This window comes from Paenibacillus shenyangensis, from assembly GCF_000346635.1.
Taxonomy (GTDB): Bacteria; Bacillota; Bacilli; order Paenibacillales; family Paenibacillaceae; genus Saccharibacillus; species Saccharibacillus dauci.
Map to the genome: position 1 here is coordinate 57672 of NZ_AOIG01000011.1, position 115343 is coordinate 173014.

Genomic DNA, 115343 nt, shown 5'->3' on the forward strand with positions numbered 1-115343 from the left:
CATGGAGTTACTATCATTAGACAGTGAACCAAGAAAAATAGCGTTTTTTGTCTTTTCACTGCACACATTTCATGCAAAGTTGCCGATATATAGGAATAAATGGTAGAATCTTAGGCGGATTTGAACATACTCATTTCACAGGAGGATTTGTACTTATTATGAAATTCATACAACTGAAACGCATCGCCATGTCGGCAGCAGCTGCCGGACTTCTTGCAGCTAGCCTGGTCGCACCAGCAAATGCACAGGCAGCATCTAATCATTTACAGCATACGCATAAGACATACGTTAAATTATCTTCGGAACGCACACTGACTGGACAAAGCGCAGCTACTGCTACAGCGGATACGTATGCTTTTGCCACTCAAGTCGTTGATCTGGTTAATCAGGAGCGCAGCAAGGCTGGTCTGAAAGCGCTGGTCGTAGACACCAATCTCCAGACTATGGCACAGGACAAAGCCATGGATATGTACAAAAACAATTATTTCAGCCATACTTCACCAACGTACGGATCTCCATTCGACATGATGAAGACATACAAAATCAGTTACCGTGCAGCAGGCGAGAATATTGCCAAAGGCCAGACTTCTCCGGCACAGGTAATGAATTCATGGATGAACAGTTCCGGTCACAAAGCCAATATACTGAGTAAAAATTATACGCATATTGCTGTGGGCTATGTGAATGGCATCTGGGTTCAGGAATTTATCGGTAAATAAATATAAATGTGTATACACGCAGACGAATGCTCCGTAAGAATCAGAGCTGTAAAGACCCTGCAGGATGCTTCGATTGTCGAGCATGCTGCAAGGGTCTTTTTAATTAGAACAGATCTGTACAATCGAAGACTGTTCATGATGATAGGTGGATGAGATGGCGGGAATGTTCATTTCACGTTCTATTGACAATCCAGAGGGTACTCCCTAGTATAAAGTTACATTTCAACCGATGAATAACATCGCAAGATGGGGGAATTACAGTCATGGAGACGATCAAATATTGCAGTAAAAATGATAAGTTAGGCACGAAGCAGGTATATCAGGATATCAAAGAACAGTTTCCCGAAATAGATCAGCAGCGCAAAGGCTGTCTGAGTGAGTGCAAAACCTGCCGCCGTCAGCCTTTTGCCAAAATTGGTAAGAAGCAGCTGGTCTGCGGTGATTCTCTAGAACATCTGTATAAGCAGCTAACAGCAATCATCAGTCAGTCTGCCTCTTATCCAACAGCCGAAAAGAAGCCAAAATCCGGGAAGTCCACAGACTCTGCCCTGATTCACTATACGTTCAATTCACAGGACAAGAATGAACTGACTATATCGCTGGATATGAATTCAGCTGCCAAATTGGTCAAAAAACTCAAAGCACTGCAACAATCTAGTGAATTACGCAAAATGAAAGCAATCCGTTCCAAAAAAACTTCTTCCGTCAAAGCAAAGCTTATTCTGGCTATGGCAGAAGGGAATAAGGATCAACTGAAAAGGAAGAAAAATACGCTAAAGCTGCATCTCACAGCCCATACTCTGCAGGAGCTGCAAGCGATACTCATCCGCTATATACAAAAAGGCGAATTATCTACCTCCCATTCATACACACTGCAGCAGTCGGGATCCAGCGAAGAAGTCCAATTGCATCTGGTAGCATTGAAATCTATACAGCAAGCAATAACCGGTTAACCGCCTTATTAAGATCCTACGATATCAGCAGGAGTACTCATAAGGTCAATACATCAGGTATAAATAAAAAGCCACAGTGTCCAGAAATCAGACGCTGTGGCTTTTTATTTATACTATGGGGTTCAGTCTATACAAGCTGACACACCCTTGGATGGGACATGTGGGGATCGAACCCGCGACCTGCCGATTAAGAGTCGGATGCTCTACCAGCTGAGCTAATGTCCCGTAATAGATGGCTGTACTCTGATCATTAACAAGCGTAACAGCAAATTAATACGCATAACAACTATTACTCTGGATAGTATACACCTACATCACACATTTGTCCAATTCACTGGCTGATAGCACATAATGAACACCGCATACACAAGGAACTTGCAAAGATACAGATCCAAATAAAGTGAAAAAGCAGCCTGTTGTCGAATGAAGTTCACATCTTCTGCTGGGTCGCCTGCTTCATCTGCAGATAGATGGGGAAATAATAAAGAAGCACTTGCAGCTGGAATCCATTTGTCGGATGAATCAACTACATACAATGAAGAGGTGGAGATGCTATGAAGAAGACCTGGTGGAAAGAAAGTGTCGTGTATCAGATCTATCCGCGCAGCTTTATGGACAGTAATGGAGATGGAATAGGTGATATCCCTGGTATTATCAGCAAGTTGGATTATCTTCAGCTGCTGGGGGTGCATGTGATCTGGCTCTGCCCGGTATATGAGTCTCCCAATGATGATAACGGTTACGATATCAGCAATTACCAGAATATTATGGATGAATTCGGCACGCTGGATGATTGGGAACGGCTGCTGGATGGCCTGCATCAGCGTGGAATGAAGCTAATTATGGATCTGGTCGTCAATCACAGTTCCGATGAGCATGCCTGGTTTGTGGAATCTCGTAAATCCACCGATAACCCCTATCGCGATTATTATATTTGGCGACCGGGAAAAGAAAGACGCGAGCCCAACGACTGGAGTTCTTTTTTCAGCGGATCGGCCTGGCAGTATGATGAGACGACAGAACAATATTATCTGCACCTCTTCTCCAAAAAGCAGCCTGATCTGAACTGGGAAAACCCGACCGTACGGGAAGAAGTATACAAAATGATGACCTGGTGGCTGGATAAAGGGATTGATGGATTCCGAATGGACGTGATCAACCTGATTTCCAAAGATCCCAAGCTGCCTGATGCACGCGAAGAAACGCCGGAGCTGGGCACCGCAGAACCTGATCACAAGTTTCCGTATCATTTTGGCGGCAAACATTTTGTCAATGGTCCACGGGTACATGAGTACTTGCAGGAAATGAACGAGAAAGTACTGTCCAAATACGATATTATGACGGTTGGCGAAGCGATCAATGTAACGCCGGAAGATGGAGCTTTGTATGTGGGCGAAGACCGTAATGAGCTGAACATGGTTTTTCATTTTGAATTGATGCGGGTAGATGCCGGCAAAGGCGGCAAATGGGATATCCGTCCATGGGAGCTTACCGAGATCAAGGCAATTATCAGCAAATGGCAGACTCTGCTGCATAACAAGGGCTGGAACAGTAATTATATGAACAACCATGATCAGGCGCGAATGGTATCGCGGTTCGGCAATGATACCCGTTATCGCAAGGAGTCTGCCAAAATGCTGGGGACGCTGCTGCATACTTTGCAGGGAACACCTTATATTTATCAGGGTGAAGAGATTGGGATGACCAATATCCGTATGCCGTCTATTGATGATTATCAGGATATTGAAACGTTAAACATGTACCAGGAATATACAGCTGCCGGTATAGATCCTGATAAAGTGATGGAGTCCATCTATATCAAGAGCCGGGATAATGCGCGTACACCAATGCAGTGGGATGATTCGGAACATGCCGGATTTACAACAGGTCAGCCATGGATGACGGTTAATCCGAATCATGACAAAATCAATGTAGCCGAAGCATTAAAAGATCAGGAGTCCATTTTCTATTATTATCAGAAATTGATTACTCTACGCGGAGAGAATGATATTCTTGTCTACGGAGATTATCGTCTGCTGCTGCCGGATGATGAGCAGATTTATGCTTATGTACGCACATATGAAGAAAAGCAGCTGCTGGTTGTGCTGAACTTCAGTGAGCAGCCGGTGCATTTCCAGCTGGAAGACAGTGTGGAGTATGAGCGGTACCAGCTGCTGATCAGCAACTATGCAGTAGATGAACAGCAGGATATCCGCGAGATTGATCTGCAGCCCTATGAAGCTAGAGTGTATATACTCAGCCAGTAATTCCTAATCAGTAATTCCCAATCAGGCTAACGCTCAGTTTACTGACAGGGTGTAAAATAAAGGTGTATGTACCAATAAATCCATTTCATCATGTCGGCAGTATGAACTGCCAATATCATATCGGGAAAGGGACGCTCTAACCGCTTCGCCAATCAAGCACGATCTGCATTTGGCTTCGGTATGACAGCGTCCTTTTCTGTCTTTTTTCACAATGATACAACTTCCAAATGGTCGGCATGTAATAGATAGCTGCTGATCATTTGGAAGTTGTATACATAGTGTATATAATGAAAAGTAACACTTACTATTATTCAATACTTGGAGGTCACAGGATGAAACCATCTTCATCATCGGCACGAATATGGAGAATTACCAGCATTGCTTCCATCGTAACAACGTTACTGCTGATTAGCGGTTTTGTATATGCGATAAATGATGTCGTCAATCCGGTAGGCAGCTCCTATACAGCAGAAAGTTCTACGGATAGCGCTGCACAAAATGGATCCCAGGCAGCAGTTGATCCGGCGACAGAAGGAATACGCGTTGCTGCACTTGGTGACTCGCTCGCCAAAGGAACAGGTGACGATGAGGGCAGCGGATTTGTACGCCGTACTGTTAATCTTCTTCAGCAGCAGGGAGTGGATGCCAAGCTGGTGGCCAACCTGGGAATTAACGGACAGAAAACAGGACAGGTCATCGAATCGCTGGATGAATCCGGTGTCCAGCATACCCTTCGCCAGGCGAATGTAATTATGCTGTCGATTGGAGCCAATGATTTGTTCAATGGCGGGGAAGCGCTGGAAAATCTGGATGAACAGGCGCCTACCGCTAACCAGCTGCTGACCAATCAGCCTAAGGCAGCAGCACGATTGCAAAAGATTCTGGATCGATTGGCGAAGATCAATCCCGATGCACAGATTATTTACCTTGGTCTGTATAATCCGTTTGGAGACCTCAAGGAACTTCGGGTACCGGGCAATCAGGCGGTAAGTGCCTGGAATATGAAGGCTGCAGGGATTACAAATACCAATGAGCACATGATGGTTATCCCTACATTTGATCTGTTCCAGAATAATCTGGATCAGTATCTGTCTGCGGATCATTTCCATCCCAATGGTGACGGTTATGAACAGATTGCCACGCGTATTGTTCAAAGCATCCGTTAACCGCTATCCTGCACAAAGTTGGGAGCTATTATGCAGCAGTCATTTACTCGGTAATTTACAAGATGCTATGTGATGATCTGCTGCTATAAATCAAGCATCCTTTTGAATGAATATAGTACAGGCTACAGGAGGGAAGAGCGACTAATGAATATATCCAATCCCGATTTGACTGCTTCGTCTGCCAGTAGTGAGCAGACAGAATCAGAAATTGTATTATCGGCTATAAAAGTAAAGAAAAAGATCGGCAAGCGCTGGATTATCAAGGATGTGACTTTTAATGTACGGGCAGGCGAAATCTTTGGATTTCTCGGCCCCAACGGAGCAGGCAAGACGACAACGATTCGTATGCTGGTCAATCTGATTCGCCCAACCGAAGGACAGATTACGATCTGTGGATACGATGTAACCCGTCAACCGCAAAAGGCACTGGCTTACGTAGGCTCGATCGTGGAGAATCCCGAGATGTATCCATATCTGACCGGCTGGGAGAATCTACAGCACTTTGCTCGTATGCAGCCGGGGGTGGACGAGCAGCGAATTCAGGAAGTAACCGAGATCGTACGTCTGGACGAGCGGATTCACGATAAAGTAAGCAAATACTCGCTGGGAATGCGTCAGCGTCTCGGGATTGCCCAGGCACTGCTTGGCAGACCGAGGTTGCTCATTCTGGATGAGCCGACCAATGGACTTGATCCCAAAGGTATCCGGGATATGCGTCTGTTCATTCGCGAGTTGGCTGCGCAGGGCATGGCTGTATTCGTATCCAGCCATCTGCTCAGTGAAATTCAGCTGCTTTGTGACCGCGTTGCTATTGTAGGCAATGGGAAGGTTATAGCGGTAGGTAGTGTAAATGAACTGGTAGAAGACAGGGAACATCTTGTCGTCTGGGAGCTGGAACCTGCCGAACAGGGAGCACGCATTCTCGAAGAACTTCCCGATATTACAGTGCTGGATCTGGAATCTGCACATCTGGACAACGACACGGCTGCATCACTGAAGCTGAACAGCATTATTACCCGGACACCGGAAGAACAAATATCGACGACTATTCAGGCTCTTGTCAGCGCCAATATCCAGATTCATAATGTACGCAAATTAAATCCTACCCTGGAGCAGCTGTTCCTCGGCATTACGGAGGGTGAGACGATTGAATAGCATCTGGCCGCTTGTACAGAATGAGACGATCAAGATTATCAAGAAAAAGCGGTTCTATGTCATCCTGCTCGTGCTGCTGGTGCTGGTACCGATGTTTACTTATGCACAGATGCGTCAGGCGCAGGAGAACCGTACCAAGTTTGGTGACGACTGGCGAACCGAGCTGCAGCAGGCGATTACCGATAACCAGAACTCACTGGGCAGTGACAGAGTACCGGAAGAATGGAAAAAATACCGTCGTATCTTTATTCAGCAGATGCAGTATTATTTGCAAAATGATGTGAATCCAAATGAACCGGGCGGTGTTACCTTTACCCGTGAATTTCTCAATAATTCCAGCAGTCTGTTTATTCCGCTGCTGATTATGACGATTGCTTCGGATCTGGTATCCGGTGAACGAACGGGGGGCACGATCAAAATGCTGCTTACCCGGCCGGTACGACGATGGAAAATCCTGCTCAGCAAGCTGATTACGCTGACGATGTTTGTGTCGCTGATCGTTGTATCGACTTTTATTATCTGTTATGCCATATCGGGACTGGTATTCGGGTATTCGGGCTTTACTATTCCTGTGTTTACCGGCTTCCAGCCAAGTGAGGCAGGAGTGGATATGGCTACCGTTCATGCGGTGGATCAGTGGCAGTTTATTCTGATGCAGATGGGATTGATCTGGTTTGTCGGACTGACTGTGGGGCTACTTGCCTTTATGGTATCGGTACTGGTGCGTAGTACAGCAGCCAGTATTGTGATTATGATGGCAGCGCTGATCGCCGGTACAATTCTGACCAATATGGCTTCTTCCTGGAGCAGCGCCAAATATCTGTTTATGGTCAATCTGGGCCTGACCAATTATTTATCAGGTAGTCCTGCACCGATTGAAGGTATGACCCTGCCGTTTTCGCTGGCTGTGCTCGCGATCTGGGCGGCTGCTTCACTTGTCGTATCCTTTGCGGTATTTACCAAGCGGGATGTAATGAACTAGCATAGTGTGCATCTTGCCGCCTTGTATTTGCAGATTTCTCGGCAGGTAAAGTAGCGCATTCGATAGTGCAGTAATCATGAGCTGTTCATACATTTGACAATCCGTTACAATGAATAAGTCTGCCCAGTATGATGCCAATGCATCCAGGGCAGGCTTATTTTGGATAGGAACGACTCCTGCAAAAGAAAGGGAGTGAGCGTGAATGAAGAGTGAGCCTGTGCAGGCAGAATGGGAAAAATCGATGCTTACAAGACTGGCTGGTCGTTTTCCTGTATTTGACTATGCGTATGAATGGAATGACGATTCAGTTTATATGTGCTATGGAGGATTTGGTTCTTTTATTCTGGCTGTTATTTATGCCTTCAGAGATTGTGACCATACAGAATATAATTACTATGAGCAGACGGTTCAAACATTTTATACATCCAAGGACAAGCTGGAACAGGAGATTTTGTTTATTTTTGAGTTTGTGGAGGAACTATTCGACGACTATGACGAACGAACAAGAGATGTACTGAACTGCTGCATATTTGAAGCGCTAATGGGTAGCAGCGAAGCGGAACTTGAATTTCTGCACCATATGAGTCCTGAAATTATCAATTATTACAAAGGTATACGCTGGTCTTCCTAATCCTTTGCAACATTTGCTTTACGAATAGCATGGATTGCTTTAGAATAAAGAAATGGAAACATGTGTTTGCATTATGAGCGAACAATGTGCGTATAAATTACATTTTATGTAAATCATAATGTGTGGTAGTCTTGCGTCCTATGGTATGCTTATGCAAAGCTGCAGGTTGACTGGAATGGTATAATGATCATTTCCGATACCGAAAATGATTGTTCAGCTGGCTATGGCGTAATTTTGGACAAACCATTATACTACTAAAGCGTAGGTTGAGAAGTACGAAGCATGATTGCAATAAATAAAGGGGGGCCATGAATGGTCGAACAGATCGATTCACTTACAAATTCATCCCAAAGCGGCGCTAATCCGCCAGCTACAGGGTATGATGCTGACGACATTCAGGTGCTCGAAGGGCTTGTTGCCGTACGGAAGCGTCCGGGGATGTATATCGGTAGTACAAGTTCGTCTGGACTGCATCATCTTGTCTGGGAGATTGTGGACAATGCAGTCGACGAGCATCTTGCAAAGCATTGCGACAAAATTGAAATTAGCCTAAACAAAGACGGTTCCGTAACCGTATACGATAACGGCCGGGGAATTCCGACGGGAATGCACAAAAGCGGCATCCCAACGCCTCAGGTCGTATTTACCATTTTGCATGCCGGCGGTAAATTCGGCGGCGGAGGATACAAAAAATCCGGTGGTCTGCATGGCGTAGGAGCTTCGGTTACCAATGCACTCTCCGAATGGCTGGAAGTAGAAATTTACCGGGATGGCGGTATTCACCGTCAGCGGTTCGAGTACTGGATGGACAAAAAGGGCAAGGAGCATGTCGGTGAGCCTGTAACCGGTCTGGAAGTGATCGGCAAGACCAAAGTCACCGGTACCAAAGTTACCTTCAAACCGGATATCCGGGTATTCCAGAACGGGATTGCACTTAACTATGATACACTGTCCGAGCGTCTGCAGGAGATTGCCTTCCTGAACTCGGGACTGGAAATTCTGCTCAGCGACGAGCGCAATGACAAAGCGGATCGTTTCTATTACGAAGGCGGCGCCAGCCAGTTCGTCGAATATCTGAACGAAGGCAAGGATGTATTGCATGATGTGATTCATTTTAATGCAGAGCGTGAAGATATCGAGGTAGAGATTGCGCTGCAATATAACGCAGGTTATACCGAGACGATCGCTTCCTTTGTCAATTCGATTCCTACACGCGGAGGCGGTACGCACGAGACCGGATTCAAGACGGCGTACACCCGTGTTCTGAATGATTATGCCCGCAAAAATGCCATGCTAAAGGAAAAGGAAAAGAATCTGGAGGGCGGCGATCTGCGTGAAGGCATGATGGCTGTTATCAGTGTCAAGATGGCCGAAGTGGAATTTGTCGGTCAGACCAAGGATCAGCTGGGTAGCTCCTCTGCACGTGGAGCTGTAGATGCAGTCGTAGCAGAGAGTATGCAGCGTTTTCTCGAAGAAAACCCTCAGGTCAGCCAGAAGCTGATCAAAAAGGCGATCCAAGCATCCAGAGCGCGTGAAGCTGCGCGCAAGGCACGTGACGATATGCGTACCGGCCGCAAACGCAGCGAGAGTTCCAATCTGAACGGCAAGCTGAGCCCGGCACAATCCAAGGACTTTTCCCGCAACGAGCTGTTTATTGTAGAAGGTGATTCTGCTGGTGGATCTGCCAAACAGGGACGTGATTCCAAGATTCAGGCCATTTTGCCGCTCAAAGGCAAGCCGATGAATCCGGAGAAATCCAAGTTGGCAGATGTAATGAAAAATGAGGAATATCGCGCGATCACTTCGGCAATTGGTGCTGGTATTGGTCCCGAGTTTGCAATTGAAGACAGCAATTATTCCAAAATCATTATCATGACCGATGCGGATACGGATGGAGCGCATATTCAGGTGCTGCTGCTGACGTTCTTCTATCGGTATATGAAGCCGCTGATTGACCAGGGACGTATCTATATCGCTCAGCCGCCGCTGTTCAAGATTACTCAGCGTTCCGGCAAAAAGACCAATGAACGTTATGCATGGACTGATGAGCAATTGGAAAAATCACTCAAGGAATTCGGACGCAATGTAGAACTGCAGCGCTACAAAGGTCTTGGCGAGATGAATCCCGATCAGTTATGGGAGACAACGATGAATCCGGAGAGTCGTACGCTGCTGCAGGTACAGATCGAGGATGCAGCCAAGGCAGAACGTCGTGTATCTACACTGATGGGGGACAAGGTTGATCCGCGCAAACGCTGGATCGTCGAAAATGTCGATTTTACAGAATACGAAGAATAATATTCTAATACAACAATGCACGCTATAGACGGCAATCAGGAATGAGACACACCAGCTTTCAGGGATGGTTTTCATTCCTTTTTGCACGAATAGCTATTTATATAATGATTATGCTTGATAAAATAATCCGGCTGCGGCCGGAAGGTAAGGTGAATGGATGGCTACAAATGAACAGTATATGCCGGCGTTTCTTGAAGAAGTCGTCGGAGACCGATTTGGTCGTTATTCCAAATATATTATCCAGGATCGTGCGATACCCGATGTACGGGATGGACTAAAACCGGTACAGCGCCGCATTCTCTACGCGATGTACGAATCCGGCAATACACCGGAAAAAGGCTATCGTAAATCTGCAAAAACCGTCGGTGATGTGATGGGTAACTATCACCCGCACGGTGACTCTTCCATCTATGATGGTATGGTACGTATGGCACAACCATGGAAAATGGGACATACGCTGGTTGATGGTCATGGTAACTGGGGTTCTCCCGATGATGATCCGGCAGCAGCCATGCGTTACACGGAAGCACGCCTTTCGTCTATTGCCATGGAGATTTTGCGCGATATTGACCGAAATACCGTGCAGTTCAAGGATAATTTCGATAACACGACCAAGGAACCAACGGTTCTGCCGGCACGTTATCCGAATCTGCTGGTTAATGGAGTCAGTGGTATTTCTTCCGGTTTTGCGACCGAGATTCCACCGCACAGCCTGCGCGAAGTAATCGAAGCCTGTATTGCTCTTATGGAGAATCCGTCGATGGAACTGGATGAACTGATGAACTATGTCAAAGGTCCGGATTTCCCGACAGGCGGCATTATTATGGGCGGCAGCGGTATTCGCGATGCTTATGAGACCGGCAAAGGACGCATCTATGTGCGCTCCAAAACCGAAATCGAGACCATGCGCGGCGGCAAGCAGCAGATTGTCATTACCGAGATTCCATACCAGGTTGTCAAGGTACGTCTAGTGACAGCGATGGAGAATATCCGTCTGGAGAAAAAAGTCGAAGGAATCGCCGAAGTGCGCGACGAGAGTGGACGCGATGGTCTGCGTATCGTTGTCGAACTGAAAAAAGACGCTGATGCCGAAGGTATTCTGGCTTATCTGCTCAAAAAAACCGATCTGCAGGTAGCTTATAATTTTAATATGGTGGCTATTGTTAACAAAGCTCCACAGCAGCTGGGGCTGAAAAACATCCTGCAGGCGTATATCGCTCACCAGCGTGAAGTGGTAACCCGCCGTACACGCTATGATCTGGACAAACTGGAAGATCGTGCGCATGTACTGGAAGGACTCGCCAAAGCACTGAATATTCTGGATGAAGTGATTGCAGCAATCAAGGCATCCAAAAATCGTCAGGATGCCCATCAAAATCTGCAGTGGATGTTCGGACTGACCGAGCGTCAGGCAGATGCGATTCTGAGCCTGCAATTATACCGTCTAACCAATCTGGAGATCAATCAGGTAGAAAAGGAACTGAGCGATATTCAGAAAAAAATCAAAAATCTTCAATCGATTCTGGACAGCGACAAAAAGCTGATCGGTGTGATCAAAAAAGAATTGATGGAAAGTTATGATAAATACGGAATCGAGCGCCGCTCCGAGATCCGTGATGAAGTGGAAGAATTAAAAGTTAATCTGGAAGTTATGGTGAACTCGGAGGATGTGCTGGTTACTCTGTCCAATGGTGGATACATCAAGCGTACAAGCATGATGTCATTTAATCGTTCAGGTGCAGAGCGCAGCGGTTCAGGCGCCAAGGAAGATGACTTTATTCGTCAGGTGATCGATGTCAATACGCTGGACAGCCTTTTGATCTTCACGCAGCGCGGTCAGTATTTTCTGCTGCCTGTGCATCAGATTCCGGATTTCAAATGGAAAGAGACCGGTACGGCCATTGTCAACGTGATCTCGATGACACGGGAAGACCGGATTGTGGACATTATTCCGGTACGCAATCTTGAAGAAGAGACAGGCAGTCTCGTATTTGTTACCAAGCGGGGACAGGTCAAGCGAACAGAAGTCAAAGATTATGCAACCAAGCGCTCGGGAGCTGTAGCAGCCTGCAAGCTGGGTGAAGGTGATGAAGTCATATCCGTCAGCCGTGGCGATCAGGCGCGTGACCTGATGCTGATTACCCGTAATGGAATGAGCATCCGCTTCCGGGCGGAGGAAGTCAGTCCAATGGGCAGGGTATCGACAGGGGTACGGGGTATACAGTTGATGGATAATGATGAAGTAGCGATTTCCCTATGGGTAGATGGAGAAGAAGACGGACAACTCATGGTCATGACCGATCTGGGTTATGCCAAACGGACCTCCATGCTGCAATATCAGACACAGAGCCGCGGAGGCAAAGGGGTATCGACCTTTGAACTCAAAGAAGGCAAACGCGTGAAGCCAAATGGCAACTGTATTATTGCTGCTTTTATCTGCAGGGACAATCGATCCTTCATAGCGATGGTACCGCCGAACCGTACGATTCCATTTAACAGCAAGCTAGCAGTGCAAACGGATGAACGACGACATATCGGCAAATCGATTGTTACGCTCGACAAAAATGATACGATTATCGCTGTATTGGAAGACTTGTCATCATCGGCTCCCAATAAGTAAGCAATCAAAAGGGAAATAACAAGCAACGAACATAAATACTAAATACAAATTAACCAAAAAAGCTTTTCCCTGTATTCTTTGACTATCCCGAGAATACATGTGGAAAAGCTTTTTTGGTTTGTTCTATCCATTTATTTATTTTATAGACTCATTTATTCTGTGAAATTTATTTCGATTCACCCGATTGATTACTCACCAAGTTGAACCCGAATCTGTTCATATACCGCTTCATTCCATTGAGTCCATGGACGCGTACGCGGAGGAAGCGAGACAAACGTCATCATTTCCTTGGAGACCGGATGTGGTATACCTGTGCATACCGACCAGAGAGCCAATTGCTCGCCTTTGCTGTTAACGTCGGCGCCATATTTCTGATCGCCATACAGTGGATGACCGCTGTGAGCCATCTGCACACGAATCTGATGGGAACGTCCGGTATGCAGATGAATCAGTAGGAGAGATAGTTCTCCCGTACTGGCAATAACTTCGTAATCAAGCACAGCATCTTTGCCACCGGCAGTTCCCGGTTTGACGACAGCGACTGTATTCGTCCGCGAATCCTTGAGCAGTGTATCTTTTAAAGTACCCTGTGTACGCGCAGGCACACCTCTTACAACAGCAGCATACTGTTTAATCATACTGCGGCTACGTACCGTCTCAGATAAACGGGAAGCGGCTTTGGACGTTTTGGCAAATACCATTGCGCCACCAACCGGACGATCAAGCCGGTGCACCAGACCGAGAAATACATTGCCTGGCTTATTATGTCGTTCCTTGAGATCTGCTTTGAGCAGGGTCAGCATATCAGGATCGCCGGTATTGTCTTCCTGGGAAGGAATATTCACCGGTTTCACTACAGCCAGTACATGATTATCCTCGAATAAAATGGGAATAGATGTGTTCGATGTACTCATACCTGATCAGCTTTCCCAGCGACCCAGGATACCGCATGGCAGGGTCATTCCGGAATTGGTAATCGGCAGACCAATCTCTCCCGAGGAAATGGTTCCGCCATACTGCTGCTTCATTGTCATACTCAGAATGTTGGACAATACGGTTGGAGCCAGACCCGTAGTATACGAGTTGATCAGCATGAACAGCGGCTGATCGGACATGATGCTCATGCAGGATTCCAGGAACGGATACAGACTCTGTTCCAGTTTCCACATTTCTCCACCTGGTCCGCGTCCATAGGAGGGAGGATCCATAATAATTGCATCATATTTATTACCGCGGCGCTGTTCACGCTGAACAAACTTGAATACATCATCTGTAATAAAGCGTACCGGACGATCGCTGATACCGGACAGTTGATGATTTTCTTTCGCCCACTGAACCATACCTTTAGCTGCATCGACATGTACTACTTCCGCGCCTGCCGAAGAAGCAGCGACTGTTGCTCCGCCTGTGTAAGCAAACAGATTAAGCACAGAGATGGGACGTCCGGCGTTGCGGATTTTGTCCATCATCCAGCTCCAGTTGGCTGCCTGCTCAGGGAACAGACCGGTATGCTTAAAGTTGGTCGGTTTGATGTGGAATTTCAGCTGTTGATAACCCAGCTCCCATTTTTCCGGAATTTTGCGTTTCCATTCCCATTCGCCACCACCGGAGGAACTGCGATGATAATGACCGTGTACCTGATTCCAGCGTGGATCATCGGATTTTTTGGGCCAGATGATCTGTGGGTCGGGACGACGAAGCAGGATTTCTCCCCAGCGCTCCAGACGCTCTCCATCACCGGTATCGATTAATTCATAGTCTTTCCATTGATCTGCAATATACATGTGTAACCATCCTTATGATTTATTTCTTTCAGAGCCCGGGTAAGCTGTACAAAAATCCATTTATTCTGTAAACAGGAAACATCGTTTCTCGGCAGCTTTGAATGTAGGCTGCAGAAACACGAAAATAGACCATAATAACCCGCTCGTCAAATAGGTTTACCGCATTTTATTGTACAACAATAGAAGGATAGGCGCTACAGATGTTTCGGTTTGGACAGCCGGATAAGCAGATGAATCCAAAGCAGGAAGAGACCGATCAACGAAGGAGATACCTGCATATTTTGCTTAGAACAGAGATATAATAAACATAAACAGGATTTATTATCATTAAATGGATAATTCTGTTGGTGACAAAAGAAGGAGGGCTGGAGAGAAGCAGAGAGACATCGAAGATCAACGCATGGATATCAGCATCATTTACAGAGCGATCATCCATTCATAATCAAGAGTATCGGTTCGGATACATTCGCTGTTTGTGGACATGGTTATATTCTGTTTCCCTGAAAATGATATGAGGAAGGAGCGTTACAATGAAGTCAGCCAACGTTGGATCGGCACTGCATTGCAAAATAAAACAAAATCAACGTTCACGGAAGAAATACGCAGACATTCCTATCATACCGCATGCAGCGATAGACGAACAGACCATTCCGCTTGGTTTGTCTGCTTCTTCGCACAGTTCCCCCAATAAACAGGCAGGTTTGTATTATTGTACATCTCCAGTGCAATATCCCAACACATTGTTGACTGAGCAATGGATCACCGAGCAGCTGCTAACCGAAGAACGACGTCGCATTGCAAGGGATATTCATAATGTTGTCAGTCATACACTGACCATTTCCGTGATCCAGCTGGACGCAGCCCAAAAGCTGCTTGATATCAATCCAACTGTGACACGCGAAAAGCTCGAATCTTCTCAGGAACTGATCCGGCACGGAATCGAGGAGATTCGGCGATTTATTCATCATATGGCCAGCCAGACTCCCTCGATGAATCTAGCCTCCGAAATTGCCCTTATTATTAATAATATTCATAAATACACTTCTATTGAGATTGATTGTGCCGTCGGATCTCTCCCGGAGCTTGCTTATTCCCAGCAGAAATTGATCTGTCAGGCGCTGCAGGAAGGAATTACGAACGGAATCCGGCATGGACGTAGCGGCTGTTTCCGATTTTGGCTGCATCAGCAGAACGAGCAGATCATATTCAAACTTGCCAATAAAGGTAGCTGCCCATCTCAGGTTCATTTTGGGTTTGGATTAAGTACATTACAGCAGCAGGTCGAAGATTGGGGAGGGATGCTTAATTTGTATTCGAACACTCCCGACTGGACCCAACTGTTTATTCGGATGCCGGTATGTAATGTGGCGGGAGAAGCTTATGAATGAGCTGAAATTGCTGGTGGCGGATGATCAGACGCTAATGAGGGAAGGGCTAAAGACCATACTGGAATTGGAAGAAGACATCATCGTCGTGAATACAGCTGCAAACGGCCAGGAAGCCTGGGAAATGGTACACCGGAACGAGCCGGATATTGTGCTACTGGATATTCAGATGCCGGTTATGGATGGAATATGCTGCGCCCGTCAAATCAAACAGCATCATCCCGATATAATTGTGCTGCTGCTCTCTACCTTTATGGATGAGTAATATATTATGGAAGGCATGAGAAGTGGAGCCAATGGTTATCTGCTCAAGGATATGGACAGCCGTCTATTGATTCAGACGATTCGCAGTGTGACAGCCGGCCAGTTTACGATGCCGGCAGCTGTCGCTATTCAGCTGGCAGAAACGATAAATCGGCGATCGGTAGAGGCTGACCGTGCTGTTTTCGGCCAGTCCGCTGATTTTACAAGGAGGGAACAGGAGATTATCACGTTTATGAGAAAGGGGCTTACCAATAAGCAGATTGCCCAGCAACTATATATCCATAGTGGAACTGTACGTAACTACATCAGTATTATTTATGCCAAAATGGGTGTGAATGATCGCACGAGTGCACTCATGTATCTGCAGGCCAAATAACTTCAGACTTTCTGATGCCACTTGACCGGTCTATATAGACCGGTTTTGCACAGCGTTTGATTACATGACAGTAATGGAATTATATTACATAACGAATGACAGCAATCACTATGAAAATGACTGTGTCATCCTGTATAAAAGAGATACAGCCAATCCTGGGCACACTGGCTGCTGGTATTTATAAAATCAGGCATAAAAAAGGCCACCCAGTACAAAGGTGGCCCCATCATAAGCAGTGTATAATACGGTAATTACTCGGTTGGACTAAGAGTCCAGGAATTGTCTGCGTTCAGTGTTGCCGTCATGGAATACACATTAGCCGGGAAATCAATCTGCTGTGTATGTGTAATCCCTTCTATATTCATGACCTGACCCTGAGTGTAGTTGCCGAAAGTGATCCAGTATTCCGGATGGGGAGTGAAAATTTCTTCATAATTGGGCTGTGTGGGAATAATAAAGGTTCCCGCTCCGGACATGCCTACTCCTGCCGCACCGAGAGAGGAAGGGACGGTTTCATCAAAAGCCATCGTCATCTGACCAGCTACCCCTTTTACAGGAGTCTGAAAAAAGAAGCCATATTGATCACGGGAAAGAGTGATGCTGTTGCTGCTTTGCAGGGAAGGAACATCAATCGTCTGAGAAGCATCAAAGATAACGCCGGGCTGCAATGTACCTGTCTCCGACCAGACAAAGCAGTAATCAACCGACCAGTCGAAACGGACTTTGGTGTTGCTGTGAGCACCTTCGGTCAACCAGGCAAGTGATTGAATCGAAGAGGAGCTGCTTTGCTTTGGCAGGGTCTGATACAAACAGGCATGTCCTGCGTTGGATGAATTATTGACAAAAATCACTTCATATTGCTGTCCCATAGATATTCCTCCCGGATATGTTTTTTTTGGAATAGCGGCCGCTATCACTGTTTAGAAGCAGTATGTCGCTCCTATATAGAATGGAATCGACAGACCTTGATTTACAAACGATTTCCGAAAATAAATTGGTTGAATATGGAAATTACGCTTCGTATAATTGGAGCTAATCCATACCGCAAGTAAATTGCAGCAAAGGAGGTGATATCAAGTGAATCCTGTGTTGTGTACTTATGAGGAATGTTTGGTCGAGCTCAAACGAAGTGCATGGCGTCTGCAGAGCAAGACAAGAGCACATATCAAGCGAGAGTGCGAGTGGGCAGAGGATTACAACGAAGTCGATAGTGCGTGCAGTCAATTGCAGCAGTTATGCGAAGAGGAGTTTATTCAGTATGCACTTAGCCATATTTCCTCATCAAAAGCCAGGCTGATTATTCAAAAGCTGTATGTGGAAGATCTGTCGGAGAAACAGGTGGCAGAGCAACTCAATCTGACCCAGCAGGCGGTGAACAGGTGGAAAAACAAAGCGCTGCAGGAACTAAGGAGCAAAAAGAATTTGCTGAAATATGTGCAGCTATAGTACAGGCAGAGGAAGGAAGCCAGGAGCGGTTGATCGCCTATTTTCAGCAGGATATGCAAAAACTCAGCCGGTATATTCGGCTGCCGGAGGAGGAGATCATGCAGGCCCTGCAGACTGATTTGCTGGAATATGTAATTCGCAAAATAAAAAGCACAGAGTTCCAATCCTAAGATTGAGTATCTGTGCTCTTTGAGACAGACTTAACAAGCGGCAACTTGTTAGGTACACTCCTCTTTGGGAGAGAGGAGATCTATCCGGTACCTTTTCATATTATTCTTGCTAAAACGGCGAACTCCTGTTTAATTTTACAAAAACAAAGGAGCTGAATAACATGAGTACCGAACAGACAGTAAAAGGACTGGATACCACACAATCCTGCATCCATAAAGTAGATAATCTTCACAAGCAAGGATATGCTTTTGTGGGCAGATATTATAATGTCAATCGTCCGGAGAAAAATCTGACATTGGAAGAAGCTGAGGTACTAAGCAGAGGAGGCATAAAAATAGTCGCGGTATGGGAAAATGGGTATCCGACTAAATCCGTTTATTTTACGGAATTATCAGGCGGTGAGGATACTGAAAGTGCTTATGACTATGCCCGAAATGTAATTCGTCAGCCAATGGGATCAGCGATTTATTTTACTATCGATTATGATGCATCTGCAGCGGATCTCGGCCACGGTATTCATCAATATATGCAGAATCTGGTAAGCACACTCAAGGCACGCGGCGATGCGTACAAGATAGGTATCTACGGTTCGGGCCTTACGTGTGAGTATGCGATTCAGCATATCCACGGTATTCATTACACCTGGCTGGCAGAATCATCCGGTTGGACGCATTCCCGGACATTTACAGGCTGGAATATCAGACAGACGGGCAGCGGCAGCTTTCATGGTCTTTCGATCGATCTGGATGAAGCTGTTGGCAGTTACGGATCTTTTGGTATTCCTTTGTAAATAGTGGCTCCTCGATTCCATTATAAGTAGACAGCATAATCAGCAAAATGTCTCCGTACAGGCTGTCCATCATAATGAGTTGAGGAGGAAAAGAAGATGAATGAGAAAAACCCGGAAACCATTCCCGATCAAAATTGTACACTCTGTACCATTGCCGGCCTTCATATTCCAACGCTTACTCCCTATCAGGTTTTCGAGCAAACCGGTTATATGGATGGTCCCCCGCATGATAGCGAAGCGATCTCCGCCATGCTGGTGACGATGAAAATGTCGGATGGTAGCTATGAGCGGTTTGCGACTCTGGAAGAAGCTGAACGAGCGATGCTGCAGTTTGGTGATAATCAGAAATTTTGTGTGGGTTATGCCAGTGATCAGGATGTTGGACATATGGTCGCTGCCCAGAAAGCGATGGGTGGGATGTACTATTATGATTTTCAGAATAGTACACCTGCACAGCTGCCGACCAGCACAGGGTATAAATTTTATGTGTGGCCTATATACTCCTAACAACGGTTTATTACAATGAGATTATGGAAAGGTGGTCTATACTGATGCCCTATACGTTGATATATGCCGATGAAAATCAATTTGATGCAGACTATGAATCTCTTCAGAAGGCAGAACAGGATAAATGCGATCGCTGGCGCAATCAGGTAGTTGAATATGGAGCGATTCAGGCAGCCAGATTAGAGCATATTGAAATCAAAAAAATACGAGGTGCCGCTGAGAATCAATGGGAACTCGTGATTGGCAGAAAAGAAAGAGTGCAGATGTTCCTTGAGGGAGAGAATGTAACTATCTTGGGAATCGGACATTTGTAAATCATTCATTCATTGAGATTCATATCCATCCAATTGAGAAACGCCGGAGCATATTTCGGCGTTTCTTGTTGTATATACAGAGCTTAACCACATAATCGACAGCACGATAAATGACCAAAAAACCGCATAGTAAAAGGAATTATGAAGCCGATCAGATAGGATGATCAAAAAAATAAAAAACAAATTTAAATAAAGAGTTGACAATGATAATCATTATCAATTATGATGTTGTCAGAGAGAAGAAGTGAGAGAAACAACGCACAACAGGAGGATATATATGCCAAAAATATTAATCGTTTTTGCCAGTATGACAGGCAATACCGAAGAGATGGCAGACCTTATTGCAGAGGGTATTACATCCGCAGGTGGAGTTGCGGAACTGAAACAATCCATGGATGTAGATGCCGATATTCTGCTTGAATATGATGCTGTAATGCTTGGTGCTTATACATGGGGAGACGGCGAACTGCCGGATGAATTCCTCGATTTCTATGAAGACATGGACAACCTGGATCTGAATGGCAAAAAAGCTGCTGTATTCGGCAGCGGAGATACGGCCTACGATCAATACGCAGCAGCAGTAGATCTGCTGACCGATAAGCTCAGAGAGCGCGGAGCCGAGATCGTACAGGAAAGTTTGAAGATCGAGCTTAATCCTTCTACAGAAGATAAAGAAACATGCCGCAGCTTCGGCAAACAATTTGCTAGCACAGCGGTTAGTCTCGTATAAGTGAGTGTGCGGAAGATGGTGAACACATAATGAATGACCCTGCGACATTGACCGACGATAATGCCGTAATCCGGGACTATCAGCTGGAAGATTGGCTGAGAAGAACCTATACCGCTGAGATTCGTGCAGAACGAACACCACGCCGTACGCAGCAGAAGCCAGACTGGAAGCAGCGTGCACAATATGCTGTAGGACATGCGATCAATCGCTACTACAGTCTGCAGCCGGAACTGCGCGAAATCGCCCATATGGGAGAACTGCTAGATTACCGCTGGCCCAGGCGCTCTCAATCCTTTGAGAGCGAGCAGCATTACTGGGATCTCAAGGACCTACTTACGCAGCGTCTTACCGAAATGCTGCCTTCCAACCAATCGGATGCTTATCCGGTGATGCTGTACGAGCAGCATCAGGTTATGGTTCCGGAGCTCGGTACAGAGCTCTCGCTGATTTTACAGGCGGCCTGGCAGGTTCCCTGGACAACAGCGCAACCGGATGCTGAATCATCCGGACACAAGAGCCTGATTGTCCAGAAGTTCTTTCTTGAGCATGAGCCTCAGCTGGAAGAAGCGTTTATTCATCTGTCTTCCGTATTTTGCAAGGCCGCATTTGGTGTTTTGCCGGAGCGGATTGAATTGTTCAATATTATGGAAGGTACAATTCGTCAGCATGTACCTCATGCAGATCAATACCGTGCTTCCATTGATTATCTTCATTTGCTCCGCCATGCCGTACCGGGCGGAAATCGCTTCTGCACCAGCTGCGGAACGAACGCTGGTATGGCATATCTTGCTCCGCAATGGAGCCTAATGTAGGTGAAAGAGGAAACGTATCAAAATCCCCCATCATTTTGATGCTGTTATCTTTTCACATAAATGCACTACAGGAACATACGGCTTCCCTGTTACAGGGGAAACAGGACGGTTGAACTTTCTGTCCCAGTCATGTACGGAATGTTCAGCCGTTCTGAGAAAAAGCGTTGATCCTGTTATGGACCGGACCTCCATAACAGTGATCAACGCTTTTTGTATGCGCACATATAGCATAACGAAAAAGACAGCGGCAGGAATCCGCTGTCTGTGTAGCCTACTATACCTGTGCTGCAGATCGCAGGGGAATTCCTTGATACTCATAGTAATCCTGAATATCCTGATGAACAAACCCGCAGGATTCGTACAAATGAAGTGCCCGGTTATTATCTGCTACAACATTAAGCCATACTTCTTGCCCAAGTCTTTTCTCTTCAGCAGCGACTTGACGCAGCGCACTGCGTCCAAGGCCGTGCCCGCGAAGAGCAGGATCAATCGCGAACCCGTATATCCAGCTTTGTTTGTCCTCGCGGCTGACTTCGATTTTGCCAGCTGCCAATCCTTGGTGTTCAATAACATGCATAATTTTGGACAGGGGACCATGTGGGCTGGATAGTGCATTCATCGTGGAAGATTCCGGAATATCGAATGCATCGGCATCAAGGCGCGCCCATAGGGGAGCATCTTCTTCCTGGAACAGCCGCAGGGAAGCGATCTCATGCATAACCGGATCAAGTAGTGATCCATGTTCATCCAGCTTCATTGTATACTCTACGCTGTTGAGCGACGTGCGAAGCGTATGAATCCAGTTCTGCCCCGAAGCAGACGCACGCGGGACGTTCAATAACACCCGATGAGCCCCGGAGAAAACACCACTGTCTGCAGCCTGCTGCCAGAGCGATGTGAATAGGCCTTGACGACGATAATCCGGATGTGTCATACCGCATACTTCAATATTGGGACCAAATCGGTAAACAGCCAGATAAGCGACCAGCTGTTCCTGATCATAATGGAAAAAGTCTTCCGTACTGCCTGGAGTACGGTTCTTGAGTATATCCCAATTAAGTTTTAGCATGATTTGTTCATATTTCTCGCATATAACCTGAAGTTCGGAAATATCTGATAATTGGCGAAGTTTTAGCATGGATTTGATGTCCTCTCTTTTGAGCCAGACAGATTATCATAGGCGAAATCTTGTACCTGTTTTGTCATTCCTGATAAAAAATAACACCGATCCTCTGTCTTTCACTAGATACTTATACGTATGTATACCCTGTTTGTCAGCTTCTGTACAAACGAATAGTAATTCAATTATATAAAGAAAGAGCTAGATAAAGCTACATTTGTTTCCAATTTATTCATAAGTCGATATTATTCACCTTCTTAACTACTACATATTATAACGTTTGAAGTCAGGTATAAACGACAAAAAATCCGCAGCCTAATTAATCAGTGCCGCGGATTTTGCCTGTTAATAACAGCAGAATAAAGGAAATCAAAATAGTAATAATCGTTAAGCTCCAGGCAAGCTGCATATGACCGGCATCCACAGCGAAATAAATAGCTGTAGGTAGCGTCTGCGTCTTGCCGGGAATATTACCGGCAACCATCAGTGTAGCTCCAAATTCTCCGAGTGCTCTGGCAAATCCAAGTACAAACCCTGTCACAAGTGATCGCCAGGATAGAGGAAGCACCATATACCAGAGTACCTGCAGCTCACTCGCTCCCTGAGAGCGGGAAGATTCCAGCACATCCCGATCGACCAGAGCGAAGCCGGTCTTGAGGGTCTGATAGACGAGGGGAAAAGCCACAACAGCCGAGGCAATTACAGCTCCAGTCACACTGAAGACGATAGGCTGTCTGGTAATCCATTCGGCAGCCTGTCCTATCCAGCTGCGTCTTCCAAGTATCGTTAGCAGCAGCAGACCGACAACAGAGGGAGGCAGTACAAGAGGCAGCATAAACAGCGTCTCCAGCAAGATCTTTCCACGAAAAGCATGCCGGTTCATCCAGGCTGCTACCCACACGGCTGCTGCAAAAGAAAAAATGCCCGAGATACAGGCAATCCGCAGTGACAGCATAACGGGAAAGCCTATAGCCTCCCAGGACCAGACTTCATTCATGAGCCGCTGGCTGCTCTGCTGAATCCGTATTTCTCAAAGACTGCCTGGGCTTCATCGGTCTGCAGATAGGCATAAAACTGGGCTGCTTCCTCGCGATGGGTTGTACCAGCCAGCACACCTGCTGGATAGACGATAGAGTCATGACTGTTCGGATCGGCTGTAAAAGCGATCTGAACACCATCCGATTCCAGAGCATCTGTTTTGTAGACAAAGCCTGCATCTGCATTACCGGTCTCTACATAAGAGAGTACCTGCTTCACATCCTTGGTCTGTACGATACGGGATTGCAGGGTATCCCACAGTTTGGCTGCCTGCAGCGACTGCTGGGCATACATGCCAGCAGGAACCGATTCAGGCGTTCCGATAGCCAGACGTTTGACAGATGGCTTTTGCAGATCCTGTATGGAATCTGGAATATTCGTACTGCCTTTGGGCACGATGAGTACCAATTGATTGGTCAACAGATTGGTCTGATGATCAGGATCGATCAGCTTCTGCTGAACCAGAGCCTGCATCTGCTTGCTGCCTGCCGACAGGAACAGGTCAGCCGGTGCTCCTTGTTCGATCTGCTTTTGCAAAGTTCCGGAAGCGGCAAAGTTAAAGGTCAATTGGACATTGGGGAATTTCTGTTGATACATTTTTTGAATCTCCTGCAGGCTGTCTGTCAGGCTGGCAGCTGCAGAGACGGTCAATTCGGTTGTGCCACTGGAAGCCCAGCCACCCTGCTGTTTGGTATTGTCCGATTTGGCAGTGCTGCTTGAAGAGCAAGCAGTAAGAGCTGCTACAAGCAGCATCATCAAGATCAATGCAGGCAGCCGATGCCTCACAGCACGTGGTTTGTCATCCATATTCTTATGTAGGGATTGCATTGAGGTTCCTCCTTGGGGAAATAGATAATGATTATCCACATTTTATCCTATCTTAATACAACTAATATAAACTAAACTGTACTAAATATCACTACTTATAACTAAATATAACAAATGATATAGAAAAAGCGAATCATATGCAGCTTTTCTGAATTGCAATCCTTACTTTTCGCAGGTAAGATGAACGTATCTTGTCAGCGATACAGGGAGGAACCACCTATGGATGAACAGGTGTCATATACCACGGAAGAGATAGCCAGACTGTTAAAAGTATCCAAGTTAACGGTCTATGATCTGATCAAAAAAGGAGATCTGCCTGCCTACCGGGTCGGCAAGCAGATGCGTGTAGACCATTATGATCTGGAAACCTACAAACAGCGTGCCAAAAATGGCATGATACGCGAAAATAATAATGCAATGAATATCCGCGAGCTACAAAGCGGAATGCAGCCGGTTCCCTCTTCATCAGAGCGCGCGCTTCAGCCCGGTAAAAGTGGGGTGATGCCAGCGACCAATCCGCTTAATACAGATCCGTCTGCGGTATCAGCAGAATTTGTACATGCGGCCTATGCCCGTCCTGAAGAGATTCTGCGTAATACCGGCACGATGCAGCCGGTGACGCAGGATCTGATTCCTCCGCCAATCAATAACCAGACGATCGTTATTACAGGGCAGGACACAAGCCTGGATCTGCTCGCCCGTTATATGGAAAAAGATAACCGTTATCGTCCGCTGCGCTCTTTTGCTGGCAGCATGAACAGCCTGGTCTCGATGTATATGGGCAATTCGGATATTGTCAGTACTCATCTATTCGATGGAGACAGTGGAGAGTATAATCTGCCCTATATACGCAAAATATTGGTATCCTGTCCATTTACGCTGATTAATCTGGCCTCCCGTCCAGCGGGAATCTATGTGCAGCGAGGTAATCCCCGCCGGATTCGCAGATGGAGCGATCTCAGCCAGCCGGGACTGACTATCGTTAACCGGGAAAAGGGAGCAGGAGCACGTGTACTGCTGGATGAGCAGTTGCGACTGCACAATATTCGTCCGTCTACAGTGAGAGGTTATAGTAATGAAGAGACTTCCCATATTGCAGTAGCTGCGCGAATTGCTTCGGGACAGGCGGATGTAGGCGTAGGAAGTGAACGGGCAGCCACCATGGTAGGCATTGAATTTATTCCGCTCGTTACGGAACGTTATGATCTGGTGGTGCTGAACAAGCCGGATAATGCGGAATGGATTGCGCTGCTCAAGCGCATTTTGCAGTCCGTAGAGTTCAAGCAGGAGCTGCAGGCAATAGGCGGATATGACCTGTCCCGTACGGGAGAAATCGTATACGAGAGTGTGCATTAAGCAATCGTAGCAATAATAGGCTAACCTTCATTTGTATTGACAATGATAATCTTTATCATTTAAAATAATCCTATTCTGTTTGATGTTTATTCATTAAGGAACAGTGACATGGAACAGGGTTCGTATAGCCAAATGAGGAGGTAGAGAATATGTTCGTTATTCTTCGCACTATGACGGTTACGGAAGGCAACTCCGACAAAATCGTTGAACGTTTCAGTAAGCCAGGATCGCTCGTGGAGCAGCAACCTGGTTTTATAAATATTGAGATCATGGTGAAGCAGACTCGCCGCGGGGAAGAGGAAGTAGTCATTCTGTTCCGCTGGGAATCCGAGGAAGCATGGAAAAACTGGGAGAAAAGCGATGCTCATATTCAGGGGCACCGTCAGAATGCCGGTCAGCCCAAGCCGGAATATGTACTGAATGTAACGCATGCCCGCTATGATGTAAAAGCAATCAAAGGCGCAGCGGAACCTACAGCTTGATCGTATCACCCGAAAGAACACAAAAAGCACCTTTTCCCGGGACACTTGGAAAGGTGCTTTTTATATAACTTCATGTGATTAATCACAGCTCTGCATTTATGCTCGTGAATCGAACGGTTCGATGGTCGTCATATTTTGATCGATCATTGAAAATTCATACGCTTTTTGGGCACTGGAAATCCGCTGCGATGAAGCCGGTGGCGCGTCTGCAGTAAACGACGGCATTTTGAATCCAACCGGCTCGGGACGCGTTACCTGCTGAACGTAACCGGGCTTGACTGCCTGAATAGCAGGTACCTTCTCCAAAAATTGATCGAAATTGACCGTCTTATCCTGCGTCTGGGCAATTTGCTGTTCAGAACGTTCTGCCTGCTTCTGTTCACGACGAACTAGAATCTGACGAGTATAGGCGGCCACTTCGGCTGTAATACGTCGTACAGCCTCAATAGGGTTAACTCTCATTTCATCTCTCCTTATCCGGGAATTGCTTGATGTCTCTATCCGATCTGCTAAATGGCTGTCTTGCACTACTTATATCGGCAAAAGCGCCAGGTTATATTACTCAATAGTCATAACCGCGCTTACTTAAAACAAAATCATCATCCTGAAAATCAACTGTCGGTCCGTCATATCAATCCAATGGTACACATCTTCCTTCTTCTATTATCCCTCTTCTAACAGTCACATTTCAAGCTTTATCCGTAAATCGTTGACATTTAAATTGATTATTTGATATATTAACTTTATGTTATTAACAAATAGTTAATTAGATGTATATGCAGAACATAAATATTCTGTAATCATGTTTATTTTAATAGAGATGGAGGTAAATAGATGCCCAAATCCCAATCCAATTCCTTGAATCATCAGGGGCTTACCGAGCAGCAGTTTCTCGATCAATATGATGCCGGTGTGTATGAACGGCCTTCGGTTACTGCAGATATGCTGATTTTTACAATTATGGATCAGGAGCAGGATAATTATCGCAAGCTCCCGGAGAAGTCCCTGCAGCTACTCTTGATCCAGAGGGGAGAACATCCTTTTATGGGCCAGTGGGCCTTGCCGGGAGGATTTGTCGGCATGAAAGAGAGCCTGGACGAAGCGGCAGCACGTGAGCTGCGAAGTGAGACCGGGTTGAACGAGATTTATATGGAACAACTCTATACATGGGGAGAAGTAGAGCGTGATCCCCGTACACGGGTTATTAGCACCTCCTATATGGCATTGGTCGATTCTTCGACGCAGCAGGTACGTGCTGGTGAAGATGCACAGGATGCCCGCTGGTTTGAGCTGAATTACCGGGTTATGCAGGAGACCAAGACGCATCTGCCCGAAGGCTGTCGTCTGGAAAAGGAAGTACATATTCGTCTGCGTCATCAGGACATCGAGCTGTCCGGAGTAGTCAAAGTAACCCGTACCTACTGCGGCACGATTACCGGTGTGCATTGGGAGGTTCTGCAAAGCGAAGGCATTGCCTTTGACCATGCCAAAATGATCGCCTATGGTGTAGAGCGTCTGCGCAGCAAAATTGAATATACGGATATCGTATTCAATCTAATGCCGCCACTATTTACCCTATCCGCATTACAGCAGGTATATGAGACGATTCTGGACCGCGAACTTCTGGCACCGGCATTTCGACGCAAAATCGCTCCGCGTGTAATGGCGACCAATGAATATACCCGTGATGCCGGCCATCGGCCTTCCCAGCTGTATCGCTTCCGCCCGGAATGGGAGGACGCATAATATTATTGGTTTGTAATGGATAGTCTACGAAGATTCATAAAGCAGTTTGTAGAGATGATTAATTTAGGAAAAGAGTGATTATAATGAGCAAGCAGCAAGAAAAGTTTACGTTCTTTTACCGGAGCGAATCTCCATTTTCGCAGTGGTATCCGGCTGTATTTGTAGTTGGAGAGCACACATTTGACAGTGCCGAGCAGTATATGATGTACGGCAAAGCAATGCTTTTCGGAGATCAGGAAATAGCCACCCGGATTCTGACTGCCAAGCAACCACGACAGCAAAAGCAGTTGGGCCGCCAGGTTCAGCGTTTTGACAAAGCAGTATGGGATGAGCATGCCAGACAGATCGTATATGACGGCAATTACGCCAAATTTACACAAAATAAAGAACTGCTGGAGGTTCTGCTGGCGACTGCAGGCACCACACTCGTAGAAGCAAGTCCTACTGACCGGATCTGGGGAATCGGACTGGCAGAGGAAGATCCTCGTGTCCGTAATCGGAGCACCTGGCGCGGTACCAACTGGCTTGGAGAGGTGCTTACCGAGCTGAGAGAACAGTTGCTGACTGAACCAAAAGTCTGACTACAATGATGATCAGCAAAGTACATGCATGAGATAACTGTCGTTACCATGGATGTTATGAAGATAGTATTCAATTTATAAATATAGTAAGTCTACAAATACAGTAAGGAATGATTAGAATGACCCATAATATTAATTCTGCTGAACAGGGCATGAAAAAAGGCCAGGGTGCACGAGAGATTCGCTCCAGATGGGCACAGGAGACACTGAATATTCTGGAAAGCGGACAATATACCAATCCGTCAGGCAGGACCATAAATATTCATAATCAGATAGAGCATACTATTCATCACTCGCAGCTGTATCGTCCACATGAGCTGCCTGCTATCCAGCATACTGCTGAATTACGTATTCGCGAATATACGGCTGCCATGGATTTGTCGGACAGACATCAGCAAATTAGCAACCGGATCGAATGTACGGATGAATCTACACTGGCAGCAGCAGAGCGTCTGGTTGTTAGCGAGCACTCACAGCATGTGCTGGCACTTAATTTCGCTTCGGCACGCAATCCCGGTGGTGGTTTTCTCGGAGGCAGCCAGGCGCAGGAAGAGAGTCTGGCACGTTCTTCTTCCCTGTATCCGGCTATCGTACAAATGGAAGAGATGTACAAGCATAATCGCCAGGAAAAGAGCTGTCTGTATTCCGATTACATGATCTATTCACCTGATGTAACCATATTTCGTGAAGATCAGGGGCAGCTGCGTGATCAGCCTTATCAGGTGTCGATGATGACTGCTCCAGCTGTAAATGCCGGTGTTGTGCGTGAACGTGAACCAGAGCGGGAGCATGAGATTGAACAGGTGATGAAGCAGCGTATTCGTTATATTCTGGCGGTAGCCAGTGGGCAGGGCGAAGAAAATCTTATCCTTGGAGCCTATGGCTGCGGCGTATTCCGCAATAGGCCCGAAGAGGTAGCCCGCTGGTTCCGTGATATTTTATTAGAAGAAAGCTATGGTCTATTATTCCGCAAGATTGTATTCGCTATACTGGATCGATCCAAAACAGGTGGAGTTATGGCTGCTTTTCGGACTGTATTTCCATCATAATACGGCAGATAATCGGATAAGCAAAGCCAAAATGAAAATGATGTATAAATATAGAGCAACCATTAACAAAAGCTAATTAGATACTATATAAATATAAGGTGTATGGAAGATACCAAAGTATTTTCATGGACCGGCAACTTGAAGGAGAACACTGAATAATCAGGATCTTTTTTCAAGCTGTCGGCCTTTTTATTTCAACTAATTATTAAAATTAATCATATGAAAAATTCACAATAGAAGTTCCAATATTTCGCTTATCTCTGGATACTATCGATTTGCTGTAAAATCAGATATTACTTATATCATTTTTAATTTTGAAAAAAAGGTAAAATAAAACATAAATATGTGATATGATACAACTCGTAAGATAACTAAATAAGTGATCTTTTATGGAAGTTCATTGTCTGTTTATTCAAATATAAAGGGGATATTATGATGAAAATGATGAACAAAGTATGCACTGGCTTGTTGACAGCAGCACTACTCGCAGGTACAGGAATTGCAGTGTCCACTACAGCAGCAGCCAAGCCGTCGCAGCAGGCATCTGCATATACTTCTGTCAAAGGCAAAACCGTATATTACAAAAACTGTACAGCGGTGCGCAAAGCAGGCAAAGCTCCACTATATAAAGGCGAACCGGGATATCGTATTCGTCTGGATCGTGACAAGGATGGAATTGCCTGCGAATAATCGCATGCTATGTCAGAAACACATCTATTCGTAGAATGATGCTTGATGTACTCACGATATAACTTAACAAGATCATCAATAAGCCCCAAAGCCCGGATGCAGATGCTGCAGGGCTTTGGGGCTTATTGATGATAAATATACATCGCTAACAGATGCGCATAGTCTGTACGGCTCGATTCTCTCCGTACATATATAAGATCGATACTATACGATTTGAAAGTACGCTGACGTTGTATTTGTTACTCTATCCTCGTATAGATGGCTTCCTCTCAAAATTAGAGCATTGGCAATCAACCGCAACCGCAACCGCAACCTCAACCGTCAATACTTTTTCGGGAGAGCTTCCATATTAAAAGAAGGCTTGGCTGCATAAACAGCTGGTTGAATAGGTGAGATATCGCTGGATAGCGGCATCTTCAATACAAAAGTCGTACCCGTAGAAGAGCTATGCTTCAGCACAATTTCTCCATGTTGAGCACGTGCCAGCAGCTGGCTGTAGGTTAAGCCGAGACCCAGACCGCGTACAGCCCGTTTTTTGTGTTCACCACGATAAAAGCGCTCGAACACATAATCCTGCTCTTCCGGGGCAACGCCGGTTCCGTTATCGGTTACTTCAATCTGGATATTCTGCTGTTCGGTATACATTCGAATATGCAGATCCAGCGTCTGACCGGATGCAGTTGCCTGAAGGCTGTTATTCAGCAAATTAACCATAATCTGTTGAATACGCAGCGCATCTCCCACCGTATAAAGAGAAGATGGAGGCAAGTCAGTCGTAACCCGAACCGTAGTAGAGTCATGCAGCAGATTCCACTGGTAGATGACTTCGGCAATCAGTACGGGAAGATCGATATCATCCTGACGAACTTCCACACTACCGGAAGCAAATGCATTATAGTCCAGCAGATCGGCCACCATACGTTCCATCCGGTCAGATTCCTTAAGCGCGATATCGAGGAATTCCTGGGCTTCTTCCTGGACTACCACTTCATCACGCACAGCCATAACAAGTCCTTTAATGGAAGTGACCGGAGTCTTCAGCTCGTGGGTGACGCCGGCGAGTGAGAGAGCACGCCATTCTTCCAGGTGCTTGAGCCGTTTGGCCATATCTTCAAAGGAAGAGACCAGCTGCTGAATCTCTCTTTCGGGAGTATGAATATTCAGCTGCACATCATAATTGCCCTGACGAATCTGCTGCGCGGCATCGGCTACGCTGCTGAGCGGACGAGCCAGCTTGCGGGATAAGAGGTAAAGCGTCAGCCAACCCGACAGAATCAGAATGGCCAGCAGCAGGATGGATATCATCATTTCTTGCGGACTGTATGTCAGTGCTCTTTTGGATTGTAAAATGATGACTTTGCCGAGCTGTTCATTATTGCTATCGATCGGCGTCGTAATCGCTACATACCGATCATCTCGCGGTTGACTCAGATCATCGGTCAGCTTGTCATGCATCTGCTGTTCGGTCATGGCAGGACGGGAGAATTTGAGATCGCCCTTTTGGTCGGTAATCATTACGCAGATGTACTCATCGATATTGAAGAAAAAGAGCCTGTTTTTGACGATATAATCGAGCTTGGGCGGGATTGTAAGCTGCCCTTCCGGTGAGGTGACACGATCAGCTACCTCCTGACCGAGCAGACCGGCTGTCTGAAGACGGCTCTCCATCGTGGCATCCCGCATCCAGTAGATCGCTGCTGCCGCGATAATAGTGAACCCGATACACAGAATAATGAAATATCGTATTGTCCAATAGGACAGGAGTGATGTGGACCGTGTTCGTTTTACTCGTTTACCCAAAATTGATACCCCATTCCTCGTAATGTACGGATCTCTCCGGTATCTGCCGACCAGTGGGAGAGAGACTGGCGAAGACGCTTGATCGACAGATCCACCGCCCGGTCGCTGCCTTCATAATCCATGCCCCAGACTTGTTCAATCAGATGATCGCGTGTAAAAGTCCGATTGGGATATTCGGACAGGAACAGCAGCAGTGACAGATCTCGCGGACTGAGCGGTACCTCTGCACCATTCAGATACACCTGCTTGGCTGCCAGATCAATAACCAGATTGCCAAAATGTCTTTTGCTCTCGCCATCAGTCAGATAAGGACGTCGACGCAGTACGGCATTAACCCGCGCGACTACTTCTTCAGGGGTAAAAGGCTTGGTCATATAATCATCGGCTCCGCTATCGAGTCCGTTCAGTCGGTCTTCCATCCGGTCGCGTGCAGTCAGCATAATTACCGGACATGCGCCCTGAGCACGAATAAGCTGTAGAAGCTCCCAGCCATCCATTCCCGGCAACATAATATCAAGTACGACCAGCGCAGGAGAACAGGACTGGAATTTCTCCATCGCTGTATGACCGTCTGCCGCATGTTCAATCTCAAAGCCGGCTTTTTTTAAATAAGCGGACAAAACACGGGCAATCGCCGGTTCATCCTCGATAATTAGAATCAGACTCATAAGGGTGATGCTCCTTGTTAAACAGTATCATATCCATACATAACACTTACTTTTTTATACCTATTGTATATGAGCGGGAAATTGAGCTGCAAGCTTTATTATTACAGGTGCTCATTATAATGAAAGCAAAACAAAAAAAGTATCATCGACATATTCCCGACACATTCACCAACTATACTTACGTCATGATCTAACCAAAGGAGAGAATAAGAATGACGAAAAAAACAAGAAATTGGATAATTGCTTCTGCAGTTGTAGTGGTACTGCTGGCTGTCGGTGGATATACATTCATGCAGAGCTATATGGGGAACAAGGTAGAAATACAGCAGGTCATTCCAACGGAAGCCGCAGCTGCCAAGGGCCAGACAGCTACTAGTGGAGCTAGTGTGACCGGCAAAGAACTGAACGGCGACTGGGCGATCAGCACTGGTTCCAAAGTATATTTCTCGGTAACGACTTCGCAGGAGACTGTCAACTTTGTAGATGAAAAAGTAACAGGGAACTGGAAAGTGAATGTGGATGAGCCTGCCCAGATGTCTGCTGAAGGCCAGATCGATATGAGTGCTATTGACTCCGGAACCGCGCAGCGTGACGAGCATGTCAAAGAAGCCGATTTTTTTGACGTAAGTAAATTCCCGAATGCTACTTTCAAAGCAACTTCTTTTGAAGGACTGCCAACCGAATGGACATCCGGTGCAACCAATGCGTTCAAAATGAAAGGTACACTGACAGTCAAAGGTATAGAAAAAGAAGTGACTTTTGATGCCAAAGGTGTCTATCAGGATGGCAAGATTCTGTTATCCGGTACAACAGTGGTTACTTTCCAGGACTTTGGCATGAGTAATCCTCACTCGGTTGTCATGAGCACGGAGAATGATATCAATGTACAGCTGGAACTGGTGCTGAATAAAGGGTAATCCGAATAAATAATCAGGGTTCAAGTATAAACCATATACCCTATAGAATCAGAATAACAAAAAGCCTATGGATTAAGGGCTCCATAGGCTTTTTGTTATGTATTTACATAGAATAAGATAAGCAATCATGCAACTTAATTAGCAAGGGCTGAGTCGGAATGTGCAAATAAGGGTAATTTGCCATTGACCAATAGGAGCACCGGTTTAACCGAGCACTATCCACTTAACAACAATTATTTAATTCTACATTATACTTTGGTTAGGAGAGGAGATTCAATGAGTAAAATAATTTTCGTATCCAATCGTCTACCAGTAACAGTGAAAAAAAATGAGTCCGATCTTCAATATAGTAAAAGTATCGGTGGCCTGGCTACCGGACTAAAAAGTTATCATGAGCAGGGGGATAGCCTGTGGGCCGGTTGGCCTGGTATTTCCAGCAATGATCTGACTGAACAGGACGAGAAAGAGATTGATCAGGAGCTGCGTGAAGAGTACAACTGCCTGCCGATCTTCCTGTCCGAAGAAGAAATCGAACAGTATTACCATGGATTCTGTAATGAAACCATCTGGCCGCTGTTCCATTATTTCACCAATGCGACTGAATACAATACCGATACCTGGGAAGCTTACAAAAGGGTCAACCAGAAGTTCTTCGACTCTATTGATCCAGTGATCGAACCCAATGACACGATCTGGATTCATGATTATCAGCTGATGCTGCTACCGCAGATGATTCGTGAGAAGTATCCGGATACCAAAATTGGATTCTTCCTGCATATCCCGTTCCCTTCCTTTGAAATCTATCGTTTACTTATCTGGCGCGAAGAGATCCTCAGAGGGCTCATGGGTGCTAACCTGATCGGATTCCATACTTATGATTACGTACGTCACTTCCTGAGCAGTGTACGTCGTCTGCTGGGCAAAGAACATAACCTTTACAAAGTGAATTATGAAACGTACAGTGTTCAGGTCGAAGCCTTCCCAATGGGTATCGACTACGATTATTTCTCCAAGTCTTCGCTGCATAGTGATCTGTCCAACGAAGCAGTGGAATTTATCGAAAGCACCAAATCCGTTCAGAATATTATCTCGGTAGACCGTTTGGATTACACCAAAGGACTGCCTGAGCGTATCAAAGCATTCAAGCAGTTCCTGATCAAATATCCGGAATATCATGAGAAAGTCCGTCTTAACCTGATCGTGGCTCCTTCCCGTGTAGGCGTCGAAGCTTACGATAATCTCAAACGCGAGATCGAAGAACTGGTCAGCGCGGTTAACGGACAATTCGGTACGCTGAGCTGGATGCCGGTATGGTTCTTCTTCCGTACCTTTACACAGGATGATCTGATCGCGTTCTACCGCAATAGTGATGTACTACTCGTTACTCCACTGCGCGACGGGATGAACCTGGTTGCCAAAGAGTATATTGCTGCTCGCAATGACTATAAAGGCATGCTCGTGATGAGTGAGACTGCAGGTGCAGCCAGTGAGCTGGGTGAAGCGGTTATCGTCAATGCCAATGATTATGGCGCGATTGCTGCGGGTATCAAAACCGCGCTGGATATGCCGGACCATGAGAAAATCGAGCGCAACAAAATGCTGCATCGCCGGATCTCCCGTTATAACGTGAAGTTCTGGGCAGATGAATTCCTCGAAGCTCTCAAAAATACGACTGATTCTCAGGTAGAAACCAAAGATGTAGTCGATATCAAATCCGAGCCTTCTACGGTAGAAAAAGCGTATGTGGAATCCAGCAAACGTGTACTCTTCCTGGATTATGACGGTACACTGGTAGGCTTCAAACCAACACCGGATCAGGCCAAACCTGATGAGGAATTGCGCGAGATTCTGAAAGATCTATGCGCCGACAAGCGTAATACGGTTGTTATTATCACCGGACGTGACCGTGATGTGATCGAGAAATGGCTTGGCGATCTGGATCTGCACATTATTGCTTCCCATGGATTGTGGCTGCGTGAGCCGGGCGGCGAGTGGAGAATGACCATGAGTGTCGACAATGACTGGAAAGAATCAATCCGTCATGTACTGGAAATGTACACAGACCGTACACCAGGTTCTCTGATCGAGGAGAAAGAGTATTCTCTTGCATGGCATTACAGACAGTGTGAACCGGAAATCGGTGCATTGAAGCGTAATGAACTGCGTGAAGCACTGCTCTCCATCACTCAATCGATGAGTCTTGGTATCTTGGAAGGCAATAAAGTGCTGGAGATCAAAGATACCCGAATGAATAAAGGTCATGGCGCCCATCAGATGATGCAGGGCAAAGATTATGACTTTATCTTCGGTGTAGGCGATGATCATACGGATGAAGATCTGTTCGATGCACTGCCGGAAGATGCATTCTCTATCAAGGTGGGCGCTGGCAATACACATGCCAACTATCGTCTGCAATCGTTCCGCAATATCCGCCAGCTGCTTAAGCGTTTCGTGGATATGAGCAATAAATAATAAACAGGCCTGGCTGCATAAGAAGCAGGTTTGGCATTTACCCGATAAATAGTAAAAAGCACTCGGACAAGATCCGGGTGCTTTTTTATGGAAGAAAAGGAAATTTCATTCTGGTATTTGGGTGAATCATGTGGCGACAACGGACATGAACTAGCAAATTGTCGTGAATATTGGAATTTTATCCTGTCCCTGTGAGGAAGAGGCGATTATACTTAGACGAGTGAAGATACATATTTATGAAAGTGGAGGGTATATGATGAGTACATTGGAACAAACACAGCAATATATGCGTCAGGCAGGCATGCAGCAGCTGCTGACTGGATTATATGGACAGGACGAACTGGAGATGCAGCAGTCCCGTTATGAGCAGATGATCGGGAATTTCCTGAATCATTATGGAGTGGATACGAACGGACTTCAGCTGTTTAGCGCATCAGGCCGTGTAGAGATTGGTGGAAACCATACCGATCATAACCATGGTAAAGTACTCGCAGGCAGTATTCATCTGGATACAATCGCAGCAGCCGTACCTACATCGGAACCAGTGATTGTGCTCGTCTCCGAAGGATATGAAGGAGAGTTCAAAGTCAATCTGGATGAATCGGATGTATCGGATTCTGAGAGCGCTACCACTAAGCTGCTAAGAGGAATTGTATCCGGTTTCCGTGAAAAAGGACTTGAGGTCGGAGGATTCCGCGCCTACGTAACGACCAATGTATTGGCGGCTTCGGGACTTAGTTCCTCGGCTTCTTTTGAAATGCTGATCTGTACGATTCTGAATCATTTCTATAATAAGGGTACATTGGGGGCTGCCGATATTTCCAAAATCGGTCAATATGCCGAGAATCAATATTGGAACAAACCATCCGGTCTGCTGGACCAGATGGCCTGTGCCTATGGCGGTATGGTGGCGATGGATTTTGCCGATCCGTCCCAGCCTCAGGTGGAGCAGCTGCAGTATGACTTCCAGGCGGCAGGATACTCCATGATGGTCGTGAATACAGGTGGTAACCATGCAGATCTGACTGAAGATTATGCGAGTGTACCTAATGAAATGTTCGCTGTTGCCCATGCACTGGGTGCCGAGTTCTGCCGCGATATTACGCTGGAACAGATCTATGCAGAGCTGCCCCGTCTGCGTCAGGAGACAGGTGATCGTGCTATTCTGAGAGCGATGCACTTCCTGGAAGAGAATCGCCGGGTAGACCATCAGGTCGAAGCGTTGCGTCAGGATGATATGCCTGCATTCCTTCGTCTGTTGACCGCTTCCGGCAATTCATCCTGGAAATGGCTGCAAAACTGTTATCGCGATTCGGATCATCATGATCAGAGTATGGCGATCGCGCTGGCTATTACAGAGATCTACCTGCAGGATATTGGCGGTGGTGCCTGTCGTCTGCATGGTGGCGGTTTTGCCGGTGTGATTCTGGCTGTCATTCCGAATGAACATGCTGCAGGTTACAGAGCGCTGATCGAGAAGACGCTCGGCACATCCATTTTCGATATTCGTATTCGTGAAAAAGGGGCATTCTGCCTGAACGCTTTGTTATAAGCGATTAGTGTATAGCCGGATGACAAGATAAAAAGCAGGATGGATAGAGTGTAGATAGGCAGTATTGCACTATCATGATCTATCGTTCCAATCAAAAAAGACCCTGATCCACGATCGATTCCTTGGAGATTTTCCATGCATATACTGCACGGAAGGTTCCATGGAAATGATCTGGAGATCAGGGTCTTTTTCGTCTTTTATTACCGACATTATAGTGGTGAGTTACTGAAAAGCCTGCTGCAGCTTCTGCTCATACAGTGCCAGATTCTCTGCGTCATAGCAGACGAACCGGATACGCTGCATATGTCCTCCAGCACTCAGATGTACATATTCCTTGACCGCCTGAATCGCTACATCGGCAGCCTGGGATTTGGGATAGCCGTAGATTCCCGTACTAATATTCGGAAAAGAAATACTGGTCGCTTCATGGTCATTAGCCAGTGCCAGTGAATTCAGGTAGCAGTTATGCAGTAAATTGTCTTCGCCATTGCTGTCACCATTCCATACCGGACCAACCGTATGAATCACATAACGTGCCGGCAGTCTGCCTGCGGTTGTAATGACGGCATCTCCAGTTGCACATCCACCCTGACGGGCACGAATCTTCTGACACTCTTCCAGAATTTCCGGTCCGCCTGCCCGATGGATCGCTCCATCTACACCGCCACCTCCGAGTAGACTGGAGTTGGCTGCATTGACAATAGCATCGGTCGTTTCACGGGTGATATCACCCTGAACCGCTTCAATAATTGTATCTTTAAATCGTATTTCCATAACGAATCTCCTCCTTCAGCGGGCTGCCTGAACAGATTCGATATCTGCTGATTACGCTGTATACGCGTAGTTCCGATGATGTTCTGCCGACTTATTTATACTGCGGAATATCCAGAATTATGAACATTATGCAGGCATAGATTAGCGCATCGGCGCAAAATCCTTGATTTTCAGCATGATCTGATCGATCTGCTCCAGCACCCCGGTATTCAAAGATATATTTACCGCTTCTACATTCTCCTGAATCTGATGCGGCTTGGTCGCTCCTATAATCGCAGAGCTAACTCCTGGCTGACGCAGTACCCAGGCCAGCGCCAACTGGGACAGTGTAATCTCCATGCTGCCTGCCAGTTCATTCAGTTCTGCTACAACACCCAGTACATCTTCACGCAGATAACTGTTAATCACCTGATTCACCGAATCATCGGCAGCTCGTGTACCTGCTGCCGGAGCCTGGCCGGGTTTGTATTTACCGGTCAATACACCCTGTGCGAGCGGAGAGAAGACGACCTGACCCAGCCCATGCTGCATGGATACCTGCAGTACTTCATCTTCAATATAACGCTCGAATAGATTATAGATCGGCTGATTGGAAGCGAGTGGACGCAGACGAAGGCGATCGCTGATCGCAGCAGCACCGGCAATCTGAGCGGCACTCCATTCACTGACACCCGCATACAGAATCTTGCCCTGTGCTGTCAGATCATCCAGTGCACGCAGCGTTTCTTCAACCGGGGTCTCCTGATCGAAGCGGTGGCAGAAATAAATATCAATATAGTCAGTACCCAGCCGCTTCAGACTGGCTTCGCACTGCTCCATAATATGTTTGCGTGACAAACCTCGATCATTGGGACCCTCACCCATCGGGAAAAAGACTTTGGTGCTCAATACATAACTGGAACGCTCATAGGAAGCAAGGGCTGCACCAATGGCTTTTTCACCCTCACCACGGTTGTAAGCGTTTGCCGTATCGAAAAAATTAATACCGTATTCAAATGCGGTACGAATACACTGATCAGCGGCCTGCTGCTCGGCGGCAGTACCATAGGTAAGCCAGCTGCCCAGCGCGATTTCACTTACTTTGAGACCGGTATTGCCAAGATTACGGTATTTCATGGGGAACACTCCTTATGTAAGACAGAATAGAGGCAATCATATTGCCGTCTTATCCATCATTGAACAAAAAACAAGATTCGTCAATCTGCTGGATTACTCATCTTGCCCTGAAGCAGGAAAATAGGTGCCTGCCTGCAGTTCATTTACAAAATGCTGCAACCATTCATAATACTGCTGTGCATGCTGTAGCTTATGCAGATCGCGCAGACAGCTATCTCGTTCTTCGGTTGTCGTATGCCGGGAAAGGATAATCTCGGACAGCTCGGGAATCACCTCGTTCATCGAAGCTGTCATGACGTCAATCTCCCGCTGCAGTCGGGTACCGAAAAAGTTCTGAAATGTGCGAAAATAATCGGTCTCCGCCTGATATTGATCTTTGCGATCGCGCTTCTCGTCCAGCTTGTTGATCATACGAGAGTCCATCAGGGAACGGACGGCATAGCTCATATTACTTTTGCTCATATTCATATCATTCTTCATTTCTTCCAGTGTCATGGGGCGGTCTTCAAAGTACATTACACCATATAGCTGACCAAATGAATGATTCACACCGTATAGATCCATCGTCTGGGCGATCGCTTCAATCATGTCGGCACGCAGTTCCTGCTGTCTGGAACGAGTATCTTGATCAGGAGTCTTATTGATTTCCTTTTCCATTGCATCCCCTCATTATCTATGGATTATTTTCAGAGAAAGCAGAAAAATTTACATGAATCGTCAATGTTTTTACATGGAGATAACTCATATTATCGTAATTGATTGTACAATATTTTTTGTACAGAACACATAATAACATGAAAAAAGGCAGATTAAGAGAATTATTAAAGAAAATTTGAACGTAGGAGTGGATGCATTGAAAACGAGAATATTCCGCGAGAGCGAGGCACTGCTGTTTACGCTGCCGGCTGTGATTCCGCTGCTGGTATTCTGGCTGGGCCCTCTTGGATACATATTTTATCTGAGCTTCACGGATTGGGATTTTATGAGTCCGGACAAGCTGTTTGTCGGACTGGAGAATTATCGATATCTGCTGGGGAATCCTGAATTCTATCAGGCGCTGAAAGTAACCGCGTTATTCGGACTGGGCAGTGTTATTCCGATTATGGTAGGTGGACTACTGCTGGCGCTGCTGATGAACAGCAAGCTTCGCACTTCGGGTGTATACCGGGCTTTTATTTTCTCACCATGGGTAACGCCGACAGTAGCCGTATCCATCGTCTGGTCATGGATTTTCCAGCCGGATGTAGGATATGCGAACCATGTACTGAGCTGGTTCGGCATTGCCGGTATCGGCTGGCTGCAGGATTCGAATTGGGCATTGGTTGCTGTGCTAATCGTAACTTTATGGAAATCAGTAGGCTGGGCGATGATTTTCTATCTGGTAGCGCTGCGTAATCTTCCATCGGATCTGCTGGAGGCTGCTTCTATGGATGGAGCCAGTGCATGGAGTCGATTCCGTCATATTACGCTGCCGCTGATTTCACCGACTACCTTTTTCCTGGCGGTAATCCTGACCATCCAGTCCCTGCAGGCCTACGATCAGATTAACGTTATGACCCAGGGCGGTCCGGCAGGATCGACGCGTACACTACTGTATCTGTATTATCAATCTGCTTTTGAGGCATTTAATGTAGGGGAGGCTTCTTCTGTGGCAGTCGTTATTATTCTAATCTGTGTCTTGTTATCAGGATGTTCCTTCCTGATCGGACGAAAGATGGTGCATTATCAGTGAATATGACAGGAGCAGACAAAGACACCGCATCCTATCCACCGGCTCATTCAGGGCGCCGCCGATCAGGATTACAGAGTGCAGGCAGCAGAGGTAGCGCGGTGACCCGATACCGCTGGAATGTAGGGACCTTACTGCGATATATAATGCTGACAATAATCAGTCTGATGATGGCTTTTCCTTTCTACTGGATGATCATGAGCGGATTCAAGACCAATGATGAGATTTTCCGTTTTCCGCCGACTTTTTGGCCAGAGACTTTTCTATGGAGTAATTATGTGGATGCCTGGCATGCTGCTCCATTTGCCCGTTATATTCTGAACAGTATCGGTGTAGGTGCAGCTATTTCCTTGCTGCAGATTATTAATTCGAGCATGATGGCGTATGCACTGACCCATATGCGATTTCGGCTCAAAGGTCTATTCACCGGTGTCGTGCTGCTTGGTTATATGATTCCGAGTACAGCGGTCTATCTGCCTAGCTATCTGGTACTGAGCAAGCTACAGCTACTGGACAGTTATACCGGGCTGATTCTCTCGAACTGTGTCAGCGTATTTTCGATCTTTCTGATCCGGCAGGCATTTATGCAGATTTCACATGAACTGGTCGAAGCCGGACAGTTGGATGGAGCTTCTCATTTCCGGATTTTGTGGACAATTATCACACCTCTGGCCCGTTCAACTTTTGCAGTGATGGTACTGATTACTTTTATCGAGCAGTACAACAACTATTTCTGGCCCATGCTGATTACCAAGAGTCCTGATCTGCAGCTGGTATCGGCAGGTCTACGAAGTTTCTTTGTAGAGGGAGGCGCCTATGGTCTGAAATGGCCGCAAATTATGGCTGCCAGCGCGTTTACAATCGCGCCGCTGCTGATCCTGTTTTTGTTCACCCAGAAAACGATTATGCAGAGTGTGAATATGTCGGCAGGAGTCAACAAGAACTAGCCAAAATCTGCAAAAGGTACAGATTTAGATTATGCATTAACGTACAGATTTATGTGGACCTTGAACAGGCCACCATCTTATCCATGAGAAGAGGCTGCTATTGATGAAATTATTACGTTTATTCAAAAAAGAAATGAGCACACGTCGTTCCCTGTTGAAATGGAAATCAGCACTACCGCTTATGATCATTGCCAGCTTCCTGATGATCACGGCCTGCGGTTCACCCGGCAATAGTGCTACCAGTGCTGCAAGTACAGCTACCTCATCCAATGGACCTGTTGAAATCGAATTCTGGTACGGACTGGGCGGGAAACTTGGCGACAATATGAAGAAAACCATTGATGCCTTCAATGCCTCCCAAAAAGAAGTTGTCGTCAAAGGAATTGTGCAGGCAGATTATGATGAAACTGGTCAAAAATTGCAGGCAGCTATTGCTTCCGGTCAGGTACCCGCTGCGGTGCTAAGCTCCAATGTGGATTGGGCGAAAAAAGGCTACTATGCACCGATGGATTCCTTTATTGCAGCCGACCCTAATTTCAAAAAAGAAGACTTTGTACAGACATTCCTGACTCAGGGACAGGTAGATGGCAAGCAGTATTTCCTGCCGATGTATGGCACCACCCAGGTCATGTATTATCGCAAGGATACACTCAAAGCAAATGATATTGACCCGGCGAGCCTTACCACCTGGGAAGCACTGGCGGCAGCAGCTGCCAAAATGACCAAAAAAGAAAATGGCAAAACAACGTTCTATGGCTGGGAGCCGATGTGGGGCAGTGACAATATGATCGATGCCGTACTGGGCAAAGGTGGCAGTATTCTGAGTCCGGATGGCAAAACGGTCACGATCGATTCACCGGAGTGGGTTGAGACATGGGAGATGTTCCGCAAATGGATTCATGAAGATCAGATTATGGGCATTCATTCTGGTGGACAAGGCTGGGAATACTGGTACAAAACGATAGATGATGTAATGAAAAACAAAGCAGCAGGCTATACCGGTTCAAGCGGAGATCAGGGCGACCTGGACTTCAAGATTGTCAGTGCAATGGAGCAGCCGGGCTGGGAAGGCAAAGGCGAAGGCAAACCGGTCGCCAATGCGATCATGGCGGGCATTCCTGCCAAAGCAAGTCCCGAGCAGCAGCAGGCAGCATTCAAATGGCTGAGCTACTTTTCCAAAGCGTCCAACACGGCACAATGGTCGATGAATACCGGTTATATCGCGGTGCGTCAATCCGCACTGGAAGATCCGGAGTTCAAAGCATTCAGCGCGAAAAATCCACAGATTGAAGTACCGCTCAAGCAGGCTGCTCATGCTTCTGCGCCATTCCAGGATCCTACAGGCGGCAAAATCACTGATGCACTCAAAGTAGCTGCTGATCAAGTACAGATCAACAATGTGCCAGCTGCCCAGGCACTGCAGGAAGCCAAAGTAAAAGCCCAGCAGGAGCTAGATCGTGCAAACCGTCGCTAAGTCAGGCAAATGCAGGAAAGGGACATACACCAATGACAGAAATTACGACCAATCAACCGAATGTGCTCGATCAGATCAATGAACAGTTATGGAATCAGCAATCAATTCAGGCAATACTGCTGGACAAGGACGGGACACTGCTCGACTTTAACCGGATGTGGGGATTCTGGACCAATGAAGTATTGCGGCTAATGAACCTGCGGCTGGCAGAGCACGGTTGTCTACTGGAGCAAGAGCATATTCCCCATATCTGGGGCACAATCCACGACGAACAGGGACGGATGATTGACTACGATACACGGGGTCCTCTTGCAATGGGGACGATGGATGAAGTCTATGCCATATTGATGTGGCACGGATATCGAGCTGGCTTATCCTGGGCGGTATCCAAATCTATTGTTCGTGACTGTATCAGGGAAGCAGATCGAGCTACCGAGCGTGTCAAGCCGACGTATCCCCTTCCAGGAGTGCGAGAATTTCTGGATCGCTGTAAACAGCAGGGAATACGACTGGCGGTAGTTACAGCAGATGACACGGACAATGCTCGCAAGCATCTGGAATGGATGGGGATGCTAGATAGTCTGGATATCATTATTGGCAATGACCGGGTGAGTCAGGGCAAGCCTTTTCCCGATATGGTGATACTCGCCTGTGAAGAGCTGGGGGTAGCGCCCGGACAGACCGCTGTAATTGGAGATACGAACGGGGATATGCAGATGGGCAGAGCGGCAGGCTGTCTGCTTACAATTGGTATGGGTGCAGGTGTGGATGTAACGTCTGCGGATGCAGTGATTACTTCTTTTGCCCAACTACGGAAGCAGGATGGAGCAGGAGAATGACAGGCAGTACAGGCTGGCTACTGCTCCTGCTAGCCATTGTGCTGGAGCTGACCGGTACGATGATGATGAAGATGTCAGATGGATTCAGTCGACTGCTGCCCTCGGTGCTGATGTTTGTCTGCTATGGAGCCAGCTTCACCATGCTGAACTATGCGGTGCGGTATATGCCGATCAGTATCGCCTATGCAATCTGGTCGGGTGTCGGGATTACGCTGATCAGCATTGCGGGATATTACTTTTTCGGAGAACGGCTGAGAACAGCATCGGTATGCTGGATGGTATTGATTATCGTCGGGATTATCGGATTGAAATGGAGCGATGCACAATGAATGAATATAAAATAAATTCGGTAACGCAGTCGAAGCAATCTGATCTGGAAATGCCGCTAGCAAGCTTCCAGGTGATCACGGACACTCATGTCACCGATAATCCGCAGCATATCCATAATCTTCACTGGGAACAGGCGCTGGCGGATATTGCCTCCTACGGTCAGCCCAGTCTCGGCGTTATGCATGCGGGAGATGTCACGGATCATGGTCTGGAAGCGGAATACAGGGAAATGCACCGGATATGGGAGAAGTATCGTCACCAGCTGCCACCTTTCTTTTTTACAATGGGAAATCATGATGTAGGCGATTTTATCTGGGAAGAAGCTCCGCAGGAGTTGACAGGGCTCACCGGACAGCAGCTACTGGAATTATGGGAACAGTACCAGGCACAGATGACAGCCGAAGCTTCCCAACGTAATCAGGACTATTCTGCTGCCGCTGATGAGCTGTGGCAGCGCCGCATTGGTAATTTTAATGAAGCAACAGGTACAGCAGGTTCTTATTATGATCGCTGGCTTGGCGGGTATCATTTTATTTTTATCGGTACGGAAAAGCCGTTATCCAAAGACTGTCATCTCTCGGCTGCGCAGTTGGAATGGCTGGACAGCACACTGGCAGCATCTGCTGAGCAGATACGTCCGATATTTCTTTTCCTGCATCAACCGCTTATGAATACGGTCGCCGGTTCGCTGGAAGAGCAGGGCTGGTACGGAGTTCATCAGGATGAAGCGCTGCGCCGCCTTCTGTCCAGCTATCCGCAGGTGATTCTATTTACCGGACATACGCACTGGCAGCTGGGATCACCGCATACCATGTATGATGGACAAGGGGTACTGCCTGCAATGTTCAATGCTTCGTCGGTCGGATATCTATGGACGGATGCAGATGAATATCTGGAAGGTAGCGAAGGCTATTATGTGGATATCTATGAGCGTCATGTTCACGTACGTGGACGGAACTTTGTTACCAGCACATGGATAGAGCAAGCCGACTACACAGTTGCTTATCCATCCGGTGCCATGGTGACCGAGTAGGACAGAAATCGATCGATCTTTTCCAACCAGAAGCTGGATTACCGACTGCTGTCCGGGATTCTAATCCGTATATTCTAAGATTAGGCTCCCGGCGGCAAGTATGGTATTCTTACTTCTGGTTCTGTTTTTACGGCAGTCATTCTGTTTAATTATAGAGAAAATAGAATTGGAGAGATGATCGGATGAAACTGGTTCCGCCTCAGTCATTTACCTATCGCGGAAGAACGAAGGCTGTTCTGCTGCTGCATGGATATACCGGCAATACGCTGCACGTTCGCAAACTGGGACGTTTCCTGAATGATAGAGGATATACATGTCATGGCCCACTGTACAAAGGACACGGCAGTACTCCGGAAGAACTGCTTCACACCAAGCCTTCGGAGTGGTGGAAAAGTGCAGTAGAGGGTTATGAGTATCTGGAGCAGGAAGGTTATGAAGAGATTGCTGTGGTCGGTGTCTCACTCGGCGGTGTATTTTCGCTGCGTCTGGGTACTTTGTTTCCTGCCAAGGCTATTGTCTCCATGTGCGCCCCTGTACGCGAGAAAGGCAATGAAGATATTCTCAGACGGGTACTGGAATACGCCCGCTGGTTCAAGTCAATTGAAGGTAAGGAAGAGATGCAGATCGAGCGGGAACTGGAACAGCTGGCGGAAGAGCCGCTGCACAGCCTGGATCAGCTGCGCGAGCTGATTGCTTCAACTGCCCGTCAAGTCAAGCGGATCTCTGCACCAACACTGATTATGCAGGGAGAGCTGGATGAAAAGCTTTATCTGGAAAGCGCACAGATCATCTATGACGAGCTGACAGTGCCGGTGAAAGAACTGAAATGGTATGATCAATCCGGGCATATCCTGACGATGGACAAGCAGCATGACCTGGTATTTGAAGATGTGTACCGGTTTCTGGAAAGTCTGTAGCAGATTATGACAGATGGATAATCGATAAAGGCAAGAAAGAACAAAACACCGTCATCATACAGGAGATGAGGCGGTGTTTTGTTCTTTCTTGTATGCGTTATGTATAATAACGGGCAATCCAGCATTAGGATAAAAAAGGAAATTAAGCAGCACGTGTCTATATAGAATTAATAATGCATTGCATCTATGCAGCAGTATACGAATTAATCCTACACTCTGGAATCCCTGACTAGCCCTAGGTTTGCCAATTATCTCTTGTTGCCATACAATCAGTCTCAGAGCTGTCTGTTTCTGGAACATTCATGCAGGAAAGTAAATACAAAGCATAAGGACAACAGAATTCGGCAGATTACGTATCTCGCAGCAGATCATGGCAGCCTATGCGACCTTAGATGAATGCTGACTACTGAATGATAAAAGGAGAGACAACAGCATGGATGAAATGACACAGATGATGAAAGAACTCACCGAGACCGATGGAGTATCCGGTTTTGAACGAAGTGTTCGGGATAAAATGGCTGGTTATCTGGAGCCGTTGTCCGATGAAATTCTCAAGGATCGCCTGGGCAGCATTGTAGGTAAAAAAACAGGAAATGAAGGCGGACCCAAAGTACTGATCGCCGGACATCTGGATGAAATCGGATTTCTGGTGACTGGTATTACTTCCAAAGGATTTCTCAAATTTCAGCAGCTGGGCGGATGGTGGCCGCATTCAGTGATGTCCCAGCGTGTCAAAGTCAAGACGCGTAAAGGCGATTATATCGGTATCGTCGGCTCCAAGCCGCCGCATATCCTGGAAGCCGCCGAACGCGAGAAAGTCGTTCCACTTAAAAACATGTATATCGATATCGGTGCAAGAGATGCTGAAGATGCCAAAGTCATGGGCGTGCGCCCCGGCGACTGGATCGTACCGGTATCTGAATTCACCACAATGCGCGACGATGAACTCTGGGTTGGCAAAGCACTGGATAACCGTGCAGGTTGTGCGCTCGCTGTAGAAGTGATGAAGCGTCTGCAAGAGCAGCAGCATCCGAACGTATTGTACGCCGGTGCCACTGTACAGGAGGAAGTAGGCCTGCGTGGTGCTACAACAATTGCCAATCTGGTAGAACCGGATATTGCTTTTGCACTGGATGTAGGTGTAGCAAGCGATATGCCGGGTCAGGAATCCCAACCGTCACAGACCAGTGTAGGTGAAGGCCCGCTGATGCTGCTGTTCGATGCCAGCATGATTCCGCATAATGGTCTGCGTGATCTGGTTATGGACACAGCAGAAGAGCTGAATATTCCGCTACAGGTTGATGCGATCCCGGGAGGCGGAACCGATGGCGGCAAATTCCATATTAGCGGCAAAGGCTGTCCGACTCTATCCTTCGGCTTCCCAACGCGCTATATCCATACTCATAATGCAATTATGGCGAAAAAGGATTTTGATCAGGCAGCCACTCTGCTTACCGCAGTGATCCAGAAGCTGGACTGGGATTTGGTAAACGAGCTATTTGGCTAATGGGTTAGCTGTTTTGGCAGATATGTATCAAAGAAGAACATTCCACAGCATATGCAGTGGGATGTTCTTCTTTGTTTTATAAATGAAATCTCACTTTAGGGCAACGCTGTCGCATCCGTTATAATATCCTGCAAATCGCAAATCGCAAATCGCAAATCGCGTTACCAATGCCATTAAGCCTAACCTTTTACAGCCGCTGCATAAATTGCTGCATCCGTTCCAGTGCCTGCTCCAGCTTGGGAACCGAAGTGGCGTAGGAACAGCGGATAAATCCTTCACCGCTCTGGCCAAAAGCCGTTCCCGGTACCGCCAGCACGTTCATCTCCTTGAGCAGCTGCTCGGCGAACTGATCGGATGTCAGTCCGGTATGAGCGATAGAAGGGAAAGCATAAAATGCACCTTGGGGTTCATGGCAAGGAAGTCCGATCTGACGCAGCCCGGTCACAAACATGCGGCGGCGTTCATTGTACGATTCCATCATTCGATCCTTGGATTCCAGACCGTGTGGCTTCAACGATTCGATAGCGGCAATCTGGCCCAGAATAGGCGCGCACATCACCGTATATTGATGAATTTTGAGCATGGGCTCGATGAGCTGCTCTGGTCCGCATACATAGCCAATACGCCATCCGGTCATTGCGAATGCTTTGGAGAACCCGCTGATCAGCAGTGTACGTTCTTTCATACCCAGCATGGAGGCAAAGCTGACGTGCTTGGCTCCATAGGTCAGTTCGGCATAGATCTCATCGGAAAGGACAACCAGATCATACTTTTCCACCAGCTGTGCGATCGGCAGCCAATCGTCATAGCTCATAATACCGCCGGTCGGATTGCTCGGATAGCTGAGAATCAGCAGCTTGGAGCGAGGAGTGATCTTGGACTCCAGTTCGGCAGCCGTCAGCTTGAATCCATTATGGGCAGAGGTCTCAATCTCTACGGTTGTACCGCTGCACAGTCCGGTAATGGGAGAATAGGATACATAACAGGGAGAAGGAACCAGAATCTCATCGCCCGGATTGATCAATACCCGCAGTGCCAGATCAAGTGCTTCGCTGCTGCCGATCGTCACCATCATCTCGTGAACAGGATCATAGTCCAGCTGGTAGCTCGTATTCAGATAGCCGGCGATACTTTCACGCAGCTCGAGCAGACCGGCATTGGGTGTATACTCGGTACGCCCTTCTTCCAACGCGCGGATACAAGCTTCTCGTACTGCCCGTGGTGTTGTGAAGTCCGGTTCTCCAATCCCGAGAGAGATGATATCTTCCTGTCCGGAAGCATAGTCAAAAAATTTGCGTATCCCCGATGGGGGCATTTCCTGTACCAGCGAAGTAATCAGATTGCTTTTGGTCATTGAACTCATTGTAGTTCCTCCTCGGTGAGGCGTATCCGTCAGGGAGCGCCTTTTTTTATTGTTATTCTGGGTTGGATCATATCAAGTCATGGATGATTGAGTTGGGATTATCATGTAGAGCCTGTATTTTCGGAATTTGGGAAAACAAAAAGAGCCCGCCCCTGAAAAGGGACGAGCTCTGCCCGTGTTACCACCCTGGTTCCACTTCATGACAAAGCGGCACTCTGCAACGTATCCATCAATACGTGTTCCCGTTAACGCTGGAAATGCGGCAGTACCTACTGTAATGTTCAGCCTGCTTCTCGGGGATGGCTTCGGTTATATTCTGAACGTTGGCTTGCACCTTACCCAACTCTCTGTAGATCAGAATCATAACGTACTCTTTCCCGTCACGGAATGTATATATGCATCTATAAAACCAAAAGGTTAATGTTCAATCATGTCTATTCAGAACTCCGGAGATTATTCCGGCAATCCTGTTTGTTTCGACCGGTCAAAATCGTAGGCTCATTATAATCCAGCTTTTTGCAGATTGCAATAGATGAATTTTTGTAATTTATTCTTCTCAGATATAAAGTGCCCGGATAACAAGGTTACAGAGCATGTCTGATATTTGTTCAAGTATTTCTTTATTTTGTTCAATGATACCCAAAATCACATGTTGGTATTTCTGTATATTCTTCAATTTATTCTGTGTATTCTTCAATTTGTAAGCGCTATCTTTGACCTATGATGAAGAAGGATTTAGTTTTCCGATTTTACCCTGATGTCGCGGCATTCTGCATCTGTAAGGCTACTTCGATACGTCGTAATCAACCTACAAAACAGCCATGCCATTATAGAGCGTGGCGTAAAGGATGTACTTAAAATATCCGTACACGAAAAGGAGAGGAAGGAATGAACAAAAAAGCGAGGTCGGTATTCAGCATTATGGGCACGTCCATTTTATTGCTTTCGCTTATTCTGCCTTCAGTCAGTGTACCATCCAAAGCAAAGGCAGCAGAGTCAACAGCTGCTGCAGCGGTCACCCGTACAATCAGCATTGATCCGGACAAAGTTATGCATTCGGATTTCCTTGGCGTAGGCGTCAATATTATTCCAACGAATACGATGGATCTGGGTGCAAAATACGGTTATAACGATGCTTACTGGGCGATGGATGTGAACCGGATTCAGAAAATCCAGCCCAAGGTAGCCAGAGTATGGTTCCAGATTGACTGGATGGAGCCGAAGAAGGGACAGTACACGTTTGACAGTCCGAAGATGAAAGAATTCTACCGCTATCTGGATGCTCTTAAAGGCGCCGGTACGGAAGTGGAACTGAACTTTGGCTGGAAAGTCGGCCAGACGGTTCAGGACTGGTTTAACTTCCCGGATCTGAAAGACCCATACGTAAGCGCACCCACCGACCTCAATGCATATGCAGCTTCCGCCTCGGCTGCACTGAACGAATTGATTAACAAACGTGGTTATGACAACGTAAAATATATGACATTTTACAATGAATCCAATGGCAGCTGGGACTTTGAAGGTCCAGCTGATCAGAAAGCCTACTTTGCCGAGATGACACGTAAAGTCAGTGATCGTCTCCAAGCGGACGGACTGCGCGACCAAATCGAAATCTGGGGTCCGGAAGAATCCGGTGCACTGGACTGGATCAGCTACATGAAGCAGAATGCCGACAGCGTGTTTGATGCCTATACTTTTCACGTGTATGGAACCAGTTATGATGGGCTGAAAAGTGTAATCGATCAGCGGACCACTATAGCGGGTAACAAACCGGTTGTAATGACTGAATTCGGCTGGTCTGCCGATGATGCCAGCGGCTGGGATGCCGGGTTTGCCAACTCGATTATCCGTGCTGCAAATGATGGCCTCAAAGGTGCACTGATGTGGCAGATGAATGGCGCCTGGACATCCGATCCCGATGGAGATACGAACGGTACCTATACGATGTGGAGTTCATTGCCACTCGACCGGATGCCGCGGAAAACCTATTATTCTGCCGGCTTCCTGAATCGCTACATCCCGGAGCACAGTGATGTACTCGCTGTAGATACCGGAGGTGCCGACGATGTTCGTGCAGCTGCCTTTAAAGGCAAGGATGGCAACTACACTGTACTGGTAGAGTCCAAAGGCGGCGAAGCCAGAAATCTCAATATTAATTTCGGAGATAACACGATTGGTAAAACCTTTTACAAAATGACGTACCGTGACAATATGAAGGTGGACGCAAATGCGATACTTCCACAGGTAGAAAAAGCGTTTGCGGCGACGCGTTCCTTTACGGATAACGATAGTGATACAGCGTATCATTTTTCAATCTATACTACAGCCAAGCCTCAGACTCAGGTGGAAGTTACACCGATAGAGAAGACAATCACAGGAGCAAGTACACTGCAGATGCAGGCTCGTGTCATTGATGCGACGTACACTGGACAGACCGTTGTAACGGAGGATACGTACGCAGCAGAAGAGCGAGATGCTATGAACGCAGATGCTTCCACTACCCGGTCAACAGACAAAGAAGCAGCTAAATCTATAGACTCTGCAGAAGATTTTAATATCGTAAATACTGGGAGTGACAGCAATACACAAGATGATTCTGCAGCAGTCCAAGTAGCGCCTGCAACTGTAGAAACAGCTGAATCCGAAAATACAGTAAGCGAAGACACCTACGACGCAACAGATGACGAGGAACAGTCACTTGCCGCTGCGAATGGAGTGACATGGACCGTGCTCGGTACAAATAATGGAACGATCGACGCGAATGGTCTCTACAGAGCACCGGATATTGCTTCCGAGCGATTAGTAGCAATTAAGGCCAGCAGTGGCCAAGGAGTAGGTGCTTATGGAATAGCACTTATTAAAGTGATTCCGCGTTCTGTTCCGACACGGGTAGAGGCACCAACATTCAGTCTGAAACCAGGTATCTATGATTCGGCAGAAGCTGTATTTATCGAGACGAAGACACCGGGGGCACAAATTTACTACACGATGGATGGCAGCACACCAACTGCATCCTCCCGTCTGTATAAGCATGGTGCGATTCTGCCAAATGGTGGCAACCGGATGCTCAAAGCGATAGCGATCAAGCCGGGACTCGATAACTCCGGTATTACCGCAGCCCTGTATAAAACGAAGGATGTGGTGATTGGACCCGACAATTACGAATTCTGTATGTATGAAGGCAAAGTCTGCGACTTCACTGGTAAAGCCATGGTTGCTTATGGAGCAGACGGCATGTTCAAATACAAAGCATTTACAGACGGTGTGGAATGTACGGATGAATCATTCGGCGCCGATCCTGCGCCAGGAATAGACAAACGCTGCTTCTTCACCAATGATGTTCCGGATGAGACACCGGTAGTGACCATTTATAATGCAGGCTTTGAAAAGCCGGGTACGGCTACTACGCGTACAGGACCATTTACAAATGGCTGGATATTTGATTCCCGTTCAGGGGTCTCTACTAATGGAAGTCAGCTGGTCAGCAAAGACATCAAAGCCCCACAAGGGCTACAGGTTGGCTATCTCAAAACAGATGGCGGTGTGAACGGAACAATCAGCCAACAATTGAATTTCCCGGGAGGTACGTATGAATTGAGCTTTGATCTGGCGACACGTTCGGGGTATGGCATACAGACATTTGATGTGTATGTAGATAATCAGAAGGTCAGCTCATTCACAGCAGATTCCGTCAATTTCCAAAAGGTAACAAGTGCTCCCTTCACAGTTACTGCTGGCAAGCATAATGTCAAGTTTATCGCAACTTCGGCAGACCCTGCACTGCCTAAGCTAGATCGTACCGCTTTCTTGGACAGTCTCTTTATCCGTCCGGCCAACAGCTTGCCCGCTCAATTGAAAAATGGCGGATTCGAGACACCAGTTATTCCGGTCGACAGCAAAGCCAAAACCAAGCCGGGACCGTTCACCAGTGACTGGGTATTTGACAGCCGCTCCGGTGTTCAGGGCAATAATAGTGTACTCGGCAATGTAACTATACCGGAGGGTGCACAGAGTGCCTATCTTAAAACGGATAATGGAATCAACGGTACGATTACGCAAAAGCTAAAATTCCCGGAAGGCTCCTATACATTAAGCTTTAAGGCGGCTCAGCGTACTAATCTGCGGGGAACCCAGAAGTTCAATGTTATGCTGGATAATCAGGTGCTCGGCAGCTATACACCAGCTTCCGGTGCATATGAAGCCTTTACAATCAATGCATTTCCTGTGACAGCCGGCGAGCATACCCTCAAATTTGTAGCAACATCCACAACGGGTGATAATACGGCATTTATCGATGATGTGAAGCTTACTTCTGTTCAATAAGTGTTTCAACAATAAGGCAAAACAGAGCCGACGCGTCAATGGATCGGCTCTGTTTTGCTGATAGGATGGGGACGGCATACTTACAGTTGTTGCCCATGAATAGCAGGAATAAATAATGGTGCACATACCGGCTCATTATAACGGCATACTTACACAGAGAAGGAGGGGATCATCATGAATACCAGGCAGCTACTCAGCAAGGATCTATTGGATCGGCAAAGTTTTGAGGCGCGATATACACCATGGGATCATCCGGTTCAGCGGCTGGAAGCACGCCCTTTGAATACACAGGATAGCACTGATTACTGGCAACAGTTAACCGGTTCGCTGCAGACTGCACCGCAGATGCTGCTGGATGGAATATGGGAAATGGTAGAAGGTGGAACAGACGAGATGCGTTTGCAGGAAGATTGGGGTAATGCAATTCCCGTGCAGGTACCGGGCAGTATTCATCAAGCGCTGGTGGATGCCGGAATCATTGGCGATCCAGCTTTTGGCGAGAATGCAGATATCGCCAAGGTATACAGTCATAAGACCTGGTGGCATCGGTGCAGCTTCACTCTGAATCCGAATCGGAAATGGCAGCACCCAAAGCTGAATTTTGCTGGCGTATCACCAGCTTGTGAAGTGTGGCTGAATGGCCATTCGCTCGGTTATCATAATGGCGCATTCGGAGGACCTGCTTACGATATAAGTGCCATCGTTCAGAAGGAAAATACATTAATCGTCAAAGTCCATCCGGCACCACTCGGCAATGAATGGAATATATGGCATTCTACTGTCGTATTCAACTGCAATTACGGCTGGCATTATGTCAATTTGCCGGCAGTGGGTATCTGGCAAAGTGTGCGGATTGAAGGTGAACCGACTGTATCTATAGACAATCCCTATATTGCGGCCTTGAATGAAGACAATGCCATAGCAGGAAGGCTTGATCTGTCGATGACCCTGAGCAGCTCATCAGCGTACTGGGCAGGTACGCTCCATGGCGTGATCGAACCGGATAATTTTGCAGGTACAGCGGTATCCTTTAGCCAGGTTATTGATGCAGAGAACGTAGCTACTGACGAAGGGAGCCTGCATCTGCAGTTGCAAATACCGGACCATCAGTTGTGGTGGCCGATTGATATGGGTGAACAGCATCTGTACCGGTTGAAGTTGCTATACATTCCGGACAATACCAAGCAGCAGACAGCGGCACAAGCGGATATAGATCCTATGGATATTTCCACCGTATTAGCCGATAGCAAGGAACTGACTTTTGGCATTCGTGATATCCGGATGGACCCGCTGCCACAGGGTCAGCAGCCGGAGATGTATAACTGGACATTCACAGTAAACGGACAGCCCTTTTTTGCCAAGGGAACCGGTTGGTGTACCATGGATGCGCTGATGGATTTCCGCCGGGAGAAGTATGAGCATTTCCTTGCTCTGACGGCACAGCAGCATGTGAACTTTATGCGTGCCTGGGGAGGGGGGATGCCGGAGACGGATGATTTCTATGATCTCTGTGATCGTCTCGGTATTCTGATTATGCAGGAATGGCCGACTTGCTGGGGCAGTCATGCCAATCAGCCATATGATGCACTGGAAGAGACCGTAATCATCAATACACTGCGTCTACGCAATCACCCATCACTGATTATGTGGGGTGGAGGCAATGAGACAAGCAGTGAGCTGGATCATGAGTCCATGCAGATGATGGGGCGCTACAGTATCGAGCTGGATGGGACACGCCCATTTCATCGTACTGATCCGCTGGGCGGCAGTACGCATGATCATATCGTCTGGAATGGCTGGACACCGGCGTACAGCTTCGACTATTATGCAGGGCTGGACGATAGGATGCTGAGTGAATTTGGACTTGCTTCGTCTCCGAATATGGAATCGGTAAAACGGTATTTGCCGGAAGCCGAGCGCACGGTATGGCCGCCAGAACCGGGCAAAAGCTTTTATCATCATCTGCCGGCATTTGATACCCGGGACGAGATGCGCATTCTGTCCGAGTTTGCCGATTCGTTTGTTCCCTGTGATTCACTGGAGAATTTTGTTACCGGTACCCAGATGGCGCAGGTGGTCTCACTGCGGCACAAGATGGAGCGGGCGCGCTGCCACTGGCCGGAGCAGATTGGCGTGGTGACGTACAAATTAAATGACGTGTATCCCGGTGTCTCCTGGGCAACGATCGACTGGTATGGCGCGCCCAAGATGTCCCATTATTTTACCGCAGACGCGTATGCACCGCTGATGGTCTCTATTGTGTTCGACAAGCTGAACAGTCCGGAGCATCAGCAGTCGCTGCCCGTATATCTGCTGGATGACCGGAAGCAGTTAACCGGAGAATGGACAGCAGGAGTACGGGTATATGATGCGAATCTGCAAGTGATGTTGTCAGAGTCTTGGCAGGATAGTGGCAGTGGTGGGCAGGTACGCCAACTGGGACAAGTGGATATTCCGGCGTGTTCACTGGAAGAAGCGCCGCTGCTGGTCGTATCCGAGCTGATACAGGCAGGCAATGTGCTGAACCGTACCTTTTACTGGATAAATTTTGATGCAAGACAGGGTGTGCTGATGAATCTGCCGGATACAGAGCTGGATCTCCATATTCAACCGGATCAGGATAAGGAGAAGATAGAGCAGCAAGTAGAAGCAGAGCAGCATAATATAAAGCAGCATAAGCAGCATAAGCAGCATAAGCAGCAGAACGGAATGGAACAGGCAGCTGATTCCAACAGGCAACGTGGTAAAGTGGAGAGTCAGAGTCAATATCCGTATCAGGTGACTGTTACTAATCGGGGGAATTACCCGGCTGTAGCTGTAGAATTGTATCAGACTGTAGATTATCAGTTGGTTCCGGGAGAGGCAGAGTATCACGATGAACCTCCGTTCCTGGCAGAGGATAATTTTATCTGGCTGGACAGCGGTGAGAGTCGTACACTGCAGGTCAGCAGTATCCAAAATATAGCGGTACGCGCATGGAACAGCCGTTCATGATTAGGCGATCAGCCAATATGCCAATGAACTCATACGGGAAAGGCGGAGATATTCATGCACAGATCCGGACAACGATCTGCAAACGGCACTTCTGGCTACAACAAAAATACTGATTCCAAGATGTTAAATCAGCCTGTTCCGCAGTCTTTATCGCCTTCATACTCCGCTGCGACTGAGCAGAATCCGAACAGATCTTATTCTGATCAACATGCCGAACCATCAACCGAATCAATCTTCAGTCATCTGGTTGATCCGCCTGCTGTCTACCGGGCTATTCCATTCTGGTCGTGGAATGATCGGCTCGATCCGCAGGAGATTCGCAGACAGGTACGCGAGATGAAGCAGGCAGGACTGGGTGGATTCATCATGCATGCCCGTGCCGGACTCGAGACACCTTATATGGGCGAGGAATGGATGGAGTGTATTGCCGCTGGCATCGAGGAAGGACAGCAGCTGGGAATGCAAGTCTGGTGTTATGACGAAAATGGATGGCCGAGCGGTTTTGCCGATGGAGTCGTTCCCGAGCTGGGACTGGATTACCAGCAAAAATGGCTTCGAATGGAAAAAGTTGATCATACACCAGCACATTCCCTTGATCAACAGAGTGCTACAGCTGCACATCAAGCAGCTGACACGGAGAGTGAAGGGCATAACAAGTTGGATAACGAGAATCAGCAGCAGCCGGCAGCAGCAGAGGATGATGGTCGCACTATTGCCTGGTATAGATATGAGGATGGACGTTATATACAGATCTCTCATGAGCAGCAGAATCGGGCTGAGCTGAGATTATATTATGAAGTGAATCCGTATTATATCGATACGCTGAATGCCCATGTTGTAGGAGCATTTATTGAATCCACATACGAGAAATATGCTGACCGGTTCGCAGCGCATTTTGGCCAGTCGGTGTACGGTATATTTACCGATGAACCGCAGTACGGACGCAATCAGATACCATGGTCTTTTACCCTGGAAGAACAGTTCCGTGAGACCTATGACGAGGAGCTGCTGGGGATCCTGCCATTATTGTTTCTCGAAAAGGAGGGCTATGAATCGGCGCGGTACCATTTCTGGGAGTTGGTTACCCGTCTGTTCTCGCAGTCCTTTATGAAGCAGATTGGCGAATGGTGCGAAGAACATCAGCTGCGGCTAACTGGACATGTTGTGTGTGAAGATCATCTGACTGCACAGACCGGATCAGTAGGGGATGCCATGGCTTCCTATGCGTTCATGCAGACACCGGGAATAGACTGGCTCGGGCGGTTTATTAGCGATCCGCTGACACCGAAGCAGGCCAGTTCGGTAGCACGGCAGCTGGGACAGAAGTTTGTCTTGTCCGAGACATTTGGCTGCAGTGGTTGGAATGTATCCTTTGCCGATCTGAAGTGGATTGCCGAATGGCAGTATGTGCATGGGATTAACCTGATGTGTCAGCATCTGGAAGGCTATAGTTTGCGTGGTATTCGCAAGCGCGATTATCCGCCATCTCTTTATTATCAGCAGCCGTGGTGGGAAGAATATAGCCGGTTCAATGATTATTTTGGACGGTTATCGATGCTCTTATCAGAGAGCCGGCAGCATGCGGATATCTTGCTGCTGCACCCGATTCGTTCTTCCTGGATTGCCTATAATAATCGCACGAGTGAAGAGGGCGAGCAGATTCACCAGGATTTTGTACAGATTAGTGAATGGCTGGGCGCTATGCAGTACAGTCATGATTATGGATCGGAGAGCATCATTGCCGATCATGGGCAAATACAGGGCGAACAGTTTGTTATTGGCCAGGCGGCGTACCGGTTCGTTATTCTGCCGCCGATGATCACTATCGCAGCACATACACTGGAACTGCTGCAGGAATGGATCAACCAGGGAGGACAGGTGATTGCTCTGGGTACATTACCAACTATGGTCAATGGACAGCATGATGGGCGATTGGCTGAACTGGAATCCAGTATTTCCTGTCTGCCGCTGAATCGCGAGTCTCTCATCACTTACCTTGATCAGCATCTCCAGCCAGACATCATTATTCGGGATCTTGTCCCTGCTTCGGATCATTCCTCAGCTCGCCTGCAGCCGTCTCTCATCCCGGTTGCGCCAGAGGAGATACCGATACGAAGCCAGGTGAGTACACTGGGCGAATATACGCTGTATTATCTGGTCAATACAGACCGCACGGGTAGTTATAATACCGAGATGATATTATCCGGGTCAGGCGATTGGCAGCAGATCAATCTGGAAAATGGACAGATTACACCGCTTGCTGATCATTTCGAATATCAATCCGTCCAAACTAACGAGGAGGAAACATTCCGATCTGGTGAAAGTATCGTCGTCAGACTTTCCTTTGCCCCTGCGCAGTCGTATATGCTGCGTCACTATGCAGGACATATGGAGGGTACGGAACATCCTGCGCTATTACCTGACTCTACTCGAACAGACAAGACAGCCGATTTATCGGTTGCTTCGGTTTTGCGTACAGCTGATCAATGGCAGCTGATTCAGAGTGATCTGAACAGTCTGACCCTGGATACTTGCCGACTGCGTATCGAGGGAAGTGACTGGTCGGAAGTGCAGCCGGTCATTTTCCTGCAGGATCAGTTGGTGCGCTTGGGACATCCGGTAGAGATTGAAATGGAATTTACAGTAGAGGCACAGCCGGGAGATTACCTGAATAGGGACATGTATCTGATCATTGAGCAGCCCGATCAGTACAGAATCAGTATTAATGACCGTATACTAGACCAGCGAGAGCTTGGTTGGTGGAGGGATATCGCATTTCGCAAACTGGATATTACCAGCTATCTGAGAGCGGGACATAACCGGATTGTACTGGCACGGCATTTTGCCAATTCCGCCGAGACCTATGCGGCGGTAGCACGAGCACAGGTATTCGAATCCGAGAGTAACAAGCTGTTCTATGATACCGAGATCGAGAGCATCTATTTGCTCGGCAACTTTCATGTGCATAGTGATACTGGATATATACTATCGGATGATGGCGAGATTTATACCGATGGGCATTTCCGATTACAGGAGCCTGTGCATACAGTACAGAGTGGAGACCTGACGACCCAGGGGTTGAACTTTTATGCAGGTAATGTCCAGCTGCTTCAGCAGCTGATTGTACCGGAGCTGGATTCCGGGCAGCAGCTCTGGATGCGCTTTGAACGACCGGATGCCGTGCTGTCCCGGCTGTGGCTGAATGGGCAGGAAGTGCATACTTTTATGTGGGCTCCTTATGCAATAGAGATTACCGACTATATCCGGACTGGCGATAACGAATTGATGATTGAGCTCATGTCCAGCTGTCGTAATCTGCTTGGTCCCCATCATCATGTACGCGGCGAACTGACCATGGTAGGCCCGGACAGCTTCAAGGATAAGCCGAGCTGGACAGATGGAGATCATCCGGAAGAACATATCTATACCGATCGTTACTGTCTGACTCCTTTTGGACTCAAAGGTCATGTAGAGGTCATCCTGTATACGTAGCACAAATAGGCTGGATATGGAACCTTATACGCTGCCTGACAACCGGCAACAATGACAATTATGAAATGACAAAACGCCAGAAATAATCTTCATGAAGCTGCAAGTATCGACCATACCGTTCGCTATGCAGAGAAGCTTTCCATTCCAATCCCGAAAGGATGATTCCCAGTGACCTCCTATCCATCTCTGCCTCGTCTGCAGATCAGTACCAATCAGCGATTTTTGATCACCGAGGAAGGGGTGCCTTTTTTCTGGCTGGCGGATACAGCCTGGGAGCTGCTGCACCGACTGGATCGGGAGGAGATGCAGCACTACCTGTATACCCGTGCCAAACAGGGATTCAATGTGATCCAGACTGTTGCACTGGCCGAGCTGGATGGCCTGCATACACCCAATGCCTATGGTCGTGTACCTTTGCAAAAAGATTCCTCAGGTCTCCCCGACCCGCTGCAGCCGGATCTGGATGGAGAGTATTCTTACTGGCATCATGTCGATGAGATGATCCGGATGGCTGCTTCAATGGGGATGTATACGGCCTTGCTGCCAACATGGGGAGACAAGTTCTATCGGATGTGGGGCAAGGGGCCGGAGATTTTCACACCGGATAATGCATTTGTATATGGCAAATGGCTGGGTGAACGTTACCGTGATGTTCCCTCGTTAATCTGGGTGCTGGGAGGAGATCGTCCGCTGCAGACTCGCCGTCATTTTGAGATGATCCGGCAGATGGCACTTGGTATCAGGGAAGGGGATCAGGACAGGCATCTGATGACCTTTCATCCCAAAGGCGGTGTATCGTCATCGCTGTATGTGCATGAGGAGTCATGGCTGGATTTTAATATGGTTCAATCCAGTCATAGTGCCGGAGTACGCAATAACTATCGCCTGATCCAGGCAGATTATCATCTCGATCCCGTCAAACCTACACTGGATGCCGAGCCATGTTACGAAGATATTCCGATCGATTTCAACCCTGACAATGGTTACTTTGACGAAGCTGATGTAAGGCAGGCTGCCTATTATGCCGTATTCAGCGGCGCAGCAGGTCATACCTATGGTCATCATTCGGTCTGGGCTATGGCGGATGGAATGTACAGCTCTGTTGATATGGAGCAGCAGGGAGCTTTCTTTATAATGTCATGGCAGGATGCCCTGCAGCGTCCAGGAGCCGGGCAAATGAAGTATCTTCATCAGCTGATGACAAGTGTAAACCTTCTAACTGCGCATCCTGCCGGGCATCTTTTGGAAGCACCTCTATCGGGAGCCAATACACCGATGGCAATTAAAGGGGATGATTACATATTCATCTACTGTCCTCAGGGTCTGTATGTTAAAGTTAGATTGGGAGCGCTTCCAAATTATGATCTGACTGCCAGATGGTATTGTCCGCGTACCGGACAGCATCAGGGTGCAGAGCAGGTAGAGAATATCGATACCCGGCTATTTACTGCCCCTTCCAGCGGCAGGGGCAATGACTGGGTATTGTGCCTATACTCGGGAATCAAGGAGTGACATATGGATGTATACGGTGATGATAGTAGAGGATGAGATGCTGGTACGAATCGGACTCAAAAATTCAGTCGACTGGAACAAATTTAATATGAAAGTAATTGCCGATCTGCCGGATGGGCAGAGCGCATGGGAGACTTACATGCAGGACAAGCCGGACCTGATTATCACTGATATACGCATGCCCCGGATGGACGGCATGGAACTGATTGCCCGAATCAGGGAGGAAGACAAGCAGACCCGTATTGTCGTCCTGTCCTGTCTGGAAGAATTCGACCTAGCCCGCAGGGCGATGTCGCTGGGTGTATCCGGTTATATTCTCAAACTGACGATGACCGAAGAAGAGATTGAGAGTGTACTATCCGGTATTCAGCATGAATGGAACGAACAGCAGCTAGCGACAAGTGAGCGTACCAGTGGATCGCTGCTGCCTGCCAACCTGGAACTGATCAAGGAGAAATTTCTCAAGGATTTTCTGTTGTATGGCATTTATTCATCGGAGGAATGGGAACGGTTTGTTGTACAGAGTGAGATGCAACTGTCACCGGTAAGAATCGTTGCCTGTACAATCGAGGTCGATAACTACTCTCGTCTCAAGCAGAAGTTTAAGGACGAACATGGACATCTGATCAAAATGACCCTGCTTAATATACTGAATGAAATCACATCGTCTGTGAAACGGGGCGAGGGCTTCTATGTAGATGAGACTCATTATTTGCTGCTGCTGAGCTTTGAGGATGTATTATCCGAACAGGCGATCCGCCAGCAGATTGCCCATATTCTTCAGCGGGTACAGGAAGTGATTCGTACCTACTTCAGTAGTTCGGTATCTGTTGGCATCAGCCAAATGGGTAACGCATACAAAAGTCTGCCGGGACTGTATCATGAGTCCTGCCAGGTGCTGAGTCATAAATTCTGGACAGGTACCGGACTTCATCATATACGCGGTGAACAGATTGATCTTCTGCCTATAGAGAATCAGCTGGAGCAGATCCGGCAGTATGCGCCTGTACGTGAATTGCTGTCCCCTCTGCGTCAGGAACGGTATGAAGATTATATTCGCATTCTGCGCAGCCATTTGCAGGATGATCGCAAATCGATCCAGCATCTGCTGTTCCAGTTTATCCAGTGGGTTAGTACCAGTCTGTATGATCACCATCAAAATGAGAAGACGTTGTTGTTCAATATTACCGATCAGTTGGAGCAGTGTGATACCTTGCCCGAGATGCTGGATCAGGTGATGGAATATCTGTCCGAAGTAGTGGAGTATTCACGGAACCTGCTGTATATGAGTAATGAGATTGCCAGAGCACTTCAGTATATCAAGCAGAATTACGCCCAGAATATCAGTCTTCAGCAGGTCGCTGATCATGTGAACCTGAGCTTTGGATATTTGAGCAATCTGTTCAAAAAAGAGCTGCAGATTACGTTTATCGATTATCTGAACCGGTACCGGATCGAACGGGCCAAAGAGCTACTGATCGGTACCAATCTCAAATCATATGATATCGCTGTACAGGTGGGATTCTCTCCAGAGTATACGTATTTCAGCAAAGTATTCAAAAAGGTCACCGGTCTGAATCCGAATGAATACCGTAGACAGTGGCTCAGCAGTGCAGGCACGGGCGGTGGGGCAGGAGCGAATCAGAGCCTATGAGAGGATGGCGTCGTTCCGGCAAGACCGGCAAAATTCAGCATCTGGGTACCCAGCTGATCGTCTTTTTTATGGCGGTCAGCATTATTGTATTCTCCCTCGCTACCTATCTGCTCTATACTTTTATGCTCGGGCTGATCAAGGAACAGAATGAAAAACTGCTGTACCAGCAGTTCCAGCAGATCGATCATAATATACACAACTTGATCAGCGATGTAGATCGTTTATCCAAGCTGTTCCTGCTGGATAACGATGTGCAGAGCTATATCCAGAGCAATGCTACCCGTTCCCAGCTGGAGAATATCGACTTGAAAAAAGATATTTACGGACGGATCGCCAACTTTATCAGCAATTACAGCTATATTCACTCCATCTATATTATCTCGGACGCCAACGGGGCACTCGGTGGAGATGCGACCCGGACATTGGTACACTCTGATCGCGCCTGGACAGACAGCTTTTTCCAGTCACAGGGATATGAACGCGCCAAGCAGTCTTTTCCGAATCTGACGGTAGAGGGTGGAATGACCGAATCCTACTATAATCCGTATATTAGTGGCGAGCAGGACGGCAGGCTGATCAGCCTGATCCGGGGTGTGCGCGCACTGTATGATTCACAGACCAGTGCGACGCTGATCTTCAATATGGATGAGCAGTATCTGGCTTCGACCTACTCGGCATCATTGGATATGGCGGAAGGCAATATGTATATCGTCAATGCAGACGGACAGATTATCTCCGGCAGCAGCCCGGAAAGTGTAGGTCAGCAGAGTCCTTACCTGCCTCCGGCTCATGATACAGCTGCATTTGGCAGCTATGATGCGGTCAAGAATGGAGACCCGATTCAGATTGTCTACTACAAACTGCAGGACAGCGACTGGTATATGATGCGTGAAGTGCCGCTGGGGCTATTCTCCCAGCAGATCTTCTCGGTACAGCGGATTATGCTGCTGGTATTCGGTCTTAGTATTCTGGTTATTTTTGGCGTATCGTATTTCTCGCTGCGCCGGATGATCCGTCCACTGCATCTGCTTGCCCACAAGATGCGTGATGTGAGCAAAGGCGAGCTGGGTGTAACCTTCACCGATATTCCCAATAATGAGTTCGGTACTGTTATGCGCAGATTCAACGAAATGTCGCTTAGTATCGTTGAGCTGCTGCGCCATAACAATGAGATTCAGGAGAACAAGCGCAAGCTGGAGATCGAAGCGCTGCAGTATCAGATTAATCCGCATTTTCTGTATAACACGCTCAATATGATCCGCTGGATGGCCTCCATGGTCAAAGCGGACAATATCGTCAACAGTGTGGTTGCTCTGGGCAATATCCTGCGCCCGGTCTTCGCCAGCAAGGACAGCATGTGCACACTGCGTGATGAACTGAACTATCTGGAAAATTATATCAAAATTATTAACCTTCGCTTCAACAGCACGATCCAGTTTGAATTCGATGTCGAGCCGGATATGCTGAATTATCGGATTCCGCGTTTTATTTTGCAGCCGGTTATCGAGAACTCGATCAAGTTCGGCAGGGAAGAAGGAGAAGGAATCGAGATCAGTATCGAAGTACACGAAGATGGACAGGATCTCTGGATCTCGGTTATCGATTCGGGCGCAGGCTTTGATCCACAGCGGCGTGAGCAGCTCAATGCACGGCTGGCTGCTGGTGAGAGCTATGAGCCGCCTGATCACAGTCATCCCGATCGTCCGGAATCGGATACCGGTACAGGAGTTGGATTGTACAACGTGAACAAGCGGATTCAGCTTTATTTTGGTCAGGGATATGGTCTGCACGTGCCGCAGGTACCTATGGGCGCGGAAGTCACCATCCGACTACCCAAAATGGTCGAATCTGCTCAGCAGGACGGCTTGAACGACTATCGTCCTGCTGAATAATTGACGATCAACAGTAATTGCTCGGCCATATAATCCGGTGAAGCTTCAAACTCATGCTGCGCCCAGTTCATAATCAATCCCCAGATCGCGTACGCCTGATAGCTGGCGAACAGTTCGGGATGGATCGAACTGGGCTGCTTATTGTCTGCATAAGGAGAAGAACTAACCTGATTCATTCCCTGGAGACAAAGACGCTGCAGCTGACTGCATATACGTTGCTGAAAGCCGGACATGGAATGCGAATGAATAATGAGCCGGTAAAAGCTGCGGTGTGCAGCCACATGATCAAAAATAGTAATAGCTGAAGATACCAATTCACTCACATCCAGATAATTATTGCCTCCGTAAGGTTCCATATAGGAATCGGTCAGATCCTGAAGTACCTCTTCGATCAATTCGTCCAGCAGATCTTCCTTGTACATATAGTGTTTGTAAAAGGTACCACGGTTCACATCGGCTGCGTTGACAATATCGGTGATCGTAATAGCACGAAAATCTTGCTGTTCCAGTAATTGCAGCAAGGCCTGGTGAAAAGCCTGCTTGGTTTTGCGAATACGACGATCCATAAGAGATGCTCCTTTCAACACATGCAAAGTCCGGACACAGTCAGCCGGATGATAACGAAAATATGGATTCATAATACGCATCGAAATGAAAGCTGCATAAAATAGTAAACAGATCGGCGCTGCTTTGTTGATTAACCAACAGGGAAGCGTCATTTTACTGATTGAGGCGATACAGATGTGTTTGTATCATATTCATAAGGATGTTGGTTAGTCAACATTTGTTCATTTATAAGATTGGATAACAAATGAGGAGGAAATATAATGAGACTGGAAAATAAAGTAGCTGTTATTACAGGTGCCGCTTCGGGAATGGGTAAAGCTTCCGCAATTCTGTTCGCCAAAGAAGGTGCTAAAGTGGTCGTATCCGATCTTCGTCAGGATACCGCCCAGCTAACCGTGGACGAGATTGAAGCAGCCGGAGGTACAGCGATTGCGCTTGCGGTAGATGTTACCCGTGAAGAAGATATCCAGCATATGATCAATACGGCAATCAGCACATACGGAACGGTTGATATCCTGGTGAATAACGCAGGCATTATGGATAATTTTGTACCTGCAGAAGATCTGACCGATGAATTGTGGTCGCGCATTTTCGATATCAATACGACCAGCGTTATGCGTGCCACCCGCAAAGTAGTGCCTATTTTCAAGGCAAAAGGCAGTGGCGTAATTATTAATATCGCTTCCAACGGCGGACTGAATGGTTCCCGTGCAGGCGCAGCTTATACCGCTTCCAAGCACGCGGTTGTCGGATTCACACGCAATGTGGGCTTCCAGTATGCGACGCTTGGTATTCGCTGCAATGCGATTGCTCCAGGAGCCGTGAAGACAAACATCAATACGAGTATCACTGCACCGAATCCATTCGGCCAGCAGCAGGCTATGCTGGGCATGGGGTTGAATCCTAAAATAGGCGAGCCCGAAGAAGTCGCGGCAGCAGCTTTATTCCTTGCTTCGGATGAAGCGAGCTTTATTAACGGTACGGTACTCGTAGCCGATGGTGGCTGGAGCGCCTACTGATCATCCGTCTGTGCTTATACGTATAGAAAATGTACCAGAACGGACGCTGCATCACCTGAAGAGCACCAAGAACCCCCTTTACCCATGCCATACAGACTGGATTTACTCTTCCATTTCGGGCATGTTAAGATGAACGCATAAGCGACATTTTATAATATGCTGTATCTAGCTGTCTGGTGGTTGTATAGTAATCGAAATGGAAAAGGGAGGTTCTCTTATGCTGCTCTGGAACGGCAAGCTTGTTAATGAAGAAGAGGTACATGTATCCTATCATGATCGTGGTTATTACTTTGGGGACGGAATCTATGAAGTATTCCGTATTTACCAGGGACATTTGTTTGAAAAGGAAGCTCATCTGGATCGTCTGTATAACAGTCTCGCCGAGATCAAAATCCAGATTCCGTGGAGTCGGGAAGATCTGTCTGCCCAGCTGAATCAGCTCCTGGATACATTTGGTGAACAGGATGGGATGTTATATCTGCAGTTGACCCGCGGCGAAGCCAAAAGAGCCCATGCTTTTCCTGTCAGCAGTACAGCAGTAATGCTGGGTTACTGTGAGCCGCTCGCTCGTCCGGTCGATGCGATTGAGAACGGTATTGCTACGATTACCTGTGAAGATATCCGCTGGCTGCGCTGCAATATCAAATCACTGAATTTACTGCCGAATACACTGGCCAAGCAGGAAGCTGCCGAAGCCGGAGCGACTGAAGCTATTCTGATTCGTGCGGACAATACGGTTACCGAAGGAAGCTCATCCAATCTGTTGATCGTCAAGGATGGCACGATCTATACGCATCCCGATGGTCCGCTGATCCTTAGTGGTATTACCAAAAAAGTCATTGAACGTATCGCATCCGAATTGCAGATTCCTTATGTGGAGCGTAGATTCACCCGTGAGGAATTGATGGCCGCTGATGAAGCGATGATTACCAGCACCACGATGGAAGCAGCACCAGTCATCACGATCGATGGTCAGCCGGTAGGCACGGGTACACCGGGTCCGGTTACCCGTCGTCTGCAGGAAGCCTATCTGCAGCAGGTACATGCTTTGTTAGCCGGTGCCAGCCCAGCTTCATAAAATGAATCAACGGATAAGGAATAGGGAGATCTAATATCGTATCTGCTATTTTGATCATTGCTGTGCAGTAAGGCGAATAATCTAACCATACACCCAATCCTAGTTATTTATAGTGAAAACGGTCAGCGATATTGCTGATCGTTTTTTTGTCTGTATCCTATTTTCTAATTCTTGATCTTCAATGTTAAATATTTGTTTTCCTGATAGTTGCTTGTACATTCTGCTTAAGCGTATTTCTTTTGTTCAACCTTATCTGTAGATACTTCAACTTTGTAGTCGCAGGAAGAGACGATCTGTAGATTATTCAGTTTTTTTTACAGATTGTTCATTTAGCGTAGTCTTCCTGCATATTAAGATAAGAACACGATAACGAATGATCAACCAGGCCAGTGACTGGAAGAACAGAGGAGGCTCCGCTGTGGAGATTACGTATAAAAAAGGAGAAGTTGTACAAGCGAAAAAGCGGAAGATTCATGCAGACGGAATCAAATTACTGTTAATGACATTACCATTCATTATTTTTGTAATCGCTTTCAGTTATGTGCCTTTGTTTGGTTGGGTATATGCCTTTTTTGATTACCGGCCGGGTATTCCACTGAGTCAGACTGCTTTTGTCGGGATAGAGCACTTCCGAGAGATGCTCCATGACCGGGATATGCTCCGGGTCATGATCAATACGCTGGCACTCAGTCTGCTGTCGATCCTCGCAGCTCCGCTGCCGCTGGTCCTGGCGATCATGATCTCGGAAGTGAAGAGTGGGTTTTTCAAACGTCTGATCCAGACGACTACAACATTGCCCAACTATATCAGCTGGATTATCGTGTTCTCACTGGCATTCAGCATGTTCAGCTCGGAGGGAGCGATCAATACGATTATTGCCCGATTGGGATTGAGTGATACACCGCTCAATGTGCTGGGCAATCCCGATCATGTATGGCTCGTACAGACCCTACTGCTGATCTGGAAAACGATCGGCTGGAACGCCATTATCTATCTGGCAGCGATCGTCGGCATAGACGGCGAACAGTACGACGCAGCCAAGATCGATGGAGCAGGTCGGTTCCACAGTATTGTGCATATTACGATACCCAATATCATGCCTACCTTTATCGTGCTGCTGCTGCTGGCAGTGAGCAACCTGTTGTCCGCCGGATTTGAACAGTATCTGGTGTTCAACAATATCATGGTTGCCGACAAAATTGAAGTGCTGGATCTGTATGTATATCGTCTGGGACTCGTAACCAATGATTATCCATATTCAACAGCAGTTGGTATGTTCAAGTCGGTAATCAGCATTATCCTGCTGTTCATGATTAACAGCCTGTCCAAAAAAGTCAGAGGCGAAAGTATTATCTAACAGCAATTGTGATACGCCGAAAGTTCTGAACACATAATGATAGGAGCAAGTAATAGTGAATCTGCCAATGCATATGAATTGAGCTGGTATTGTTCATCTTATTCATACCATATTTGTACTTGTTACCATGGGTAACCGTAGGTATGGAATTACAGCCGGAAGGAAGGAATACGATGGAAAAGACAGCCGGGGTGCGTACCCGTAAACCGATCAATTGGTCGGATATGACCTTCAGTGTGGTCAATTATACGCTGTTGACGATTTTGCTGATCATCACAATTTATCCGTTTTATTATATTTTCATCTATTCGATCAGTGATTCATTTCAGGCACAGAGCGGTGTGTTTCTATGGCCTGCCGGATTCTCTTTGGAGAGCTACCGGGCGACTCTGCAGCTGAATGGATTGCAGGAAGCAGCAGTCGTTTCTGTGCTAAGAACGATTGTCGGTACGATTCTAACCGTGCTCTTCTGCTCCTTTTTTGCCTATCTGATTACCAAGCGGGAGATGCCCCTGCGCAAGCTAATCTATCGTTTTGTACTGATTACGATGTACTTTAACGCTGGTTTTATCCCATGGTATTTGACGATGAAGGCGTATGGTCTGCAAAATAACTTCCTGTTATATGTGCTGCCTACCGCACTCAGCGGATTCAATATTATTCTGATCAAGACGTTTATCGAGCAACTGCCACCTGCGCTGGAAGAATCCGCGAAGATTGACGGAGCAGGATATTTTACTATCTTTACCCGGGTGATTTTCCCTTTGTCTACGCCGATTATCGCTACGATCGCGGTATTCGCTGCTTTGGGACAGTGGAATACCTGGTTTGATAATTTCTTTCTCGTGGAAAATCCGAATCTGCAGACACTTCAGCTGGTACTGTACAACTTCCTCAACCAATCCAACAGCATCTCCAGCATGAGTGCTGCCGAAATGACCAACTCGGCGGAAGTGCGGACTATGACACCACAGTCAATCCAGATGACGATCACCATGCTGGTTACTCTGCCAATCGTAGTAGTCTATCCAATGCTGCAGCGCTTTTTTGTCAAAGGTATTATGATGGGTGCGGTCAAAGGTTGAGGCTGGCATATATTTATCCGGACAGGTAAGATAACAATATCAGGGGGTTGGGTTATGAGAAGAAAAGGTAAGGGCAGAGCAGCGGCAGCATTGTTACTTTCATTTATGGTAACGCTTACAGCTTGTTCAGGTGGCGCAGAAAATACAGCTGGTAATGCCAGTCAGACTGGTACAGCAGACAAGAACGGGATTGTAACCCTGCGTGTACTTGTCAACGAGACCGGTACAAACTGGAATACGTATCCCGACAGCGATATTGCCAAAGAAATCGAGAAAAAAGTCGGTGTGAAAATTGAATACGTCGAAGCCGATGCCAACAAAATGAATGTGCTGCTCGCTGGTGGCGATCTGCCGGATATTGTGCGTGCCGATCCGACTCAGTACGGCAAACAGCTAATTGACGGCAAACTAATTATTCCGATGGATGATCTGCTAGGCAAATACGGCAAGGATATTCAAGAAAGTATCCCGACCGTTGTGGATTATAGCCGGGATAACTGGAGCGAAGGACAGAAAAAGCTCTATTTTCTGCCACCACAAATTCAGGCGGACCCAAGTCCCATCTATCCCAATCTGACGATTGGACCGACTATGCGCTGGGATTACTACAAGGAAGCAGGCACGCCGCCTATCAACAGTACCGATGATCTGCTGAATGTACTCCAGCAAATCTCCGCCAAGCATCCGACCACCGAAGAAGGCAAAAAAATCTATGGTGTATCAATGTGGCAGGACTGGGGATTATGGCCTTACATTATTCCATTTACATGGATTACCCAGCAGAGCGCTATCGGTAGCTCGGATCTGTTCGCCAAGCCGCTCGGTGAGCATCGTCTGATCAATGTACTGACCGACGAGAATTCCAACTACTGGGTAGCGATGGACTTTTATAACAAAGCCTATCGGATGGGTCTGCTGGACCCGGATGCCCTGACAATGAAAAATAATGATTATATGGCCAAGGCAACAGCCGGGCAGTTCATTCTCGGACCGGCTACCTGGGCAATGGGTGATTATAACGCCAAGTATGCCAAGGACGGCAAAGGATTCATGGTACTGCCGGTAGGCAAGCAGGCTTGGAGTGGCGGAGTTCGTCCCGTAGGCTGGGCCGACAAAAGCTATGCCATTTCCAAAAGCTCCAAATATCCCGAAAAAGCAATGGAATTCCTGAACTATATCCACTCCTACGAGGGTGCCCGAACCCTCTACAGCGGAATCGAAGATACACACTGGAAAATGGAAAACGGTAAACCCCAGTTGACCAAAGAAACTATCGATATGAAAGTCAATGGCGGTGATGCATGGGAACGTACCGGAATCGCGCTTGATCAGAATCTGATCGGTCTCGGTGGCAGCGTGATCGATCCCAAAACCAAGACGCCAGTTAACCTGTTCTCCACCGAAGAAGCGATGGCAGCAAGTTCCACTGCATTGGAAAAAGACTTCAGCAAGCACTATGGGTCTTCTTATCCGGGAGAAGTCGTCTCCAAAATGGTGCAGGAAGGCAAGCTTCAGGACGAGAATACCCCACTGCAAAATATGACTGCCGAAGAAATTGTACAGGAGAATACGGTGGTGCTGCCTGTACTGAACGATGATCTGCTCAAGCTGGAGACCCAGCTAAAAGAACTGGCAGCACGTACCGCAGCAACGATGATCCTCTCCAAGTCGGATGAAGATTTTGCCGCAAACAAGCAGGATGCTATTGCAGCGTTCAAGGCAGCAGGTGCAGATCAGCTTACTCAATTCCTGACGACAGAATATAGCAAAGCGCTCCAAACAGCCGGTGTAAAACAGTGATCAGCCAGCATAATACAGTTCGATGGTCTTAATATCGACTTTTATTATGCACTATAAAATAGAGGCAAATAAAACAAAATGATCAAAGACAGTACCTCTAAAAAACACGAAAAGACCGGCATCCTGTAAAGGTACCGGTCTTTTGGATTGCGCTGGTTCGTTATTAGCAGCTGAGCGATTATTGGATATTTGGAAAGAGCGATGATACAGAGCATAACCTCCCAGCACAACGGTCATATAAATACTGCTGGCTATAGAGTCTGCAGATAATTCAAAATCTATATCAGCGACGGCTTGATCCTCTGGATGTGAACAGGGTTTTGTGACTGGTGCGTGTACCGGAAGTGCGTGCTGCAGGAACTGTGGCAGCAGGTACAGGAAACGCTTCTTTAAAAGAACCAGTGCAGCTGTTGCAGATTCGTCCCTGGCGAATCGGTTGACGGCAGCATTCACAAGGGAAGGTAAGCTTGGGATACGTAAAGGAAAACTTGCCTTCTTTGATAAATTGATACAGCTCTGTAATCTCCACATTAGCAGCCTGGCTGAGTTCTTCGGTTGTGCTATTTGGGTATCTCCAGAGATGATCCATACAGCGTTTCATTGTCGAATCCAGTTCGTTACTGCATCCGTTACACATTTTACGAAAGTTCTTTTGATATACCGTGCCACAACGAGGGCAATAATCTACCATTAAAGTCATACGGATCACCTCTTTCTATTCGTCATTATATTAAAATTAATTGGATAATTAGTAGTTAACTAGGTCTATGTGTTCATAGGTCTATAATACTATCTAAGTAGGGATGTAGCAACATAAATTATGTGTAAAGACTCATACATTTTAGTTCCATAGACTTATATAACTATATTTACCAATTTGACATGACAATGGTATATATACATTGGAGCATTCTCGAGAATATCCAGAAAAAAAGTAAGCAAGTGTGTTTCCATCTCATTTTTAATATACACAATTATGCAAAAACGAATCAGGTATTAATTTCCAGATTCGATTTTTCAAAGACATATCAAAAAACAGACGTACCTCGGCAGCAAGCCATGTACGTCTGTTTTTTGTGATTTTGGATAAAAGTATTTGTACGCTTCGAACTTCTTGCTGTCTCCAAAAATCAAGAAGGAAATCGGTAGAGGACAGGGATCATTTCTGTACTAAGCAATTGCTTATCAAATAGCGGTGCAGATTTCGATAAAGTGTCCATCGGGATCTGCCACATAAGCGACCGTCTGTCCCCATGGCTTGGTCATGGGCTCACGAATAACAGGAACCTGCTGACTGCGAAGCTCTTCAATTACGGCAGACACATCATCTACGACAAATCCGACTTCAAATGAACTGGCAGCAGGCACGTCTGTTGTTAGTCCCAGATCAAGCAGCTCGTTGACAGATTCGCGCGTATTGATGGACAGTGTAGTCGCTCCTGTATCAAACTCCACATACGTACCAGCTTCCATTTTGATAGGAAGTCCGAGAATATCCCTGTAAAAGCGCATCGATTGCTCAAAATCATTCACATACAAAATCACATATTTCATCGCAAGTTTCATTGTCCTGTCTCCTCTGTAATCATAATTGGTGCCTGGCATTGTGTGTACTCTGTATCAGCAATGCGGCAGGCACGCTTTCCTTTATTTTATCTGTATGTACATATGATAGATTGTAAAAAACGGTCAATCTTCTACTTCCCAGCATGAATTTACGAGCTAATCGACTTGAATCGCTCCCTATTATTCAACTTTGGCAGAAAAAGTTTACAAATCATCTGCCGATTGCCTGATCTGACTGGGTGTCAAACCATAATATTGGCTGAACGCCCGATTCAGATGGGACTGATCGTAATACCCATGAGCCGCAGCCAGATCGCTGAATCGTAGTCTCGTTATCGTATCGGCAGAAGCGGGCTGCCGTTGCCAACTATGCAGCAGGGACTGGAAGCGAATAATACCGGCAATTTCTTTTGGCGATATTCCCAGTTCCTGATCAAACAACCGGCGTAGGGTACGTTCGCTGTAATGCAGTTCTGCAGCAATTCCCGGAAGTGTGATATTGCCATGCCGATAATGGATATAATGCAGTGCCGCAGTGAACAGGGAAGAAGGAACCATAGATTGCTGCTTAAGCCTTTGGCATAGCCAACTGTCGAGCAACCGGAGACGTATGCTCATCTGATCAGCACAGAGCAAGGATTCAATCAGATCATTCGCTGCCAAGCCATACAAATCCTGCATCGTTACTTCGTTACCATATAGCAAACCAGCCGGGAATCCAAAGATTCGTGCAGCTTCTCCTGCGTATATTCGTACGCCCAGACAATGCATTGGGTGATCAATCTGCATGACTTCATGTCTGCACATCAGTTCGGATATCCAATGACTGCCTGTCAATTGTTCGGCAGTCAAATCAAAGATTATATCTATGCAGCCATCGGGAATGATGCGATGCTCCTGAGGAACAGCACCAGGAGCAGCATATGAGCACCAATGGCAGGCGACGACCTGACGCAGCATGGGAGCCGGGAGATATTCCTCATAGGTGTACCCCTGATGCAGCAGTGCACGCTGGATCTCGGGAGGCTGAAGCGGTTGGAAAAAAGTCATCGATTATCCGGCTCCTTTCTCTATTGGAATGGTATATCACCTACATATATGGGCTGTTTGTTACCAGCATAAGTGCAGCAGCGTCTGAGAAAAGTAACTTTTCCGTAGTTCTCTAGGACTTACATTATGCTCAATGATTTTCCAGTACATCCAGTATACTCTCCTCTGCTTAAATGACACTTCCTTTTTCTGTCGCCCAAGAGAATTAGTCGATCAAATAAATACTTTTGTTATTATCATATTGATATTAACAAAAGTTCATGTTATTCTAAATCCAACAACTTATTATCATAATGTTAATAACAAGAGAGAGGGAGTATGTATAATGTTCGGATTACGATTTGCGAAATTTCAGCCCAGTGACTATGTGATGAAGATAAAGAACGGCAAGATTGTTAAAGAAGGCGTGGGATTATCCTTTTACTATTATGAGCCGACAACATCGGTAGTAGTAGCTCCTGTATCTTCGATTGATGTGCCATTTATGTTCGAAGAGATCACCCATGATTATCAAATGGTAACTGTACAAGGCCAGTTAACCTACCGGATTACGGACTACCGGCAGACGACCCGGATTCTGAACTACACGTATAATCTCAAAAAGAACAAGTATATCTCTGATGATCCGAGCAAACTCTCCCAGCGTGTTATCCATATTGTCAAAGTCCTGATGAAAAAGCGGATCGAGCAGATGCCGCTGCGGGAAGCGATCCAGTCCAGTGAATATCTGGTTCAGAATATTACGAAAGAGATGCAGGCCAGTGAAGAGCTGCAAAAGCTCGGGATAGAGATTATGGGCCTGTCTGTACTCGCCATTTTGCCCAACAAAGAGACAATGCGAGCCTTGGAAGCACGGACGAGAGAGCAGATTCTGCGAGATGCCGACAATGCTCTGTATGAACGGCGCAATGCCTCGATTGAGCAGGAGCGTCGGGTACGGGAGAATGAACTGAGTACCGAGATCGCTGTAGAGACCAAGAAACGTCAGATTCGCGAGACCCAGCTGGAGGCCGAACGATCGGTAAAAAGTAAGCAAAACGAAATGGAGCAGGAGCAGCTGCAGTTTAATACCGGCCTGGAGGAGCAGAAGCAGACGCTGATCGAACTGAGTATTGCCAATGACAAGGCTCAGGCGGATGCGCGTGCGTACGAATTGTCTGCAGTCATGAAGTCGCTCGAAGATGTACAGCCAAGCGTACTGCAGGCGATGGCCAATATGGGCATGAAGCCGGATCAGCTGATTGCGGTCGCTTTCCAGGGATTGGCAGAGAATGCCAGCCGGATTGGGCAGCTTAATATCACACCGGATCTGCTGCAGGGACTGATGGGTGATGCGGGCAGCCATTCTATAAATGCTAACGCAGAACGGGGAGGTCGGACGAGATGAATCAGCGAATGACCGAGAACAAGATTGTTCTCGTACAGCGACGTACCCGGCTGCAGGAGCTTATCGTTCGCTACAATACCATTCAGCAGGCGCAGTTCTATATCGAGCGGATGGGAGCGGATTTTGATGATTATGTACAGGAAGATCGAAGATATCATCAGGCACTGGATGCGGCACTGGCAGAGCTGCAACCGCTTGGCCGGGTGCAGCGCCTGGACCGTGAGCACGTACCCAGCTTTATTTTTGGGCCGGAAGATGTGGTTGTAGTACTGGGACAGGACGGACTGGTCGCCAATACGATGAAGTATGTGACCGATCAGCCGCTAATCGGTGTGAATCCGGACCCTCAGCGCTGGGATGGTGTGCTGCTGCCTTTTACCGCCAGAGATCTGGGAACAATCGTACCCGAGGTATTTCGTCGTCAGCGGCAGGTCAAGGAAGTAAGGCTGGCGAGAGCCGAGCTGAATGACGGACAATCGCTTACCGGTGTTAATGATCTGTTTATCGGTCGGCGCACCCATGTCTCGGCACGATATGAGATTACTATAGGTGAACGCCGCGAGCAGCAGTCATCCAGCGGCATTATCGTCTCGACGGGAATGGGTTCAACCGGCTGGTTCAAAAGCGTAATGGCAGGAGCAGCAGGCATTATGAAAGCTGCCAGTCAGCAGGAGCTGCAGATGAATAGTTACGATTCTACTTCTTTTTCCTGGGATGCACCTTACCTCTATTACAGTGTGCGCGAACCTTTTCCGAGCCGGACGACAGCTGCTGAACTGATTTTTGGAAAGATTGATGGCCAGCAGCCGCTGAAGATTGTATCGCAAATGCCGGAGAACGGAGTTATTTTTAGCGATGGAGTAGAGAGTGACTATCTGGAGTTCAATTCGGGGATTGAAGCGACGATCAGCGTAGCACAGCAAAAAGCGCATCTTGTAATTTGATGCGCTTTTTGCTGTGTCTGTATATGCCGGTTAGTGGCTTGTTCATCATCTTATTTGATCCGAACAATCTGTGTATCTTCATATGTGGATGTGCCAAGCGGCTTGACAACCACTTCGAGAGAATCGGGTTCATCCAGCAGATTGCTATAGTACACATGCTCGAATGTATAAGGGTCGTGACTGACGATCCGGCTGCCCAGCGGCTGTAAAGTAATAGACTGGCCATCCTTTTCGGAGATGACCCCTCTTGGACTAAGCCATATCTCGTCCCTTTTGGCCTGTTCAGCAGGTGTATCTTTGTCAGCAGTAAAGCAGACACGCATCTCCAGCGGAGACAGCTCTACACGGGATAAAACGACCCTATGATTGTTCCACTGTATGACCTGATTGGGATAAATAATCTCGGTCTCCTGGGTACGGAACTGGGGAGCCAGCGAGAAGTGAACGAGCAGTGTAGGTGAATAGCGGATACGTCCCGGCTCGGAGGCCGAATCGGGTGTGATGGACATGATCCGAAATTGGGCAGCGATTTCCCGTGGAAAGTTCTGACGATGATCCAGACGCATCGTTGCTGTACCAAAATACTGCTGACGGTTCTCGTTACCGTTCGTGCCGTTCATGCGCACACGGGATGCATTTACTGGCTTCCCTGTAGCAATATTGAGCAGTTTGACGCTGCTTACACGGGGAATCTGGCGGCTGTCATTCGTTTCTGCGGTATACAGCAGAATTAGCCGGTTCTCATCAGCAGTTACTGCATTGACTGTCAGTTTGTAGCCTTGCTGCTCGGCGGTTTTGTTTACCATCTGAATATAGTTATGCTCCACGGCAGAGACGAGACTCTGATTATGCACATCATCCGACTGATAAGCATGGAATGGCTCCAGTTCTCCCCAGCTGGCTGCATAAGTATTCAGATCAGGTACCGGTCTTAGCCAGGTGGTTATCAGCAGGATCATCATAACAATAGTGGTCGCTATAATAACGACCAGCAGTCTGGCATCCCACCATTTTCTTCGTTCAGGAGGATCAGCTGCTTTGCTCTGCTGTAAAGGGATAGAGTCGGATACAGGTACCGACGGATGAACAGAAGGCTGTGTTATAGGCATGCGATCGGTCTCCGCCGGCAATATTCTTTTGTCATGATCGGTCATGCGGACAGTCCTCCTGTTCGTTGGTAGTTGTCTGCTATGCAGGATAAAGCAGAACCGTCTGTTATTGATTTCATTCTAATTTTACCTCGTTCTGCATACATAGTTCCAGCTATTTCTGGTAATGTTATGCCAATTTCATGTCGTTCATTATGTAAAAGCGCCCTAACTGCTGCAGGTACACAGAAGATAGGACGCAAGAGAACCGTAAAAGGTTACATTATACTTTAAATTCGTTGATCTGAGCCTGCAGCTGTTCAGCCGTATCGGCGAGTGAAGCGGAGGAAGTAGTGATCTCTTCCATCGAAGCCAGCTGTTCCTCGGTAGCTGCCGACACGTTCATGGTACCGGAAGCTGTCTCCTCGGTGATCTGGGAAATTTCTTTGGAGAAGCGCACAATCTCTTCGGTGCTTGCAGACATTTGTTCGGCACCTGCAGAGACATCTTCAATATCGCCGGCTACCTGATTAACAGCTGCCAGAATATCCTGGAAAGCATTACCAGCGAGGGAAACGGATTGAATACCTTTGCGTACTTCCTGGCTGTTTACATCCACCGCCTGAATAGCGCGGTAGGTTTCTCTCTGGATCGTACTTACCAGCTCGGTAATCTGACGAGCAGATTCAGCGGATTGTTCAGCCAGTTTGCGCACTTCATCGGCTACTACAGCGAATCCACGACCGGCATCACCGGCACGCGCAGCTTCGATAGCGGCGTTCAGAGCAAGCAGATTGGTCTGGGAAGAAATACCCGTAATGACATCAGTAATATTACCAATTGTTTGTGAACGCTCACCCAGTTCTTGAACCACATGAGCCAGAGAAGTCATCGAATTCTGGATGGAGTCCATCTGCGCTACAGCATCACGGATAGCCGCATCTCCATCGGACGATTTGGAAGCAGCTTCAGCTGCAGATGTGGATACCGTCTGTGCACGAATCGCAATTTGCTCTACGCCGATCGACATTTCTTGCATCGCCTGTGCGGATTTGGCAGTCAGATCCACCTGGCGTGTTGTACCTTCAGCCACTTCCTGAGTCGTCTCGGCAATCTGACGGGATGCCTGGGTATTCTGCTCACTGCTCGCCGTCAGCTGCTCGGATGAAGCTGCGATCATCTCGGAAGTCGAAGCGACAGATTCAATCAGATTACGCAGATTGTGGGACATTTTATTAAAGGAATCAGCCAGCAGACCGATTTCATCACGGTTGCGTATAACGATAGGCTCGCCGGACAGGTCACCACTGGCGATTTGCTCGGCAGCATTTTGCAGGGATTTAACTGGACGGGAAATCAGGCGAGCGATGATGACAGCAACCGCAAGAGCTAACACTATTGCTACAATAGTCAGAATAAATACAATTCTTGAAGTAGAGTCAGCCGATTGTACAGCAGTAGCCGTTGTGTCTGCCGATTGGGTGTTTTCCAGTGTAATCAGTTGATTGATTGCATCATTAGCGCTCACCCAGATTGGATAGGCTTCATGATGGAGAGTAAGAGATTCTTGCGTACGATTATTCAGACCCGCGTCAATCAGTTTGGGAAGTATAGCTACATATTGATCATAGTTGGATGTGAATTGTTGAAACATTTGTCTTTCTTTATCCGTTTGAATCAATTTCTCATAGTCTGCACGTTCTTTTGTAATCTTTTGCAGAAGTGCATTGTAAGCGTCATTCAGTTCTTTTAACTTGGCAGGATCTGGTTCATAGAGGATATTCAGTGATAGCCGCTCTACATCGGAGATATCGCCGTTCAATATGCCGAGTAAGGCAACACTTGGCATGGATTTGGAATTTATTTGTTTCAGTTGTGTTCCCAGATTATTGATTCCGCTTGTAGATAAGAAACCTACAAGGGCAAGCAGTAAAACTACAGCGATAAAACCGGACAAAAGCTTTGTTTGAATATTAAATCTCATAAATTCACGCTCCAGCTATATAATATAATGTTGTGTATGTTAGTCATGTATATATATCGTCCTGATCATCTAAAAATTTATACATAAAATTGCAATTTAGCCAGCAAAGAAGAATTTGAGTAAATACATCGAGAGGGAAGCCGTAGATTCACCAAGTAAGCATATACAATACAAAAATATAAATTTATTCATATAAATGTATACTTTAGAATTGAATTTCAATACAGTAAGCGTTATCATCAGGAGAAGAAAGCAGTTATTAATCATCCGACGAAATGGAGTGTATACATATGCAGCATCATCAATGGGCACCTTATCCGCCACTGGGCTGGAACAGCTGGGATTGTTATGGAGCCGCTGTTCGCGAAGAGGAAATTCGAGGAAATGCCGAATATATGGCAGAGCATTTGCAGGCATTTGGCTGGGAGTATGTAGTGGTGGATATTCAGTGGTATGAACCGGGAGCAGTATCTTCTGCGTACCGCTCTTTTGTCCCTCTGGAAATGGATGAATACTCAAGACTGATTCCGGCTGTTAACCGTTTCCCTTCTGCAGCAGATGGACAAGGATTCAAGCCGCTGGCAGACTATGTACATAGCCTGGGACTGCGATTTGGTATTCATATTATGCGAGGGATACCGAGACAGGCTGTACATCAGGATACACCGATCAAAGGAACTTCCGTAACAGCCCGTCAGATTGCACACCCTAATTCGATTTGCCCGTGGAACACGGATATGTACGGGGTGGATGCTTCGCAGGAAGGTGCCCAGGAGTATTATGATTCGCTATTTGAGCTGTATGCGCAATGGGGTGTTGATTTTGTCAAAGTGGATGATATCGCTGCTTCCCGTCTGTATGATACTCATTTGGCAGAGATCGAATTGATTCGCCAGGCGATTGATCGCTGCGGCCGTCCGATGGTGCTCAGTCTGTCTCCGGGTCCGGCACCGCTGGAATATCATGAGGAGCTGGCAGCAAATGCGAATATGTGGCGGGTGACCGATGATTTCTGGGATATCTGGCCGCTGCTGCATGCCATGTTCGAACGCTGTGAGAAATGGGCACCGTATGTAGCAGAAGGACAATGGCCAGACTGTGATATGCTGCCTCTCGGTCATATCGGGATTCGCTCGGTGGATGGAGGCGGAAGTGATCGCTGGACACGATTTACCCGTGATGAACAGCTGACGATGATGACGCTGTGGTCGATTTTCCGTTCTCCACTGATGTTCGGGGGTGAACTGCGGGATAATGATGCATGGACACTGTCTCTGCTTACTAATGATGAAGTACTGGAGGCTAACCGTAGTAGTCGTAATGCCCGTCAGGTTTTCCGGGATGAGCAGGATCGGATTGTATGGACTGCAGAGCAGGAGGGCAGCGAGGACCGTTATGTAGCACTATTTAATGCAGGCGATGAAGAGGCGTTGGTGCGTGTGACAATGGATCAGCTGAATATCCAGGGAGCGGTGCAGCTGCGCAATCTGTGGGAACGTTCAGATGCCGGTGTCGTGCAGGGAGAGATTGAAGTGAAGCTGGCACCGCATGCGGCAGTCTTTTACCGATTGAGCCAGGTATAAGCCTGTCAGGTAAGCATGGATAAGGATTAGAGTCTGACTGTAAAATATGCTATGATTCATGGATGTGTGCAGCATAGAGACAGGAGGATAACAATGGCTTATCAGATTAGACTGGAGACCGATGATGATTTTCAGGATGCGATGGAGCAGCAGTCGGTTCTGCGCATTTTCCGCGGGGATGATTTGATAGAATCTTCGGTGAAGATTGTGCGTTTTGATGAGAACCGGATTGTAGTTCAGGCGGATATTAGTGATATGAAGTATTATGATAGATCAGAATGCGAGTTCTTTGAGCAGCGCAAGCGGCGATAACAGAATGAGTAAATAGGGATGGCTGAGTCATGGATCGTACAATAATAATATGTATAACAAAAAGAGCGGTATCCTCACGGGGAACCGCTCTTTTTGTTAGGAAGAGGGTGATTGAGACATTAGATGAACGATATTATAGGGCTCAGTTATATGACAAGCTTCTGTATTTATCAGGCAAGGAATAAGTCAGTATTCATTTCAGAAAAGAATAACAACATGTTCTCCGATCAAGCCTAAAGATCCTGGGATTAGATATTATAAATGGCGATCATAAAGATTAAATCCAAAGATGTAGCATTCTGCTTCTAGATCTTAGCGGAGCTTTAATGTATGCTTTTGCCCATCTGCTAATGCAATTTGCAAAGTATCGGGTTGTGATAGTAGGTCACTTCCAAATTCATATTCTATTTCGAAACTGCCATCATCTGCTGTGCCTCCTGAATTTCCGCCGGAACGATTGTCTAGAGGCGTGCGTTTTCCACCTTTTTGAGCTAATAAATAAAGGTTGGGGAAAACCGGGTAAGGATCCGATTTAGCAGCTACAGGATCAAGCACTATTTTAATCTTAGTAGATAATGGTGATAATTCTACTTTGGTTACTTTTAAGGTGCCTTTACTCCATTTATAAACTAAATCCTTTGGATAATATATTTTGGGTTCTTGAAGACTGAATTGTGGAGCCAAATCAAAAGGGATCTTGAATATAGGCATGATGTTAATGTCACTTTTTTTAAGTTCCAGATTATGATGATTTAAAAAGTCTATTTTTGTGGTTCGAAGCTGAAAACGTCCAATCATTTTGTGAGGAAAAGCTTGTCCTTCTTCTAGTCGAATCATACCCATTCCTTTATATAGTCTGGGATTTTCCGGAAAAGCGCCTCCCCATATGCTACTGCCTTCACTAATTACATGACGATCATCCGGACTGATAAACCGGGATATACTGGGAGCCATAACAGTTAAATTTTCCTGACTCTCAATAGTGAAGAAATAGATGATTTTCTGGCGATCCGCGGTTAAGGCGTGCAGCGTAAACGTAAGTCCATTCTGTGTAACCGATGTGTTCGTTCGCTGAATATAGTTATTTTTAATAGCTGAATTGAGTGAATCATAGATATTCATATGACTGGATAACTCCCGGAAAGGTTCCAGATCTCCCCAGTTATCATTCGCTTGTTGCTCTTCTTCCGACAGAGCTGAGGTCTTAAACAATGGACTCCACTGATTGACTCCCGCCAGAAGAATAGCAATGACCATTACAGCTGCAACTGTACTGACCACTACACGCGACGAGCGTCTCTTTAAGACTCTTCCTAACGTATGCGTACGTCTTGCAGGCTGCTGCATCCCTGCACGAATCGCCCGGATCTGCTCGAAGTCACCTGCAGGAGGCTGTTCAGTGCGCAGCTGCTCTGCATCCTGCTTCAACATCTGTTCCACATCATGTTTCATTATACCAATCCTCCTGTTTGTCCATATGCTTGCGCAGCTGCTTGAGTGCCTGGTGCTGCCAGGTTTTGATTGTGCCTTCTGGTTTGTCCAGAATACGGGCGATCTCGGGGACGGTCATGTCATTGTAATAACGGAGCAGCAGGATATGACGGTATTTGGGCTTGATCTTCTCCAGCACCGACAGCATCTGCATGCGCCGGTGATCCAGCTGCACAGACGGTTCAGGCATCTGCTCGGGTATAGGAGAGATGCGTTTGCGGCGGCGCTGTTCGTCAATACATATGTAGATCAGAATACGAATGATCCATGGTTTGAAAGCTGCCGGATTTTTGAGTATTTTACGCTTTTTCCATGCCCGGAAAGTTGCTTCCTGGATGGCTTCCAGCGCATCCTCCTTATTGCGTAGATAGCTACAGGCAATCTGGTAGAGCTGGTTTCGGTGAGACAGCACCGTCTGGTAGAATCGTTCTTCTTCGCAGGCATAATCTGCATCTACCGACAAAGTATGCAGCTCGGTGTCTGCTTTGGATACAGTCACGATGGTTCCCCCTTTTGGATATCTATACAGTATAGACGAAGCAGACAGGTCATAACGTTTTGATAAAATGACATTTATTACATGGGCAAATACAGAAATAGGATTATAATGAATATAGTTCCTGAGAACTAGAATACATGTTAAGGAGAAGAAGGTATTGAAAAGATGGACAGCATGTATCATTATACTGGCTTTGCTGCTAAGTGGATGCGGAGCACACACTTTTACCCGCCAGTCGGTTCCTAACTTCAAAGGGGACCCATCGCGCGATTACGCCAAAGTGATCCGCGAAGCGGACACGATTGTATTAAAGACAGATCAGGATGGAAGCTTTATTTACAGGGTATACGTAAATGATGAGCCTGTCGCACGAATGGATATGGTTCGATTGAAAAGGTCGGGAGACCGGTTCACCCTGTCAGATGCGAATGGAAAAAAGTTGCTTGTCGAAAAGCATCTTCGCCGTGGTATGCTGGGTCTTGCCCGTCTGGGTACAATGAAAGATAGCAGCGGGGCGACGGTCGGTTATATGAAGGAACAGCTAAGAGGACCTTTGATTAAGTCGGGATATTCATTCCAGCTGCTGGATCGCAACAAGCAAAAGATCGGCAGTACCTCCCTAATTCGCATGCCCTTTAACACAAATATCGAATTCATGAATACTCGGCATGAGCAGGAGTACAGTATTACCAAACAGTCGGGAATGAATAATACATATACGATCAAGAAATTAAGCAAGCACCCAGCGATCAATCCATTGCAGGTCATTATGATGATCTGTGTGCAGGAAAAGATTCATGTACAGGACAAGGAAGAAAACTGGAAAAAGAAAAACCAGCGTGAAGAATATGAGCGCAAAAAAGAGGAGCGACGACAGGCAAAAGTGAACAAACAAGAAAGAAAAGCAGAGAAGAAAAAGAAAAAACGCAGCAGTTCTCATTATTAAAAGGCTGGTCTTGGATAATCAGCGATATAATAATCTTACGATCTCAACTATTCAATGTTATTCTGGTAACCACCTATTCAAACAGCAAAATTCGATCAGCATGTATAAGAGTCTATAAAAAGAAAAAAGGCTTCCATCCGATTAGGGTGGAAGCCTTTTGCATGGTTAGACCGATGATTATACCTAATGACTACTCATCTATTCTTGTCTGCAGCTCACTAGAAAATAGATTGTTCGATAATGAGGTAATAGTTACAAGCTAACCATAGCAAATACTCAATCTATAATGCTGCTGAATCAACTATCCATTGATCCGCAGCTAATGTTCGTGTTATTTCCTGTCCAATCAGGCTGTAGTATGTGCAGCCGACAGGGTGTTACGCTGGATCGCACTCCAATTGTTCTTGATCCATGCCAGAGCCAGTGTACCTTCACCCGCATGAATACCTGCCACCGGGATAAAGGAAGCAATCTCAATCTGCAAACGCGGTGCCAGATGCGCAATCTCTTCTTTGAGCTTAAAAGCACCTTCCAGATTGTTGGCGTGCATAATGCATACATCGCGAATATGCTCCACATCTTTTTTCAGGATATCAAGCAGACGCAGCTTGGCTTTTTTCATCGTACGGATCTTGTCTTCCACAATGACTTTACCTTCTTCAAAGCGCAGCAGCAGATGAATCGACAGCAATTGGCTGATCATCAGCTGGGTGCCAGATACACGACCACTGCGATGAAGCTGGCTCAGACTGGCCGGAATCATGTAAAAGGACATTTCCTGAATCATACCGTCGATCTGTTCCTTGATCTCGGCTGCTGTCATGCCCTGTTGCTGCATCTCGATGCCCTGCATAACCATCTCGCGCAGTGGGAATGCACCGACTTTGGAGTCGATACCGATGACACGCACTTCGGCCATCTCGGCAGCCTGCAGGGAGGAGTTGTAGGTTCCACTTAGTTCGGATGAGCAGTGAATAGCAATAATATCATCGTATTGATCCTTGAGTTGTTCATATAATTCTATAAATTCTCCGATCGGCGGCTGAGAGCTACCTACACGGTCATGGATGCGCATCTTCTCGTAAAATTGTTCAGCGGTAATATCGATGTTCTCACGATATACTTCATCACCTGCAATCAGGCAAAGCGGAACGATATAAATATGATTCTCGCTTGCAAATACAGGATCGATCATTGCGGTGCTGTCGGTTACCCAGGCGATTGTTCTCATAATAAATCACTACTTTCTCATAGAAGATTCAACAATTCCCTGAAAACCAGCTTAGCTAGCCGCTATTTCCAAAGATTGTGAGCATATGCTTTGCAATAATTAAAGGTGCAATATTGCAAAAAATACATATGTAGTGCAAAACCTTGTGATATAGTTATTATAACCACATGTGATGTTGATTACAAACTTGATGCAAGCAGATTAGAATGATATCAAGTTACTGCAAGGCAGTATATCCGTTATAATAGAAAGAAAATCGCAGCGCTATAACAAAAGACACGTTATACGCTTAATTCGTGGCAATCAGGTGAACAGGGTCGTATACATAATGAATCTATATCCTGAATATTCCTACGAGGAGGAGAATCCAATGAAACGACCGACAATGCACTACCCCCTTCTGGATGAATTGAAGGAATGGGGCGAAGCCAAGATTAATTACCGGTTTCCCCGCTGGGAGCAGCTGCCCCAGATTGAACTGTATATGGATCAGATGGTCGCGCTGCTGGAAGGGCAGTTTCGCCAGTTCCCCGGAGATACGGGCAGCAAGCTGATTACTCCATCAATGATTAATAATTATGTCAAACAAAAAGTCATTCCGCCTACTGTGAAAAAGCGCTATTCGCGCACGCATATCGCTTATCTGATCATGATCTGCAATCTCAAACCGGTCCTGCCAATTGCCACCATACAGGCGATGATTGAAGGACAGCTGGAGGTTCGTACACTCGGCGAAATCTACAATCATTTCTGTGATGAACAGGAAGATGCCTCCAGCTATACGATGGAGCTGGCCCGCGAGGAAGGCCGTGCGCTACGCGATAACGCCGGTTCCCAGCAGGAGATGCTGTCCAGCTTCTCACTCAAAATGGCAACCCTCGCCATTGCAGGCAAGATTCTGGCAGAGAAGATTACTGGACTCGAAATGAATGAACAGGCTGAGAAAGAAGTAAAATAAATCCTAAATAGCAAGTCTGCTGTGCATGCAGCAAATACTACCTTGGGACATCCGTAAACAGGATGTCTTTTTGGTTTAATCGATGCCAAAGTGCAACATTGACTGCTTTATCATCGTTTACTTAATATGGTAATTAACCAAAAGTAAGGAGAGTGATGCTGATGATGTATATAAATAATCGTTTTGTTCCCAAAGAAGATGTGTTGATTATAGATGGTGAAGATATTATTTTGCGGGAGTTCCGAGCTGGGGATCTGGATGCCCTGCATACGCTGACATGGCAACCCGAAATCTATGGGTATCTTCCCGGCTGGAACGTTCCCAAAGAGGTACGGGCAGATTGGCTGGTCCACTATGAGATTCCCGAGAATCGACAGTTTCTCAATGCAGTGCTAAGCGGTGAAGATGTACAGGATCTATACTTGCGTCTAGCGATTTTTTCCAAAAATACAGGTGAGCTAATCGGCTGGTGCTGTACAGGGATCAAGAGTGAACTGCCTTCACCGAACCGGGAGATTGTATATGCTATTTCCAGAGATTACAGAGGTAGAGGATATGCAAAACAGGCTGTGCAGGGCATGATTATGTATTTATTTGCAAATACCAAGATTCCACTGCTCAATGCGGTAGCACTGACCGAGAATATCGCATCCTGCCAGGTCATCCAAAAATCCGGATTCACCTTGCGGGATATCATCCACATCGAAGGCGAAGAATATCATCACTATGTACTGGATCGTCAATCCTGGGCAGAGCATATTGGACAGCGCCACTGAGAAAAGCAGTTTATGTAGATTCTATACCTCCTATAAAAGGTTAATAATGGAAAGTTAATATAATTCACATTATTAACTAATATACTAATGGGAGGTATTCAATTGCATATGAACACCAAATGGATAGCTGCAAGTATGGCATCACTGGGACTGGGATTGATAAGTGTGACAGGAACGATATCCGCAGCCGATATTGTGAACTACCAGGCGTCTACCAATTACAGTTCCACCCAGGGTGCCAATCATTGGCAATATGAGAAAGCATCAGGAACCACATACAGCAAGCTTACATATCAGGCGGCGAGCAATCGCTGGGATAACGGTGGCACCTATCCATGGGTATCGGCGAATGCACAGCATCCGGGTAACGATGCCGATGCTGTCCGTACCTGGATTGCACCAGCCAACGGAACGATCACCATCACCGGGGCTATAGAAAAAGGAAGTGCCGATGGAGATGGTATTCTCGCGAGTATCCGCAAAGACAATACAACTCTCTGGAGCCAAAAAGTCCAGTCTACAGCAGGCGTAACACCGACCGGTGTAAGCCAGATTGCTGTGCAAAAAGGAACAGCGATTCACTTTGTGGTTAACAAAGTCGGCTCGATCAGCTTTGACCATACGCTCTGGAATCCGACGATAGCTTTTACCGAAACAGCAGATGTACCAGATGATCAGAGTCTGTCGATTGTACAATTTGGCGCTGTAGCCGATGATGGCAAAGACGATTATGCTGCTGTTAATGCGGCTATCGCAGTTGCACGCACACAGGGCAAAGACGTATATGTACCAGTTGGTACTTTCCAGCTGAGTGATATCGTAACAGTTAACGGTGTTACGCTAAAGGGTGCAAGCAAGGAAAAATCCATCCTGCTATCGACCAATCCCGAGCGCGGTTCGATAGATCTTACAGGAAGCAATCCAGCGATCCGCAACCTGAAGCATGAGTATCAAAGTGTAGTCCCTCGTGGAAACGGCGAGAATGAGAAAAATAGCATTACTGTCAGAAATGCAGCCGATTTTACAGTCGACAATATAATAGTGAATAAAGCCAGTACCGCCGGTATTTATGTGAGCGGATCTGCCGGAGGAACAATTACCAACAACACTGTACAAAATACGAATGCCGATGGTATCCATACGACAGGCGGCAGTCATAATGTAACTGTAGAACAAAATATTGTTCAGAATGTAGGCGATGATATGATTGCTGTAGTCAGCTACGGCGATGATCTGGATGCGGCAGGCAATCCGGAAGCTACGTATGATGTTCGTATTTTGAATAATCAGGTTAGTGATGGTAATACTCGGGGGATTTCTGTAGTGGGTGGTCATGATGTACGTATCGAGGCTAATACTATTCAGCGTACACAGATGGCAGGAATCTATATTGCGACAGAAGCGGGTAAAGATAAGCAGTATATAACCCAGCCCGTAGATCGCGTTACGATTACTAATAATACATTGGATAGTGCAGCATTGAAGCCGGATGGTGGTCATGCGGATATGCTCGTGTATGGAGGATACTCTGCTGATTCGGACAGTATAGTAATCGACAATATAACCTTCACTGGAAACACTAGCCGCAATTCTACTAAATTCCCGGCAGGTGTATGGGGAAGTGCCAAAATCGGCAAAGTTTCCTTTAGCAATACGACTATTGTCAATGCTCCATATGAAGAGAAGTACAAATTTGAAAATGGAACTGTTACATGGGAAGGCAAACAGGAGTATCCAAGATAACCAATTGTCAATATGGATAGCTGTTGAAAAGAATCATTAATAATATCCTCATATGAGGGTTATCTATCTTCGATTAGTTTGTGGTAAGAAGACTATGAATGCCTTATCTAAAATACAACGTTATTGTAAAAATTACGGTATACAGTTAAAAACAAAAACACGCTAAAGCCAATGGCAGCAGCGTGTTTTTGTTTGTTAATAGTTGCTCTTGTTATAAAATCCTATCGACATCAAGGCCAGGTACACACCCATTTCCACGGTTTGTCATCATCCCATCCGCATACTGGCTGCGGATCAGGCTTGAAATTCACCGAAAGGCTATAAGGCACAGTCGGATCATATTTGGATGGATTCGGTGCAAAGACACGTGTGTGATAATTATCGAGTGGCAATCGGAACGTCTTGGTTGTATTTTGATACACGGTTTCGATTACGTTTTCTGCCATATCCAAGACTTCCAATTTATATACGCTCTTCTTGGATGGATTATTAAGATTAATTGTAAAAGTTCCCTCTACATCAAAAGTCAGTGAATCCCAGTCCTCGTCAAATGGATTGTCAATCGTGTGCATCATAGGATTGGAATGGTCTGCGAGATAGGCTTCCGTAGTGGGACCGTCATCCCAATATTTCTCGTAATTATCATATGTGTCCGTTAAGATCACTTTGAAATTGAAGGGCAGGGTAAAACTGCCATCCGTTTTGTTCGCGGTAATGAAAAAGTAATAAGTGCCAGGCTCTACAACATGGCTGACCAGCTGGTAAGGGCCTTTATTCCGGTAAGACACTGCGACTGCATTCACATCCGCTGGCCCGGAACGTTCATAATAGATATACAAGTTGTAATTCAGACTCGGTGGGGTCAGCAATAGGCCAGTAATTTTCTGGGGTTTGTCGACTTTTACTTTGTACCACACACCACCTGGCCAGAAAAAGCAGCCTGGCATATCCGGAGGCAGGTATCCTTCTACCGGGGTGTTCGGTTTCACCTCAATCGCAGACTCTGAAGATATATTGGTAGGCATATGAGGAGGCGCGGTTCCCTTTTTCATACTAGGAGCAGCCAAGGATGAGTCAGTCGAATACGTATCTACGGATACCGTATCATCACCGGGTGGATCCACCGGGTTGGAATACGGCAGACAATCGGATACATCGCCCTGTGTGGTTACTGTATTCGTCTGGGCGGTACGCTGTAGCGCAGGTGCCGGAGAAGAACCAGCGGCATCAGCAGCCAGACTGCTCATAGGCATGCAGGCGGTCAGCAGCAGAGCTGTTATTGTTTTGAGCATTAACGGTCTGAATTTCATGAGGTAAGCTCCTTTGCGATTTGGGATAAAGGCAGATGTGCTTATGATTCATAACAAGTGCGATAAGGTGCGTCATCTCTCTTTATTTAGGCCACGTGCATACCCAAACGTCGCCTTCATCCCAGTCACAGACTGGCTTTGGAGGCGTCTTGAAATCCAGGCTTAGCGTATAATACACATCCGGATCGTAAGAGCCTTTGGCAGAATAGACGCGGGTATAGTATCCATTCATCGGAATATCAAATGTTTTTGGTGCATTCTGATAGACAGTTCCGATGAGCCTGGAGTTTTGATCATATAACTCTGCTTTGTATACGCCTTTGGAGTTGGATGGATTGTCCAGAGACAACGTTAATTTACCATTTTCAGGGATATTCAATGCTTTCCAGTCCTCATCAAAAGGATTATCGATCGTGTGGCGTGTCGGACCCCAATCATATACTTCCGTGACAAAGGAATCGTCGGAATACTGCTCATAGTTATCGATTTTTGGACTGAGCACCAGTCTCAGGTTGAATGGCACTGTCAGACTGCCGGGCGTACCACCTTCGGTAACTTCCAGATAATATGTTCCCGGTCCGCCGACATAGTTGAGCTGCTGGTAAGGACCACTGCTGCGGAATCCGGCAGTGGACTCCATGAACATATGGTAATTAATTCCTGGCGGCATGAGCATCATGAACGTCATTTTCTGTCTTTCTGTTAATGTGACTTTGTAATACAGAGCGCCGCCGCTGTAATTCCCATGGCCATCCGAGCTGCTTGGAGGAAGATAGGACTCGATGGGAGTATCGGGCTTGATCTCAATCGCAGTTTCTCTGGTCGTATTGGTAGGTGGCGTCACCACAGCGGGAGGCAGAGTAGGCAGGCTGCTGGTCAGATAGGTGGCGGCAGCAGCTGTTGGTTGTTCAGACACAGGTACTGACACATTGCTTGGCTGAAGCGAATTGGTAATCGGATCGGCAGGGATTGTAGCGATCGTGCCAGTATCTGGTTGATCCAGACCTGCGGCAGATGTGAGCGATCCCAGTGTTCCCGGAGCCCAGCTGACTACCAGCAGCGCAACCATAATTTTGGATAGGAATGGATTTGATTTCATCGAATAATCCCCTTTAGGAGTTGGAATATAGATCAGAATTTATTACCTTTAATGTTTTGGCGTTTACCATTTTTGCTTTTAGCCACTTGGTTTTTGTGGAGGCAGGATTCTTTTCCTTTATTTGATCAAGGCCCGGTACATACCCATTTCCATGGTTCTTCCTCATCCCAGTCACAGACAGGTCGTGGATCATATTTGGTATCCATGGTCAATGTATAAGGCACATCCGGATCGTACTTGGACGGGGCATAGACACGAACAAAATACGAGGTGACCGGCAGCCGCAAGATTTTAGTCTCATTTTGCTTTATGGTGGCAATCACATTGTCTTCCCAGTCCCAGATTTCGACTTTGTATACGCCTTTGGAAGAAGGGTTATCCAGGCGAACCGTGATGGTACCCGGGTAGTCGAGACCGAACATTTTCCAATCTTCGTCATACAGATTGTCTATCGTCTGCACCGAAGGTCCCCGGTAATAGGCATCTGTCGCCGAACTGTCGTCGGAATACCGTTCATAATCATCGAACTTGTCAGACAGCATGACTTTCAGATTGAACGGTTGAGTGAGACTGCCACGCGTATGTCCTTCGGAGATGCGCAGATAGTACGTTCCCGGCTGGGCGACATAGCTGAGCTGGTCATAAGGACCCTTGTGTCGAAAAGAAGCCGTGCCTTCCAGATACATACTGTAATCCAGACCCGGCGGAACGAGCATCAGAGCAGTAATCTTCTGTGTCTTGGTGACGGTGATTTTGTAATAGAGTGCATGCTGGAACCAGACGCAATCCTGATCATCCGGAGGAAGATAACCTTCAATCGGTACTCCTGGCGTCAGCTCGATAGCTGTTCCGTAGGAGGTGTTAACAGGCAGGGGAGCCACTGTAGAACGGGAGGAAGGAGGAGAGACAGTCGTGTCCGGTGTTATGTATGTATCTGTAGTGGTAGTTGCATCCGCTGAATCGGAGGTCAGATAAGGAAAACACATGCCACCTCCTCCGGTCGATCGTGTACCTGGTTGGGATGAACTATCTTCAGCGGGCTGCGGTGTACCGGCAGCATTGACGGAAGAACTGAGTTCCGGGGATACCCAGCTGAATAATAAGAGCATGATTATTGTCCTCAAAAGAACATAAGTTAACTTCATTGCATCGTCTCCTTTGTATTGGATTGCGAATAGGTGATTTCGAGTTGATTATAACTGATTTATGAACGTTTTCAACTTATATTTTACTTTAGTGTATAAATTATCCAATTATTAAAAAAGTGTGTGATTATGGTTTGCAAATGGGCTTTGAAAGGCGGTTTTAGGGAGGATTTACCAGTTCATTTACAGTTTCTTTATACATTCCTAGTTAGCGAGAAATAGTCACCTATGAATCTTATAGAGTAGGATGAGGAGAGTAGGATGAAGTGAAAAAAGATAGGAGAGATAATCAGCATAAATTTTGTCATTGTATAATTGTTACCTTTAAATTCCAAAAAAAATGCATATAAAAAAGCTACCTACATCCTGCTCTGTTAGAGGGATTTAGGTAGCTTGTGTTGTATGAAAGAGATATAAGAGCGAATACATATGTAGATCATTAGCCAAAACGGCAAAGTCTGTGTCAAAGCCATCATCCTAACCACCGAAACTGTTCTGTCTGTTTATACTGGAGTCGGCATGGTCGAGTCGGTATTTACTTTAGGCGTCTTCCACGAAGAGCAGCGAGCGATGGAGGATCTGCTGCGGTTTCGCCAATATCCAGGTCTGATCGTTATGTAGCCTTTCCACATCCAGCCGGATCATTGAAGATCCAGCAGCAGCTAAGTAAAGGCAAAAAATAAACCCCAACATAAATACAAAAATGCCGGAACCCATACAGGGCAGCCGGCATTTTATTTATAAACCTTCATTTGCTATCGATATTCACTAACAGCAGCTTAACCTTTTCGATCGCTTCGAAATTATCCGGCTCCCGGCCTACCTGATCCAGGCCAGCTATGAACTGCTGCATCTGGGTATCCGTCATACTACGTTTCTCCGCTGTATAGTTGGCAAAGAAACTCTCCAGCAGTCCGGTCAGTGCATTGATCTGAGGCTGATTAATATAGTAAGAGGTTAATCTGGAAAAGGCATTGGCTTTGGAAGCGTGATTTTGCAGCATATACAGATTTTCTGTAATAGAATCTGCATGTGATCGCTCCAGCTGATGCTGTAGATAGCCAATTTGAGAAGTGAATTCCCGGTCTATTTTCTCTTGTAGATCGCTGCTTTGTTGTTGATAGTGATAAGCGATGCCTGATACAACAAGCGTTAGAGCCATTGGTAAGATGATGTATATTAATTTGTTTTTTAATAAATAAATGGTGAGCACCACCTTGTTGTAATTCTACGTAATAGAGTTAATCCTCCGAAAAACGTAGTTATTTGAAAATAGCAGTGGAAGGTAGAAATGTCAAAAAAATATCTATAAAGAAGAGGAGTAAAGATGAATGGATTATTTCCATTTACCTCATTAATTTTACAAATTATGGATTATGTGATACGGTAGAAAGGATTTTAATAATGAGAGGAGACATGTAGAATGAAAAAGAAAATAATTGCATCTGTTATGTCCCTGGCTTTATTACTACCAGCCACTTCCGGATTTGCTGCCGCTGATTGGTATTGGACCAACAGTGTTACCCGTTTGGTAGCCTCCAATCAGGCGTGTGGAACAATTGTACATGATGATGGTAAAGGTTACATCGGTACACTTACTTCATATCAATATTCTACCTACGGCAATGAAAGACAATGCTGGTATCAGGGCCGTATGGAATACCGTTATTAATTCATCTCTCTATCAAATAAAACGATACAAGAACAGAGTCTCTGGCGAAGTTACAGCCAGAGGCTTTTTTATCGATGCATCAATTAGTAGGTTCTGCATTTTAGGATAAAGCAGTATTTATTTCCCTATTATCGTATTTAGCAAACGAATAAAGTTTGTTATATTCCTTTTGTAAGCGCTCTATCTGTTTGGAAGATTTACCGTATAGCCTTTCCTTCCGTATGCAGATGTTCGGTTCGTTATACCTATATTATTCCAAGGAGTGATGTAAATGAGCAATCTCAGACCGTTTACGATTGGTATTCTCACCGCTATGCTGGCGTTCACACCTACTCTTTCCGCCATGGCAGAATCCGGCAGTACTTCATCCACGCCAACCATCACCGAGAGTAGCAAGTCCAGGCAACCCACCGTTAACCTCGCCGATCACAATGCTACCCGTTCTACACGTTCACTATTTGCTTATCTGGATCAGCTGCAGGGCAAGGAAATCATCTTCGGTCACCAGCATGCGACGACCGAGGGTATCGCTATTACTGCCCATGACGGCAGCCAGTCGGAGGTGAAGAATTCGGTCGGTGATCTACCAGGGATGTTTGGCTGGGATACGCTCAGTCTGGAAGGCAAGGAGAAGCCGGGCATATACGGCGGTAAGGCAGAGCAGAGTCGGGATGAGCTGGTACGGGTGATGAAGTCGGCTTATGAGCAGGGTGGCGTGCTGGCACTGAGTTCGCATATGCCGAACTTTGTGACTGGCGGCGACTTTTACGATACCAAGGGCAATGTAATCAGTCATATCCTGCCGGGTGGGGACAAACACGCAGAATACAATGCATTTCTGGATAAAATCGCGGACTTTGCCCTGCATCTAAAGGATGATCGTGGTGAAGAGATTCCGGTCATCTTCCGTCCGTTCCATGAGCAGAATGGAGGCTGGTTCTGGTGGGGTGCGCCGTACCGGACGAACGAACAGTATATCGAGATCTATCGCTATACCGTTGAATATCTGCGGGATGTCAAAGGGGTACATAACTTCCTGTATGCCTTCTCGCCGAATGTTCCTTTTAACGATAGCCGGGAGACGTACCTGGCGACTTATCCGGGAGATGACTATGTAGATATTCTTGGCCTGGATGCTTACTATGATGGCAATACCTCTACCTGGTACGACAATGTGGTGAGAGATGCACGACTGGTCGTCCAGCTGGCAGAGGAGAAAGGCAAAGTGCCGGCACTGACAGAGTTCGGCTATTCCAATGTGAAGCCGACAGGTACCAAAGACTTGCAATTCTATACCCGGCTGCTGTCTACACTCAAAAAGGATCCCGAAGCGAGCAAGCTGACCTATATGCTGACCTGGGCGAACTTTGGTACCGATTCGATCTTCGTACCGTATCGCAATGCGCCGAATGGACTCGGTGACCATGAGCTGCTGCCGGATTTTACCGACTTTTACGCGGATCCGTATACAGCGTTTGACCGGGAAGTGCAGGCTGCACAGCCATATGATCTACGGGTGAAAACAAAGCAGGAGCAGCCGTTCCTGCATATTGTCTCCCCGACCAATAATGAGACGGTACGGCTAAGTAAGCCGTCGACACTTCGTGTGCGAATTCTGGATGCCAAAATAGACCGGGTGACTTACCAGACGCGTACCGATGCGACCGAGCACAAGCTCACCCGTGATCGTCAGGGAATGTATTATACCGCCAGCTGGCAGCCGGATGCTGCACTTGAAGAAGACGGTACTCCGCTGACCGTCAAAGCTTATCTCAAAAATGGACAGGTGCTTACGCAAACGATTCAGGTCTATGTAAGCGATAGTGACGGCAGCGTCGATCCACTGGTTGTGGATACTTTTGAGACGTACAAAGGAAGCAATGAACTGCTGGATAATGCCTATACCCCGGCAGGCGATCCCAATACCATCTCGCTGGACGCCGGGAACAAGCAGGATGGACGCTATGGTCTGAAATATGACTATACCTTGGCTGCTCAGGGCTATACCGGCGAATCGCTGAATATGCGGGGGGCCGATTGGTCGGGAACAGATGCGCTGCAATTCTGGCTGAAGCCGGATGGCAGTGGCAACAAGCTTGTGATTCAGATCAATGCAGGAGGAACTTCTTTCGAAGCGTATCCGTCACTCCGTAGTACAGAAGCAGGCGTGGGGAAGATCCCATTTAGCGAGTTCAAGCCTGCCCCATGGGATACGGCGAACGCTGGCAAGAAAATGGATGCAGATGCGCTGCGGGATATCCGTATGTTCTCGATCTATGTGAATAAAGCGGAAGATGTCGATGTGCCTGCGGGTACGCTTTATTTTGATGATATTCGTGCGTATACCCAAGGAGCAGCAGTGAAGTAGTCTGCAGTGAAGATGAAGATTGGCAGCATAGGCAGTCGTTCCTCAAGTGTGACAGGATGCGCGGAATTTGACTTCCTTTTGCGGGGGCTTTTATAATATGAGTCATCCGCAAAGGGGAACAGATGCTGAGTAGTGGGTAATATACTTGCGTGAAACCAGCAGACTGTCACAAATCAACGGAGGTGCGAACATGAGCCAACCTATCGAACTATTCGCAGATTATGAGCAAATTATAGATTATTATACGATTGTCGGAGAATGGGAGATCTGGCTGCAGCACGCCAAGCTGGGCAAGAGCCGGGTAGCTATCCGCATCAAACAGGATCGCAGTGGACAGTATTTCCATGATGTGAGCCACTTTTACCAGCCGGGCAAGCAATCGGCGCCGGATGTACTGGAGCAGCCGGGACAGCATAGCCCGGAAGCAGCAATTCGACATGCGATGAATCAGCTGCTGACCCATTACCGCGCAGATGATGCCGACGCTGAATGGATTGTGAATGAGAATTACTGAACAGCCAAGCAGATAAAGTAACGATAGAGCAAACAGGATATCGTCCTGAAGCTCAAGTGAAACGAAAATGCCGGGAGAAGGAATACCTTCTGCCCGGCATTTTCGTTTGAAATTGTCAATCGAGTTGTTTGATAGGTCGTTTGTTTAGCTTGGTAATATCACTGTATAGAGATGGGTTTGTTCGGGTTACTATAATAGGTAGCTAACCGTTATGTTGTACAGTATGATTGGCTGCTGCTACAAATGGCCAGCGTTGACAGCCCGATTCGCATATATAGTCGATAGCCAGCATTAGCGAAGTGGTCGGGCTATGCGGCGAACAGTCAGCGTCAACGGCTCGGTCCGGATACGCGCCGAATCGTCAGCAGGTCGGCATCAACCTCGACTGTGATATCATAGAAATGGTCGCTGAAGCCATCCATCCAGTTCTCAGGACCCTCTTCGGAGTAGAACCAGAAGATCAGCGAGTGACCATGTTCGATATGACATTGTTCCGCACAATCAATCGAACAGAGCGATAGATCCATAGATAATGGATGAGACCACGGAAGAGACCATTTCGAAGTTATCGGTGCCAGTTCAGCAGCTTTCTTCTGCGCAGCTTCTACAGCCAGAATGAGGTATAGCGCATAATCTTTCCCGGCGAGCTGTTCTGCGATCTCGTCCTGCAGATCTGTTCCTATAGCAGATAAGAGAGCAGGCATATACTCGCGATTAATATTGAAGATACTGTTCGGGAATTTCAGATCGGATGGGGACATAGGGTCAGGTGCAGACATAATAGTCACCTCAATGATGAGTTAGTTATTTTTTGATACAATACCAATGTAGTTTATTTTAGTAGGAAAAGAGGATTTAATTTATGAAAGACAAAGTTAAAGGATTAGTCATAGGTATAGCGATAGGCTCTCTGCTCACAGGCGCTACAGTGGTAGCTGCCCAGGATGTACACGTACAGGCGATTAAGGAGAAAATCAGTATGTTTGTGGACGGAAGTTCCAAAGGTAGTACGCAGGCACTGATCTATCAGGGAACCACGTATGTACCGGCACGTAGCATCAGCGAATCATTGGGCAAATCGATTGGTATGTACGATCAGAATCTATACATAGGCAAGCAGCCTGTTGTAAAAGTTACTGAAGAGCAGGCTATTCAGCTGGTACGCAAGAAATACAAGATTGCTGAATCTTCTTATCTCTATGTAGAAGTTGATTCCGAGACGTCTACCAAATATACAGTACATGTATACGAAGTCGTCCAGGATGATGCAGAGACCAGCCACACGGCAACTTATGGCTGGTATGATGTGGACAAGTTCACTGGTAAAATCACTTCCATGTTCTAAATAAGAAGAAATAGCCACTTGATAAGGCTACTTTGCATCACATGGCATACCAATTTTATTGTTGTTCCTGGTACCGGAGAATATGGAATAGGCACTAATGCATACCGTTATTCCAGTCTATGCACACTGTGTAGATCCTGCATTAGCCGAATCATATCCCGGCACTGGATACCATTTTCATAGATCGGTTCTTCATAATGACGGACGAAAAAATCCGGATCGACGCCGACAATTCGAAATCCGCATTTCTGATACAGAGCGAGCTGGGATACACTGGAATTACCGGTACCCAGCTCTATCGTATCATATTGCTGCTCTCGTGCCGTTTGGATCGCATGTTGAACAAGCTGCTTGCCGATTCCTTGGTTTTGATGAGATTCGGCAACCGCTACATTGACCAGTTCAACCGTCTTTAGACGCGTTGGCAGTAATACATACACACCGATGATGGTCTGATCCTGGCGAGCAATATAGCACTGTCCGCGAGATAGATAGTCTTGGATAATAGCAGGTGAAGGATCGGCAGATAGCAGTAGCTCCATAGGTGGAGACTGTTGGGGCGATAAAGATTGAATAAATGTCATGCTTTGCACCTCACTTGGTATGTAAATAATTCTCATCTTTCATAATAATGTAAGATTTCTGGCTGCACAAATAAAGTATGTGGTGGAATGGGAGGATGACATTATGGGATGCGACATCACAATATTTTGTGAAGGGTACAAGTGGGGAAAGTGGATAAATATTGACTCCTTTTACAGAAGCGATGGTTGGGCAGAATATATGGTTACAGAGGACCAGGGATTCATTCGGGATAGTCTGCTTCATGGGGTTCGTGATTATGGGCTTTTTTTTCTGCTAGCAGGAGTTCGAGGAGATGGAGACAAAGAGAGCTATCTGCCTATTGATTTTACCAGGGGTATTCCGGATGCTATGGATCAGTTGATAAAAAGAAGATATGAAGATGACTATGATATCGATTTTAATAATGATTTCAATAAAGGAAATGGAGATTTTCATCATGCCTCCCACTATACCCTTAAAGAATTAAAAGATAGTGGATATGGTGATATTATGCCGCTGCAAGGATGGGTTCACCCTGAAGATTATGCCAGACATGAAGAATGGATGGCAGATGGAAAGAGATATGCGTTGCCTTTTATTGATGTCAGATGTGGCAAGCCGGACGATGAAGAACTGATCCTCAAAGAATGGAATGGCTATCTTAATTTGAATTTCACTGACTTGATAGAGAAATTGGAAAAGATGAAAGAGAAAAATTTGATCCGCAGTGATAAGGAAATAAGGATCATCTTCTGGTTTGATAATTAAATAGCTACAATTTACAAATGAACAAGTTCTAAGCTGCTGATGGTTTAGTGAATACGGTATTACATTTTACGTAGTAGAGAAAAGGGCTAATACTGAAGAAAATCGTGATGCTTTCTATTATAACTTTATTATTTATAGCACTTCTTATTTTTTACAAATTCCCAAAAGAAATTCATGTGACTCGCTCTGCTATTCAGTATGTTCAAGGTAAGCCCAATTCGGCAAGGACAACTTCTGTCCGGATAGATGGTCATATGTCCCATCCTCTATTTGGAAAAGACAGCTTTACTGGCACGGTCGTTATTGATTCGCTTCCTTTTACCAAACAGGATACTATGCTGGACATGATCGTGTCGGAGAAAAAGAATGATATCGATCAGGCTAATTTAACCTACCAATCTAATCAATCGCCTTATATGGTCTCCAACCAAGGTCTAATCTGGTTTGATCGAGATTTTGAGAATATCAATATATGGGGATCGGCCAAATGGTTGGATGAAGGGGAATCTTCGGAACAGTTATACATTGTTGCACCAGCTTCCAATGTGAATGAAGCAGTACAGGTGCAATCCCAGATGCGCTCATCATTTGGCGAAGACTTTGTTCCAAAATCCCAAGTACAATAAGTATAGTAAGTCTATTCATAGTAAATGAGAACAAATGAAAAACAAGAAAAAGCTGCTATGTACTACAGCGGCTTTTTCTTGTTTTTGATAAGATTGCAACTACAATCCATTTTGAATACGAATACGTACCTGTTACCCCTTCACTGCTCCAGCAGTTACCCCGCCAATAATCCATTTCTGTGCGAACAGATAGAATAGCATGATCGGAATCATCGACAGAATAATTGCGGCAAACGCCATGTTAACCTGCGATGTATATTCCCCGAAGAACTGGAACTGCACCAGCGGCAGTGTAGAAGCTTCTTTTTTCTGTACCAGAATCATCGATACGACAAAGTCATTCCATGCTCCAAGCGCACTCAGAACCAGAATCGTCGAGTTGATCGGCTTGAGCAGCGGGAAGATAATGCTGTAGAACGTCCGGTATCGTGACGCTCCGTCAAGCACAGCCGATTCCTCCAGCTCCTTGGGCACGGTCTTGATAAATCCTACATACAGAAAAGCAAAGTACCCGATTTGCACCCCGGTTAGCGCGATAATCAGTCCCGGAATCGTATTGAGCAGACTGAGTTCGCTCCATGTTTTGTACAGCGGGAACATCAGTACCTGGAACGGCAGCATGATGCTGGACATGAACAGATAATAGAAGAAATTATAAAATCGTGTATTATTCCGGGCAATGACATACGCTGCCATCGAGCAGACAGCAATCGTCAGGGCTACCGTACCAACAGTTGTCAGTACACTATTACGCAGCGCGAGGAAGAAATTCGATGCTTCGATCGCTTCTGCATAGTTGGACCAGGCGATATGAGTCGGAAAGGCTAGTGGACTCTGCGCTGTCTCGACCGGTGTCTTGATCGAGTAGACGACTGCAATATAAAAGGGAAACAGGAACAGAATCGCGATCAGATACAGTAGAGCGACACGCAGAATCTGCGACCATTTGCGGCGCGGACGAGGTTCCTGTAGCTGTACAGCAGCAGCGGCTGGATGAGTTGTATTCAATACTCCACTTCCCTTCTGCGGAAATAGCTGGTAATAATGACGGTTACGATCAGGATAAAGATAAACAGCACCAGGGCTGCCATTTGTCCGTAGCCGGCTTTGAAATAAGGGAATTCATAGTTATAGACATACATGGCGAGCGTCTGGGAAGAGGTACCAGGGCCACCTTTAGTCGCGACCATCGGATAATCGAACTGTCTCAGTCCGGTACCGATCCAGAGCGGAATACAATAGGTAAAAGCCGGCAGCAGCAGGGGTACCGTGATTTTGGTAAACTGCTTGTAGCTGGTGGCACCATCGATGCGGGCTGATTCATACATGTCTTTGGGAATCGTCTGCAGTCCGGCATAGTAGATCACCATGGCAAGACCGATTTCTTTCCAGACACAGATAATGGCGATCCCGATCATGGCGGTCGTCGGATTACCGAGCAGTCCGCCATCGGTTTGGAATAGAATCGGGAAGATATCACTGTAAATGTAGCGCCAGATAATCGCTGCCAGCACAAGGCTGATAACCATCGGCATAAAGATAAAGCTTTTGAGCAGATTGACACCGGGGAACTTGGTGTTCAGTGCCACGGCGAGCAGAAGGCCGAACACATTGATACAGATCGTGGTGACAACGGTGAACAGGAGCGTATTCTTGATCGGATCGAGCAGTTCAGTATCGGTGAACAACAGCTGCAGATTGCGCAGACCGACATAATCATACGTCGGTGCAATACCGTCCCAGTTGGTAAAAGCAATATTCAGGCCGCGTATAAACGGAAAAACCACGACCAATACAAAGAACAGCAGAGCAGGGACGATAAAGGTAAACTTGACCCATTCATCCCGAATTCTATGCGTCATAACGCTCACCTCCATGGTTCATCAGGATTGGAATCCAATACATAGTCTGGCTTGTATGTAGCATCAGGCTGAATATCCATGAAGAATGATATTCGCCTGATACTGTAGATCGTAGAGTTAATTCATCCGGTTAATTTTACCGAAATCATCATCCATTTTTTGCAGAAGTTCATCGACGCTGCGGGTAGCCGGATCGGAGACGAGGAAGAACGTCATATCCTGTCCGAAGGTAGTATCATACTGTCCATACCAGAGTGGTTTCACCTGGTTGTTGACCACTTTACCTGATTTGAAGATTTCCTGGAATTCGCTGGCAATCGGGTCTTGTTCCTTAGGTTTGATATCGTCAGAGATCGTGCTGATCGTCTGTACGCCATCTGCCCAGATCTGTGCACCTTCATCGGAAGCCATGAATTCGAAGAACTGCTTGGCAGCATCCAAATGCTTGGAGTTAGCGCCGATCATCCATGTATCATCGGTAGAATAAGTCATTACATTCTCATCCGGGTTGTCAGTCGCGGGATACATGAAGACACCGAAGTTGCCTTCCGGATTGTAACTGCGAATCGTACCGATCGCAAAGCTGCCCATAATATCCATAGCTGCTTTACCCTGTGCGAAATACTGCAGTGAACGGTCATAGTCGATATCTTTGGCATCTTTGTTAGCATGGCTGCTCAGTTCATTGAGACGCTGCAGGAAATCACGATAGCCCGGGATATCGGAGAATTTTTTCTCGCCGGACATGATCTGTCCAGGGTAATCTGGGTTATCCTTGAGCAGGTTGCCGAACATATCCGGGAACATGAAGCTCATGTAAGAAGCGCTATCTTTCCAGGAAGCGGCAAATGGCGTGATTCCTTTGGCTTCCAGCTTTTTGGTCACATCGACCAGCTCGGAGTAGATTTTAGGCACTTCTACACCTGCTTTTTTGAACAGGTCTTTATTGTAAATAACAGCGTTGGTCATCAGATCAATCGGCAGGCCATATACTTTGCCATCATAGGAGACATTGGGCAGGTAATCCGGTTTGACCCGTTTCATAAAGGATTCATTGGTTAGATCGAGGAAGGCACCGGACTTGGTAATATCGACCATTCCCTGAGGACGTCCAAAAATGATATCCGGCTGATCATCGGCAGCCACTTTCATTTTGATATTGTCGTTATACTTGTCTACCGGCATAACCTGGATATCAAAATTGATATTCGGATGAAGCTCGGTAAACGTGTCGGTCAGTTTTTTGAAGGTATCGACTTTGGGCTTCTCGACCATATAGTGTGTGACTGTGAGTGTTACTTTGCCATCCGCGTCACCATTTGAGCCCGAAGATGCTCCGGAATTGCCGCATCCTGCAAGACCAATCGAGCATACAAGCAGCAGTGATAAAAAGAATCCGGTTTTTTTCATTATTCAACCTCCAACAATGTATTATTGTAAGCGCTTTATTCGTGTATTATAGAATGCACCATCCATAATTTATATAATCAATTGGTTATAAATTTATAAAAAATATATTTTTATATTAACTATGAATTTAGTATTGAAAGCGTTAACATTTTGTAAGATAATGTCAGCACTAATATGAACGTGCAATGGAGGAGAGAGTTGTATACCCCTAGAATAATTAATAGATAACACGTATAAACGTATATTTGTACCAGCATATAGGATTTCTATTTTCAGGAAAATGAGGTGGTAGTTAATGAAAAAGATTCCTCTTTATAAACAGATCAAACAGCATATCCAGCAAAAAATCACATCCGGTGAACTGCGTTACCGTGACCGTGTACCTTCGGAACAGGAGATGATGGAAGAATACCAGGTCAGCAAAATCACTGTCAAAAATGCAATGATCGAACTGGCTGAAGAAGGCTGGGTCAAGCGAATTCAGGGGAAAGGAACTTTTGTGTCGCTGGAGCCGGGAGCACGTCCTCTGACAGCTACCCAGACAGGAACCGCTTATTATCCCTATAACCAGCATGCTGCTCCAGCTCCAGTAATTGGTCTGATTATTCCGACTATGAAAACACGCGTAATCCAGAAGCTGATCGATTATACAGAGTATTATGCCAACCAGGCAGGCTACCAACTTATTCTCCATATTACACGTGAATGCGCTACTAATGAGACGGAAGCGATTCGCCAGCTCACGGATCGTCATGTGCAGGGAATCATTGTTTTTCCAACCGAGGACGAGAAATACAGCGAATCACTGCTCAGGCTGTCGCTGGACAAGTTTCCTTTTATATTCATGGATCGGTACTTACGCAATATTGAGACATACCGGGTAACCTCGGATAACTTTGCAGGTGCCTACCAGACCGTATCGTATTTGCTGGAAAAAGGGCATCGGCATATTGCTTTGATCTCGCCGGACAATACGAATACAGCGATTCAGGATCGTACACTTGGACTGGAGCATGCTTATATGGATCAGCATATTTCGATTGATAAAAATCTGCTCTGCCACGTACCGCTGGATATTTTAAGAACAGCTGGAGCGCAGGAGTATGTAACTGATTTTTTGCAGCGTTATCCGTATATTACGGCAGTATTTGCACTCACGGCAGAAGCAGCAGATCTGACGCTGGCTTCTTTGCACAGGCTGGGCAGGGTAGAGCAGACCGAGATTATTTCATTTGATGATCCGGGCTTACCGGGTGTCGCCTGTATCATGCAGGATGAGCAGACGATGGCGATGTGGGCAGTCAAATTGCTGCAATCCCAAATGGAAGGAGAGTACAGCCCTCAGGAATATGTAGTTCCTGTACGGCTGAATTTTCTGGAAAATACACTATAAATTACGGTTATACGTAATATATTAATTAAATAAAGTGAAATAATTACAGTAAAGTTAGATTCAATGGGTACTTATACAGGTGAATGATTGCTAACAGATTGAAATATCAATATAGATGACAGGATAGGAGGAGTGAGAAAAATGAGCTGGGCTGAAGTAATCTCCCAGAGATACCGAGTGCACAAGGAATTCAAGGAAGAGATTGAGGAGGTACTGAAGTCATGCTTGCAGGAACTGGAGGATTTAAGTGTACCTACCAGTCTTAGTCTAACCAGCCATTACCCACTGGAGTGGATGGTTTGTATTGGTCTCAAAAAGTTTATTCTCAAAGGCGATGACATTTACCGTGCCAAGGAAATGCATGATGGCAATGGGCTAGTGCATAGTCATGATCGGGATACGCAGGAAGTCATACAAGAACTACTGTTGGAGGAATTCTCCAAAAAGTTCTGAATGATGAACATGAAATCCTGCGAGGCTAGTAGCAATCATTCGGCAACTAACTTCAAATAGACTACATATAGCATCCGCGAGGGTGCTATTTTTTTGTCGTATGATCCGGTATGCTGGCGACAATCAGGACAAATAGAGAAGATCTGCAGTACAGCTAGTCTGGAAGGCGCATCCTGGTTTATGTGAACAAAGTCGCGAAAATAAATAACAGCAGAATAGCCGTTTACGCCAGAGGGCAAAGGGTAATAATACACTGTAATATATTACATTATATGGAATATTACAAAATGACTTCAAGGAGTGAGCACAATGGCAAATGATAATGATAACAAAATGAACAGAGAAGAAGCAGGACGTCTGGGTGGCGAAGCAACTTCGAATAATCATGACAAAGAATTTTATCAGGAAATTGGCCAAAAGGGTGGAGAATCCACTTCTGAATCTCACGACAAAGAGTTCTATCAGGAAATCGGTGAAGAAGGCGGCAAGTCCCGCAGTGACTCCGATGGTATGAGCCGCGAAGACGCAGGACGTAAAGGCGGACAGACACGTTCCAATAATGATATTAATAATATTAATAACAACGACTAAGTACTGTTATGGATTAGATGATCCCAATCATATAGAAGAACTGAATACACAGCTAGAGTTAAACGGGCCGTTATCCTTACGGCTCGTTTTTTTGTATACATAGTGTTATGAGTCTATTCTGCCTATCGAGATCGCAAAAATTACTGCAGCTGTATATTTAAGGTTTATGAAAGGTTGGCATCAATAAGGTGTAAGGTTGCCCGCCTATACTTATCCTTGTGAGCACGAACAAGGAGGAATATACATGACTACTATGCTAAAAGCGGTAAACATTCAAAAAACATACGGCAGCCGGGGCAATCTCTATCCGGCATTAAACGGGATTGATCTGGAGATTCAAAAAGGGGAATTTATCGGTGTAATGGGACCTTCCGGAGCAGGAAAATCTACGCTGCTTCATGTGCTGTCCACTATCGATAGCCCTTCATCCGGTGAGATTCAGATTGCCGGTCAGCAGATTCTGTCCATGAATGACAGCCAGCTGTCCGACTTCCGTCGCGAGTCACTCGGATTTATTTTCCAGGATTATAATCTGCTGGATACATTGACCGTACAGGAGAATATTGCACTTCCGCTGGCACTGTCCCATGTGCCGGCGCGGGAGATCAAGCAACGTGTGCAGCAGATAGCGTCAACCTTTGGTATAGATGATTTGCTGGATAAATACCCGTATCAGATCTCTGGCGGACAAAAGCAGCGGGCCGCCGCTTCCCGTGCCATGGTGAGCCAGCCGGAACTGATTTTTGCAGATGAGCCGACAGGAGCACTCGATTCCAAATCAGCTGCCAATCTGCTGGATAACCTGGCTCTGCTGAATGAACAGGAACAGGCGACGATTATGATGGTTACGCATGATGCTTTTGCTGCAAGCTTTTGCAAGCGGGTGTTGTTCATTGTAGATGGATGCATAGCGATGGAGCTGCACCGAATGGATAGCAAGCGGCAGCTATTTCTGCAGCGAATTCTCGATGTGCTTGCTTCATTCGGAGGTGATCCGCAATGACGCTGCTCCGGCTGGCGAGTCGCAATCTACTGAATAATTTCCGCAGTTACTTTTTGTATTTTGCTTCGATGGTATTCAGTGTATTGATTTATTTTATGTTTGTCTCGTTAAAATATGACACTACGATCCAGCAGCAGGTAAGTGGATCGCTCAAGATTGGTTCTGCATTTAATGGAGCTTCGATTGTACTGATTATTTTTGTGGCTATATTCATCTGGTATTCGAACAGCTTTTTTACACGCAAGCGCAAAAAAGAAGTAGGTATGTATTCCTTACTCGGTGTAAGCAAAAAGCAGATTGGCTGGATGTTATTTTATGAAAATTTCATGATGGGTGTGCTTGCACTGGCTGTAGGAATCATCATGGGTGCTTTTCTGTCAAAATTCTTTGTGATGCTGTTAATGAAAGTAATGGGCTATGAAGCAATTGGGCATTTTGTGCTGTCTGCGCCGGCTGTTATCAATACAGGTATCGTCTTCCTCATTCTGATACTACTGACCTCGCTGCATGGTTACCGGCTCATTTATCGATTCCGGCTGATTGAATTATTCCAGGCCGATCAACGTGGCGAGTTGGCACCTCATGCTTCCCTGTTGCTGGCGCTGTTATCTCTGATCATGATCGGTACGGGGTATGGACTGGCTCTTCAGAATTATATGGAATCAGTCATCTGGCGACAGCTGGGATTTGTGATGACACCCATGTTAATTCTGATCCTGGTGATCTCCGGTACGTATCTGCTGTTCAATACGCTCACTGTGTATCTGCTGGGATTAATGCGCAGCCGCAAAAGCTACTTTTGGCGCGGGATTCATCTGGTCAGCATCTCTCAGCTGCTCTACCGGATCAGGGGAAACGCGATGATCCTGACAGTGATTACCGTACTTAGTGCCACTACACTGACAGCAGGAGGCATGGCATACAGTCTGTATTATCAAAATGAAAAGAGCATCTTGCTCTCCGATCCCAACAGTCTGATGTTTCTCTCGGGGGGCGATGCTGCAGATACCAAGATCGAACGATTGATTTATGAAAGTCGGGGAGTGGATGTACGTTATCATGAGAAGCTCTCTGCACTGGAAATGACTGTAGATATGAGCTCGATTCCCAGTGCGATTACCGGTTCCAAGCAGGTATTTACAGTTATTCCGGTGAGTAGCTATAACCAGCTGGCTGATTGGCAGGGGAACAAGGAGCAGCTGAATCTTCATGGTGAAGAAGCGGTAGTACTGGATGCAGGTTATTCACAGCAATTTTCACCCGCTTATCAAGGGGCATCGCTTCATTTGCATGCCGGTAAAGTTACTCGCAATATTCATGTAATCCAGCTGTGTCCCTATAATGTACTGAATTCAGGGATAGCAGGAACGGTCATTGTACTGCCAGATGAAGCCTTTACTATTCTGGCTGCACAGACGACTCCTGTACCGATGCAAATATACGGCCTGGATGGAGGTCGTCAAGAAGCTCGGCAGCTTGCAGATACACTAAAGCAGCATCTGTCCGAATCTTCCCATTTGTCCAGCCAGGCAGAAGATTATTCTGCAGGCATGCAGGTATTTGGAGTATTGATCTTTATGAGTGGTTTTCTGGGTCTTGTATTTCTGGCGGCGACAGGTAGTATTCTTTATTTCAAGCAGCTGACCGAAGCGCATGCCGAAGTAGATCGTTACGCCGTTCTGCTCAAGATCGGGGTCAAGCGCTCTGAGATCCGCAAATCCGTGTATCAACAGATGTTGTTTATTTTCGGACTTCCTCTAATTGGAGGGATGGCTCACTGCGTTGTAGCCCTCACCGGTATCTTCCGGCTGATGTCTGCCAATATAGCGGTTCCGGTGACCATCTGTATGGTGGTATATGGCATACTCTATCTTGTATATTACCTATTCACCGGTCATCAGTATTACCGGATTGTTACACAGTCCGCAACCCACTAAATGATATTCAAGGAGACTGAAAATGATGAAAAAATGGATGATACCCGTATCCGTAGTGATCGTTATTCTTATGGCAGGTGTTGTTATTCTTCAGAATGTTAATTTTAATCGTCTGGGCACAGATCACTATTATGTACACACCCAGGGACAAGGCAAGAAATCGGAAGACCGAACCAGTAATGGCGAGATTTATACCAGTTATGAATATACATTGCCTGCATCCGATACCGACGGAGCAGGGATGACGCTTACTTTTACTGCTGGCAAGCAGCTACGCGAGGGAGCCTGGCTGATGGTATATGTCAAAGATGGCGTAGTAACTTCCTATCAGGAGGTACAGCAGGCTGACGTGCCGGCTGCGGCGCAGAGCAAGTTGGCTGCGTCCAGTCAGGAGGGAACGCAGTGATTCCATCTATTCCGCAAAAAGAACGTATTGTCTCACTCGATATTATCCGTGGTATTGCCCTGTTCGGTATTTTACTAGTCAATATCAAAGGGTACATTGTCTATACAGAGGAGTTCCCATCTTTTCATGGTATCAACCACTGGCTGGAAATGCTATTTGATGTGCTGATCGAGAAGAAGTTTTTCTCTATATTTTCTTTTTTGTTTGGTGTAGGATTTTATATATTTGCTTCACGGGCAGAGCAGCGGGGAGATCGTCCACTATGGCGATTTACCCGCCGCCTGATAGCGATGCTGCTGATAGGTATTGTGCATCTATTCTTTTTCTTTGGCAGTATTTTGCCTGTATACGCTGTGGCAGGACTGGTATTGCTGCCATTTTACCGTGCTCGTGTGGTGACTATAGTCTGGTGGCTGATCGGTCTGGTGATTGTGTATGAAATGGGAGCAATCGCTGGCTTGCTGCTGCAGCTGAATGATATTCCAGGCCAGCTGGTGCTGCCCTGTCAGTATCTGAATAGTCTCAGCAACGATTTGTTATTGATTATCATTATGTTTATGGCTGGTTTTGCGGCAGCCAAGTCAGGCATGATCCAACATATGGATCGCTATCGTCATCGTCTGGGTCGCATCAGTCTGGGTGCGCTGCTACTCTTCCTTCCGCTAGCAGCCGGCAGTTTTTATACTGCTATCGTGTATGGATATGAGCTGGAACAGAATATGCTGAGGCTGGAAACGATACCGGGAACCGTTTTTTACCTGGCTTCGCTGTTTTGGATCATGAATTCGTCCCGGATGCAGCAGATGTTCCAGCCAGTGGCTCGTGTAGGGCAGATGGCACTGACCAATTATTTTACCCAGAATCTGATCGGTAATGCTATGATTGCCCTGATGGGAATGACTATAATTTCTCCACTGGCTTCAATAGGTATGGCACTGGTAATTTACGGTATACAAATGGTAGGGACATTGATATGGTTCCGATACTTTACGATGGGACCAATGGAGAAGCTGTGGCGATGGATGACGTATGGTCGTCAGTTGCCGGTCAAGAGTCAGGGTTGACGCTGTATAGTTATTCGAATAATCAGGAGGGGTGTCATGTCTGCAGCTGGCAGGAAAGTATTAATTATTGACGATGAAGAAGATATTCGAAAATTACTCCAGACTGTTCTGGACAAGGAAGGTATCCCGCAAGTGATAACCGCGGGAAGTGTGGCGGAGGGAATGCAGCAGTTCCGCGAGCAGCAGCCGGATCTGGTCCTGCTTGATATCATGCTGCCGGATGGAGAGGGATATGAAGTTTGTCGCCAGATCCGGAGCATCTCACGGGTACCGATTCTGTTCTTGTCCGCCCGGAATGAAGAAGTGGACAAGCTGCTTGGTCTGATGATCGGCGGCGATGATTATATTACCAAGCCATTCAGCCCGAGAGAAGTAGCTTACCGGGTAAAGGCGCAACTGCGTCGATCGGAATATTTGCAGCCGGAAGCCGAACAGGATTTCATTTTGGAAGCAGGTCCATTTGTATTCAATGAGCAAAAAGCCGAACTTGTCAAAAACGGCCGTATTATCGAACTCAAGCCCAAAGAGCTGGGGATGATGAAGTATTTTATGCAAAATATCAATCGGGTAATCAGCAAGGAAAGGCTGTATGATGTCGTCTGGGGAGAGGACTTTATCGGGATGGACAATACGGTAATGGTGCATATCCGCAGATTACGGGAGAAAATTGAAGAACAGCCATCCCAGCCGGAATATCTGATTACGATCAAGGGACTGGGCTACAAGCTGATGATCGGGGATTGATACATTATGAAATGGAAGCTTACCGGACGCTATCTGTTGTCTGTAGTGCTGGTCGTTATCGTGGTTGTAGGGATTAATCTGTTACTCTTGATCAGCGGTCTGATTATGCGCAGTGCTGTGCAGGTACCTCAGCTGCTGTCCAGTTCCACAGCAGCTGAAGAGTTTACCCGTTCTTTTGGCGATCAGATTGAGAGCAAGGCCGGACAGGTAAATATTACACCAGAAGGAAAGCACCAGCTGGAGCAGCAAAATGCCTGGGTGCAGATATTGGATGAGCAGGGCCGGCAGCTCTATACTTACCGAACCCCTGCCGATTTGCCGCAGGCGTATACGCCCGCCGAGATTATCCAGATGTACAAGTACAAGGAGCTGGATATGGAGACGACCCTGTTTATGGGCAGTCGGAGTGAAGGGACGCACAAGTACAGTTACTTTATAGGTATTCGTGACCGTAATTTAAGCCGGTATGTATTTTTCCTCGATCTGGGCGCTTTTCTGTCTATTGCCCATATTGGCACCTATATTATCGTGCTGGATATACTGATCGCACTGCTGATCGGTTGCTTTTTCAGTAAGCGGTTGACTCAACCCCTGTATGCATTAATGGATAAAATCAAACGGCTGGCGAGCAGTGATTATTATGTGGATGATGCTCCCAAAGGAATCTATGCCAGTGTATTCTCCAATCTGAACGATCTGTCCAACCGGTTGCAGGCCAACGAAGCAGAGCGCAGCAAGCTGGATCGTATGCGCGAAGAGTGGATTGCCAATGTATCTCATGATATCAAGACGCCGCTCGCATCCATCCAGGGATTTGCCGAGATGCTCCGGGATGCGGATTATCAATTCACGCTGGAGGAAATCCGCGAATATGCCGGGATTATCGAGAACAAATCCGTATATATCAAGGAAGTGATTGAGGATCTCAATCTCACCACTCGTCTGCGCAACAAGGTGCTGGTACTTAACAAGCAGGAAGTCAATCTGGTTAGTCTGCTGCGCAGTATACTGATCGATATCATGAATGATCCGCAGTATGCTGCGCGTGATCTGGAGCTGGAAGCCGGAGAGGAACCGATCATGAAGCACGTGGATGAACTACTGCTGCGCCGAGCCATCAACAATCTGGTGTATAATTCCATCCTGCATAACGAGCCGACCGTACAAATTAGAGTAACTGCCTATCAAGCCGAGCGGATTCATATCATTATCCAAGATAACGGCAAAGGAATCAGTCCCGAGGAGCTGGATCAGATCTTCAACCGATACTACCGGGGAACGAACAGCGGCGAAGCACACAAAGGCTCCGGACTGGGTATGGCGATTGCTAAAGATATTATTCAGGAGCATAACGGCAGTATTTCGATTCAGAGTACACCAGGGCAGGGAACACGTATCGAGATTGTTTTATAAAATGGTAAAGGATAGTCGGAAATTTCGTTGTAGGCTGTCCGTTTATTTATTTCCGCTTAGTTCCAGTTCAGATGTTCCTTCTCACACGTGATATTTAGTAGAAAGCAATTCTACAAAATGAAATACTTTCAGTACAAATGGTTGTATCGAAGCAGCTCCCAAACCAGAAGGGGATGGAGGTAATTGATACAGCCATTTTTGTTATGCCACCGTATAGAAGAATAAAATTGCAATCCTGTACTATCCATGTTATATTTTGACCAGAAAACCAAAATAGTTTTTTGGTCAAAATATAATATTAGATTAGATAAGTATAAGATCTATAGGAGTAAAAGTATGATAAAGCCTGGCAATGGCGGATGGTCTGTTGTGTACAGAAATGGAGGGAATCATGCAACAAATGGACGATATGGATCACACGATCAAACTATCATTTATGCTGGATCATTTACCTGAGGGAGGATATACACAGATGACCGATCATCGTTCAGATGAGAGATATATCAAAATTATCAATACAGCGCGGGAGGTATTCTCGATGCTGGGTTACAAGGCAACGACGGTTGACCGCATAGCCAAAAGCGCAGGTATCAGCAAGGGAGCGATTTATCTATTTTTTGAGACCAAGGAAGAGATTCTGATTGCAGTTATGGATAATTATATCCGCGAGATGATCAGTAATGCTGAAGAGGCAATGAATGGGGAAGGTACACCGACGGAGCGGTTATACCATGCCATTCATGCCTGTATTGTCTATCGCAAAAATCTCTGCATTGTCGACAAGCTGCTACTGGAACAGGGACAATTTGGCACACCGGTATCACAGAATGCATTGAACAAATTCAGCGAAGCAACGATCTTTTCCGTCCAGCAGTTACTGGACAAAGCCATCGCGCAGCAGCTGATCCGGGAGCAGAATACGCAAGTGGCGGCTTTTGCGCTGGCTCATCTGTATGAAGCGCTCACTTCGCAGTGGGAACTGAGCCATGAACCGCTGGAAGATAGTGTTATTTTTGAAATGCTGCGCAAAGTATTGATGTGATATACAAAAAGTGCAGCCGCCGGATGGGAAATAGTCATTGTACAGTGAAGGAGTTCATATACATGAGTAAAACATATCGTTCCATATGGATCAGTGGAGTTATGCTGAGTATGATGCTGACAGGATGTTCGGCAGCACCTGCTGCTGTTCATCCAGTCAATACGGTATCGCTGATCCAGGTCAAGGAAACACCACTGACGACTATTTATGATCTGTCAGGCACTCTGCAAGCCAGAACGTCTTCGCCGGTATCTTTTGAAATGGGTGGTACTGTCGATTCACTTGGCGTTGATATCGGAGCTACGGTTAGCCAAGGAACCATACTGGCCAGGCTGGATACCGATGATCTGGATCTAAAAGTAGCCGAAGCGCAGCAGGCTGTACAGCAGGCGGCTGCCGGTCGGAGCAGTGCTACTGCGTCGCTCAGCAATGCACGAGCTGTACGAACAGCCGCCGAAGCCAGTGTAGCAGCTGCTCAGGCGCAGGTAGAAGTTGCACGTAGCAAGCAGCAAGGTGTACTGGATGGAGCACGTAGCCAGCAGAAAGCCCAGGCCCGCAATGCAGTCAGCAAAGCACAGGCAGCCT

Annotated in this window: 102 protein-coding genes, 1 tRNA gene, 2 pseudogenes and 1 other annotated feature (2 of these 106 cut by a window edge); of the genes and pseudogenes, 72 read left to right on the forward strand and 33 right to left on the reverse strand. The window is 46.6% G+C overall.

Going from position 1 to position 115343, the window contains the following annotated elements; all coding sequences use genetic code 11:
- From H065_RS0110145 to H065_RS26950, 3 genes and pseudogenes are all read left to right on the forward strand, one after another.
- Nucleotides 1-27, forward strand: the final stretch of a protein-coding gene (locus H065_RS0110145) for a barstar family protein (RefSeq protein WP_017812941.1). Its footprint begins 741 nt before the window's first position; the window shows 27 of its 768 coding nt (coding positions 742-768); the start codon falls outside the window, past its left edge; the stop codon is at nucleotides 25-27.
- A gap of 332 nt (nucleotides 28-359) precedes the next feature.
- Nucleotides 360-719: pseudogene (locus tag H065_RS28200) on the forward strand (CAP domain-containing protein); the annotation flags it as partial.
- Between the two features lie 263 nt (nucleotides 720-982).
- Nucleotides 983-1672, forward strand: coding sequence for a DUF1450 domain-containing protein (locus tag H065_RS26950; protein WP_017812943.1), 690 nt, complete (start codon nucleotides 983-985; stop codon nucleotides 1670-1672).
- Between the two features lie 152 nt (nucleotides 1673-1824).
- On the opposite strand, the gene H065_RS0110160 is transcribed toward H065_RS26950, so the two are convergent.
- A tRNA-Lys gene (locus tag H065_RS0110160) sits at nucleotides 1825-1897 on the reverse strand.
- A gap of 329 nt (nucleotides 1898-2226) precedes the next feature.
- Between H065_RS0110160 and H065_RS0110165 the strand changes: the two genes are divergently transcribed.
- The 7 genes from H065_RS0110165 to gyrA all read left to right on the forward strand — a co-directional run bounded on the left by H065_RS0110165 (nucleotide 2227) and on the right by gyrA (nucleotide 12791).
- Nucleotides 2227-3939, forward strand: a complete 1713-nt coding sequence (locus H065_RS0110165) for a glycoside hydrolase family 13 protein (protein ID WP_017812944.1) — start codon at nucleotides 2227-2229, stop codon at nucleotides 3937-3939.
- Between the two features lie 332 nt (nucleotides 3940-4271).
- Nucleotides 4272-5105, forward strand: a complete 834-nt coding sequence (locus H065_RS0110170) for a GDSL-type esterase/lipase family protein (RefSeq protein ID WP_017812945.1) — start codon at nucleotides 4272-4274, stop codon at nucleotides 5103-5105.
- A gap of 144 nt (nucleotides 5106-5249) precedes the next feature.
- Nucleotides 5250-6260: an ABC transporter ATP-binding protein gene (locus H065_RS0110175; protein WP_017812946.1), complete on the forward strand. Its 1011-nt coding sequence runs from the start codon at nucleotides 5250-5252 to the stop codon at nucleotides 6258-6260.
- Nucleotides 6253-7242: an ABC transporter permease gene (locus H065_RS0110180; RefSeq protein WP_017812947.1), complete on the forward strand. Its 990-nt coding sequence runs from the start codon at nucleotides 6253-6255 to the stop codon at nucleotides 7240-7242. The genes H065_RS0110175 and H065_RS0110180 overlap by 8 nt, the downstream gene beginning before the upstream one ends.
- Before the next feature lie 202 nt (nucleotides 7243-7444).
- Nucleotides 7445-7873 carry a hypothetical protein gene (locus tag H065_RS25705; protein WP_017812948.1) on the forward strand — a complete coding sequence of 143 codons (429 nt, stop codon included), beginning with the start codon at nucleotides 7445-7447 and terminating at the stop codon, nucleotides 7871-7873.
- Between the two features lie 312 nt (nucleotides 7874-8185).
- Nucleotides 8186-10171, forward strand: a complete 1986-nt coding sequence (gene parE, locus H065_RS0110190) for a DNA topoisomerase IV subunit B (RefSeq protein ID WP_017812949.1) — start codon at nucleotides 8186-8188, stop codon at nucleotides 10169-10171.
- A gap of 157 nt (nucleotides 10172-10328) precedes the next feature.
- A complete protein-coding gene (gene gyrA / locus H065_RS0110195; protein ID WP_017812950.1) occupies nucleotides 10329-12791 on the forward strand; it encodes a DNA gyrase subunit A in 2463 nt (820 codons plus the stop codon).
- A 188-nt stretch (nucleotides 12792-12979) separates the two neighbouring features.
- On the opposite strand, the gene H065_RS0110200 is transcribed toward gyrA, so the two are convergent.
- Together H065_RS0110200 and H065_RS0110205 are read right to left on the reverse strand one after the other, a co-directional pair.
- The gene (locus H065_RS0110200) at nucleotides 12980-13705 is read right to left on the reverse strand and encodes an RluA family pseudouridine synthase (RefSeq protein ID WP_017812951.1); all 726 of its coding nucleotides are present in this window, start codon (nucleotides 13703-13705) and stop codon (nucleotides 12980-12982) included.
- 6 nt (nucleotides 13706-13711) lie between these two features.
- Entirely contained in the window at nucleotides 13712-14575 is an 864-nt protein-coding gene (locus tag H065_RS0110205; protein WP_017812952.1) for a class I SAM-dependent methyltransferase, read from the reverse strand.
- Nucleotides 14576-15105: 530 nt separating this feature from the next.
- Here H065_RS0110205 and H065_RS0110210 point away from each other — a divergent pair.
- Genes H065_RS0110210 through H065_RS28210 form a run of 3 tightly spaced genes read left to right on the forward strand, consistent with a single transcriptional unit; the run spans nucleotide 15106 to nucleotide 16600 of the window.
- Nucleotides 15106-15963: a sensor histidine kinase gene (locus H065_RS0110210; RefSeq protein WP_017812953.1), complete on the forward strand. Its 858-nt coding sequence runs from the start codon at nucleotides 15106-15108 to the stop codon at nucleotides 15961-15963.
- Nucleotides 15956-16225 carry a response regulator gene (locus H065_RS28205; RefSeq protein WP_017812954.1) on the forward strand — a complete coding sequence of 90 codons (270 nt, stop codon included), beginning with the start codon at nucleotides 15956-15958 and terminating at the stop codon, nucleotides 16223-16225. The genes H065_RS0110210 and H065_RS28205 overlap by 8 nt, the downstream gene beginning before the upstream one ends.
- A gap of 6 nt (nucleotides 16226-16231) precedes the next feature.
- Nucleotides 16232-16600 (forward strand): LuxR C-terminal-related transcriptional regulator, encoded by a 369-nt coding sequence (locus tag H065_RS28210; protein WP_017812955.1) that lies wholly within the window; start codon nucleotides 16232-16234, stop codon nucleotides 16598-16600.
- 251 nt (nucleotides 16601-16851) lie between these two features.
- Here the strand turns inward: H065_RS28210 and H065_RS0110220 are convergent, their stop codons facing one another.
- Entirely contained in the window at nucleotides 16852-17469 is a 618-nt protein-coding gene (locus tag H065_RS0110220) for a RhiA family protein (RefSeq protein ID WP_017812956.1), read from the reverse strand.
- 208 nt (nucleotides 17470-17677) lie between these two features.
- Here H065_RS0110220 and H065_RS0110225 point away from each other — a divergent pair, with 208 nt between their 5' ends.
- From H065_RS0110225 to H065_RS0110255, 6 genes are all read left to right on the forward strand, one after another.
- On the forward strand, nucleotides 17678-18046 hold the full coding sequence (locus tag H065_RS0110225) for a sigma factor-like helix-turn-helix DNA-binding protein (RefSeq protein ID WP_017812957.1): 369 nt from the start codon (nucleotides 17678-17680) through the stop codon (nucleotides 18044-18046).
- A 331-nt stretch (nucleotides 18047-18377) separates the two neighbouring features.
- Nucleotides 18378-19007, forward strand: coding sequence for a glycoside hydrolase domain-containing protein (locus H065_RS0110235; protein ID WP_017812959.1), 630 nt, complete (start codon nucleotides 18378-18380; stop codon nucleotides 19005-19007).
- Nucleotides 19008-19103: 96 nt separating this feature from the next.
- The gene (locus H065_RS0110240) at nucleotides 19104-19514 is read left to right on the forward strand and encodes a hypothetical protein (RefSeq protein ID WP_017812960.1); all 411 of its coding nucleotides are present in this window, start codon (nucleotides 19104-19106) and stop codon (nucleotides 19512-19514) included.
- A 44-nt stretch (nucleotides 19515-19558) separates the two neighbouring features.
- Nucleotides 19559-19828, forward strand: coding sequence for a hypothetical protein (locus H065_RS0110245; protein WP_017812961.1), 270 nt, complete (start codon nucleotides 19559-19561; stop codon nucleotides 19826-19828).
- 277 nt (nucleotides 19829-20105) lie between these two features.
- Complete coding sequence (locus H065_RS0110250) at nucleotides 20106-20558, forward strand: flavodoxin (protein WP_017812962.1); 453 nt, start codon at nucleotides 20106-20108, stop codon at nucleotides 20556-20558.
- Between the two features lie 29 nt (nucleotides 20559-20587).
- Nucleotides 20588-21370, forward strand: coding sequence for a hypothetical protein (locus tag H065_RS0110255; protein ID WP_017812963.1), 783 nt, complete (start codon nucleotides 20588-20590; stop codon nucleotides 21368-21370).
- 274 nt (nucleotides 21371-21644) lie between these two features.
- Here the strand turns inward: H065_RS0110255 and H065_RS25715 are convergent, their stop codons facing one another.
- The 3 genes from H065_RS25715 to modA form a co-directional block, all read right to left on the reverse strand.
- Complete coding sequence (locus H065_RS25715; RefSeq protein WP_238557930.1) at nucleotides 21645-22439, reverse strand: GNAT family N-acetyltransferase; 795 nt, start codon at nucleotides 22437-22439, stop codon at nucleotides 21645-21647.
- 370 nt (nucleotides 22440-22809) lie between these two features.
- Nucleotides 22810-23487: a molybdate ABC transporter permease subunit gene (modB, locus tag H065_RS0110265; protein WP_017812965.1), complete on the reverse strand. Its 678-nt coding sequence runs from the start codon at nucleotides 23485-23487 to the stop codon at nucleotides 22810-22812.
- Nucleotides 23484-24356 (reverse strand): molybdate ABC transporter substrate-binding protein, encoded by an 873-nt coding sequence (modA, locus tag H065_RS0110270; RefSeq protein WP_017812966.1) that lies wholly within the window; start codon nucleotides 24354-24356, stop codon nucleotides 23484-23486. Before modA ends, modB begins: the two co-directional genes overlap by 4 nt.
- A gap of 219 nt (nucleotides 24357-24575) precedes the next feature.
- Between modA and H065_RS0110275 the strand changes: the two genes are divergently transcribed.
- Together H065_RS0110275 and H065_RS0110280 are read left to right on the forward strand one after the other, a co-directional pair.
- Nucleotides 24576-25712, forward strand: coding sequence for a helix-turn-helix transcriptional regulator (locus H065_RS0110275; protein ID WP_017812967.1), 1137 nt, complete (start codon nucleotides 24576-24578; stop codon nucleotides 25710-25712).
- Between the two features lie 149 nt (nucleotides 25713-25861).
- A complete protein-coding gene (locus tag H065_RS0110280; RefSeq protein ID WP_017812968.1) occupies nucleotides 25862-26194 on the forward strand; it encodes an antibiotic biosynthesis monooxygenase family protein in 333 nt (110 codons plus the stop codon).
- 96 nt (nucleotides 26195-26290) lie between these two features.
- Here H065_RS0110280 and H065_RS0110285 read toward each other — a convergent pair whose 3' ends face one another.
- Entirely contained in the window at nucleotides 26291-26656 is a 366-nt protein-coding gene (locus tag H065_RS0110285) for a YolB family phage-derived protein (protein WP_017812969.1), read from the reverse strand.
- A 372-nt stretch (nucleotides 26657-27028) separates the two neighbouring features.
- On the opposite strand from H065_RS0110285, the gene H065_RS0110290 reads away from it, so the two are divergent.
- From H065_RS0110290 to H065_RS28215, 4 genes and pseudogenes are all read left to right on the forward strand, one after another.
- Nucleotides 27029-27940 carry an NUDIX hydrolase gene (locus H065_RS0110290; protein WP_017812970.1) on the forward strand — a complete coding sequence of 304 codons (912 nt, stop codon included), beginning with the start codon at nucleotides 27029-27031 and terminating at the stop codon, nucleotides 27938-27940.
- Nucleotides 27941-28023: 83 nt separating this feature from the next.
- Complete coding sequence (gene ybiA, locus H065_RS0110295; RefSeq protein ID WP_017812971.1) at nucleotides 28024-28521, forward strand: riboflavin biosynthesis intermediates N-glycosidase; 498 nt, start codon at nucleotides 28024-28026, stop codon at nucleotides 28519-28521.
- Between the two features lie 119 nt (nucleotides 28522-28640).
- Nucleotides 28641-29570, forward strand: a complete 930-nt coding sequence (locus tag H065_RS0110300; RefSeq protein ID WP_017812972.1) for a TIGR02452 family protein — start codon at nucleotides 28641-28643, stop codon at nucleotides 29568-29570.
- 531 nt (nucleotides 29571-30101) lie between these two features.
- Nucleotides 30102-30260, forward strand: a pseudogene (locus H065_RS28215) (excalibur calcium-binding domain-containing protein); the annotation flags it as partial.
- A 321-nt stretch (nucleotides 30261-30581) separates the two neighbouring features.
- On the opposite strand, the gene H065_RS0110310 reads toward H065_RS28215, so the two are convergent.
- Nucleotides 30582-32060 carry a HAMP domain-containing sensor histidine kinase gene (locus tag H065_RS0110310; RefSeq protein ID WP_152425866.1) on the reverse strand — a complete coding sequence of 493 codons (1479 nt, stop codon included), beginning with the start codon at nucleotides 32058-32060 and terminating at the stop codon, nucleotides 30582-30584.
- Nucleotides 32045-32728 carry a response regulator transcription factor gene (locus H065_RS0110315; RefSeq protein WP_017812975.1) on the reverse strand — a complete coding sequence of 228 codons (684 nt, stop codon included), beginning with the start codon at nucleotides 32726-32728 and terminating at the stop codon, nucleotides 32045-32047. Before H065_RS0110315 ends, H065_RS0110310 begins: the two co-directional genes overlap by 16 nt.
- Before the next feature lie 212 nt (nucleotides 32729-32940).
- On the opposite strand from H065_RS0110315, the gene H065_RS0110320 reads away from it, so the two are divergent.
- From H065_RS0110320 to H065_RS0110330, 3 genes are all read left to right on the forward strand, one after another.
- Complete coding sequence (locus H065_RS0110320) at nucleotides 32941-33645, forward strand: YceI family protein (protein ID WP_017812976.1); 705 nt, start codon at nucleotides 32941-32943, stop codon at nucleotides 33643-33645.
- 276 nt (nucleotides 33646-33921) lie between these two features.
- Nucleotides 33922-36117: a bifunctional alpha,alpha-trehalose-phosphate synthase (UDP-forming)/trehalose-phosphatase gene (locus H065_RS0110325; RefSeq protein ID WP_017812977.1), complete on the forward strand. Its 2196-nt coding sequence runs from the start codon at nucleotides 33922-33924 to the stop codon at nucleotides 36115-36117.
- 256 nt (nucleotides 36118-36373) lie between these two features.
- Complete coding sequence (locus tag H065_RS0110330) at nucleotides 36374-37669, forward strand: galactokinase (protein WP_017812978.1); 1296 nt, start codon at nucleotides 36374-36376, stop codon at nucleotides 37667-37669.
- A 222-nt stretch (nucleotides 37670-37891) separates the two neighbouring features.
- On the opposite strand, the gene H065_RS0110335 is transcribed toward H065_RS0110330, so the two are convergent.
- The 3 genes from H065_RS0110335 to H065_RS0110345 all read right to left on the reverse strand — a co-directional run bounded on the left by H065_RS0110335 (nucleotide 37892) and on the right by H065_RS0110345 (nucleotide 40216).
- Nucleotides 37892-38443: an O-acetyl-ADP-ribose deacetylase gene (locus H065_RS0110335; protein ID WP_017812979.1), complete on the reverse strand. Its 552-nt coding sequence runs from the start codon at nucleotides 38441-38443 to the stop codon at nucleotides 37892-37894.
- Nucleotides 38444-38584: 141 nt separating this feature from the next.
- Nucleotides 38585-39559 (reverse strand): aldo/keto reductase family protein, encoded by a 975-nt coding sequence (locus H065_RS0110340; RefSeq protein ID WP_017812980.1) that lies wholly within the window; start codon nucleotides 39557-39559, stop codon nucleotides 38585-38587.
- A gap of 93 nt (nucleotides 39560-39652) precedes the next feature.
- Nucleotides 39653-40216 carry a GbsR/MarR family transcriptional regulator gene (locus H065_RS0110345; RefSeq protein ID WP_017812981.1) on the reverse strand — a complete coding sequence of 188 codons (564 nt, stop codon included), beginning with the start codon at nucleotides 40214-40216 and terminating at the stop codon, nucleotides 39653-39655.
- Between the two features lie 196 nt (nucleotides 40217-40412).
- On the opposite strand from H065_RS0110345, the gene H065_RS0110350 reads away from it, so the two are divergent.
- The 8 genes from H065_RS0110350 to H065_RS0110385 all read left to right on the forward strand — a co-directional run bounded on the left by H065_RS0110350 (nucleotide 40413) and on the right by H065_RS0110385 (nucleotide 48335).
- A complete protein-coding gene (locus H065_RS0110350; RefSeq protein WP_017812982.1) occupies nucleotides 40413-41291 on the forward strand; it encodes a carbohydrate ABC transporter permease in 879 nt (292 codons plus the stop codon).
- A gap of 143 nt (nucleotides 41292-41434) precedes the next feature.
- Nucleotides 41435-42235, forward strand: a complete 801-nt coding sequence (locus H065_RS0110355; RefSeq protein ID WP_036629777.1) for a carbohydrate ABC transporter permease — start codon at nucleotides 41435-41437, stop codon at nucleotides 42233-42235.
- A gap of 133 nt (nucleotides 42236-42368) precedes the next feature.
- The gene (locus H065_RS0110360; RefSeq protein ID WP_026136157.1) at nucleotides 42369-43709 is read left to right on the forward strand and encodes an ABC transporter substrate-binding protein; all 1341 of its coding nucleotides are present in this window, start codon (nucleotides 42369-42371) and stop codon (nucleotides 43707-43709) included.
- Nucleotides 43710-43741: 32 nt separating this feature from the next.
- A complete protein-coding gene (locus tag H065_RS0110365; protein WP_017812985.1) occupies nucleotides 43742-44548 on the forward strand; it encodes an HAD family hydrolase in 807 nt (268 codons plus the stop codon).
- The gene (locus tag H065_RS0110370) at nucleotides 44545-44877 is read left to right on the forward strand and encodes a DMT family transporter (RefSeq protein ID WP_017812986.1); all 333 of its coding nucleotides are present in this window, start codon (nucleotides 44545-44547) and stop codon (nucleotides 44875-44877) included. Before H065_RS0110365 ends, H065_RS0110370 begins: the two co-directional genes overlap by 4 nt.
- On the forward strand, nucleotides 44874-45911 hold the full coding sequence (locus H065_RS0110375; protein ID WP_017812987.1) for a metallophosphoesterase family protein: 1038 nt from the start codon (nucleotides 44874-44876) through the stop codon (nucleotides 45909-45911). Before H065_RS0110370 ends, H065_RS0110375 begins: the two co-directional genes overlap by 4 nt.
- A 182-nt stretch (nucleotides 45912-46093) precedes the next feature.
- On the forward strand, nucleotides 46094-46828 hold the full coding sequence (locus H065_RS0110380) for an alpha/beta hydrolase (protein ID WP_017812988.1): 735 nt from the start codon (nucleotides 46094-46096) through the stop codon (nucleotides 46826-46828).
- A 433-nt stretch (nucleotides 46829-47261) separates the two neighbouring features.
- Complete coding sequence (locus tag H065_RS0110385; protein ID WP_017812989.1) at nucleotides 47262-48335, forward strand: M42 family metallopeptidase; 1074 nt, start codon at nucleotides 47262-47264, stop codon at nucleotides 48333-48335.
- Between the two features lie 187 nt (nucleotides 48336-48522).
- On the opposite strand, the gene H065_RS0110390 is transcribed toward H065_RS0110385, so the two are convergent.
- Nucleotides 48523-49698 carry an aminotransferase class I/II-fold pyridoxal phosphate-dependent enzyme gene (locus H065_RS0110390; protein ID WP_017812990.1) on the reverse strand — a complete coding sequence of 392 codons (1176 nt, stop codon included), beginning with the start codon at nucleotides 49696-49698 and terminating at the stop codon, nucleotides 48523-48525.
- A gap of 155 nt (nucleotides 49699-49853) precedes the next feature.
- Nucleotides 49854-50091, reverse strand: a binding site (T-box leader).
- A gap of 495 nt (nucleotides 50092-50586) precedes the next feature.
- Here H065_RS0110390 and H065_RS0110395 point away from each other — a divergent pair.
- The 6 genes from H065_RS0110395 (at nucleotide 50587) to H065_RS0110420 (ending at nucleotide 65565) form a co-directional block, all read left to right on the forward strand.
- Entirely contained in the window at nucleotides 50587-54021 is a 3435-nt protein-coding gene (locus H065_RS0110395) for a chitobiase/beta-hexosaminidase C-terminal domain-containing protein (protein WP_017812991.1), read from the forward strand.
- A gap of 174 nt (nucleotides 54022-54195) precedes the next feature.
- Nucleotides 54196-57015: a glycoside hydrolase family 2 protein gene (locus H065_RS25725; RefSeq protein WP_017812992.1), complete on the forward strand. Its 2820-nt coding sequence runs from the start codon at nucleotides 54196-54198 to the stop codon at nucleotides 57013-57015.
- Between the two features lie 54 nt (nucleotides 57016-57069).
- Nucleotides 57070-60507, forward strand: a complete 3438-nt coding sequence (locus H065_RS0110405) for a glycosyl hydrolase (RefSeq protein ID WP_017812993.1) — start codon at nucleotides 57070-57072, stop codon at nucleotides 60505-60507.
- A 168-nt stretch (nucleotides 60508-60675) separates the two neighbouring features.
- Nucleotides 60676-62019, forward strand: a complete 1344-nt coding sequence (locus H065_RS0110410) for a glycoside hydrolase family 140 protein (RefSeq protein WP_017812994.1) — start codon at nucleotides 60676-60678, stop codon at nucleotides 62017-62019.
- 7 nt (nucleotides 62020-62026) lie between these two features.
- The gene (locus H065_RS0110415; RefSeq protein WP_017812995.1) at nucleotides 62027-63673 is read left to right on the forward strand and encodes a response regulator transcription factor; all 1647 of its coding nucleotides are present in this window, start codon (nucleotides 62027-62029) and stop codon (nucleotides 63671-63673) included.
- Entirely contained in the window at nucleotides 63670-65565 is a 1896-nt protein-coding gene (locus H065_RS0110420) for a cache domain-containing sensor histidine kinase (RefSeq protein ID WP_017812996.1), read from the forward strand. The genes H065_RS0110415 and H065_RS0110420 overlap by 4 nt, the downstream gene beginning before the upstream one ends.
- Here the strand turns inward: H065_RS0110420 and H065_RS0110425 are convergent.
- Nucleotides 65547-66131 (reverse strand): TetR/AcrR family transcriptional regulator, encoded by a 585-nt coding sequence (locus tag H065_RS0110425; protein ID WP_017812997.1) that lies wholly within the window; start codon nucleotides 66129-66131, stop codon nucleotides 65547-65549. The genes H065_RS0110420 and H065_RS0110425 overlap by 19 nt on opposite strands.
- A gap of 258 nt (nucleotides 66132-66389) precedes the next feature.
- Between H065_RS0110425 and H065_RS0110430 the strand changes: the two genes are divergently transcribed.
- The 5 genes from H065_RS0110430 to H065_RS0110450 all read left to right on the forward strand — a co-directional run bounded on the left by H065_RS0110430 (nucleotide 66390) and on the right by H065_RS0110450 (nucleotide 72471).
- A complete protein-coding gene (locus H065_RS0110430; protein ID WP_026136159.1) occupies nucleotides 66390-67151 on the forward strand; it encodes an SDR family oxidoreductase in 762 nt (253 codons plus the stop codon).
- A gap of 217 nt (nucleotides 67152-67368) precedes the next feature.
- Nucleotides 67369-68229 (forward strand): D-amino-acid transaminase, encoded by an 861-nt coding sequence (dat, locus tag H065_RS0110435; protein WP_017812999.1) that lies wholly within the window; start codon nucleotides 67369-67371, stop codon nucleotides 68227-68229.
- A gap of 418 nt (nucleotides 68230-68647) precedes the next feature.
- Nucleotides 68648-69586: an ABC transporter permease subunit gene (locus H065_RS0110440; protein WP_017813000.1), complete on the forward strand. Its 939-nt coding sequence runs from the start codon at nucleotides 68648-68650 to the stop codon at nucleotides 69584-69586.
- 119 nt (nucleotides 69587-69705) lie between these two features.
- Nucleotides 69706-70671: a carbohydrate ABC transporter permease gene (locus tag H065_RS0110445; RefSeq protein ID WP_238557931.1), complete on the forward strand. Its 966-nt coding sequence runs from the start codon at nucleotides 69706-69708 to the stop codon at nucleotides 70669-70671.
- Nucleotides 70672-70725: 54 nt separating this feature from the next.
- Entirely contained in the window at nucleotides 70726-72471 is a 1746-nt protein-coding gene (locus H065_RS0110450; RefSeq protein WP_017813002.1) for an extracellular solute-binding protein, read from the forward strand.
- Nucleotides 72472-72754: 283 nt separating this feature from the next.
- Here the strand turns inward: H065_RS0110450 and H065_RS26955 are convergent, their stop codons facing one another.
- The 3 genes from H065_RS26955 to H065_RS0110465 form a co-directional block, all read right to left on the reverse strand.
- Entirely contained in the window at nucleotides 72755-73171 is a 417-nt protein-coding gene (locus tag H065_RS26955; protein ID WP_152425868.1) for a flagellar protein, read from the reverse strand.
- Nucleotides 73172-73656: 485 nt separating this feature from the next.
- Nucleotides 73657-74037, reverse strand: coding sequence for a VOC family protein (locus tag H065_RS0110460; protein ID WP_017813004.1), 381 nt, complete (start codon nucleotides 74035-74037; stop codon nucleotides 73657-73659).
- Between the two features lie 204 nt (nucleotides 74038-74241).
- Nucleotides 74242-75087: a helix-turn-helix transcriptional regulator gene (locus H065_RS0110465; RefSeq protein ID WP_017813005.1), complete on the reverse strand. Its 846-nt coding sequence runs from the start codon at nucleotides 75085-75087 to the stop codon at nucleotides 74242-74244.
- A gap of 325 nt (nucleotides 75088-75412) precedes the next feature.
- On the opposite strand from H065_RS0110465, the gene H065_RS0110470 reads away from it, so the two are divergent.
- Together H065_RS0110470 and H065_RS0110475 are read left to right on the forward strand one after the other, a co-directional pair.
- Entirely contained in the window at nucleotides 75413-76474 is a 1062-nt protein-coding gene (locus H065_RS0110470) for an SPFH domain-containing protein (protein WP_017813006.1), read from the forward strand.
- Nucleotides 76471-77418, forward strand: a complete 948-nt coding sequence (locus H065_RS0110475) for a diacylglycerol kinase catalytic domain-containing protein (protein WP_017813007.1) — start codon at nucleotides 76471-76473, stop codon at nucleotides 77416-77418. The genes H065_RS0110470 and H065_RS0110475 overlap by 4 nt, the downstream gene beginning before the upstream one ends.
- Before the next feature lie 50 nt (nucleotides 77419-77468).
- Here H065_RS0110475 and H065_RS0110480 read toward each other — a convergent pair whose 3' ends face one another.
- Nucleotides 77469-78572 (reverse strand): DUF4179 domain-containing protein, encoded by a 1104-nt coding sequence (locus H065_RS0110480; protein ID WP_017813008.1) that lies wholly within the window; start codon nucleotides 78570-78572, stop codon nucleotides 77469-77471.
- A gap of 217 nt (nucleotides 78573-78789) precedes the next feature.
- Nucleotides 78790-80490: a methyl-accepting chemotaxis protein gene (locus H065_RS0110485; RefSeq protein WP_017813009.1), complete on the reverse strand. Its 1701-nt coding sequence runs from the start codon at nucleotides 80488-80490 to the stop codon at nucleotides 78790-78792.
- Between the two features lie 290 nt (nucleotides 80491-80780).
- Here H065_RS0110485 and H065_RS0110490 point away from each other — a divergent pair, with 290 nt between their 5' ends.
- Both H065_RS0110490 and H065_RS0110495 read left to right on the forward strand, forming a co-directional pair.
- A complete protein-coding gene (locus H065_RS0110490) occupies nucleotides 80781-82073 on the forward strand; it encodes a glycoside hydrolase family 27 protein (protein ID WP_017813010.1) in 1293 nt (430 codons plus the stop codon).
- A 93-nt stretch (nucleotides 82074-82166) separates the two neighbouring features.
- Nucleotides 82167-82385 (forward strand): hypothetical protein, encoded by a 219-nt coding sequence (locus H065_RS0110495; protein ID WP_017813011.1) that lies wholly within the window; start codon nucleotides 82167-82169, stop codon nucleotides 82383-82385.
- Nucleotides 82386-82697: 312 nt separating this feature from the next.
- Here H065_RS0110495 and H065_RS0110500 read toward each other — a convergent pair whose 3' ends face one another.
- Nucleotides 82698-83837 carry a DUF4179 domain-containing protein gene (locus H065_RS0110500; RefSeq protein ID WP_017813012.1) on the reverse strand — a complete coding sequence of 380 codons (1140 nt, stop codon included), beginning with the start codon at nucleotides 83835-83837 and terminating at the stop codon, nucleotides 82698-82700.
- Nucleotides 83827-84375, reverse strand: a complete 549-nt coding sequence (locus tag H065_RS0110505) for a sigma-70 family RNA polymerase sigma factor (protein ID WP_017813013.1) — start codon at nucleotides 84373-84375, stop codon at nucleotides 83827-83829. The genes H065_RS0110500 and H065_RS0110505 overlap by 11 nt, the downstream gene beginning before the upstream one ends.
- A gap of 157 nt (nucleotides 84376-84532) precedes the next feature.
- On the opposite strand from H065_RS0110505, the gene H065_RS0110510 reads away from it, so the two are divergent.
- Entirely contained in the window at nucleotides 84533-85321 is a 789-nt protein-coding gene (locus H065_RS0110510; protein WP_017813014.1) for a hypothetical protein, read from the forward strand.
- 346 nt (nucleotides 85322-85667) lie between these two features.
- Here H065_RS0110510 and H065_RS0110515 read toward each other — a convergent pair whose 3' ends face one another.
- Nucleotides 85668-86552, reverse strand: coding sequence for a DegV family protein (locus H065_RS0110515; protein ID WP_017813015.1), 885 nt, complete (start codon nucleotides 86550-86552; stop codon nucleotides 85668-85670).
- 370 nt (nucleotides 86553-86922) lie between these two features.
- Between H065_RS0110515 and H065_RS0110520 the strand changes: the two genes are divergently transcribed.
- The 3 genes from H065_RS0110520 to H065_RS25735 all read left to right on the forward strand — a co-directional run bounded on the left by H065_RS0110520 (nucleotide 86923) and on the right by H065_RS25735 (nucleotide 90029).
- The gene (locus H065_RS0110520; RefSeq protein ID WP_017813016.1) at nucleotides 86923-87510 is read left to right on the forward strand and encodes a DUF1836 domain-containing protein; all 588 of its coding nucleotides are present in this window, start codon (nucleotides 86923-86925) and stop codon (nucleotides 87508-87510) included.
- A gap of 161 nt (nucleotides 87511-87671) precedes the next feature.
- Nucleotides 87672-88286, forward strand: a complete 615-nt coding sequence (locus tag H065_RS0110525; RefSeq protein WP_017813017.1) for a GNAT family N-acetyltransferase — start codon at nucleotides 87672-87674, stop codon at nucleotides 88284-88286.
- 108 nt (nucleotides 88287-88394) lie between these two features.
- A complete protein-coding gene (locus H065_RS25735; protein WP_193746774.1) occupies nucleotides 88395-90029 on the forward strand; it encodes a right-handed parallel beta-helix repeat-containing protein in 1635 nt (544 codons plus the stop codon).
- Nucleotides 90030-90259: 230 nt separating this feature from the next.
- Here the strand turns inward: H065_RS25735 and H065_RS0110535 are convergent, their stop codons facing one another.
- The 5 genes from H065_RS0110535 to H065_RS0110560 form a co-directional block, all read right to left on the reverse strand.
- Complete coding sequence (locus tag H065_RS0110535; RefSeq protein ID WP_017813019.1) at nucleotides 90260-91339, reverse strand: hypothetical protein; 1080 nt, start codon at nucleotides 91337-91339, stop codon at nucleotides 90260-90262.
- A gap of 82 nt (nucleotides 91340-91421) precedes the next feature.
- Nucleotides 91422-92438, reverse strand: coding sequence for a hypothetical protein (locus tag H065_RS0110540; RefSeq protein WP_017813020.1), 1017 nt, complete (start codon nucleotides 92436-92438; stop codon nucleotides 91422-91424).
- Between the two features lie 125 nt (nucleotides 92439-92563).
- Nucleotides 92564-93547 (reverse strand): hypothetical protein, encoded by a 984-nt coding sequence (locus tag H065_RS0110545; protein WP_152425870.1) that lies wholly within the window; start codon nucleotides 93545-93547, stop codon nucleotides 92564-92566.
- Between the two features lie 576 nt (nucleotides 93548-94123).
- Nucleotides 94124-94300: a hypothetical protein gene (locus H065_RS28220; protein ID WP_238557932.1), complete on the reverse strand. Its 177-nt coding sequence runs from the start codon at nucleotides 94298-94300 to the stop codon at nucleotides 94124-94126.
- Between the two features lie 31 nt (nucleotides 94301-94331).
- Complete coding sequence (locus H065_RS0110560; RefSeq protein ID WP_017813024.1) at nucleotides 94332-94745, reverse strand: hypothetical protein; 414 nt, start codon at nucleotides 94743-94745, stop codon at nucleotides 94332-94334.
- 261 nt (nucleotides 94746-95006) lie between these two features.
- On the opposite strand from H065_RS0110560, the gene H065_RS0110565 reads away from it, so the two are divergent.
- The 3 genes from H065_RS0110565 (at nucleotide 95007) to H065_RS0110575 (ending at nucleotide 98137) form a co-directional block, all read left to right on the forward strand.
- Nucleotides 95007-95255, forward strand: a complete 249-nt coding sequence (locus H065_RS0110565) for a hypothetical protein (protein WP_017813025.1) — start codon at nucleotides 95007-95009, stop codon at nucleotides 95253-95255.
- A gap of 271 nt (nucleotides 95256-95526) precedes the next feature.
- On the forward strand, nucleotides 95527-97623 hold the full coding sequence (locus H065_RS0110570; RefSeq protein WP_017813026.1) for a glycosyl hydrolase: 2097 nt from the start codon (nucleotides 95527-95529) through the stop codon (nucleotides 97621-97623).
- A 190-nt stretch (nucleotides 97624-97813) separates the two neighbouring features.
- On the forward strand, nucleotides 97814-98137 hold the full coding sequence (locus H065_RS0110575) for a hypothetical protein (RefSeq protein WP_017813027.1): 324 nt from the start codon (nucleotides 97814-97816) through the stop codon (nucleotides 98135-98137).
- Between the two features lie 329 nt (nucleotides 98138-98466).
- Here H065_RS0110575 and H065_RS0110580 read toward each other — a convergent pair whose 3' ends face one another.
- Nucleotides 98467-98916, reverse strand: coding sequence for a hypothetical protein (locus H065_RS0110580; RefSeq protein ID WP_017813028.1), 450 nt, complete (start codon nucleotides 98914-98916; stop codon nucleotides 98467-98469).
- 83 nt (nucleotides 98917-98999) lie between these two features.
- On the opposite strand from H065_RS0110580, the gene H065_RS0110585 reads away from it, so the two are divergent.
- Complete coding sequence (locus H065_RS0110585; RefSeq protein ID WP_017813029.1) at nucleotides 99000-99482, forward strand: hypothetical protein; 483 nt, start codon at nucleotides 99000-99002, stop codon at nucleotides 99480-99482.
- A 107-nt stretch (nucleotides 99483-99589) separates the two neighbouring features.
- Here the strand turns inward: H065_RS0110585 and H065_RS0110590 are convergent, their stop codons facing one another.
- Nucleotides 99590-100066, reverse strand: coding sequence for a GNAT family N-acetyltransferase (locus H065_RS0110590; protein ID WP_017813030.1), 477 nt, complete (start codon nucleotides 100064-100066; stop codon nucleotides 99590-99592).
- Between the two features lie 103 nt (nucleotides 100067-100169).
- On the opposite strand from H065_RS0110590, the gene H065_RS0110595 reads away from it, so the two are divergent.
- Together H065_RS0110595 and H065_RS0110600 are read left to right on the forward strand one after the other, a co-directional pair.
- Nucleotides 100170-100814, forward strand: a complete 645-nt coding sequence (locus H065_RS0110595) for a hypothetical protein (protein ID WP_017813031.1) — start codon at nucleotides 100170-100172, stop codon at nucleotides 100812-100814.
- 254 nt (nucleotides 100815-101068) lie between these two features.
- Entirely contained in the window at nucleotides 101069-101440 is a 372-nt protein-coding gene (locus H065_RS0110600; protein WP_017813032.1) for a hypothetical protein, read from the forward strand.
- A 132-nt stretch (nucleotides 101441-101572) separates the two neighbouring features.
- On the opposite strand, the gene H065_RS0110605 is transcribed toward H065_RS0110600, so the two are convergent.
- The 3 genes from H065_RS0110605 to H065_RS0110615 all read right to left on the reverse strand — a co-directional run bounded on the left by H065_RS0110605 (nucleotide 101573) and on the right by H065_RS0110615 (nucleotide 104712).
- On the reverse strand, nucleotides 101573-102448 hold the full coding sequence (locus H065_RS0110605; RefSeq protein WP_017813033.1) for a carbohydrate ABC transporter permease: 876 nt from the start codon (nucleotides 102446-102448) through the stop codon (nucleotides 101573-101575).
- Nucleotides 102445-103302: a carbohydrate ABC transporter permease gene (locus H065_RS0110610; protein ID WP_017813034.1), complete on the reverse strand. Its 858-nt coding sequence runs from the start codon at nucleotides 103300-103302 to the stop codon at nucleotides 102445-102447. The genes H065_RS0110605 and H065_RS0110610 overlap by 4 nt, the downstream gene beginning before the upstream one ends.
- A gap of 117 nt (nucleotides 103303-103419) precedes the next feature.
- The gene (locus H065_RS0110615; protein WP_017813035.1) at nucleotides 103420-104712 is read right to left on the reverse strand and encodes an ABC transporter substrate-binding protein; all 1293 of its coding nucleotides are present in this window, start codon (nucleotides 104710-104712) and stop codon (nucleotides 103420-103422) included.
- 295 nt (nucleotides 104713-105007) lie between these two features.
- Between H065_RS0110615 and H065_RS0110620 the strand changes: the two genes are divergently transcribed.
- The 11 genes from H065_RS0110620 to H065_RS0110670 all read left to right on the forward strand — a co-directional run.
- Nucleotides 105008-106105 (forward strand): GntR family transcriptional regulator, encoded by a 1098-nt coding sequence (locus tag H065_RS0110620; protein WP_017813036.1) that lies wholly within the window; start codon nucleotides 105008-105010, stop codon nucleotides 106103-106105.
- A 141-nt stretch (nucleotides 106106-106246) separates the two neighbouring features.
- Nucleotides 106247-106558 (forward strand): hypothetical protein, encoded by a 312-nt coding sequence (locus H065_RS0110625; RefSeq protein WP_017813037.1) that lies wholly within the window; start codon nucleotides 106247-106249, stop codon nucleotides 106556-106558.
- Nucleotides 106559-106867: 309 nt separating this feature from the next.
- On the forward strand, nucleotides 106868-107149 hold the full coding sequence (locus H065_RS0110630) for a KGG domain-containing protein (protein WP_017813038.1): 282 nt from the start codon (nucleotides 106868-106870) through the stop codon (nucleotides 107147-107149).
- A 244-nt stretch (nucleotides 107150-107393) separates the two neighbouring features.
- Entirely contained in the window at nucleotides 107394-108152 is a 759-nt protein-coding gene (locus H065_RS0110635; protein ID WP_017813039.1) for an ABC transporter ATP-binding protein, read from the forward strand.
- Nucleotides 108149-110089 carry an FtsX-like permease family protein gene (locus tag H065_RS0110640; protein WP_017813040.1) on the forward strand — a complete coding sequence of 647 codons (1941 nt, stop codon included), beginning with the start codon at nucleotides 108149-108151 and terminating at the stop codon, nucleotides 110087-110089. The genes H065_RS0110635 and H065_RS0110640 overlap by 4 nt, the downstream gene beginning before the upstream one ends.
- Nucleotides 110090-110111: 22 nt before the next feature.
- Nucleotides 110112-110495 (forward strand): YxeA family protein, encoded by a 384-nt coding sequence (locus H065_RS0110645; protein WP_017813041.1) that lies wholly within the window; start codon nucleotides 110112-110114, stop codon nucleotides 110493-110495.
- The gene (locus H065_RS0110650) at nucleotides 110492-111559 is read left to right on the forward strand and encodes a DUF418 domain-containing protein (protein ID WP_017813042.1); all 1068 of its coding nucleotides are present in this window, start codon (nucleotides 110492-110494) and stop codon (nucleotides 111557-111559) included. The genes H065_RS0110645 and H065_RS0110650 overlap by 4 nt, the downstream gene beginning before the upstream one ends.
- 36 nt (nucleotides 111560-111595) lie before the next feature.
- Entirely contained in the window at nucleotides 111596-112303 is a 708-nt protein-coding gene (locus tag H065_RS0110655) for a response regulator transcription factor (RefSeq protein WP_017813043.1), read from the forward strand.
- 6 nt (nucleotides 112304-112309) lie between these two features.
- Nucleotides 112310-113716: a sensor histidine kinase gene (locus H065_RS0110660; protein WP_017813044.1), complete on the forward strand. Its 1407-nt coding sequence runs from the start codon at nucleotides 112310-112312 to the stop codon at nucleotides 113714-113716.
- Nucleotides 113717-114107: 391 nt separating this feature from the next.
- Nucleotides 114108-114758 (forward strand): TetR/AcrR family transcriptional regulator, encoded by a 651-nt coding sequence (locus tag H065_RS0110665; protein WP_193746775.1) that lies wholly within the window; start codon nucleotides 114108-114110, stop codon nucleotides 114756-114758.
- 62 nt (nucleotides 114759-114820) lie between these two features.
- Nucleotides 114821-115343, forward strand: the beginning of a protein-coding gene (locus tag H065_RS0110670; RefSeq protein ID WP_017813046.1) for an efflux RND transporter periplasmic adaptor subunit. The gene runs 932 nt beyond the window's last position; only the first 523 of its 1455 coding nucleotides appear in the window; the start codon lies at nucleotides 114821-114823; its stop codon lies beyond the right edge, outside the window.

Bases quoted from the DNA above. Each gene is read 5' to 3' on its own strand.
- H065_RS0110465 (WP_017813005.1), bottom strand. From the start codon at position 75,087: ATGACTTTTTTCCAACCGCTTCAGCCTCCCGAGATCCAGCGTGCACTG.
- H065_RS0110300 (WP_017812972.1), top strand. From the start codon at position 28,641: ATGACCCATAATATTAATTCTGCTGAACAGGGCATGAAAAAAGGCCAG.
- H065_RS0110525 (WP_017813017.1), top strand. From the start codon at position 87,672: ATGATGTATATAAATAATCGTTTTGTTCCCAAAGAAGATGTGTTGATT.
- H065_RS0110600 (WP_017813032.1), top strand. From the start codon at position 101,069: ATGTCCCATCCTCTATTTGGAAAAGACAGCTTTACTGGCACGGTCGTT.
- H065_RS0110365 (WP_017812985.1), top strand. From the start codon at position 43,742: ATGACAGAAATTACGACCAATCAACCGAATGTGCTCGATCAGATCAAT.
- H065_RS0110610 (WP_017813034.1), bottom strand. From the start codon at position 103,302: ATGACGCATAGAATTCGGGATGAATGGGTCAAGTTTACCTTTATCGTC.
- H065_RS0110585 (WP_017813029.1), top strand. From the start codon at position 99,000: ATGAAAGACAAAGTTAAAGGATTAGTCATAGGTATAGCGATAGGCTCT.
- H065_RS0110655 (WP_017813043.1), top strand. From the start codon at position 111,596: ATGTCTGCAGCTGGCAGGAAAGTATTAATTATTGACGATGAAGAAGAT.
- H065_RS0110375 (WP_017812987.1), top strand. From the start codon at position 44,874: ATGAATGAATATAAAATAAATTCGGTAACGCAGTCGAAGCAATCTGAT.
- H065_RS0110490 (WP_017813010.1), top strand. From the start codon at position 80,781: ATGCAGCATCATCAATGGGCACCTTATCCGCCACTGGGCTGGAACAGC.
- H065_RS0110450 (WP_017813002.1), top strand. From the start codon at position 70,726: ATGAGAAGAAAAGGTAAGGGCAGAGCAGCGGCAGCATTGTTACTTTCA.
- ybiA (WP_017812971.1), top strand. From the start codon at position 28,024: ATGAGCAAGCAGCAAGAAAAGTTTACGTTCTTTTACCGGAGCGAATCT.
- H065_RS0110210 (WP_017812953.1), top strand. From the start codon at position 15,106: ATGAAGTCAGCCAACGTTGGATCGGCACTGCATTGCAAAATAAAACAA.
- H065_RS0110240 (WP_017812960.1), top strand. From the start codon at position 19,104: ATGAATGAGAAAAACCCGGAAACCATTCCCGATCAAAATTGTACACTC.
- H065_RS0110480 (WP_017813008.1), bottom strand. From the start codon at position 78,572: ATGACCGATCATGACAAAAGAATATTGCCGGCGGAGACCGATCGCATG.
- H065_RS0110460 (WP_017813004.1), bottom strand. From the start codon at position 74,037: ATGAAACTTGCGATGAAATATGTGATTTTGTATGTGAATGATTTTGAG.
- H065_RS26955 (WP_152425868.1), bottom strand. From the start codon at position 73,171: ATGACTTTAATGGTAGATTATTGCCCTCGTTGTGGCACGGTATATCAA.
- H065_RS0110560 (WP_017813024.1), bottom strand. From the start codon at position 94,745: ATGGCTCTAACGCTTGTTGTATCAGGCATCGCTTATCACTATCAACAA.
- H065_RS0110335 (WP_017812979.1), bottom strand. From the start codon at position 38,443: ATGGAAATACGATTTAAAGATACAATTATTGAAGCGGTTCAGGGTGAT.
- H065_RS0110495 (WP_017813011.1), top strand. From the start codon at position 82,167: ATGGCTTATCAGATTAGACTGGAGACCGATGATGATTTTCAGGATGCG.
- H065_RS0110520 (WP_017813016.1), top strand. From the start codon at position 86,923: ATGAAACGACCGACAATGCACTACCCCCTTCTGGATGAATTGAAGGAA.
- H065_RS25725 (WP_017812992.1), top strand. From the start codon at position 54,196: ATGAATACCAGGCAGCTACTCAGCAAGGATCTATTGGATCGGCAAAGT.
- H065_RS0110330 (WP_017812978.1), top strand. From the start codon at position 36,374: ATGAGTACATTGGAACAAACACAGCAATATATGCGTCAGGCAGGCATG.
- H065_RS0110285 (WP_017812969.1), bottom strand. From the start codon at position 26,656: ATGAGAGTTAACCCTATTGAGGCTGTACGACGTATTACAGCCGAAGTG.
- H065_RS0110320 (WP_017812976.1), top strand. From the start codon at position 32,941: ATGACGAAAAAAACAAGAAATTGGATAATTGCTTCTGCAGTTGTAGTG.
- H065_RS0110340 (WP_017812980.1), bottom strand. From the start codon at position 39,559: ATGAAATACCGTAATCTTGGCAATACCGGTCTCAAAGTAAGTGAAATC.
- H065_RS0110380 (WP_017812988.1), top strand. From the start codon at position 46,094: ATGAAACTGGTTCCGCCTCAGTCATTTACCTATCGCGGAAGAACGAAG.
- H065_RS0110200 (WP_017812951.1), bottom strand. From the start codon at position 13,705: ATGAGTACATCGAACACATCTATTCCCATTTTATTCGAGGATAATCAT.
- H065_RS0110165 (WP_017812944.1), top strand. From the start codon at position 2,227: ATGAAGAAGACCTGGTGGAAAGAAAGTGTCGTGTATCAGATCTATCCG.
- H065_RS0110360 (WP_026136157.1), top strand. From the start codon at position 42,369: ATGAGCACACGTCGTTCCCTGTTGAAATGGAAATCAGCACTACCGCTT.
- H065_RS0110645 (WP_017813041.1), top strand. From the start codon at position 110,112: ATGATGAAAAAATGGATGATACCCGTATCCGTAGTGATCGTTATTCTT.
- H065_RS0110485 (WP_017813009.1), bottom strand. From the start codon at position 80,490: ATGAGATTTAATATTCAAACAAAGCTTTTGTCCGGTTTTATCGCTGTA.
- modB (WP_017812965.1), bottom strand. From the start codon at position 23,487: ATGAATGAAGTCTGGTCCTGGGAGGCTATAGGCTTTCCCGTTATGCTG.
- H065_RS0110635 (WP_017813039.1), top strand. From the start codon at position 107,394: ATGACTACTATGCTAAAAGCGGTAAACATTCAAAAAACATACGGCAGC.
- gyrA (WP_017812950.1), top strand. From the start codon at position 10,329: ATGGCTACAAATGAACAGTATATGCCGGCGTTTCTTGAAGAAGTCGTC.
- H065_RS0110205 (WP_017812952.1), bottom strand. From the start codon at position 14,575: ATGTATATTGCAGATCAATGGAAAGACTATGAATTAATCGATACCGGT.
- H065_RS26950 (WP_017812943.1), top strand. From the start codon at position 983: ATGGAGACGATCAAATATTGCAGTAAAAATGATAAGTTAGGCACGAAG.
- H065_RS0110315 (WP_017812975.1), bottom strand. From the start codon at position 32,728: ATGAGTCTGATTCTAATTATCGAGGATGAACCGGCGATTGCCCGTGTT.
- H065_RS0110385 (WP_017812989.1), top strand. From the start codon at position 47,262: ATGGATGAAATGACACAGATGATGAAAGAACTCACCGAGACCGATGGA.
- H065_RS0110590 (WP_017813030.1), bottom strand. From the start codon at position 100,066: ATGACATTTATTCAATCTTTATCGCCCCAACAGTCTCCACCTATGGAG.
- H065_RS0110220 (WP_017812956.1), bottom strand. From the start codon at position 17,469: ATGGGACAGCAATATGAAGTGATTTTTGTCAATAATTCATCCAACGCA.
- H065_RS0110355 (WP_036629777.1), top strand. From the start codon at position 41,435: ATGCTGACAATAATCAGTCTGATGATGGCTTTTCCTTTCTACTGGATG.
- H065_RS0110500 (WP_017813012.1), bottom strand. From the start codon at position 83,837: ATGAAACATGATGTGGAACAGATGTTGAAGCAGGATGCAGAGCAGCTG.
- H065_RS0110280 (WP_017812968.1), top strand. From the start codon at position 25,862: ATGTTCGTTATTCTTCGCACTATGACGGTTACGGAAGGCAACTCCGAC.
- H065_RS0110630 (WP_017813038.1), top strand. From the start codon at position 106,868: ATGGCAAATGATAATGATAACAAAATGAACAGAGAAGAAGCAGGACGT.
- H065_RS0110575 (WP_017813027.1), top strand. From the start codon at position 97,814: ATGAGCCAACCTATCGAACTATTCGCAGATTATGAGCAAATTATAGAT.
- H065_RS0110595 (WP_017813031.1), top strand. From the start codon at position 100,170: ATGGGATGCGACATCACAATATTTTGTGAAGGGTACAAGTGGGGAAAG.
- H065_RS0110390 (WP_017812990.1), bottom strand. From the start codon at position 49,698: ATGAGTTCAATGACCAAAAGCAATCTGATTACTTCGCTGGTACAGGAA.
- H065_RS0110625 (WP_017813037.1), top strand. From the start codon at position 106,247: ATGAGCTGGGCTGAAGTAATCTCCCAGAGATACCGAGTGCACAAGGAA.
- H065_RS0110250 (WP_017812962.1), top strand. From the start codon at position 20,106: ATGCCAAAAATATTAATCGTTTTTGCCAGTATGACAGGCAATACCGAA.
- H065_RS28220 (WP_238557932.1), bottom strand. From the start codon at position 94,300: ATGGGTTCCGGCATTTTTGTATTTATGTTGGGGTTTATTTTTTGCCTT.
- H065_RS0110290 (WP_017812970.1), top strand. From the start codon at position 27,029: ATGCCCAAATCCCAATCCAATTCCTTGAATCATCAGGGGCTTACCGAG.
- H065_RS0110325 (WP_017812977.1), top strand. From the start codon at position 33,922: ATGAGTAAAATAATTTTCGTATCCAATCGTCTACCAGTAACAGTGAAA.
- H065_RS0110475 (WP_017813007.1), top strand. From the start codon at position 76,471: ATGAATCAGCGAATGACCGAGAACAAGATTGTTCTCGTACAGCGACGT.
- H065_RS0110425 (WP_017812997.1), bottom strand. From the start codon at position 66,131: ATGGATCGTCGTATTCGCAAAACCAAGCAGGCTTTTCACCAGGCCTTG.
- H065_RS28205 (WP_017812954.1), top strand. From the start codon at position 15,956: ATGAATGAGCTGAAATTGCTGGTGGCGGATGATCAGACGCTAATGAGG.
- H065_RS0110535 (WP_017813019.1), bottom strand. From the start codon at position 91,339: ATGAAATTCAGACCGTTAATGCTCAAAACAATAACAGCTCTGCTGCTG.
- dat (WP_017812999.1), top strand. From the start codon at position 67,369: ATGCTGCTCTGGAACGGCAAGCTTGTTAATGAAGAAGAGGTACATGTA.
- H065_RS0110620 (WP_017813036.1), top strand. From the start codon at position 105,008: ATGAAAAAGATTCCTCTTTATAAACAGATCAAACAGCATATCCAGCAA.
- H065_RS0110255 (WP_017812963.1), top strand. From the start codon at position 20,588: ATGAATGACCCTGCGACATTGACCGACGATAATGCCGTAATCCGGGAC.
- H065_RS0110345 (WP_017812981.1), bottom strand. From the start codon at position 40,216: ATGGAAAAGGAAATCAATAAGACTCCTGATCAAGATACTCGTTCCAGA.
- H065_RS25715 (WP_238557930.1), bottom strand. From the start codon at position 22,439: ATGCTAAAACTTAATTGGGATATACTCAAGAACCGTACTCCAGGCAGT.
- H065_RS0110515 (WP_017813015.1), bottom strand. From the start codon at position 86,552: ATGAGAACAATCGCCTGGGTAACCGACAGCACCGCAATGATCGATCCT.
- H065_RS0110170 (WP_017812945.1), top strand. From the start codon at position 4,272: ATGAAACCATCTTCATCATCGGCACGAATATGGAGAATTACCAGCATT.
- H065_RS0110275 (WP_017812967.1), top strand. From the start codon at position 24,576: ATGGATGAACAGGTGTCATATACCACGGAAGAGATAGCCAGACTGTTA.
- H065_RS25735 (WP_193746774.1), top strand. From the start codon at position 88,395: ATGAACACCAAATGGATAGCTGCAAGTATGGCATCACTGGGACTGGGA.
- H065_RS0110545 (WP_152425870.1), bottom strand. From the start codon at position 93,547: ATGCTCTTATTATTCAGCTGGGTATCCCCGGAACTCAGTTCTTCCGTC.
- H065_RS0110570 (WP_017813026.1), top strand. From the start codon at position 95,527: ATGAGCAATCTCAGACCGTTTACGATTGGTATTCTCACCGCTATGCTG.
- H065_RS0110415 (WP_017812995.1), top strand. From the start codon at position 62,027: ATGTATACGGTGATGATAGTAGAGGATGAGATGCTGGTACGAATCGGA.
- H065_RS0110665 (WP_193746775.1), top strand. From the start codon at position 114,108: ATGCAACAAATGGACGATATGGATCACACGATCAAACTATCATTTATG.
- H065_RS0110395 (WP_017812991.1), top strand. From the start codon at position 50,587: ATGAACAAAAAAGCGAGGTCGGTATTCAGCATTATGGGCACGTCCATT.
- H065_RS0110370 (WP_017812986.1), top strand. From the start codon at position 44,545: ATGACAGGCAGTACAGGCTGGCTACTGCTCCTGCTAGCCATTGTGCTG.
- H065_RS0110540 (WP_017813020.1), bottom strand. From the start codon at position 92,438: ATGAAATCAAATCCATTCCTATCCAAAATTATGGTTGCGCTGCTGGTA.
- H065_RS25705 (WP_017812948.1), top strand. From the start codon at position 7,445: ATGAAGAGTGAGCCTGTGCAGGCAGAATGGGAAAAATCGATGCTTACA.
- H065_RS0110405 (WP_017812993.1), top strand. From the start codon at position 57,070: ATGCACAGATCCGGACAACGATCTGCAAACGGCACTTCTGGCTACAAC.
- H065_RS0110615 (WP_017813035.1), bottom strand. From the start codon at position 104,712: ATGAAAAAAACCGGATTCTTTTTATCACTGCTGCTTGTATGCTCGATT.
- H065_RS0110580 (WP_017813028.1), bottom strand. From the start codon at position 98,916: ATGTCTGCACCTGACCCTATGTCCCCATCCGATCTGAAATTCCCGAAC.
- H065_RS0110245 (WP_017812961.1), top strand. From the start codon at position 19,559: ATGCCCTATACGTTGATATATGCCGATGAAAATCAATTTGATGCAGAC.
- H065_RS0110235 (WP_017812959.1), top strand. From the start codon at position 18,378: ATGAGTACCGAACAGACAGTAAAAGGACTGGATACCACACAATCCTGC.
- modA (WP_017812966.1), bottom strand. From the start codon at position 24,356: ATGCAATCCCTACATAAGAATATGGATGACAAACCACGTGCTGTGAGG.
- H065_RS0110640 (WP_017813040.1), top strand. From the start codon at position 108,149: ATGACGCTGCTCCGGCTGGCGAGTCGCAATCTACTGAATAATTTCCGC.
- H065_RS0110175 (WP_017812946.1), top strand. From the start codon at position 5,250: ATGAATATATCCAATCCCGATTTGACTGCTTCGTCTGCCAGTAGTGAG.
- H065_RS0110470 (WP_017813006.1), top strand. From the start codon at position 75,413: ATGTTCGGATTACGATTTGCGAAATTTCAGCCCAGTGACTATGTGATG.
- parE (WP_017812949.1), top strand. From the start codon at position 8,186: ATGGTCGAACAGATCGATTCACTTACAAATTCATCCCAAAGCGGCGCT.
- H065_RS0110660 (WP_017813044.1), top strand. From the start codon at position 112,310: ATGAAATGGAAGCTTACCGGACGCTATCTGTTGTCTGTAGTGCTGGTC.
- H065_RS0110420 (WP_017812996.1), top strand. From the start codon at position 63,670: ATGAGAGGATGGCGTCGTTCCGGCAAGACCGGCAAAATTCAGCATCTG.
- H065_RS0110565 (WP_017813025.1), top strand. From the start codon at position 95,007: ATGAAAAAGAAAATAATTGCATCTGTTATGTCCCTGGCTTTATTACTA.
- H065_RS28210 (WP_017812955.1), top strand. From the start codon at position 16,232: ATGGAAGGCATGAGAAGTGGAGCCAATGGTTATCTGCTCAAGGATATG.